We start from the raw sequence: 115,343 nt of genomic DNA, 5'->3' as shown, positions 1-115,343 counted from the left end.
CCTGCGCAAGGAGAAGGTCGTGGGCGCCTACGTCGAATTCTTCGGCGAGGGCGCGGACAGCCTGTCGATCGGCGACCGCTCCACCATCTCCAACATGTGCCCCGAGTACGGCGCCACCGCCGCGCTGTTCTACGTGGACCAGCAGACCATCGACTACCTCAAGCTGACCGACCGCAGCCCCGAGCAGGTCGCGCTGGTGGAGAACTATGCCAAGACGGCGGGCTTCTGGAGCACGGCGCTGCAAACCGCGCAGTACGAGCGCGTGCTGGCGTTCGACCTGTCCAGCGTCGTGCGCAACATGGCCGGCCCGTCGAACCCGCACCGCCGCCTGCCCGTGTCCGCCCTGCAAGAACGCGGCATCGCCGACGCGGCCAAGCTGGCCGCTGGCAAGGAAGAAGAGGCCAAGGGCCTGATGCCCGATGGCGCCGTCATCATCGCCGCCATCACCAGCTGCACGAACACCAGCAACCCGCGCAACGTGATCGCCGCCGCGCTGCTGGCGCGCAATGCGAACCAGCTGGGCCTGACGCGCAAGCCCTGGGTCAAGTCCTCGCTGGCCCCCGGCTCCAAGGCCGTGGAGCTGTACCTGAAGGAAGCGAACCTGCTCGGCGATCTGGAAAAGCTCGGCTTCGGCATCGTCGCCTTCGCCTGCACCACCTGCAACGGCATGTCGGGCGCGCTCGACCCGAAGATCCAGCAGGAGATCATCGACCGCGACCTGTACGCCACCGCCGTGCTCTCGGGCAACCGCAACTTCGACGGCCGTATCCACCCGTATGCCAAGCAGGCCTTTCTCGCCTCGCCGCCGCTGGTGGTGGCCTATGCCATCGCGGGCACGGTGCGCTTCGACATCGAGCAGGACGTGCTGGCCGTGGTCGATGGCAAGGAAATCCGCCTGAAGGACATCTGGCCCAGCGACGAGGAAATCGACGCCATCGTTGCCCAGGCCGTCAAGCCGGAGCAGTTCCGCAAGGTCTATGAGCCGATGTTCGCCCTCCGTGTGGACGACGGCGAGAAAGCCGCGCCTCAGTACGATTGGCGACCGATGTCCACCTACATCCGCCGTCCGCCCTACTGGGACACGGAAGGCGTGGGCGCGCTGGCGGCCTTCCCGCGCACGAACAAAGGCATGCGTCCATTGGCGATCCTGCCCGACAACATCACCACCGACCACCTCTCGCCCTCGAACGCCATCCTGATGAACAGCGCAGCGGGTGAATACCTGCACAAGATGGGCCTGCCCGAGGAGGACTTCAACTCCTACGCCACGCACCGCGGCGACCACCTGACGGCGATGCGCGCCACCTTCGCCAACCCGCAGCTGGTCAACGAGATGGCCGTGGTCGATGGGCAGGTGAAGAAAGGCTCGCTGGCCCGCGTGGAACCCGAGGGCCAGGTGATGCGCATGTGGGAGGCCATCGAGACCTACCTGAACCGCCGCCAGCCGCTGATCATCATCGCCGGCGCCGACTACGGCCAGGGATCGAGCCGCGACTGGGCCGCCAAGGGCGTGCGCCTCGCGGGCGTGGAGACGGTGGTGGCCGAGGGCTTCGAGCGCATCCACCGCACCAACTTGATCGGCATGGGCGTGCTGCCGCTGGAGTTCAAGCCGGGCGTGAACCGCCTGACGCTGCAGCTCGACGGTACCGAGACCTACGACGTGGAAGGCGACCTGCAGCCGCGCGCCGATCTCACGCTGGTCATCCACCGCAAGAACGGCCAGACCGACCGCGTGACCGTGACCTGCCGCCTCGACACCGCCGAGGAAGTGTCCGTGTACGAGGCCGGCGGCGTGCTGCAACGCTTCGCGCAGGACTTTCTGGCATCGAATCGGGCTTGAACCCTGACGTATCAAGAGCAAGAAGCTATCAATTTTGATATGACACAGCATCTTCCCCAGATCAAGATCCCTGCCACCTACATGCGCGGCGGCACCAGCAAGGGCGTGTTCTTCCACGTGCAGGACCTGCCCGAAGCCGCCCGCCAGCCGGGCAAGGCGCGCGACGCCATCCTGCTGCGCGTGCTGGGCAGCCCCGACCCGTACGGCAAGCAGATCGACGGCCTGGGCAATGCGTCGTCCAGCACCAGCAAGGCCGTGATCCTCGCCAGGAGCACGCGCCCCGGCCACGACGTGGACTACCTGTTCGGCCAGGTGTCGATCGACCAGCCCTTCGTGGACTGGAGCGGCAACTGCGGCAACCTCTCTGCCGCCGTCGGCCCCTGCGCCATCCACATGGGCCTGATCGACCCCGCGCAGATTCCGCAGAACGGCACCTGCACGGTGCGCATCTGGCAGGCCAACATCGGCAAGACCATCGTCGCGCACGTGCCGGTCGCGAACGGCCAGGTGCAGGAGACCGGCGACTTCGAGCTGGACGGCGTGACCTTCCCCGCCGCCGAGGTGCCGCTGGAATTCCTCGACCCCGCCGACGAGGGCGAGGACGGCGGCGCCATGTTCCCCACCGGCAACGTGGTGGACCAGCTGGAGGTGCCGGGTGTCGGCAGCTTCCCGGCCACGCTGATCAACGCGGGCATCCCGACCATCTTCCTGAACGCCCGGGACATCGGCTACGCCGGCACCGAGCTGCAGGGCGACATCAACGAGGACAAGGCCGCGCTGGCGCGCTTCGAGACCATCCGCGCGCACGGCGCGCTGAAGATGGGCCTGATCCGGGACGTGGCCGAGGCGGCCCGGCGCCAGCACACGCCCAAGGTCGCCTTCGTCGCGCCGCCCGCGGACTACACCGCGTCGAGCGGCAAGCGCATCGCCGCGGCCGACGTAGACCTGCTGGTGCGCGCCCTCTCGATGGGCAAGCTGCACCACGCGATGATGGGCACGGCGGCGGTGGCCATCGGCACCGCGGCGGCCGTGCCCGGTACGCTGGTCAACCTGGCGGCCGGCGGCGGCACGCGCGCGGCGGTGCGCTTCGGCCACCCTTCGGGCACCCTGCGCGTGGGCGCCGAGGCCCGGCTGCAGGACGGCCAGTGGGCCGTGACCAAGGCATTGATGAGCCGCAGCGCGCGCATCCTCATGGAAGGCTGGGTGCGCGTGCCGGGCGATTGTTTCTGACTGACGAGCAAACGACATATGTCCACACGCAAGCAACTCAAGCAACTGGTCGAGGCGCGCCGCGGCGTCCTCGTGCCCGGCGCGTTCAACGCGCTGTCCGCCAAGGTCATCGAGGACCTGGGCTTCGAAGCCATCTACGTCACCGGCGCTGGCGTGACCAATATGTGGTTCGGCATGCCCGACCAGGGCTTCATGGGCCTGGCCGAGATCGCCGACCACACGGCGCGCATCCGCGACGCGGTCGGCGTGCCGCTGCTGGTCGATGCCGACACCGGCTTCGGCAATGCGCTGAACGTCTACCACACGGTGCGCACGCTGGAACGCGCCGGCGCCGACTGCATCCAGCTCGAGGACCAGGTGGCGCCCAAGCGCTGCGGGCATTTCTCGGGCAAGGAAGTCATCTCCACCGAGGAGGCCGTCAGCAAGATCAAGGCCGCCGTCGATGCGCGGCGCGACAGCGACTTCCTCGTCATGGCCCGCACCGACGCCGCCGCCACGCACGGCTTCGAGGCCGCCGTGGAACGCGCGCAGCAGTTCGCCGAGGCCGGCGCCGACATCCTGTTCGTCGAGGCCGTGACCAAGGCCGAGGAAGTGCGCGCCCTGCCCCGGCGCCTGCCCAAGCCGCAGCTGATGAACATGGTGATCGGCGGCAAGACGCCGATCTTCAATGCCGACCAGCTGGCCGAGCTGGGCTACGGCATCGTGCTGTACGCCAACGCCGCGCTGCAGGGCGCGGTAGCCGGCATGCAGAAGGCGCTGACGGTGCTGCGCGACCAGAAGGAAGTGCAGGAGTCCAGCGGCCTGGTGGCGCCCTTCGCCGAACGCCAGCGCCTGGTCGGCAAGCCCGGCTGGGACGCGCTGGAGAAGCGCTACACCTGAGAAGCGGTGAACCGGTGAACGACTGCACCCGCCGTGGGTGCAGCCGGTCCATGCACGGCATCCGACCCCGCCCGCGTCGCCCAACGAGACACCCCCGCCATGAAGACCGCCATCAAAAGCATGCTCGTCGCCAACCGCGGCGAGATCGCCATCCGCGCCATGCGCGCCGCCGCCGAACTGGGCATCCGCACCGTGGCGATCTACGCCGCCGAGGACCGGCTCGCGCTGCACCGCTTCAAGGCCGACGAGAGCTACCTGGTCGGCGAGGGGCGCCGGCCCATCGAGGCCTACCTGGACATCGCCGGCATCCTGGACATCGCCCGGCGCGCCGGCGTGGACGCCATCCACCCCGGCTACGGCTTCCTGTCCGAGAACCCCGGCTTCGCCCAGGCCTGCGCCGACGCGGGCATCGCCTTCATCGGCCCCAAACCCGAGGTGATGCGCGAACTGGGCAACAAGGTCGCCGCCCGCGCGCTGGCCGAGCGCCTGCAGGTGCCCGTGGTGCCCGCCACCGGCGCGCTGCCCGAGGACGACGCCGCATGCCTGCGCCTGGCGCGCGAGGTGGGCTACCCGCTGATGCTCAAGGCGAGCTGGGGCGGAGGCGGACGCGGCATGCGCGCCATCCATGAAGAAGCGGAGCTGCTGCCTTCCATCGCCGCCGCGCGCCGCGAGGCCATCGCCGCCTTCGGCAATGGCGAGGTCTACCTGGAAAAGCTGGTGCAGCGCGCGCGCCACGTCGAGGTGCAGGTGCTGGGCGACCGGCACGGCAACCTCGTGCACCTGTTCGAGCGCGACTGCTCGGTGCAGCGGCGCAACCAGAAGGTGGTGGAACGCGCCCCCGCGCCCTACCTGGACGCGGCAGGCCGCGAGGCGCTGTGCCAGGCCGCGCTGCGCCTGGCGCGCGGCGTGAACTACACGCACGCGGGCACGGTCGAATTCTTGATGGATGCCGACACCGGCGCCTTCTACTTCATCGAGGTGAACCCGCGCATCCAGGTCGAGCACACCGTGACCGAGGAAGTCACGGGCATGGACATCGTCAAGGCCCAGATCCGCGTGACCGAGGGCGCGCGCATCGGCGAGGACGACTACCTGCCGGCGCAGGAGAACATCCGCCTCTTGGGCCACGCGCTGCAATGCCGCGTGACCACCGAAGACCCCGAGAAGGGCTTCGCGCCCGACTACGGCCGCCTCACGGCCTACCGCAGCGCGGCGGGCGCGGGCATCCGCCTGGATGCCGGCACGGCCTACAGCGGCGCGGTCATCACGCCCTACTACGACTCGCTGCTCGTGAAGGTGACCGCACGCGGCCACGACCCCGAGGAAGCCATCCGCCGCATGGACCGCGCGCTGCGCGAGTTCCGCATCCGCGGCGTGGCAACCAACCTGGCGTTCCTGGAGAACGTCATCGCCCACCCGCTGTTCAAGAGCGGCGAATGCACCACGCGCTTCCTCGACACCACGCCCGAGCTGTTCAAGATCACGCGGCGCAAGGACCGCGCCAGCCGCCTGCTGAAGTTCGTCGGCGAGGTGGCCGTCAACGGCAACCCCGAGATGAAGGGCCGCACCGCGCCCGCGCAATTCCCGGCGCGTCCGGTGCTCCCGAAACTGGAGCGCGGCACGCCCATTCCACGAGGCACACGCGATGAATTGCGCGAACGCGGCGCCCAGGGCTTCGCGCAATGGATGCTGGAACAAAAGCGCACGCTGCTGACGGACACGACGATGCGCGACGCGCACCAGTCGCTGTTCGCCACGCGCATGCGCACCGCCGACATGGCCGCCGTCGCGCCGCACTACGCGCGCCTGCTGCCCGAGCTGTTCTCGCTCGAATGCTGGGGCGGCGCCACCTTCGACGTGGCGCTGCGCTTCCTCAAGGAAGACCCGTGGGACCGTTTGCGCCGCCTGCGCGCCGCCGCGCCCAACATCCTGTTCCAGATGCTGCTGCGCGGCTCCAACGCTGTCGGCTACACCAACTACGCCGACAACGTGGTGCGCTACTTCGTGCAACAGGCCGCGCACGAGGGCATCGACCTGTTCCGCGTGTTCGACTCGCTCAACTGGGTGGAGAACATGCGCGTGGCGATGGACGCCGTCATCGAGACCGGCGCGCTCTGCGAAGGCACCATCTGCTACACGGCCGACCTGTTCGACGCCAGCCGCCCCAAGTACCAGCTCAAGTACTACGTGGACATGGCCAGGCAGCTTGAAAAAGCCGGCGCGCACATCATCGGCATCAAGGACATGGCGGGTGTGTGCCGCGCCCCCGCCGCGCGGGCGCTGGTCAAGGCGCTGCGCGAGGAGGTCGGCCTGCCCATCCACTTCCACACGCACGACACCAGCGGCGGCTCGGTCGCCAGCGTGCTCGCCGCCGCCGAGGCGGGCGCGCACGCCGTCGATGGCGCGATGGACGCGATGAGCGGCCTCACCTCGCAGCCCAGCCTGGGCACCATCATCGCGGGCCTGGCCCACACCGGGCGCGACACGGGCCTGACGCCCGCGCGCATCGAGCCGTTCTCGCGCTACTGGGAAGGCGTGCGGCGGTACTACGCGCCGTTCGAGGCCGACATGAGGAGCGGCACATCCGACGTGTACCGCCACGAAATGCCCGGCGGCCAGTACACCAACCTGCGCGAGCAGGCCCGCGCCATGGGCCTGGAAAGCCGCTGGGACGAGATCGCGCGCAGCTATGCCGAGGTCAACCAGCTGTTCGGCGACATCGTGAAGGTCACGCCCTCGTCCAAGGTCGTGGGCGACATGGCGATCTTCCTCGTCGCGGGCAACCTCGCGGTGGCCGACGTGATGGACGCCGAGCGCGACATCTCCTTCCCCGATTCCGTCGTCTCCTTCATGCGCGGCGACCTGGGCTACCCGGCGGACGGCTTCCCCGCCGACGTGCAGCGGCGCATCCTCAAAGGAGCGACGCCCGTCGAAGGCCGCGCGGGCGCGCACATCCCCGCCGTCGATCTGGAAGCAGAACGCGCCAAGGCCGCCAAGGCCATCGACTACCGCGTGAGCGACACCGACCTGGCGAGCTGGCTGATGTATCCCAAGGTCTTCACCGAGTACTTCGCCCACCGCCGCAAGTACGGCGACGTATCCACGCTGCCCACGCCGGTGTTCTTCTACGGCCTGCCCGAGGAAGGCGAGATGGCTGTGGACATCGACCAGGGCAAGACCCTGGTGGTGCGCCTGCTCGGACAGGCCGAGGACAAGGACAGCGGCGAGGCGCGCCTATTCTTCGAACTCAACGGCCAGCCCCGTCCGGTGCGCGTGCCGCGCGCCGGCCAGACCGCCGCGCGCAAGCTGCGCCCGCAGGTGCAGGAGGGCAACCTGCTGCAGGTGGGCGCGCCCATGCCGGGAGCGGTGGCCGTGGTGTCGGTCAAGCCGGGCCAGAAAGTCACGCGCGGCAGCCCGCTGCTGTCCATCGAGGCCATGAAGATGGAGAACGCCATCAGCGCCGAACGTGACGGCGTGGTGGCCCGCGTCCTCGTGGCCGTGGGCGACCGGGTGGAAGCCAAGGACCTGCTGCTGGAATTCGAGGAGGAACCGTCCGCATGAACACCGCCGGACCGCCCCCAGGAGTTCGCACCGCCGGCGCCCACGCGGGCGACGCGGCTGCGCACCCGCCCGCCGCCGCCCGGAGCCTGCGGCCGAGCGCGCTCTACGAAGCGATCGCCGACCGGGTCCGCGAGCGGATCCTGTGCCACGAGCTGAAGCCGGGCGACGCCATCGACGAACTCGATTTCGTCAACAGCTACGGCGTCAGCCGCACGCCCGTGCGCAAGGCGCTCAAGGTCCTGAGCCACGAGGGCCTGCTCACTTCGGTGAACAGGCGTGGAACGGTCGTGACGGTGCTGGAGCCGCACGAGCGCGAGGAGGCGTGGGCGCTGTACCGGCTGCTCCGGTCCTACGCGGCGCAGCAGGCCGAGCAGGTGCAGCCCGAACAGCCGGCGCGCCCTCGCCTGCTGCAGCGGCTGCTCCAACTGGTCGAGCGGCAGCTGAGGCTCGCCTACGGCCCCGCGTTCGACGACGAGATGCGGCGCGTGGACGCCGCCGCCGCCGCGCCGCGCGCCGGCGGGAAGGACAAGGCCTGCCACCAGGCGTCCGCCGCGCCGTCGGTGCCGTAGCACCCGCGGCCGGGCCGCGGCGCGTCGTTCAGGCCAGGCCGGCCTTGTCCAGGCCGAAGGCCGCGTCCAGCGAGCCCGGCGCCGCGGCGAAGCCGATGGACATGCGGTTCCAGCCGTTGATGGCGACGACGGCGAAGCTCAGCGCGGCCAGCTCGGCCTCGCTGAACTGTTCGCGCGCGGCGGCGTAGTCGGCGTCCGCCACGCCGTGCGGCGGCAGGCGGGTCAGGAGCTCGGTCCAGGCCAGCGCGGCGCGTTCGCGCGCCGAGAACAGCGGTGATTCCCACCAGACGGCCACGTGGTGCAGGCGCAGCGGACGTTCGCCGTGCAGGGTCGCCTCCTTGACGTGCATGTCCACGCAGAAGACGCAGCCGTTCAGTTGCGAGGCGCGCAGCGTGACGAGGTTCAGCAGGCTGGTTTCCAGCCCGCTTTGCCGGGTGGCGAGGCTGAACTCCGAATACTTCCTGAACAGCTCGGGCGCGAGCTGGGCATGGTTGGGGCGGATGCGGTGCTGCGGCATGAAGAACTCCTTGGGTGAATGTCATTCTCCAAGACGCGGCAGCGGGCCGCCTCGTGACAGCGCCTGCGCCGCCGCCCAGGCCGCGGCCAGGCGCTGCAGGTTGCGCTGGATGCGGATGCGCACCCGTCGGTCTCCAGCGCCTGGGCGGACTCCAGCGTGGCCACGGTGACCAGCCAGGCCTCGGCGTTGTCCGGGCGGGCCGAATCCGCCTTCGCTTGCGCCGCGTGCCAGCGCAGCCAGACGTCCTGCACCAGCTCCTCGGCGTCCGCCACCGAGCACAGCATGCGGTAGGCGATGCCCTGCGGCCGGGGGCGCAGTCGGTCGAAGGTGCGCGTGGCGTCTTCCATCATGGTGTATGAGCGATGGTCGGGCACTTCCGCGGACACGCGCCAGCCGGGCAGGGAGAGTCCCGGTTGGCAGGCAGGGAAGTGCTGGTAGCCTACGGCGGCTCCGCGCACCGGGCCGCCGAGCCCGCGCAGAGCCATCGACAGACCGAAAACCAGACATCGACCGAGGAGATTCCGCATGTCCCGACACCTCCGGCTCCAGCGCCGTTCCATCCTGGCCGGCGCCGCACTGCTCGGCGCCGCGCTGCCGCTGGCCCATGCCGCCGACGCACCGTGGCCCAGCCACCCCATCCGGCTGGTCGTGCCGTTCTCCGCCGGCGGCGCCAACGACCTCATGGCCCGCTCCGCCGCCGAAGGCGCGTCCAAGATCCTCGGCCAGCCGATCGTGGTGGACAACCGCGCCGGCGCGGGCGGCACCGTGGGCGCCGACCTCGTCGCCAAGGCCAAGCCCGACGGCTACACCTTCCTGGTCAGCGCGGCGGGGGTCATCTCCAACGGCATGATCAAGAAGAAGATGCCGTTCAAGGACGAGGACTTGGTGCCGGTGGTGATGATCGGCCTGGCCCCTTCGGTGATCGTCGTGCCCAAGAACGCGCCCTACCAGAACCTGCGCGACTTCGTCGAGGCGTCCAAGAAGGGCCCGGGCTTCAACTTCGCCACCGCCGGCACCGGCAGCACGCCGCACTTCGTGGCCGAGATGCTCAACGTGAAGTACGGCGCGCAGCTGCAGGCCGTGCCCTACAAGAGCGGTTCGGAAAGCACCACCGCCGTGCTCGGCGGGCAGGTCGAGGGCACGTCCGAGGCCAGCGTCATCGCCCTGCCCCACATCTTCAACGACGGCAAGTTCAAGGCCCTGGCGACCACCTGGACGCAGCGCATCTCGGCCTATCCGCAGCTGTCGACCGCCACGGAACAGGGTTTCCCAGAGGTGCAGATCGCCCACTGGGCCGGCATCCATGCGCCGAAGGGCACGCCCGCCGCCATCCTCGACAAGCTGGCCGCCGCCGTGGACCAGGCCATGCGCGAGCCGGCCACGATGGAAAAGCTCAAGAAGGTGGGCATCGAGCCCATCGGCGGGACGCGCGCCGACTTCGTGAAGTTCACCGACGCGGAGCGCAAGCGCCTGGGCGAGATCGTCAAGGCCGCCCACATGCAAGAGAAGTAGGCGCACACCGGCGCCTGCGCGCTTTCATTTCATCCACCACATCTCGCCGGCTCCGGCCGGCCATGGAGACCTGCATGCCCCCGACTTCCCGCCCTGCCGGCGCCCGCCGCACCGTGCTGCGCCGCGCGGCCGCCGTTTCGCTCGCCTGTGCCGCCGGCGCCCTGCTGCCGGCCGCCTCCGCCTTCGCGCAGAACACCGGCGCCTGGCCCAGCCGCCCGGTCAAGCTGATCGTGCCCTACGCCGCCGGCGGCTTCGCCGACACGCGCGCGCGCAAGATCGCCGAGCAGCTGGGCCAGCGCCTCGGCCAGCCCGTCGTCATCGACAACCGCGCCGGCGCCGGCGGCGTCACCGGCACCGACGCCATCGCCAAGGCCACGGACGGCCACACCTTCGGCTTCGGCTCGCCCGCGCCGCTGGTGACCAATCCGATGCTGATGAAGAAGATGCCCTACGACGCGGAACGCGACCTGCTGCCCATCGTGCTGATCGAGGAGGCCCCGCTGGTCCTGAGCACCGCGCTGAACCAGCCCTTCAAGTCCGTGCGCGAGCTGGTGGCGGCCGGCCAGGCCAAGCCCGACACGCTGACCTACGGCTCCTCCGGCGTCGGCGGCGCGCACCACCTCTCGGGCGAACTGCTGGCGTTCCAGACCGGCACGCGTTTCGTCCACGTGCCCTACAAGGGCGGCGCGCCGGCCGCGACCGACCTGATGGGCGGCCACCTGGCCTTCATGTTCGAGATGGGCTACGCCGCCCTGCCCGCCATCCAGAGCGGCAAGGTGCGCCCGCTGGCCGTCTCGGGCAAGCAGCGGCTCAAGGTGCTGCCGCAGGTGCCCACGCTGGACGAGGCCGGCGTCAAGGGGTTCGAGTCCTACAACTGGCTCGGCATGATCGCGCCGGCGGGCACGCCGCCGGCGGTGATCACCCGGCTCAACGCCGCCGTCAACGAAGCCCTGGCCGACCCCGGCGTGCGGTCCATGATCGAGGACTCCGGCGGCGTCGTCGTGGGCGGCTCGCCGCAGGACTACGCCAAGTTCCTGGCGGCCGAGCGCGCCAAGTGGGGACCGCTGATCCGCAGCGCCAACATCACCCTGGACTGATTGCCACGAGGAGTTCTCCATGCGCCAAGTCCCTTCTTCCCTGCCGCGCCCGGCCCTCTCGCTCCACGCCCCAGCGCGCCCTGCACTGCCGCGCCGTGTCCTGCTGCTGGCGGCCGCGGCCGTCGTCGCCGGCTGCGCGGTACCGACCAAGCCGCCGCCGCCCAGCGCGGCGCTGGCCCAGCCGGTCCGGCTGATGACCTCGGGCGGCTTCACCGAGGCGCACCAGCGCCTGTTCCCCGTCTTCGAGCAGCAGACCGGCGGCAAGGTGGAGTCGGCCTACGGCTCGTCCATGGGCGCGTCCACGACGTCGATCCCGAACCGGCTGGCGCGCGGCGAGCCTGCCGACGTGGTGGTGCTGGCGCGCTCCGCGCTGGACCAGTTGGTGCAGCAGGGCCACGTCGTGCCCGGCAGCCAGGTCGACCTGGTGCGCTCGTCCATCGGCCTGGCGGTGCGCGCGGGCGCGCCGGTGCCCGACATCGGCACCGAGGAGAAGTTCAGGCAGCTGCTGCTGTCGGCTCCCTCGATCGCCTATTCGGCCAGTGCCAGCGGCACCTACTACGAGACCGCCATGCTCAAGAAGATGGGCATCGAGGCCCAGGTGCTGCCCAAGAGCCGCAAGATCGTGGGTGACCGCGTGGGCACCATCGTGGCGCGCGGCGACGCGGCCGTCGGCATGCAGCAGGTGAGCGAGCTGCTGCCCATTCCCGGCATCACCTACGTGGGCCGGCTGCCCGAGTCGGTGCAGCACTACACCGTGTTCTCCGCTGGCATCACCACCAAGGCGCAGAACCCCGAAGGCGCCCGCGCGCTGATCCGCTTCTACCAGTCGCCGGCCGCCAGGACGGTGATCGAGAAGACCGGGCTGGAGGTCGTTCCGCCCCGGCCGTGATGGCCGGCGCGCCCGGCGGCCGGCGCTAGAAGCTCCAGCGTGCGCCGAGCCGCACGCTGCGCGGCTCCATCGGATGCACGTGCCGGCCGTCGATGCCGCCGCCGCACACGCCGGCCGCCACCTCGCCGGCGGTGCACGAGGCGTAGAAGTACTCGATGTCGTTGCCCCTGCGATCGGCCAGGTTGAACACCTCCAGGCCCAGCGTCAGGTGGCGGCTGGCCGCGTAGCGCGCGCCGACGTTCAGCAGCGTCACCGGCCGGGCGCGCACGGTGTTGGTGGTGTCCAGCGCGCGCGAGCCCATGTGGCGCAGCCGCGCGGTCGCCGTCCACGGCCCGCGCTGCCACACGATGCCGGCGGCCACGACGCGCCCGGCCGCGTTGTCCACGTAGCGGCCCTCGCCCGGCGGGGCGTCCCCGCGGAAGCGGGCGCGCGACCAGGCCGCGTCCAGCTCCATGCGCCAGTGCGCGCCGAGCGGGTAGCGCAGCGTGGCCTCGACGCCGCGCCGCCGGCTGGCGCGGCCGGCTTCGGTGGTGCCGGCGTCGCCTACGTAGACCAGCTCGGAATCCAGCAGCAGCTGCCACAGCGCCGCGGTGAACGCCACCCCGTCCGACGGCTGGAAGCGCCAGCCCAGCTCGGCGCCGCGGCCGCGCACCAGGGCCGGCACGCGTTCGGCCGGATCGCCGGTCTGCGGGTCGGCCGTGATCGTGGCGCCGCGCACGTCGTTGCTGTGGAAGCCCGTGCCGGCGTTCAGGTACAGCTCGTGGGCCGGGGCGACGGTCCAGGCCAGGCCGGCCTTGGGACTCAGCAGGAAATCGTCGCCGCGCCCGCCGTTGACGGGGCCGTAGGCCTCGTCGCGGCCCCGCACGTGGTAGCGCAGCCAGTCGGCGCGCAGCCCGGCATAGCCGCGCAGGCGGTCGCTGAACTGCAGCATCTGCTGCGCGTGGGCGGACAGCAGGTCCAGCGACACCCGGTCGCTGCGCACGGTGCCGATGCGCGCGCGGCCGGCCGTCGGATACAGCCCGACCTCGCCGATGCGGTCGCCGCGCCACTGGGCGCCGACGCTGAGCACGCCCTCCCGGCCGCCGATCCGCAGCGGCCGGCTGTGCGCCGCCTGCACCCCGAACACGCGGCGGCGGTCGACCTGCTCGAACTGGTCGCCCTGCACCGGGTCGGCGAGGAAGTAGGTGAAATCGGAAAACAGGTCGAAGCGGTAGTCGATCGCGTAGGCGCTCAGGCGGGTCTTGCCGTCGGGGCCTTCGTCGAACCAGCTGCCCGACAGCGACAGCCGCCGCGTCCGGCCGCCGTCGGTCGGGTTCAGGCTGCCGAAGCGCGGCAGGCCGCCGCCGTCGATCAGGCGTTCGGGAACCTGGTCGGTGGAGATCCAGCGGGCCTGGTAGGCCATCGCCGTCAGCTGCAGGCCGCGCGCCGGCGAGCCCTGGGAATGGCGCAGCACGGCATTGGCCTTGCGCAGGCGCTCGGGCACCTGCCAGGGGCCGTCCGCCGCGTGCAGCTCGACGGCGCCGAGCCAGGTCCGGTCCTCCACCGTGCGGGAGCCGCCGGCCAGCAGCCGGCGGTAGCCGTGCGCGCCCAGGCCCAGCTCGGCGAACGGCGCATCGAGCATGCCGACGTAGTCCATGCTGGCGCTGCCGGCCAGCGAGAAGTCGCCGTCGTCGGCGAAGTACGGCCCCTTGCGGTAGCGCACGCCGGACACCAGCTCGGGGATCAGGAAGTTCAGGTCGGCGTAGCCCTGGCCGTGGCCGTGCGTGGGCATGTTGACCGGCATGCCGTCCACGGTGACGGCGAAGTCGGTGCCATGGTCCAGGTTGAACCCGCGCAGGAAGTACTGGTTGGCCTTGCCGTCGCCCGAGTGCTGGGTGGCGACGACGCCGGGCACGGCCTCCACGATGTCGCCGGGGCGCAGCTTGGGCCGCGACTGGAACGACGCGCGCTCCGCCGCGCCCTCGCTGGCGCTGTCGGCCGTGCCGATGCCGGCATCGCGCGGGCCGCGCACCGCGATTTCCGGGAGATGGGCTGCGGGCCCGGCGGGAACACCCTGGCTCCAGGCGAGCGGCGACGCCACGGCGGCCGAGAGCAGGACGGTCCGGGCGCGGCAGGAAGATCGTGGCGGCATGACGGGTTCGTATGAAGAAAATGAAATTATTCATACGAACCGCCCGGACCGGCCGCGCCCGGCATACGGCGAATGGCGTATGCGGCCGCCGCCCCGGCGCAGGGGCACGGGCGATCCGGTAGTGGGACCCCCGTTCAGCTCAGCGGGCGCAGGTGCCGGTGCTGGTGGTCGCCGGCGGCATGCCGGTGCGCGTGTTCGTCCAGGGCCAGCGGCACGATGTGGATGTTGCCGTGCCGCACGCCGCGCAGCGCCACCAGCCGCTGGGCGAAGGCCTGCACCGCGGGCGTGGGGCCGCGCAGCACCACGGTTTCCAGGCAGTGGTCGTGGTCCAGGTGGGTGTGCAGGCTGGTGACGACCAGATCATGGTGCGCGTGCTGCAGGTCCAGCAGGCGGCCGGCCAGCGTCTGGTCGTGGTGGTCGTAGACGTAGGCCACGCTGCCCACGCACCAGGGCGCGGCCTGCACCCCGCGCGCGGCATGGCCCGGCTGCGCCGCCGAGGCGAGCGTCGCGTCGCCCAGCTGGGCCCGGATCAGGTCACGCACGGCTTCGGAACGGTTCTCGTAGCCCTGGGCCGCGATCAGCGCGTCGAACTGCCGGGCCAGCTCGTCGTCGAGGGAAATGGTGAAGCGCTGCAAGGGGGCGGAAGGCGGGACGCGGTGCGCGGCCATGATAGCCGCGCGGGCAGCGCGTTCAGCTGCCGGAGGGCGGCGGCTCCTGCGCCGTCTTGCTGCGCTCCAGCCAGCTGCGGTAGAGCACGTTGCCGCGCTGCATGGCCTCGCGCGCCAGCCGCTGCCGGCGCCGCACGATGGTGCGGTACACCAGCAGCACGAGCACGGGCAGCACCAAGCAGGCGATCAGCACATACATCGCGACGAGGTGGTGTTGGGCGAAATCGGGCATGAAGACGGGCAAACGGGCCGCGAACTATAGTTCCCTCGTTTCAGAAAGCACGCGGAAAAACCCCCGCAAGCCGATGGACGGTACGGCCTGGCCGCCGAACCGGGAAGCCATGGGTGGATTTCACCATTTACCGCGCGGCTGGCGCTGGCGCGCGGCCTGGGCGATCAGGTCGGCGACGTCGGCGCGGCGCACGGAATTGGCGAAGTCGATCGCCGTCATGCCCAGCTCGTTCTTCTGCAGCGGCTCGGCGCCTTCCTGCAGCAGCAGCCGCACGGCGTCGGCGCTGCCGTAGCGCGCCGCCATCATCAGCGGCGTGGTGCGGTTGGGCGACTCGGCGTCGATGAAGGCGTGCTCCTCGAGCAGCAGGCGGATCACGTCGAGGTGGCCGTTGGTCGCGGCGTAGTGCAGGGGCGTCCAGCCGGTCTTGTTCACCGCGGCGCCGTGCGCGATCAGCGTGCGGCACCAGTCCAGGTTGCCCTTCAGCGCGGCGATCATCAGCGGGCTTTCGCCTTCCTTGTTCAGCGATTCGACCTCGGTGCCCTTGAAGTCGACCAGCACCTGCGCGACCTTGGGCGAGGGGTTGCGCATGGCCAGGTACAGGCCGTGCTGGCCGTTCGGGTCGCGCGTGTTGGGATCGAAGCCGCGGCGCAGCAGGCTGGCCACGGCGGGCGCGTCGTCCTGCGCGACGGCGCCGAAGAAGTCCTCGTAGGAGCCGGCGTGGGCCAGCGCGGCGGCCCACAGGGCCAGGGCCGGCCACAGGCGGCGCGAGATGGCGAAGAAGGTCATGGTGTCGTCCCGGGCCGGAACAGCCGGTCGAAGTTGGCGCTGGTGGCGGCAGCCACCTGTTCCACCGGCAGCCCGCGCAGCGCCGCCACCTGGGCCGCGACATGCGGCACCCAGGCCGGCTGGTTGGTCTTGCCGCGGTGCGGGACGGGCGCGAGGTAGGGGCTGTCGGTCTCGATCAGCAGGCGGTCCAGCGGCACGAAGGCGGCCACGTCGCGCAGCGGCTGCGCGTTCTTGAAGGTCAGGATGCCGGAGAACGAGATGTAGAAGCCCAGGTCCAGCGCCGCGCGCGCGACGTCGGCGGTCTCGGTGAAGCAGTGGAACACGCCGCCGGCGGCGCCGGGCGAGCCGTCCTCGCCCTCCTCGCGCAGGATCGCCAGCGTGTCGTCCGAGGCGCTGCGCGTGTGGATCACGAGCGGCTTGCCGAGCCGGCGCGCGGCGCGCACGTGGGTGCGCAGGCGCTCGCGCTGCCATGCCATGTCGGCCACGCTGCGCCCGTTCAGGCGGTAGTAGTCCAGCCCGGTCTCGCCGATGGCCAGCACGCGCGGCAGCGCGCCGCGCGCGAGCAGGTCGTCCAGCGTCGGCTCGGCCACGTCTTCCTGGTCGGGATGCACGCCCACCGTGGCCCACAGCTGCGGATGGCGCAGCGCGAGGCCCAGCACGGTGTCGAATTCCTCCAGCGTGGTGCAGATGCACATGGCGCGGTCGACCTGCGCGGCCTGCATCGCGGCCAGCAGTTCGGGCAGGCGTTCCAGCAGTTGCGGATCGCTGAGGTGGCAGTGGGAGTCGGTGTACATGCAGGAAACGGCGCGGGTCCAGGCCGCTGGCCGGGATCGCGCCGGTGGGATGCGGTGCTCAGATGGTTTGCGTCGGGCGGTCGGACAGCAGGTGGCCGCTCAGCAGGTCCTCGATCCTGGCCTTGAGCTGGCGCGACTTCTCGTCCCCGGGGAACTGGATGCCGACGCCCTGGGTGCGGTTGCCGGCCGCGCGCGGCGGCGTGACCCAGGCCACGCGGCCGGCGATGGGGTGGCGCTGCGGGTCCTCGGGCAGCGACAGCAGCACGTACACGTCGTCGCCGAGGCGGTACTCGCGCGAGGTCGGGATGAACATCCCGCCCTCGGCGAACAGCGGGATGTAGGCGGCGTACAGCGCGGCCTTCTCCTTGATGGCCAGCTGGATCACGCTGGGGCGCGGCGCCGGTGCGTTGGTGCTCATGCGCGAAAGTTTAGGTTCGATCGCGCCTGCGCCACAAGCGCCTCCAGCATCAGCCCGGCATTCAGCGGGTGCTCGGCGATCCGGGCGCTGTCCTGCAGCGCGCGCGACCAGCGCAGCAGCGCCTCGCGCCGCGGCGGCGGCGGCAGGCCGGCGGCCGCGAAGAAGCGCGGCGCGGCGCCCTCGCCTACGCACAGCAGGTCGTGGCAGAGCTTCTGCAAGGCGTCGACCAGTTCGGCCGGCAGCCAGCCGGACACCGCGCCCAGGTCGCCGCGCGCCATCGCCGCCGGAAGCGCGGCCCAGGCCCGCGCGCTGCGGCCGGCCTCGGCCATGCGCCAGGCTTCGTCGGGCCGGCCGCCGGCCGCGGCCAGCAGCGCGGGCACGTCGGCCGCGTCCACGCCGGGCTGTCCGCCGAGCCATCGGGCGGCCTCGTCCGCGGACGGCCAGGCCAGCGCGTGGCCCATGCAGCGGCTGCGGATGGTGGGCAGCAGCAGGTGCGCGGCGCCGGTCGCCAGCACGAAGCGCACGTCGCCGGGCGGCTCCTCCAGCGTCTTGAGCAGCGCGTTGGCGCTGATCGCGTTCATGCGCTCGGCCGGGAACACCAGCACCGCCTTGCCGCGGCCGCGGGCGCTGGTGCGCTGCACGAACTCCACGGCGTCGCGCATGGCCTCGACGCGGATCTCGCGGCCGGGCTTGCGCTTCTTCTCGTCGAGTTCGGCCTGCGCCTTCTCGTCCAGCGGCCAGCCCAGCAGCTGCATCTGCGCCTCGGGCATCAGCACGCACAGGTCGGCGTGCGCGCGCACCTCGACCGCGTGGCAGCTCGGGCACTGGCCGCAGGCGCCCTGCCCGCCGTCCGGCCGCTCGCACAGCCAGGCGCGCACCAGGGCCAGCGCCAGTTCGTACTGGCCCAGGCCCGACGGGCCGTGCAGCAGCCAGGCATGGCCGCGCTGGGCCAGCAGCGGTTGCAGTTGGCGCTGCAGCCAGGGGGCCAGGGCCGCTTCGCTCACGCCGGCCCGTCCTGCGCGGCGTCCGCGCCGGCCAGCCAGCCGCGCCGGGCCAGCGCGGCCGTGATCTGTTGCCAGACGGCCTGGCGCGGCGCCTCGGCGGCGAGGCGCACGAAGCGCTGCGGATCGGCGGCGGCGCGCTGCGCATAGCCCGCGTGCACGCGGGCGAAGAACTCGCCCGGCTCGGCCTCGAAGCGGTCCGGCGCGCGCACGCCGGCCAGCCGGGCGGCGGCGATGGCGGGCGCGATCTCGAACCACAGCGTCATGTCCGGCTGGCGCAGCTGGCCGGCCGGCAGCGCGTCGCTGGCCTGCACCCAGCGCTCCAGCAGGGCCAGCACGGCGGGATCGAAGCCGCGGCCCGCCCCCTGGTAGGCGAAGGTCGCGTCGGTGAAGCGGTCGCACAGCACCACCTCGCCGCGCGCCAGCGCCGGCTCGATCACGCGCCGCAGGTGGTCGCGCCGGCCGGCGAACACCAGCAGCGCCTCGGTCAGCGCGTCCATGTCCTCGTGCAGCACCAGGGCGCGCAGCTGCTCGGCCATGGGCGTGCCGCCCGGCTCGCGCGTCTGCGTGACGGCGCGGCCCTGGGCGCGGAAGGCCGCCGCCAGCGCCTCGACGTGGCTGGACTTGCCGGCGCCGTCGATGCCTTCGAAGCTGATGAAAAGTCCGCGCGTCATCGCTGGTAGCGGTCGACCGCCCGGTTGTGCTCGTCCAGCGTGTGGCTGAAATGGCTGCTGCCGTCGCCGCGCGCCACGAAGTACAGGGCCTTGGAGTTCGACGGCCGCACGGCCGCCAGCAGCGACGACGCGCCCGGCATCGCGATCGGCGTGGGCGGCAGGCCGGTGCGGGTGTAGGTGTTGAACGGCGTGTCGGCCCGCAGGTCGCGGCGGCGCAGGTTGCCGTCGAAGCGCTCGCCCAGGCCGTAGATCACGGTCGGGTCGGTCTGCAGCGGCATGCCGATGCGCAGCCGGTTGTGGAACACGGCGGAGATCTGCTCGCGGTCCTCGGCGCGGCCGGTTTCCTTCTCGACGATGCTGGCCAGGATCAGCGCCTGCTCGGGCGTCTTGAGCACCTGGTCGTCCGCGCGCTGCGACCACGCGGCGTCCAGCTGCCGGTCCATCGCCTGCAGGGCCTGGCGCAGCACGGCCAGGTCGCTGGCACCCTTGGGGTAGGCGTAGGTGTCGGGGAAGAAGCGGCCCTCGGGCGCCACGCCCGGCCGGCCCAGCGCGGCCATCAGCGCGGCGTCGTCCAGCGCCCGGCTGTCGGGCTGCAGGCGCTCGGCCCTGGCCAGCGCCTGGCGCACCTGGCGGAAGGTCCAGCCTTCCACCAGCGTGACCATGCGCAGCGCCTGCTCGCCGCGCACCAGCTTGCCGAGCAGCGTGCGCGGCGTCGTGCCCTCGGCGAATTCGTAGCTGCCGGCCTTGATCTGGCGCGACTGGCCCGACAGGCGGAACCAGCCGAACAGCGCCCAGTCCGGCGCCTGCACGCCAGCCTTGGCGATCGCGGCGGCCGCGCTGCGCGCGCTGGTGCCCGGCGCGATGGTCACTTCCACCGGCTGGCCCGGCGCGGCCGGCGCCAGGCGCAGCGGCTGGTCCAGCCACCACCAGCCCGCGGCGGCAGCGGCGCACGCCAGCACGACCAACCCCATCAGCACCCGACGCACAACAGCCTCACAAGCCCGCAGAAGAAAACGGACCATGATAATTCAGCGCATGAACACCTCTCTCGACGGCATCGCGCCGCTGACGCACCTGGGCGTGATCGCCGTCCAGGGCGAGGAAGCGGCCAAGTTCGTGCACGGCCAGCTGACCCAGGACTTCGCGCTGATGGCGCCGGACCAGGCGCGGCTGGCGGCCTTCTGCTCGGCCAAGGGCCGCATGCAGGCCAGCTTCGTCGGCCTGCGCTGGGCCGACGACCAGCTGCTGCTGGTCTGCGCGCGCGACCTGCTGGCGGCCACGCTCAAGCGCCTGTCCATGTTCGTGCTGCGCGCCAAGGCGAAGCTGCGCGACGCCTCCGCCGAATTTCAGCTGTTCGGCGCCGTGGGCGGCAGCGCCGCGGGCCTGTGCCCGGGCGGCGCGCAGGCGCCCTGGCACCGCTTCGAGGCCCCTGGCGGCGGCGCCGGCGTGGTGCTGCCGCCGGCCGACGGGCAGCCGCGCCTGCTGCTGGTGCTGCCGGCCGGCAGCCCGGCACCCGGCGGCCCGGCGCTGCCGCTGGCGCTGTGGCAATGGACCGAGGTGCGCAGCGGCGTGGTGCTGGTCACGCAGCCGCTGTTCGAGGCGCTGGTGCCGCAGATGCTGAACTACGAGTCGGTCGGCGGCGTGAACTTCAAGAAGGGCTGCTACCCGGGCCAGGAGGTGGTGGCGCGCAGCCAGTTCCGCGGCACGCTCAAGCGCCGGGCCTACCTGGTGCACGCCGATGCCGAACTGGCGGCCGGCCAGGAGGTGTTCCAGGCCGCGGATGCCGAGCAGCCCTGCGGCATCGTGGTGCAGGCGGCCGCGCATCCGGCCGGCGGCTGGGACGCCGTGGTGTCGATGCAGACCGCCGCGGCCGAGGCCGGGGACCTGCACGCCGGCAGCGTGGGCGGCCCCACGCTGGCGCTCGAACCCCTGCCCTACCCGCTGCTGGCCGACATCTGATCCAGCGCCCGCACCATCTCCACGTGCGGGATGCCGACTTCGTCGAACGGCTCGCCGCAGGGGGCGAAGCCGCGCCGGCGGTAGAAGCCCTCGGCGCTGCACTGGGCGTTCAGCCGCAGCTCGCGGTCGCCGCGCGCGGCCGCGGCCTGTACCAGGGCCTGCAGGATGTCGGCGCCGAAGCCCGCGCCGCGCAGCATGGGACGCACCGCCATGCGGCCGATCCGGCCGACGCCCGGCGCCTGCTGCAGCAGCCGGCCGGTGGCCAGCGGCTGGCCGAGCCGGTTGACCAGCACCGCATGCACGGCCGTGGCGTCGGCCTCGTCCCATTCGTCCGCATGCGCGATGCCCTGCTCTGCGATGAAGACCTCGGTGCGCACCTGGCGCGCCAGCGGCTCCAGCGCGGCCCAGGCGCCCAGGCGCAGCTCGGCGACGGGCCGGCCGGCCTCGTAGTCCTGCACCAGCGCGCGCAGCGCATCGGGCACCGGGCGGGAGGTCTGCGAGGCCGGGTCGGCGAACACGTACAGCAGTTCGCCGCTGACCAGCAGCCGGCCGCCGCGGAACACCGCGCCGGCGAAGCGCATGGAACTGCGGCCGATGTGCTCGCACTTCAGCGCCACGTCGAGCTGGTCGTCGCTGCGCGCGGAGGCCTGGTATTGCAGCGTGGCCTTCTTCACGTACAACTCGCCGCCCAGCGCCGCGAAGCCCTCCTCGTAGGGCAGCGCCAGCGTGCGCCAGTAGTCGGCCACGGCGGTGTCGAAGTACATCAGGTAGTGGCTGTTGAACACGATCTTCTGCATGTCCACCTCGGCCCAGCGCACGCGCAGCCGGTGGGAGAAACGGAAGTCCTGGCGGTTCATGGGTGGTCGTCTCCGAAGGCCCGGCGCAGCGCACGCGCCGCGTCGGCATGGGCCGTGCGCGCCTCGGGGATGGCGCGGCCCATCTTGATGAATTCGTGCACCACGCCGCGGTAGATCTCCAGGTCCACCGCGACGCCGGCGGCGCGCAGCCGGTCGGCGTAGGCCACGCCCTCGTCCACCAGCGGATCGCATTCGGCCAGGCCGAACCAGGCCGGCGCGACGCCGTCCACGTCGGGCGCGTTCAGCGGCGCGAAGCGCCAGTCGGCCCGGGCGGCGCGCTCGGGCAGCACCTGGTCGAAGAACCAGGCGATGGCGTCGGCCTCGAGCAGGAAGCCCTGGGCGAAGCGGCGGTGCGAGGGCGTGTCCTGGAACGCGGCGCAGCCCGGGTAGAACAGCAGCTGCAGCGCCAGCGGCAGGCCGGCGTCGCGCGCCAGGATCGCGCAGACCGCGGCCAGCGTGCCGCCGGCGCTGTCGCCGCCGACGGCCAGACGCGTGGTGTCCAGCCCCAGGCCGGCGCCGTGGGCGGCCAGCCATCGCAGCGCGTCCCAGGCGTCGTGCTGGGCGGTGGGGAACGGGTGTTCGGGCGCCAGCCGGTACGCCAGCGACAGCACGGCGCAGCCGGCCAGCTGCGCGAGCCGGCGGCACAGCACGTCGTGCGTGGCGATGGAGCCGATCGTGAAGCCGCCGCCGTGCAGGTACAGCAGCGCCGGCAGCGGCGCCTGCGCGGCCGGCGCCACCAGCCGCAGCGCCAGCGCCTGGCCGTCGCGCGCGGGCATCCGCAGCTCCTGCACGCGCGCCAGGGCCGGGGCCGGCAGTTCCAGCACGCCGGCGCCCAGCGCATAGGCCTCGCGCGCCTGCGCCGGCGCCAGCGTGTGCAGCGGCGGCCGGCCGGCGCGGCGCATGCGCTCCAGCACGCCGCGCATGGCCGGTGTCAGCAGCGCGTGCGGGTCGTGCGCCTTCATACGGAAGCACCACCCCAGTCGATCGGGTCCTGCTGCAGCACCATGTCGATGTCCAGCCCCAGCGCCAGCCCGACCTCGGCCGGAAAGCTGGTCGCCAGCTCCCGTTCGTGGAAGCCGGCCTCCTGCGCGCGGGCGCGCCAGGCGGCCAGGTGCACCAGGCCGGCCAGCGGCTCGTAGACCCGGTTGTCGAACGGCGCCAGCTGCCAGCGCAGCGCGTCCACCAGCGGCACCGGCAGCCCCCAGCGCTGCGCCAGCGCGGCGCCGACCTCGGCGTAGCTGACGCCCAGCAGCCGCTGCTGCCAGCGCGCGCGGCGCGGATCGCAGCAGCCGGCCTCCCGGTTCAGCGCCGCCATGTCCTGCTGCCGGCCGGCGTGCAGCACCAGCTCGCCGATGGCGTGGACCAGGCCCGCGGCATAGGCCACCGCGCGGTGCAGCCGCACGCTGGCGGCCAGCGCCCGCGCCAGCCGGGCCACCTGCTGGCTGTAGCGCCAGAACTGCGGCAGCGCCAGGCCGGGCGCCGCGTTCGGCCCGCTGTCGGCGGCGGCCTGGCCGGCCAGCGTGCGCAGCGCCGCCGTCGGCAGCAGGGCCAGCGCCTGGGCGATGCTGATCACGCCGCGCGCGTCGTCGCGGTGCTCGGCATTGCCCAGCTGCAGCAGCCGCATGGCCAGCGCCGGATCGGCGCCGAACAGCTGGCTGATCTTGCGCAGCTCCGGCTCGGGCCGGCCCAGCTCGCCCAGCAGCAGCGCCACCAGCCTGGGGTTGCTCGGCAGGGCCTGCCCGCATGCCACCAGCGCCTGCAGGTCCATCGCCGTACTGCCCCGCGCCTCAGCGCCTGCCGGCCTGCAGCCTGGCGAACGCCGAGGCCATGGCCGAAGGCGGGGCCGCCTCCTGGCGGCCGCCGCCGTGCCACGGGTGGTTGCCGGCACGCTCGAAGCGGTTCTCGCGCAGGCCGCCGCGGGCCGCGCCGGCCGGGGCGTCCAGCTTCATGGTCAGGCTGATGCGCTTGCGCGCCACGTCCACCTCCAGCACCTTGACCTTGACGATGTCGCCGGTCTTGACGACCTCGCGCGCGTCGTTGACGAACTTGTGGCTGAGCTGGCTCACGTGCACCAGCCCGTCCTGGTGCACGCCCAGGTCGACGAACGCGCCGAAGGCCGCCACGTTGCTGACGGTGCCCTCCAACACCATGCCTTCCTGCAGGTCCTTGATGTCCTCCACGCCGTCGTTGAAGCGCGCGACCTTGAAATCCGGCCGCGGGTCCCGGCCCGGCTTTTCCAGCTCGGCGAGGATGTCCTGGACCGTGATCACGCCGAAGCGCTCGTTGGCGAACAGCTCGGGCCGCAGCGTGCGCAGCATCTCGGCGCGGCCCATCAGCTCGGCGACCGGCTTGCCGGTCTTGTCCAGGATGCGCTGCACCACCTCGTAGGTCTCGGGGTGCACGCCGGTCATGTCCAGCGGATTGCTGCCGCCGCGGATGCGCAGGAAGCCGGCGCTCTGCTCGAAGGTCTTGGGCCCCAGGCCCGCCACCTCCAGCAGTTGCTGGCGGCTGGCGAAGGCGCCGTGCGCCTCGCGCCAGCGCACCACGGCCTTGGCCACGCCCGGCGTCAGGCCCGACACGCGCGCGAGCAGCGGCACGCTGGCGGTGTTCAGGTCCACGCCGACGGCGTTCACGCAGTCCTCGACCACGGCCTCCAGCGTGCGCGCCAGCTCGCTCTGGTTCACGTCGTGCTGGTACTGGCCGACGCCGATCGACTTGGGGTCGATCTTGACCAGCTCGGCCAGCGGATCCTGCAGCCGGCGCGCGATGCTGGCGGCGCCGCGCAGGCTCACGTCCACGTCGGGCATCTCCTGCGAGGCGTATTCGCTGGCCGAGTAGACCGAGGCGCCGGCCTCGCTGACGACCACGCGCTGCAGCGCCGTGCCGGGCGCGAGCTGTTCCAGCCGCTTGACCAGGTCGCCGGCCAGCCGGTCGGTCTCGCGGCTGGCCGTGCCGTTGCCGATCGCGATCAGGTTCACGCCGTGCCGGGCGCACAGCTGGGCCAGCGTGTGCAGGGCGCCCTCCCAGTCGCGGCGCGGCTCGTGCGGGTAGACCGTGGCGGTGTCCACCAGCTTGCCGGTGGCGTCGACCACCGCGACCTTCACGCCGGTGCGGATGCCGGGGTCCAGCCCCATGACCACGCGCGGGCCGGCCGGCGCGGCCAGCAGCAGGTCGCGCAGGTTGTCGGAGAAGACCTTGATCGCGACCTTCTCGGCCTCCTCGCGCAGCCGCGTGAACAGTTCGCGCTCGGTGGACAGGCTGAGCTTGACGCGCCAGGTCCAGGCCACGCACTTGCGCAGCAGGTCGTCGCCCGGGCGGCCCTGGTGGCTCCAGCCCAGGTGCAGCGCGATGCGTCCTTCGGCCAGGCTGGGCACGCCCTGGCCCGGCTTGGCCGCCCCGGCATGGCCGGGCGGCTCGGGCGCCACCAGCCGGGCTTCCAGGATGTCCTGGGCGCGGCCGCGGAACACCGCCAGCGCGCGGTGCGAGGGCACGCGGCCGATCGGCTCGTCGTAGTCGAAGTAGTCGCGGAACTTGGCGACGTCGGGATCGTTCTCGTTCTTGCCACTGGCCAGCCGGCTCTGCAGCAGGCCCTCCTGCCAGAGCCAGGCGCGCAGGCCCTGCACCAGCGCGGCGTCCTCGGCCCAGCGCTCGGACAGGATGTCGCGCACGCCGTCCAGCACCGCCGGCACGGTCGTGAAGTCCTCGCCGTTCTCGCCCTTCTCGCTCCTGACGTAGGCGGCGGCCTCGTCGGCCGGCACGCGCGCCGGGTCGGCGAACAGCAGGCCGGCCAGCGGCTCCAGCCCGGCCTCGCGCGCGATCTGGCCCTTGGTGCGGCGCCTGGGCTTGTACGGCAGGTACAGGTCCTCGACCTCCTGCTTGGTCGCGGCGGCCTCGATCGCCGCGCGCAGGGCGGGCGTCAGCTTGCCCTGCTCCCCGATGCTGGCGAGCACCGCCTCGCGCCGCGCCTCCAGTTCGCGCAGGTAGGCCAGGCGCGCCTCCAGCTCGCGCAGCTGCGCATCGTCCAGGCCCTGGGTCGCCTCCTTGCGGTAGCGGGCGATGAAGGGCACGGTGGCGCCGCCATCGAGCAGTTCGACGGCGGCGCGGACCTGCTCCTCGCGGATCCGGATCTCGGCGGCGAGCTGGCGGTAGATCTTCTGCATCCTGGGTTCTGAGGTCGGCCAAAAGAAAGGGGCGGCAGTGTGCCATAGCCCTGCAGGGGACACCGCGTCTCCGAAACACCTACATCCGCTTCATCGAAACGGAGACTTTTGCAGGGTGGTACAGAAATTTACATTCACTCACACACATGGACATCGGCTCGCTGATGCCGGCGATGGGCGCCGGCAGACGGGCCAGGAGTGAGATCGTGGATCTTCATCAAGCACCCGGCATGACCCCCCATTTCCCGCACGGCGCCGCGCCGGCCGCCGAGCTGAACGTCGAGCGCCTGCCGTTCACCGTGCGGCTGATACGGTCGCACGACGACCTGCTGAAGGCCGTCGAAGTGCGCCACGACGCCTATGCCCGCCACGTGCCGGCGTTCGCCGAGACGCTGCGCACGCCGGAGGCCTACGACACCATGGACGGCGCGGCCGTGCTGCTGGCCGAATCCAAGCTGGACGGCACGCCGCTGGGCAGCATGCGCATCCAGACCAACCTGCACGGGCCGCTGGCGCTGGAGCGCTCGGTCACGCTGCCCGAGCACCTGCAGCACGCCACGCTGGCCGAGGCGACGCGCCTGGGCGTGGCCAGGCGCACCGAGGGCCTGGCCGTCAAGACCGTGCTGTTCAAGGCCTTCTTCCTGTATTGCCAGCAGCAGCAGATCGACTGGATGGTCATCACCGCGCGCGCGCCGATCGACCGGCAGTACGAACGCCTGCTGTTCAGCGACGTCGACCCGACGCGCGGCTACGTGCCGCTGCCCCATGTCGGCAACCTGCCGCACCGCATCCTGTGCCTGGAGGTCTCCAGCGTCGAACGGCTCTGGGGCGAGCGGCGCCACCCGCTGTTCGACTTCTTCTTCCACACGCAGCACGTGGACATCGACCTGGGCGAACCACCCCGGATCGCCCACACCGCCGCACGGCCTGCTGCCGCGGCGCCGATGCCCCACATGGCCATGTAGTGCCGCCGCGCCCGTGAAATAAGGCCTGTCCTGGGATGTTCCGGTGGTAACAGCGGGGAGGAAGCAGCCTTTATTCGCTACGCAATTTGTCGAATGAGCTCATAATTTGTTTCAATTTATGGGCTGGTCAAGCGACGGACCAGCTCCGTTTCAACGGAGCCCAAGGCGGTCCCACGACATGAGCAGCATTGCGCGTCGGCTTTCCCGGCTGAACGTCCATCTCGAGAGCAGTCTGTACACGCTCAGCATCTACGCCCTGCCGGTGGCGCTGCTGGTGGTCAGCCTGGTCGCGCTGTTCTCCTGGCAGCACTTCTACGGCGAGGAACAGGGCGGCCAGCCGCTGGCCTTCAGCGCCCTGGAAGCCGGTACGCCGCTGGAACCCGCCCAGGCCCTGGCGCGCCTGGCCGATCACCCGCCGGTGCGGTCGCAGCAGACGCGGCTGTCCGAGCAGCCGTTCTGGCTGCTCGTGCGGCTGGTGCAGCAGCATGTCGACCCGGCCACCCGCAGCGTCGAGTTCACGTCGCGCCATGCGATGGACATGGACTGCTGGGACGCCGGCACGCTGCGCTGGCTGGGGCACGCGGACCGCACGGGCACCCAGGGCGAGCTGTCGCCGCTCAAGGCCGGCTTCGTGATGAACCTGGCGCACGCCGGCCAGCCGGCCGCGCTGCTGTGCCGTGCCAGCTTCTTCGGGCCGGCCCGCATCGGCATGACCAGCTGGACCGCCGCCGACCTGGACGCCTCCGCCCAGGCGTTCCACCGCAATGCCGGCCTGCTGGACGGCGGACTGATCGTGCTGGCCCTGTTCGTGCTGACCACGGCGCTGATCAACCGCAGCGGCCTGTACGTGCTGTTCGCCGTCTGGCTGGTGATCAACCTGCGCATGGGGGCGCTGTCCGCCGGCTGGGACACGCAGTGGCTGGGCCGCACCGTGCCGACGGAATGGCTGCTGCGCATGCGGCTGATGACCATGGTGCTGTGCTTGGCCGTCACCGTCACGCTGTTCCGCGAGCTGTTCCGCGAGGACCTGGCCAAGATCGGCCATGAACGCACGGTGCGCGTGGTCCTGTGGATGGCGCCGCCGCTGCTGGCGATGGGCGCCACGCTGCCCTACGCCACGGTGCTGCCCTTCCTCTGGGGCGCCACCGGCGTGACGACCTGCCTCCTGGTGTTCGTGTTGGCGGTGATCCTGCGCCGCACGCGTTCGCGCGTGGCCATGTGGTACAGCGCCTCGCTGGCCACCATGCTGGCGGCCAGCATGTTCGAGGTGGTGGCGGCCGCGCTGGGGCTGCAAGGCGGACTGCTCAGCGCCGTCAACAGCGTGACGGCGGCACTCGCCTCCAGCCTGCTGGCCTCGCTGGCCATCGCCGAGCAGATGCGCCAGGAGCACGACCAGCGGCTGGATGCCCAGGCGCAGCTGCAGCACACCTTCGAGGCCATGCCGATCGGCCTGTTCACGCTGGACCTGCAGGGCCGCTTCACCAGCGCCAACCCGGCGCTGCGCAGCATGCTGGCGCTGGCGCCGGACCATGCGGCCTGGCAGCAGTATTTCCAGGAAGGCGCCTGGCGCCAGCTGTGGGAGCAGCTGCGCGAGCAGGGCCATGCGGCGCTGGAACTGCGCGGCCGGGCGACGCCCGACGGCCAGGCCCCGCGGCGCTACCTGGTCAAGGCGGCGCTGGCCAACGACAAGATCGAAGGCTCGCTGCAGGACGTGACCGAGAGCGCGCAGGCCACCGAGGAACTGCGCTTCATGGCCGACAACGACGCGCTGACCAAGGTGCTGAACCGGCGCGGCATCGAGCGCGCGCTGGAACAGGCGCTGGCCGAGGCCAGCGCCGACAGCCCGCTGGCCGTGGCCTACCTGGACCTGGACCGCTTCAAGCTGATCAACGACCTGTTCGGCCACAACGCCGGCGACGAGGTGCTGCAGCAGGTCTGCCAGCGCATGGGCGGCATGCTGTCCGGCAGCATGGCGCTGGGCCGCATGGGCGGCGACGAGTTCCTGATCCTGATGCCCGGCACGCGCATGCCGCTGGCCGCGGTGATCTGCCAGGGCCTGGTCTCGGCCATCGGCGGCACGCCCTACCGCGTCGGCGACAAGGCCTTCCACGTGCGCGGCTCGATCGGCCTGATCGAGGTGAGCACGCAGCCCGGCACGCGCGCCAAGGACGTCATCTCCACCGCCGACCGCGCCTGCCGCGAGGCCAAGGGCGGGCACAGCGACGGGCTAGTCATCTACGAGAAGAACGCGCAGGCGTTCCGCGACCACCGGGCCGAGATGCAGCTGGTCGAGCGCCTGTCCGGCAGCCGGGCGACCGAGGGCCTGTCGCTGGTCATGCAGCCCATCATGTCGCTGTCGTCGCCGCACGCCTCGCTGAACTTCGAGGTGCTGCTGCGCATGCACGACAGCCGCGGCCGGCCGATCCCGACGTCGCGCGTGATCGCCGCCGGCGAGAACAGCGGCCGCATGGGCGTGATCGACCGCTGGACGCTGTCGGCCGTGCTCGCCTGGCTGAACACCCACATCGGCCAGCTGCGCAACACCCGCTTCGTCTGCATGAACCTGTCGGGCGCCTCGCTGAACGACGAGAAGTTCATGCACGACGTCTACGCCATGCTGGCGCAGAACATCCACGTCGCCAGCCGCCTGTGCTTCGAGATCACCGAGAGCGTGGCGCTGCACGACCTGAACAACACGCGCCGCTTCATCGACAAGGTGCGCAGCTACGGCGCCAAGGTGGCGCTGGACGACTTCGGCGCCGGCTACACCTCGTTCTCCTACCTGAAGGAACTGCCGGCCGACCTGCTGAAGATCGACGGCAGCTTCATCGTCAACATGAACAAGCACCCGGCCAACGTGGCCATCGTCGAGGCCATGGTCAGCCTGGGCCGCAACCTGGGCATGCGCACCGTGGCCGAGTGGGCCGAGGACGCGGCCACCGTGCGCTCGCTGGTGGACATCGGCGTGGACTACGTGCAGGGCTTCGCGGTGGCGCGGCCCCAGGCGCCGGCCCGGCTGCTGGCCGCCACCTCGTCGGCCAGCTTCATCGAGGATCCGGAACTGGCCCGCTACGTCGCCTCGCTGGAACAGACCGACGGCCTGGTGCCGCACGTCGAGCTGTTCGAGCACAGCCGGCTGCGCCGGCTGCACTGACCTCTCCGGGGCGCCGGCGCCTCAGGCGGCCTGCAGCACGTAGCCGATGCGCGGAAAGTGCACGTGCACCGTGCCGGCCGACGCGCTCTGGCGGCGCAGCGTGTAGTGCATGCGCGTGGCGGCGACGAGCTCGCCCTCGGTGGCCTCGCGGCCGAAGCTCTCGGCCGCGACGGTGACGCGGCTGCCGAGCGGGATGCCGTGCTCGTCCTGGAAGGTCTGGCCGTCCACCGGCAGCGGCTCGGCCGCCGCCGCGATGGCGATCGCGTCCCGGCTGTCCAGCGCGTCGGGGCGGCCGTGGCCGATGGCGGCCATGCGGTCCAGCCAGCCGCGCACCGAGGGGAAGGCGTCGAGGACGCCGGCCATCGACGGCGTGCGCGTGCGGCAGAACCACAGCGGGTGGTAGGCCGCGAAGTCGGCCAGGCCCGGCGTGGCATCGACCAGGCAGGCCTGCGACTCCAGCGATTCCGACAGTCGGCGCAGGTAGGACTTGAGCGCGGCCGCGGCATCGGCCGGGCGCAGCTGCGGCTGGCCCGCGCCCATGGCCCGGCGGTCCTGGACGAAGGCCTCGGCGGCTCCGGGCGGCAGCTTGCCGAACAGGTCGGCCAGGCCGGCCGGCTGCAGGGCATGGGCCATGGCAGCCTGGAACAGCGTCGTGTCGGCCCACTGCGCCAGGATGCGGGCCAGGCCCTTGTGCTGCGGCGGGTACAGGCTGGGCACCGGCTGGCGGTGTTCCAGCACGTCGCAGATCAGCGCGGTGTCGCAATAGATGTCGGCGCCGATCTGCAGCACCGGCGTGCGGCGGTAGCCGCCGGTCAGCGCCAGCAGGTCGGGCTTGGGCAACACCGGCGGGACCCGCACCGAGCGCCAGGCCAGCTGCTTGTAGCCCAGCACGAGCCGGATCTTCTCGGAGAACGGCGAGGCCGGATAGTGGTGCAGGATCAGATCGGACATGGGGCGCCCTCCATCGTGGTTGAGCCTGGATGCCGCCAGGAGCTGTGCATGCATCGATCGCGCCCACGACAGGGTGCGCCGGGCCGCAGGCCGCCGCCCTGGCCGGCGCCAGTGCAAGGACGGCAACGCCCGCATGCGGCCCGGCGTGCCCCGGCCCGCAGGGCGAGACCCCGGGCACGGCGGTGGTGATGATGCGCGTGGGCATTCATCGGGGGCCTCGCGTGGGTGTGAGGGATGCGTTCACAGCTTCTCAATGCGGCGCGGCGCGCGCGAGGATGGCGTCGAAGTCGCAGCCGGCGGGCAGGCTGCCGAAGCTGCGGCCCCAGTCGCCGCCGATGCGCGAGGCGCAGAACGCGTCGGCCACCGCCGGCGGCGCATGGCGCACCAGCAGCGCGGCCTGCACGGCCAGGGCCAGTTCCTCGGCCAGGCGGCGCGCCTGCAGTTCGTCGGCCAGCCGCTCCACGCGCTGCGGCAGCGCCGCGGCCAGCCGGTCCAGCGCCGCGTGGGCGCCGCGTGCGGGCGCCAGCTCGGCCGCCAGCGCGGCGGCCACGTCGCCCTTGCGCAGCACGCGCAGCAGGTCCAGCGCCATGATGTTGCCGGCGCCTTCCCAGATCGAGTTGACCGGCATCTCGCGGTAGATGCGCGCCATCACGCCCTGGCCGCCCTCCTCCACGTAGCCGTTGCCGCCCAGGCATTCCATGGCCTCCTGGCCGAAGGCGCTGCCGCGCTTGCAGATCCAGAACTTGGCCAGCGGCGTCAGCAGCCGCGCCATCAGCTGCGCGTGCGCGTCGGTGGCCCTGTCGACGGCATGGGCCAGGCGCAGCGCCAGCGCGGTGGCGGCCTCGGACTCGAGCGCCAGGTCGGCCAGCACGTTGCGCATCAGCGGCTGCTCGACCAGCCGCTTGCCGAAGGCCCGGCGCTGGCCGGCGTGGTGCAGCGCCAGCGCCAGCGCCTGGCGCATCAGGCCCGCGGTGCCGAGCGCGCAGTCCAGCCGCGTCATCGAGCCCATCTCCAGGATCTGCGGCACGCCGCGGCCTTCTTCGCCGACCAGCCAGGCGCTGGCCGCGTGGAACTCGACCTCGGAGCTGGCGTTGGCCTTGTTGCCCAGCTTGTCCTTCAGGCGCTGGATGCGGATCGCGTTGCGGCTGCCGTCCGGCAGCACCCGCGGCAGGAAGAAGCAGCTAAGCCCGGACGGCGCCTGCGCCAGCACCAGGAAGGCATCGCACATCGGCGCCGAGAAGAACCACTTGTGGCCGGTGACGGCGTAGCGCTCGCCCCAGGCGTCGCGGCCGTCGCGGCAGGCCTGGGTGGTGTTCGCGCGCACGTCCGAGCCGCCCTGCTTCTCGGTCATGCCCATGCCCATGGTCGCGCCGGGCTTGTCGGCGATGCAGCGCAGCGCCGGGTCGTACCAGCGGCTCTGCAATTTGGGGGACCAGTCGGCCTGGATGGCGGCGTTGCCGCGCAGCGCCGGCGCCACCGCATAGGTCATCGAGACCGGGCACAGGATGGACGGCTCCAGCTCGGTGAACAGCATGAAGCCGGCCGCGCGTTGCAGGTGCGCGTGCGGGCCGCCGCCCCAGGGCGTGCCGTGCAGGCCGGCGCCCACGGCGGCGGCCATCAGCGCGTGGTAGCTGGGGTGGAACTCGACCTCGTCGATGCGCCGGCCCCAGCGGTCGTGCGTCATCAGCTCGGGCCCGTGCACGTTGGCCAGCCGCGCATGGGTCTGCATCGCGGCCGTGCCGAGCTCGCGGCCCAGGGCCTGCAGCGGCGCCAGCTGCAGGCCCGGCGCGTGGAAGGCCAGCGCGTCGCGCATGGCCCGGTGGGTGCCGAACAAGTCGTAGTCGACCAGCGGCGTGCTCTGGTTGAAGACCTCGTGCGTGGCGTCCATGGGAGCCTCCTTTCGCCGGTCCGCGGCCTTTCTCAGATGAGCCGGACCAGCTGCTTGCCGAAGTTGCGGCCCTTGAGCAGGCCGAGGAAGGCCTCCGGCGCCGCCGCCAGGCCCTGGGCGATGGACTCGCGCGGGCGCAGCCTGCCGCCGGCGACCAGGCTGCCGAGCTCGGCCAGCGCCTCGGGCCAGACCTCCGGGTGCTCGGTGACGATGAAGCCCTCGACCTTCATGCGGTTGACCAGGATCAGCGCCGGGTTCGCCAGCGGCAGCGGCGCGCCGTCGTAGCCGGCGATCATGCCGCACAGGGCCACCCGCGCATACGGGTTGGCGCGCTGCAGCACGGCGTCCAGCACCAGGCCGCCGACGTTCTCGAAATGGCCGTCGATGCCGTCCGGGCAGGCCGCCTGCAGCGCGGCCGACAGGCTGGCCAGGTCCGGGTGGCGGCGGTAGTCGATGCAGTCGTCGAAGCCCAGCGCGTCGCGGACGTAGGCGCACTTGTCCGGCCCGCCGGCGATGCCGACCACGCGGCAGCCGCGCGCCCTGGCCAGCGCGCCGAAGGCGCTGCCGACCGCGCCGCTGGCGGCGCTGACGGTCAGCGTGTCGCCGGCCTTGGGCGCGATGATCTTGACGAGGCCGTACCAGGCGGTGACGCCCGGCATGCCGACCGCGCCCAGGTAGTACGACAGCGGCACCTGGGCGGTATCGACCTTGCGCAGTGCGCCGGGCTGGTCCGCATCGACCACGCTGTACTGCTGCCAGCCGCCGAAGCCGACGACCGGGTCGCCGGCCGCGAAGCGCGGATGCCGGCTCTCGACGACCTCGCCGGCCGTGCCGCCCTGCATCACCTCGCCCAGCGGCTGCGGCTTGGCGTAGCTCTTGCCGGCGTTCATGCGGCCGCGCATGTACGGGTCCAGGCTCAGGTAGTGGTGGCGCACGAGCACCTGGCCGTCGGCCAGCGGCGGCGTGTCGGCCTCGACCAGTTTGAAGTTGCCGGCACTGGCTTCGCCCTGTGGGCGGCTGTCGAGCAGGATCTGCTGGTTGCGTGGCATGGTCGTATCTCCTGTGGCATCCGTGGAAGGGTCAGGGGCCGGGCTGCAAACGCGCGCGCACGAAGATCAGCACGAAGCCGACCAGCGCCACCGCCCCGCCGGCAAGCCCGAGCGCCCAGCCCAGCGCGTCGTCGTACCGCCGGGTGGCCAGGCCGAGCGCCAGTGTCAGCAGTCCACCATAGATCAGGATCCAGATCAGCGCCTGCAGCCGCTGGAGAGTCTTCGGAGTTGCCATGGGTTGCACTGTACCCAAGCCGGCGACCGCGAGTGCGTGGCGCTCCAGCACTTCGCACGCGCCGGCCGCGCCCATGCCGCCGCCATGGCCAATGCAATGTCTGCCGCACGCGGGAGCGATGCTTTCCGGGCTTCCCGGAGCCGCTTCATACCTCCAGCCACTCCCTGCGGACATCGCCGTCGGCCCGCAGTGCCGCGGGCGTGCCCTGGAACACGATACGGCCGTGCCCCATGACCAGCGCGCGGTCGGAGATGCTCATCGCGATCGTCAGCTTCTGCTCGATCAGCAGCACCGAGACGCCTCGGGCCTTCAGCGCCTGCAGGTACCCGCCCACCTGCTCGACGAGCCTGGGCGCCAGGCCTTCGGTGGGCTCGTCGATGATGACGAGCTCCGGGTCGCCCATCAGCGTGCGGCACAGCGTCAGCATCTGCTGCTCGCCGCCGGAGAGCACGCCGGCGGCGGTGTGCTGGCGCTCCTTCAGGCGCGGGAACATCGCGTACATGTCGTCGAAGCTCCAGCGGCTGCCGCGGCCGTTGCCCTTCTGGCCCAGCATCAGGTTCTGGTGCACGGTCAGTGTCGGGAAGATGTCGCGGTTCTCGGGCACGTAGCCGATCCCCAGGTGCGCGATCTCATAGGCCTTGCGGCCGGTGATGCGCCGGCCGTTCCAGACGATGTCGCCCTCGCACCGGACCAGCCCCATGATGGCCTTGGCCGTGGTCGAGCGGCCCGAGCCGTTGCGGCCCAGCAGCGCGACGATCTCGCCCGGGCCGATCCGCAGGGCCACGCCGTGCAGTACGTGGCTCTTGCCGTAGTAGGCGTGCAGGCGGTCGATGGCCAGCATGGTCACTGTCCCGCCGCCTGCTGCCCGGCGAGCACCGCGCCGAGGTAGGCCTCCTGCACGCGCCGGTCGGCGCGCACCGCGTCCGGCGTGTCGAAGGCCAGCACCTCGCCGTAGACCAGCACCGCGATCCTGTCGGCCAGGTCGAACACCACGCCCATGTCGTGCTCCACGGTCAGCAGCGTCCGGCCCTGGGTCGCCTCGCGGATCAGCTGGACGAAGCGGCCGGTCTCGCTCCTGCTCATGCCGGCGGTGGGCTCGTCCAGCAGGACGACGCCGGCGCCGCCGGCGATCGTCACGCCGATCTCCAGCGCGCGCTGCTCGGCGTAGGTCAGGTGCATGGCCAGCGTGTCGCGGCGCCGGTCGAGCCGGATCATCGCCATGACCTGCTCGGCGCGTTCGTTGGCGTCCTTCAGCCGGGACAGGAACCGCCAGAACGCGTAGCGGTAGCCCAGCGACCACAGCACGGCGCAGCGCAGGTTCTCGAACACCGACAGGCGGTTGAACAGGTTGGACACCTGGAAGCTGCGCGCCAGCCCGCGGCGGTTGATCGCGTAGGGCGGCAGGCCGTCGATGCGCTGGCCGTTCAGCCGGATCTCGCCGCTGCTGGGCTGCAGGCGCCCGCTGACCAGGTTGAACAGCGTGGACTTGCCGGCGCCGTTCGGGCCGATGATGGCCACGCGCTCGCCGGCCGCCACGCGCAGGCTGGCGCCGCGGATGACCTCGGTCTTGCCGAAATGCTTGCGCACGTCCACGAGTTCGAGCGCGGCGGTCATGCCGGAGCCTCCCCGCGCCGGATCTCCTGCTCGACCGCGGCCTGCGCCTCGCCCCAGTCGGCCACGAAGCGGCGGCGCGCCAGCTCGAACAGGCCGATGCCGGTGGCCAGCACGAAGAGGCCGCCGAACCAGCTGTCCACGCTCCGCACGTCCAGCGTGGCGCCGAGGAACTTCAGCTCCGGCCCCATGGCAGCGCCGAGCTGCAGGTGGTAGGCCATCTCCACCAGCGCCGCGGCGCCGGCCAGCAGCACGAGCGCGGTGCCGGCCAGCGCCAGGTAGGCCGTCCACAGCCGGCGCAGCCGGCCGAAGGCCGCCACGCGCAGGTTCGCCATCACCAGGCTGGCGATGCCCCCGGGCGCATACATGACCATGAACAGGAACACCAGGCCCAGGTACAGCAGCCAGGCCTTGGTGAACGCCGACAGCAGCACGAAGGCCAGCACCATCAGCACGGCGCCGATGATGGGGCCGAAGAAGACGGTCGCCCCGCCCAGGAAGGTGAACAGCAGGTAGGCCCCCGAGCGCCCGGTACCCACGACCTCGGCCGTGACGATCTCGAAGTTCAGCGCCGCCAGGCCCCCGGCGATGCCGGCGAAGAAGCCGGCGATGACGAAGGCGAGGTAGCGCACGTGGCGCGCGCTGTAGCCGATGAACTCCACGCGCTCGGCGTTGTCGCGCACCGCGTTCAGCATGCGGCCCAGCGGCGTGCGCGTGAAGGCGAACATGGCCGCCGCGCAGACGAAGGTGTAGGCCGCGATCAGGTAATAAACCTGGATCTGCGGGCCGTAGGTGATGCCGAGAACGGGCCGGCCGGCCACGCGGTTGCCGCTGACGCCGGCCTCGCCGCCGAAGAAGCCCGGGAACATCAGCGCCATCGCGGACACCAGCTCGGCCAGGCCCAGCGTGATCATCGCGAACGGCGTGCCGGCCTTCCTGGTCGTCACGAAGCCCAGCAGCACCGCGCAGAACAGGCCGGCCAGTCCGCCGACCAGCGGCAGCAGGCCGACCGGCAGCGGCAGCTGCCCGCGGCCCACCAGGTTCAGCGCATGGATCGCGGCGTAGGCGCCCAGGCCGGTGTAGACCGCGTGGCCGAAGCTCAGCATGCCGCCCTGCCCGAGCAGCATGTTGTAGGACAGGCAGGCGATGATCGCGATGCCCATCTGCGACAGCATGGCGGCCGACAGGTGGCTGGTGAACACCAGCGGCGCCACCGCCATGGCCAGCGCGAACAGGCCCCAGGCGAGCCAGCGGCCGGCGTTCCACGGCGCGGGACCGTCGTGCGTGCGGGTCATCTCGGTTTTTTTCCACGGCGCTGGCGCGCCACCCGCAGGGCCTGAAGCCGGGCCGCAAACGGTGGCTCGACAGGCCGCGGAGCAGGCCACGCCAGCGGCCGCCGCGGAACGGGCTCGGCCCGGCCGCAGGCGTGCCTTGCAGGCCGCGGCTGCCTGCGAGAGGCTGCCTTCTCGGGCCGTCCAATCCTGTGCAGGCAGGCTCGGAGCCGCGGCCCTGCGTTCCCTGGAGGAGGCTGGCGCAGCGCGCGGCGCGAAGACCGGGGGTGGTTCACTTCAGCCTTCGCGCGTGCCGAGCAGGCCCTTGGGCCGCAGGACCAGCACCAGCACCAGCAGCAGGTACGGCAGGATGGGCGCGACCTGCGAGACCGTCAGCGTCAGCAGCGCGTTGCCGGCGGCGGCCGGGCCGGGCTCCACGCCGAGGCTGCGCAGCAGCCCCAGCAGCGAGCCGTCCAGGGCGACCGCGACGGTCTGGACGATGCCGATCAGCAGCGAGGCCAGGAAGGCGCCGGCCAGCGAGCCCAGGCCGCCGACCACCACGACCACGAAGATCACCGAGCCGACCGTGGCCGCCATGGCCGGCTCGGTCACGAAGGTGGCGCCGCCGATCACGCCGGCCAGGCCCGCCAGCGCGGCGCCGGCGCCGAACACCAGCATGAACACCCGCGGCACGTTGTGGCCCAGCGCCTGCACGGCCTCGGGGTGGGTCAGCGCGGCCTGGATCACCAGGCCGATGCGCGTGCGCGTCAGCAGCAGCCAGACCGCCAGCAGCATCAGCACGGCCACCAGCATCATGAAGCCGCGCGTGGCCGGAAACGGCGAGCAGGTCACGCGCACGGCCGCATCGGACGGCTGGCACAGCGCGGCCGGCGCCGCGCCCCAGACCAGGCGCAGCCCGTCCGCCGCGTGCTGCACCAGCGTGAACGCCGGTCCGCGCAGCGCCTCGGGCGGCGTGAAGGGCACGGCCGTGCGGCCCCAGACCAGCTGCACGATCTCCAGGACCACGAAGGACAGGCCGAAGGTGACCAGCAGCTCGGGCACGTGGCCGTGGGCGTGCACCTTGCGCAGGCACAGCCGCTCGAACGCGGCGCCCAGCAGCCCCACGGCGAGGGGCGCAAGCACCAGCGCCGGCCAGAAGCCGGCCAGCTGCGCCACCGTGTAGCCGGCGTAGGCGCCCAGCATGTAGAAGCTCGCGTGCGCGAAGTTCAGCACGCCCATCATGCTGAAGATCAGCGTCAGCCCCGAGCTGAGCATGAACAGCAGCAGGCCGTAGCTCAGGCCGTTGAGCAGCGAGATCGCGAAGAACTCCATGGGCATGGATGCGCCTGGGCGGGGAAGTACACGGATTCGCCGGCGGCCACGCCGAGGCAGTGCCCCTGTGCCGGGCCGGCCGCTTCAAGCCCCCGGCAGCCGGTAGTCCTTGAGCTGCTCGCGCAGCCGGGCCTTGAGCATCTTGCCGGTGGCGCCCAGCGGGATCGACTCGACGAAGACCACGTCGTCCGGGATCTGCCACTTGGCGGTCCTGCCCTCGTAGAACTTCAGCAGTTCCTCGCGGCTGACGTCGGCGCCGGGCTTCTTCACGACCACCACGATGGGCCGCTCGTCCCACTTGGGATGGAACACGCCGATGCAGGCGGCCATGGCCACGGCCGGGTGCGCCACGGCGATGTTCTCGACGTCGATCGAGCTGATCCACTCGCCGCCGGACTTGATCACGTCCTTGCTGCGGTCGGTGATCTGCATGAAGCCGTCGGCGTCGATCGTGGCCACGTCGCCGGTCGGGAACCAGGCGCGCCCGGCGCTGTCGCGCACCAGCGGATCGCCGCCCTCGCCCTTGAAGTACTCGCGGACCACCCAGGGGCCGCGCACCAGCAGGTCGCCGGCGGACTTGCCGTCGTGCGGCAGGTCCTGGCCGTCGGCGCCGACGATCTTCATGTCCACGCCGAAGATCGCGCGGCCCTGCTTGAGCAGCAGCTTCATCTGCTCCTCCGGCGGCAGCGCGAGGTGCTTGTTCTTCAGCGTGCACAGCGTGCCGAGCGGCGACAGCTCGGTCATGCCCCAGGCGTGCAGCACCTCGACGCCGTAGTCGTCCTTGAAGGCCTGGATCATGGCCGGCGGGCAGGCCGAGCCGCCGATCACGGTGCGCCTGAGGCTGCTGAAGCGCAGGCCCGCTGGCTTCATGTGCAGCAGCAGCATCTGCCAGACCGTGGGCACGCCGGCCGCATAGCTCACCTGCTCGGCCTCGATGAGCTCGTAGACCGACTTGCCGTCCAGCGCCGGGCCGGGAAACACGAGCTTGGCGCCGGTCAGCGCAGCCGAGTACGGGATGCCCCAGGCGTTGACGTGGAACATCGGCACGACCGGCAGCACGGCGTCGCGCGCGCTCAGGCTCATCACGTCGGGCAGCGCCGCGGCGTAGGCGTGCAGCACCGTGGAGCGGTGGCTGTACAGCGCCCCCTTGGGATGGCCGGTGGTGCCGCTGGTGTAGCAGATGCTCGACGCGGTGTTCTCGTCGAACTGCGGCCAGGCGTAGCCGGACGGCTGGGCGTCGACCCAGGCGTCGTAGCTGACCAGGCCGGGAACGCCGGTGTCCGGCGGCAGCTTGCCGGCCTCGCACAGCAGCACCCAGTGCTGGACGGTCGGGCACTTGGCGTGGATGGCCTGCACGATGGGCAGGAAGGTGGCGTCGAAGCACAGCGCCTGGTCCTCGGCATGGTTCACGATCCAGGCGATCTGCTCGGGATGCAGGCGCGGGTTGACGGTGTGCAGGATGCGGCCCGAGCCGCTGACGCCGAAGTACAGTTCCAGGTGGCGGTAGCCGTTCCAGGCCAGCGTGGCCACGCGGTCGCCGGCGGCCAGGCCCCAGCCGTCCAGCCCGACGGCGACCTGGCGCGCGCGCCGCGCCACGTCGCGCCAGGTGTAGCGGTGGACGTCGCCCTCCACGCGCCGCGAAACGATCTCGCCGTCGCCGTGGTGGCGCTCGGCATGCTCGATCAGGGACGAAATCAGCAGCGGTTGGTCTTGCATCAGGCCCAGCATGGGTGGTCTCCTCGGATCGCTCAGGGGTGGGAAGGGCTGCATCCTACCGGCTGCCGCGCCGCTGGCTACCCGTCGTCCACACGGCTGCCGAAGCAGCCCCAGGCGGCGGCGGGCCTCCGGCCTTGCGAGACAATCCCGGCGATGGACATGCGCCCCCCTCCCCCTGCCGGCGACGCGGCACAGGCCCCGGTCGACCTGGGGCTGCGCTGGTCGCCGGACGGCTTCGCCGCGCTGGGGCCGGGCTTCTTCACGGAACTGCGGCCCACGCCGCTGCCCGCGCCCTACTGGGTGGCCGGCAGCGCGCAGGCGGCTGCGCTGCTGGGCATGGACGCGGTGCTGCTGGAGCGCGACGACGTACTGCAGGCGTTGGCCGGCAACCGCCCCGTCGCGGGCACGCGGCCGCTGGCCAGCGTCTACAGCGGCCACCAGTTCGGCGTCTGGGCCGGGCAGCTGGGCGACGGCCGGGCGATCCTGCTCGGGGAAACGGAAAGCGGCCAGGAGCTGCAGCTCAAGGGCAGCGGCCGCACGCCCTACTCGCGCATGGGCGACGGCCGCGCGGTGCTGCGCTCCTCGATCCGCGAGTTCCTGTGCAGCGAGGCCATGGCCGGCCTGGGCATCCCGACCACGCGTGCGCTGAGCGTGGCGGGCTCGGACTTGCCGGTAGCGCGCGAGACCATGGAGACGGGGGCCGTCGTCGCGCGCGTGGCGCCCAGCTTCATCCGCTTCGGGCATTTCGAGCATTTCGCGGCGCGCGGCGACCAGGCCTCGCTGCGCCTGCTGGCGGACCACGTGATCGCGCGCCACTACCCGGACTGCCGCGAGGCCGGCAACCCCCATGCCGCGCTGCTGCAGGCCGTGGCGCAGCGCACCGCCGCGCTGCTGGCGCAATGGCAGGCCGTGGGCTTCTGCCATGGCGTCATGAACACGGACAACATGAGCATCCTGGGCCTGACGATCGACTACGGGCCGTTCCAGTTCCTCGACGGCTTCGACCCCGGCCACATCTGCAACCACAGCGACACCCAGGGCCGCTACGCGTTCGCGCGCCAGCCCAGCGTGGCCTACTGGAACCTGTTCTGCCTCGGCCGGGCGCTGCTGCCGCTGATCGGCGACGAAGACCAGGCCCGGGCCGCGCTGCAGGTCTACGAGACCGCGTTCCCGCAGGCGCTGGAAGCCGCGCTGGGCGCCAAGCTCGGCCTGGCGGGCCCGCCGCGCGAGGACGACCGCGCGCTGTTCGACGCCGCGCTGCACCTGCTGGCCGGCGAACGCACCGACTACACGATCTTCTGGCGCCGCCTGTCGCAGGCCGTGGCCGGCGGCGCCGACGCAGCGGCCCTGGCGCCGGTGCGCGACCTGTTCGCCGACCGCACGGCCTTCGACGCCTGGGCCGAACGCTACCGGGCGCGCCTGGCCGGCCAGGACCTGGCACGGGCCGGCGCCGCGATGCTGGCGGTGAACCCCAGGTTCGTGTTGCGCAACCACCTGGCCGAGCAGGCCATCCGCCGCGCACAGCAGAAGGATTTCTCCGAAATCCGCCGCCTGCTCGCGCTGCTGAGCACGCCCTACGACGAGCATCCCGGCAACGACGCCGATGCCGACTTTCCGCCCGACTGGGCCTCTTCCATCGAGATCAGCTGTTCCTCATGACCCGACCCGTTGAAAAGACCGATGCCGAATGGCAGGACTTGCTGGCGCGCAAGGGCGCCGAGCCGGCCGCCTTCCAGGTCACGCGCCGCGCCGCCACCGAGCGCCCGTTCACCGGCAGGTACGAGCAGCACTGGGCCGACGGCAGCTACCACTGCGTGTGCTGCGGCGCCAGGCTGTTCGATTCCGCCAGCAAGTTTGACGCCGGCTGCGGCTGGCCCAGCTTCTCGCAGGCGGCCGAGCCCGGCGCGATCGAAGAGCGCGTGGACCGCAGCCACGGCATGGTCCGCACCGAAACCGTCTGCGCTCACTGCGGCGCCCACCTGGGCCACGTGTTCCCGGACGGCCCGGGTCCGACCGGGCTGCGCTACTGCATGAACTCCGCCGCGCTGCAGTTCGAGGACCAGTGAACCCATGAAGATCCTGCTCGACTTCCTGCCGATCCTGCTGTTCTTCGGCGCCTACAAGCTCTACGACATCTACCTGGCCACCGGCGTGCTGATGGCCGCCACGCTGGTGCAGATGGGCGTGGTCTATGCGATGGAGCGCCGGCTGCAAACGCTGCACAAGATCACGCTGGCGCTGGTGCTGGTGTTCGGCATGCTCACGCTGCTGCTGCATGACGAACGCTTCATCAAATGGAAGCCCACCGTGCTGTACGCGGCCATGGGCCTGGCGCTGGCCTTCACCGTGCTGGTGCTGCGCAAGAACTTCCTGAAGATGCTGCTGGGCAGCCAGCTCGACCTGCCAGACTTCGTCTGGATGAAGCTGAACTGGGCCTGGGTGCTGTACTGCCTGTTCATGGCCGCCGTCAACGCCTACGTGGTCGTGGGCTTCAGCACCGAGCAGTGGGTCAACTTCAAGCTCTGGGGCTACGTGTTCCCGCTGGCCTTCATCGTCGGCCAGGGGCTGTACGTCTCGCGCTACCTGCGCCCGGATGCCGAGATCACCGAAATCACCGAGGCCGATGCCAAGGACAAGCCATGACGGTGACCGCCGCCGCCCTGGCACAGTGCCTGCGCGCCGCGCTGCAGCCCACGCAGCTCGAAGTCCTGGACGAAAGCGCGGCCCATGCCGGCCATGCCGGCGCCGGCCCGCAGCCCTGGGGCACGCATTTCCGCGTGCGCATCGCCTCGCCGCGCTTCGCCGGGCTGTCGCGCGTGGCCCAGCACCGCCTTGTGTATGATCCGCTGTGCTCGATGATCGCCCAGGGCGTGCACGCCATCGCGATCGAGGTGCTGCCACCAGCACCGCCGGCCCGGACCCCGCCATCCGCGGCTGCGCCCACCCCAACTTCTTGAGGAACACCATGAAGAAAACCCTGTACTCCGCAGTTGCGGCTGCGTTCGTGCTGGGCGCCGCTGCCATGCCGGCGCTGGCCCAGAACATCGCCATCGTGAACGGCAAGGCCGTGCCCAAGGCGCGCATGGACGCGCTGGCCGAGCAGATGGCCCGCGCCGGCCGCCCGGTCGCGCCGGAGCAGGAAGAGCAACTGCGCGAGGAAGTCATCATGCGCGAGATCTTCATGCAGGAAGCGCAGAAGCGCGGGCTGGATGCCACGCCCGACTTCCAGGCGCAGATGGAGTTCGCACGCCAGTCGCTGCTGGTACGCGAGCTGCTGGTCGACTACCAGAAGACGCACCCGGTGACCGACGAGGAAATCCAGGCCGAGTACGACAAGGTCAAGGCCGCCAACGCCGGCAACGGCAAGGAATACAAGGCGCAGCACATCCTGGTCGAGAAGGAGGCCGATGCCAAGGCCATCATCGCCAGCCTGAAGAAGGGCGCCAAGTTCGAAGACATCGCCAAGAAGCAGTCCAAGGACCCGGGCTCCGGCGCCAACGGCGGCGACCTGGGCTGGGCCAACCCGGCCGGCTACGTCAAGGAGTTCGGCGACGCGCTAGTCCAGCTGAAGAAGGGCCAGATCACCGAGACGCCGGTCAAGACCCAGTTCGGCTACCACGTGATCAAGCTCAACGACGAGCGCACGCAGGAGTTCCCGCCGCTGGAGCAGGTCAAGCCGCAGATCGCCCAGCAGCTGGCGCAGCAGAAGATGGCGCAGTTCCAGCAGGACCTGCGCGCCAAGGCCAAGATCGAATAAGCCGCGGCCCCACCTCCGCGCAACGAAAAACGGCCTCCTTGCGGAGGCCGTTTTCATTTGCGGGCTCGACCGACGACGCCGTCGATCCAGCCCTTTCCGCCGGGCCGGCAGGCTCAGCGTGCGCCGGCCATGGCGTCCGCCGCCGGCGCATGCCGGCCCGCGGAACGCGTGCCGCGCTGCAGGCCGGACACGATGGCCTTGAGCGAGGCGGACACGATGTTCGCGTCGATACCGACGCCGAACAAGGTGCGCCCATCGTTCACGCGCAACTCCAGATAGGCCACGGCCTTGGCGTTGGCGCCGGCGCCGATGGAGTGCTCGTGGTAGTCGAGCACCCGCACCTGCCGCCCGGTGGCGCGCTGCAGGCCATCGACGAAGGCGTCGATCGGGCCGGTGCCGCGGCCTTCGACCTGCACCGCGCGGCCGTCCAGCGTGAGGTCGGCATTCAACTGCACCTCGGTGGCGCCGTCGGCGCCGCGCTGCTCGTGGATACGGTGCTGCGGCGCGGATACGTCATGCAGGCCGTACTCCTTCTCGAACAGCGTCCAGAGGTCGTGCGCCGTCAGTTCCTTGCCTTCGGCGTCCATGACGCCCTGCACGGCCTGGCTGAACTCGATCTGCAGGCGGCGCGGCAACTCGAGGCCGAACTCGCTTTCCAGCAGGTACGAGATGCCGCCCTTGCCCGACTGGCTGTTCACGCGGATCACGGCTTCGTAGGTCCGGCCCAGGTCCTTGGGGTCGATCGGCAGGTACGGGATCTGCCAGACGTCGCCCTCCTTGCGTGCGGCGAAGGCCTTCTTGATCGCGTCCTGGTGCGAGCCCGAGAACGAGGTATAGACCAGGTCGCCGACGTAAGGATGGCGCGGGTGCACCGGCAACTGGTTGCAATGCTCCACGACGCGGCGGATCTCGTCGATCTCGGAGAAGTCCAGGCCCGGATGCACGCCCTGGGTGTAGAGGTTCAGCGCCACGTTGACGATGTCCAGGTTGCCGGTGCGCTCGCCGTTGCCGAACAGGCAGCCTTCGAGCCGGTCGGCGCCAGCCATCACCGCGAACTCAGCCGCCGCCGTGCCGGTGCCGCGGTCGTTGTGGGGATGCACGGACAGCACGATCGCTTCACGCCGCGCCAGGTTGCGGTGCATCCACTCGATCATGTCGGCGAAGATGTTCGGCGTGGAATGCTCCACCGTGGCCGGCAGGTTGATGATGCACTTGCGCTCGGGCGTCGGCTGCCAGACTTCGGTGACGGCATCGACCACGCGCTTGGAGAAGGCCAGTTCGGTGCCAGAGAACATCTCGGGCGAATACTGGAAGGTCCACTGCGTCTCGGGCTGGCGGCTCGCCATGTCCTGGAACAAGCGGGCCTGGGACACGGCGAGCTGGACGATGCCGTCCTCGTCCATGCCCAGCACCACGCGGCGCATGATGGGCGCCACGGCGTTGTACAGGTGCACGATGGCCCGCTTGGCGCCGCGCAGCGATTCGAAGGTGCGCTCGATCAGGTGGTCGCGCGCCTGCGTCAGCACCTGGATCGTCACGTCGTCCGGGATCAAGTCCTCCTCGATCAGCTTGCGCACGAAATCGAACTCGGTCTGCGACGCCGACGGGAAGCCGACCTCGATTTCCTTGAAGCCGATCTTCACGAGGGTCTGGAACATGCGCAGCTTGCGGGCCCCGTCCATGGGCTCGATCAGCGCCTGGTTGCCGTCACGCAGATCCGTGCTGAGCCAGACCGGCGGCTTGCCGATGACCGCATCGGGCCAAGTGCGGTCCGTCAGCCGCACGGGCTGGAAGGCTGCGTACTTGCTGGCGGGGTTCTTCAACATCATAGGGATCCTCGGAAGTGTTAAGCCTGCACCAGCAACCCAAAAAGCAAAACGGCCCGTTGCGGGTGCGAACGGGCCGTTTCGACAATGGGTGCGCGCGCGCTACCGTCTCCGCCCGTAGGGGATGGCTAGTAGGTTTAGCGCGATGCGATGCATAGGGATGTGATTTTAGCACATCTGCGCGTCATTCGTGCAAGCCGCGCTCTTCGGGCTCGTCGGTGGACGTGCTGATGACGCTGGTCCGCTGGCCTTTGGCCTTGCGCCAGCCGTAGACCACGTAGCCGGACAGGCCATACAGGATGAACAGGCCGAACAGCACGATGGGCGGATGGATGTTGACGACCGCGATGCCCAGCGCGATCGCCACGATCACGACGAAGGGCACGCTCTTTTTCATCTGCACGTCCTTGAAGCTGTAGAACGGCACGTTGGTCACCATGGTCAGGCCGGCATAGAGAGCCAGGCCGAACATGGTCCAGGTGACGTCGGCGCGCGGCACCTCCAGTTCCGTCATCAGCCAGATGAAACCGGTCACCAGCGCGGCCGCGGCGGGCGACGGCAGGCCCTGGAACCAGCGCTTGTCCACGACGCCGGTGTTGACGTTGAAGCGGGCCAGCCGCAATGCCGCGCAGGCGCAGTAGACGAACGCGGCGATCCAGCCCCAGCGACCCGCTCCGCGCAGCGTCCATTCGTAGGCGATCAGCGCCGGCGCGGCGCCGAAGGAGACCATGTCCGACAGCGAGTCCATCTGCTCGCCAAAGGCGCTCTGCGTGTTGGTCATGCGCGCGATGCGGCCGTCCAGGCTGTCCAGCACCATCGCACAGAAGACGCCGATGGCAGCGAGGTCGAAGCGGTTGTTCATGGCCATGACCACGGCGTAGAAGCCGCCGAACAGCGCAGCCAGCGTGAACAGGTTCGGTAGGACGTAGATGCCCTTGCGGCGCTTGCGCGGCAAGGGCTCCTCGTCCCGGACGATCAGGGCGGATTCGTGGCCGTCGTGCATGGCGTCGAGTGTAGTGGGTTGCCCCGATTGAAAAAGGCCACCGAAGTGGCCTTGCAGGACGGGTCGCGCGGCGGCGACGGGCGTCAGTTGCGGGTCTGGTCGACCAGCTTGTTCTTCTTGATCCAGGGCATCATCGCGCGCAGCTGCTCGCCGACGACCTCAATCTGGTGCTCGGCGTTCAGGCGGCGGCGGCTCAGCAGCGTCGGCGCGCCGGCGCGGTTCTCCAGGATGAAGCTCTTGGCGTAGTCGCCGGTCTGGATGTCCTTGAGCACCTGCTTCATGACCTTCTTGGTCTCGTCGGTGATCACGCGCGGGCCGGTCACGTACTCGCCGTACTCGGCGTTGTTCGAGATCGAGTAGTTCATGTTGGCGATGCCGCCCTCGTAGATCAGGTCCACGATCAGCTTGAGCTCGTGCAGGCACTCGAAGTAGGCCATCTCGGGCGCGTAGCCGGCTTCCACCAGCGTCTCGAAGCCGGCCTTGATCAGCTCGACGGTACCGCCGCACAGCACGGCCTGCTCGCCGAACAGGTCGGTCTCGGTCTCTTCGCGGAAGTTGGTCTCGATGATGCCGGCCTTGCCGCCACCATTGGCCATCGCGTAGGACAGGGCCAGGTCGCGCGCCTTGCCCGACTTGTCCTGGTGCACAGCCACCAGGTGCGGCACGCCGCCGCCCTGGGTGTAGGTGTTGCGCACCGTGTGGCCAGGGGCCTTGGGCGCGACCATCCAGACGTCCAGGTCGGCACGCGGCGCGACCTGGCCGTAGTGCACGTTGAAGCCGTGCGCGAAGGCCAGCGAGGCGCCCTGCTTGATGTTCGGCTCGACGTCCTTCTTGTAGACCTCGGCGATCTGCTCGTCGGGCAGCAGCATCATCACGACGTCGGCGGCCTTCACGGCCTCGGCGACCTCGGCGACCTGCAGGCCGGCCTTCTCGACCTTGCTCCAGGAAGCGCCGCCCTTGCGCAGGCCGACCAGCACCTTGACGCCGCTGTCGTTCAGGTTCTGCGCGTGCGCGTGACCCTGGCTGCCGTAGCCGATGATGGTGACGGTCTTGCCCTTGATCAGCGAGAGGTCACAGTCCTTGTCGTAGAAAACCTTCATTAGCAATCTCCAAATGGCTCAGGCGGAAAACGCCCGGCGGCAGGCTCAAGGGCGAACGGAAACCAGTCGCCAGACAACAGGGTCCGTTCGCGTCGAGCCTGCCGAAAACGCGCGCACGGACATTCCCAACTCAGACGCGCAGGATGCGCTCGCCGCGGCCGATGCCGCTGGCGCCGGTACGCACCGTCTCCAGGATCGCGCTGCGCTCGATCGCCTCCAGGAAGGCGTCGTTCTTGCCCTGGTCGCCGGTCAGCTCGATCGTGTAGCTCTTCTCGGTCACGTCGATGATGCGGCCGCGGAAGATGTCGGCCATGCGCTTCATCTCCTCGCGCTCCTTGCCGACGGCCCGCACCTTGACCATCATGAGTTCGCGCTCGGTGTACGCGCCTTCGGTCAGGTCGACGACCTTGACGACCTCGATCAGCCGGTTCAGGTGCTTGGTGATCTGCTCGATGACCTCGTCGGAACCGTTGGTCTGGATCGTCATGCGCGACAGGCTCGGGTCCTCGGTCGGCGCCACGGTCAGCGATTCGATGTTGTAGCCGCGGGCCGAGAACAGGGCCACGACACGGGAAAGCGCGCCGGCTTCGTTTTCCAGCAGCACTGCGATGATGTGTTTCATGAGAACGGATTCCTCTTTTCGCCGCCCTCCCCCGCGCACGGTAATGCGCGGGCTCGGCGGGCAATAGATTCGTCGTGGAAGAAAGAAGAGCCGCGCCGCCGCAGCGGCGCGGGCAGCAGCATGGCTTACAGGTCTTCGGAGCCGAGCAGCATCTCGGTGATGCCCTTGCCGGCCTGGACCATCGGGAACACGTTCTCCGTCGGGTCGGTCCGGAAGTCCATGAACACCGTGCGGTCCTTGAGCTTGCGTGCCTCGCGCAGCGCCGGCTCGACGTCCTGCGGACGCTCAATCAGCATGCCCACGTGGCCGTAGGCCTCGGCCAGCTTGACGAAGTTCGGCAGCGCATCCATGTAGCTGTGGCTGTAGCGGCTGGAGTACTCGATCTCCTGCCACTGGCGCACCATGCCCAGGTAGCGGTTGTTCAGCGACAGGATCTTGATCGGCGTGTTGTACTGCAGGCAGGTGGACAGTTCCTGGATGCACATCTGCACCGAGCCTTCGCCGGTCACGCAGTAGACCTCGGCTTCGGGCTTGGCCAGCTTGATGCCCATCGCGTACGGGATGCCCACGCCCATGGTGCCGAGGCCACCGGAATTGATCCAGCGGCGCGGCTGGTCGAACTTGTAGTACTGCGCAGCCCACATCTGGTGCTGGCCGACGTCGGAGGTGATGTAGGCCTCCACGTCCTTGGTCATGTTCCACAGCGTCTCGATCACGGACTGCGGCTTGATGACGTCGGCAGCGCCACGGTTGTATTTCAGGCAATCGCGTTTGCGCCAGGCCTCGATCTGCTCCCACCAGCTGGCCAGGGCGCCGCCGTCGGGCTTGAGCTCGGACTCGCGGATCATCGCGATCAGTTCGGTCAGCACGTCCTTCACGTCGCCGACGATCGGGACGTCCACGCGCACGCGCTTGGAGATGCTCGACGGATCGATGTCGATGTGGATGATCTTGCGCTCGTTCTGCGCGAAATGCTTGGGATTGCCGATCACCCGGTCGTCGAAGCGCGCACCCACGGCCAGCAGCACGTCGCAGTGCTGCATGGCATTGTTGGCCTCCAGCGTGCCGTGCATGCCCAGCATGCCCAGGAACCTGCGATTCGTGGCCGGATAGGCGCCCAGGCCCATGAGCGTGTTCGTGACCGGATAGCCCAGCATGTCGACCAGCGTGCGCAGCTCGTTGGTCGCATTGCTCAGCAGCACGCCGCCGCCGGTGTAGATGTAGGGCCGCTTGGCCGTCAGCAGCAGTTGCAGGGCCTTGCGGATCTGGCCGCCATGGCCCTTGCGCACCGGGTTGTACGAGCGCATTTCCACCGTCTCGGGATAACCCGTGTACAGCGTCTTCTTGAACGACACGTCCTTCGGGATGTCCACCACCACCGGGCCAGGCCGGCCAGTGCGGGCGATGTGGAAGGCCTTCTTCAGCGTCATCGCCATGTCGCGCACGTCCTTGACCAGGAAGTTGTGCTTGACGATGGGCCGCGTGATGCCGACGGTGTCGCATTCCTGGAAGGCATCGAGGCCGATCGCCGGCGTCGGCACCTGGCCGGTGATGATGACCATCGGGATGCTGTCCATGTAGGCCGTGGCGATGCCGGTCACGGCGTTGGTGACGCCGGGGCCGGAGGTCACCAGGGCCACGCCCACGTCGCCGGTGGCACGGGCATAGCCGTCCGCGGCATGCACGGCGGCCTGTTCGTGGCGCACCAGGATGTGCTGGATCGCGTCCTGCTGGTAGAACGCGTCGTAGATGTACAGGACGGCGCCGCCGGGGTAGCCCCAGACGTGCTTGACGTTCTCGGCCTGCAGGGCCTTGACGAGGATCTCGGCCCCCATCAGTTCCTGGGGACCGGATTGCGAAAGGGAGGAAGAGGCGGCGGCAGCCGACTTCATTTCGGCGTTGGAGATTTCCATGATCAACCTTTGTGAATTTCTCTGACGAAAAACCTTGGGTGCCCCTTGGCACCTTCTTGTGGAAAGGCTTCGGGACTTGAGGCCAAGACCATGGGCGGATGGAGTGCTGCGCCGGATCTTGACCCGTTTGCTTGATGACGAGCAGACAGTATTATCGCACCGGATTCGATCGGTTTCTCCGTGCCCCGGCCGGCGATGCCATAATCTTTCGTTTCCCGCGCGCCGCTGCCCGCGGACGCGCCGCCTCACAGCCTGCTGTCTTGGCCACCGAAAAAGAACTGTCGGACTTCCTCAAGAGTGTGGAGAAGCGCGCCTTCAAGCGCTGCCTCTACCATGTCCGCAACGAGGAAGCGGCTCTGGACATCGTGCAGGACACGATGATGAAGCTGGCCCAGCACTACGGCGACAAGCCGCCGGCCGAGCTGCCGCTGCTGTTCCAGCGCATCCTGTCCAACTGCACGCTGGACTGGTTCCGCCGGCAGAAGACCCGCAACGCCCTGTTCTCCAACCTGAGCGACTTCGAGGCCGCCGGCGAGGACGCGGACTTCGACCTGCTGGAGGCCTTCACGCCCGACGGCGAGAGCCACGAAAGCGCCGAGCACGCCACGCAGCGGGCCCAGATCCTGCGCGAGATCGAACACGAGATCCAGAACCTGCCCGGCCGTCAACGCGAGGCATTTTTATTGCGTTACTGGGAAGAAATGGACGTCGCCGAGACGGCCAGCGCCATGGGCTGTTCCGAAGGCAGCGTCAAGACGCACTGCTCGCGCGCCGTCGCGGCCCTGAGCCGGGCCTTGTCGGCCAAAGGGATCCACCTATGAAGCATCCGTACTCCCTCTCTCTGCCCGGTGATCGTTTCGGTGCGCAGGTCGCACAGCACTTGTCGCAGGCCTGCACCGATCTGGACCACGACATTGCCGAGCGGCTGCGCGCGGCGCGCCAGCAGGCCCTGGAGCGCCGCAAGGTCGAACTGGCCTCGACCTGCGGCCTGGTCACGCTCGGGCACTCGGCCACGCTGCAACTGGGCGACGCTCCGCCCGGCCTGTGGGCGCGGTGCGCGGCAGCCTTGCCGCTGCTGGCTCTGGCCGGGGGGCTGCTCGCCATCGCCGTGGTGCAGAACGACAACCGCGCCGACGAACTGGCCGAAATCGATGCCGCGCTGCTGACGGACGATCTGCCCACCTCCGCGTACACCGATCCGGGTTTCCTGCAGTTTCTGAAGGCTGGCAGGAGCGCGGAGCAGCACTGAGGCGGGAAAGTGCCTGTTCGGCCGTTCTCATTCCGTGGCGCAAGGGGCTGGCTGCTCACCGTGGCGCTGTGTGCCACGGCAGCGGTGCCGGCGCTGGCGGCCGCCCCGCAAAAAACCAACGCATCTCCCGCTGCGAAGGCTTCCGATGCCAGACCGCGCTGGAACAGCCTGACCAGCGCGCAGCGCCACGCCTTGAAACCGCTGGCCGGCAGCTGGAACAAGCTCAGCGAATCGCACCGCCGCAAGTGGATCGCCCTGTCGCGCAATTTCGACCAGTTGCCGCCGCAGGAGCAGCAAAAACTCCAGCAGCGCATGCTGGACTGGGTCAAGCTGAGCCCTGCCGAACGTGCGCAGGCGCGGCTGAACTTCGCCGAGACCGGCCGGCTCGCCAAAGACGACAAGCAAGCCATGTGGGAGGCCTACCAGGCCTTGAGCGAAGAGGAGCGGCGCAAGCTGGCCGCGCAGGCGCCGCGGCACCCGGTCGTCGGTGCCGCGACCGCCGTGCGCCTGATGCCGCCGCAGCGCATGGCCACGGTGCCGCTCGCACACGACGAGAATCGCCGCACCATGCCACGCATCTCCACGCCCCCCTACCTGGTCGACGCAGCCACGCTGCTGCCGCAGATCGATCCACGCGGAACCCGCGTCGAACCGTCGCCTGCGCCGTGAACGGCCCCGCGCACGCTGCCGGAGCAGCACTGCAGGCTCCCGGCCTGTGGCGCCGCATGGCCTGCTGGCTGTACGAAGGCATGCTGATGTTCGGCGTGGTCTTCATCGCCGGCTACCTGTTCGGCACCCTGAGCCAGACACGCCATGCGCTGGACAACCGTCTGGGCCTCCAGGCCTTCCTGTTCGTGGTGTTCGGCATCTATTTCACGTGGTTCTGGTCCAAGGGCCAGACGCTGGCCATGAAGACCTGGCACATCCGCGTGGTGGATCACGCCGGACGGCCGCTGAGCCAGCCCCGCGCTTTCCTGCGCTACCTGCTCAGCTGGGTCTGGTTCCTGCCACCGCTCGTCGTGATCGCACCGTTCGGGCTGCCGGCCGGTGAGACGTTCGTGCTGATGCTCGGCTGGGTGGCCATCTGGGCCGTCGCCAGCCGCTTCCATCCACAGTCGCAGTTCTGGCACGATGCCTTGGCCGGCACCCGGCTGGTGTCCGTAGCCCCTCGCCCCCGCCGCACATGAAGCCTGCCTTTTCGATCTGCGTCTACTGCGGCTCCCGCCCGGGAGCGCAAACCGTGTATGCCGACACGGCTCGCCAAGTCGGCGAATGGATCGGCCGCCATGGCGGCCAGCTGGTCTACGGCGGCGGCCACAACGGCCTCATGGGCATGGTGGCCGATGCCACGCTGGCCGCCGGCGGCCGGGTGGTCGGGGTGATCCCGAAGGCGCTGGTCGAGAAGGAATGGGCGCACCGCGGCTGCACCGAACTGCACGTGGTCGAAACCATGCACGACCGCAAGCGCATGATGGCCGAGCGCGCCGATGCCTTCCTGGCGCTGCCAGGCGGCATCGGCACCTTCGAGGAATTCTTCGAAGCCTGGACCTGGCGCCAGCTCGGCTACCACGACAAGCCCGTCGGCCTGCTCAACGTGAACGGCCTGTATGACGGGCTGGAGCGGTTTCTCGAGTCGGTGGTGGAGCAGCAGTTCATCAACCGCTGGCAGATGGACCTGATCCGCATCGGCCGCGACGCCGCCGAACTGCTCAAGAGCCTGGTCAACGACGCGGGCCTGTCGTCCCTCGAACGGCTCGACCAGATCTGAGCCGCCCGTCCGGGGCGCGCATCAGACCGCCGCTTCGTCCTCTTCGCCGGTGCGGATGCGCACCACGCGCCCGACGTCGGTGACGAAGATCTTGCCGTCGCCGATCTTGCCGGTGCGGGCCGCGCGCACGATGGCGTCGACGCAGCGGTCGACGTCGTCGTCCTTCACGACGATCTCCACCTTCACCTTGGGCAGGAAGTCCACCACGTATTCCGCGCCGCGGTACAGCTCGGTGTGGCCCTTCTGACGGCCGAAGCCCTTCACCTCGGTGACGGTGAGGCCGGTCACGCCACATTCCGCCAGTGCTTCGCGCACTTCCTCGAGCTTGAAGGGTTTCAGAATGGCCGTGATCTGTTTCATGCGGATCTTTCGAAAATCATGCGGGAACTGCCAATAGGATAGCGCCAATCGATGCCCGACCCGCGAAGAGTTTCCTCGACACCCGTCGACGTCCGTGTACTGCAGGACGTGCGCGAGATCGCGCCGCAGGCCTGGGACGACCTGCTGCGGGAGCAGCCCGACGCCAACCCCTTCATGCGCCACGCCTATCTTGCGGCGATGGGCGCCAGCGGCAGCGCCACCGCCGCGACGGGCTGGACGCCGCGCCTCGTCACGCTGTGGCGCGGCGGCGCGCTGCAGGCGGCCTGCGCGCTGTACCTGAAGGAGCATTCGTACGGCGAGTACGTCTTCGACTGGGCCTGGGCCGATGCCTACCAGCGCCATGGGCTGCGCTACTACCCGAAGGCCGTGATCGCGTCCCCGTTCACGCCGGTTCCCGGACCGCGGCTGCTGGCGCGCGACGCGCCAGGCCGGCGCGCGCTGCTGCAGGCGGCCATCGACTGGTGCGCCGCCCAGGATCTGTCCTCGCTGCACCTGCTGTTCGGCAATGCGGCCGACATGCAGGCCTGCCGCGACGCCGGCCTGCTGCTGCGGCACCAGGTCCAGTTCCACTGGCACAACGCCACACCGGGCGACGGCCGGCCCTTCGCGGACTTCGAGGCCTTCTTGGCGAGCCTTACCCAGGACAAGCGCAAGAAGATCCGCCAGGAGCGGCGCAGGGTGGCGGACGCCGGGGTCCGGTTCCGCTGGCGGCGGGGCCGCGACATCGGCCCGCAGGACTGGGACTTCTTCTACCGCTGCTACGAGCGCACCTACTGGGAACACGGCAACGCCCCCTACCTGCAGCGCAGCTTCTTCCAGGCCATGGCCGAGGCCATGCCGGAGAACTGGCTGCTGTTCGTGGCCGAGCACGGCGGCCAGCCGCTCGCCTGCAGCCTGGTCGCGCTGGACGACACCTCGCGCGTGGCCTACGGCCGCTACTGGGGCGCGCTGGAACGCGTGGACCGGCTGCATTTCGAAGCCTGCTACTACCAGCCGCTGCAGTGGTGCATCGCGCAGGGCTACCGCCGCTTCGAAGGCGGCGCCCAGGGCGAGCACAAGATGGCGCGGGCGCTGATGCCGGTGCGCACCGGCAGCGCGCACTGGCTGGCGCACCCGGCGTTCGCCGACGCCGTGGAACGCTTCCTCGCGCGCGAGGGAGCGGGCGTGGACGCCTACCTGGACGAACTGGCGGCGCGTACGCCGTTCCGCCAGTCCGGCGCCTAGCGCAAGGCCTGCTCGAAATCGGCCAGCAGGTCGGCGCTGTCTTCCAGGCCGATCGAGAGCCGGATCAGGCCGTCGCCGATGTCCATCGCGGCGCGCACCTCGGCGCCGGCCTCCCAGAAGATGGTCGGCGCCACCGGGATCACCAGCGTGCGCGTGTCGCCCAGGCCGGTGGCTTTGATCGGCAGCTGCAGCCGGTTGAGGAAAGCCAGGCAGGCCGCCGTGTCCGCCAGCTCGAACGACAGCAGCCAGGAGCCGGCGTTGCCGAACAGCTGCCGCGCCAGCGCATGCTGCGGATGCGACTCCAGCATCGGGTAGCGCACCCGCACGACGGCCGGATGCGCCTCGAGCCAGCGCGCCAGTTCCAGCGCCGTGGCGCTGGTATGGGCCACACGCAGCGCCAGCGTCTCCATGCCCACGCTGATCTGGTGTGCCTGCTCGGACGACAGCATGCCGCCCATGTCGCGCAGCCCCTTCTTGCGCACCTGGGTCAGGCCCCACTGCTTCGGATCGCCCTTGCGGTAGGCGGCGAAGATGTTCGGATAGCCCTGCCAGTCGAAGCGGCCGGTGTCGGTCACGGCGCCACCCAGGGCGTGGCCGTGGCCGGACAGCGTCTTGGTCAGCGACTGCACGACCAGGCCCGCCTGCACGTCGGCGGGGCGGAACAGCGCCGGCGAGGTGATGGTGTTGTCCACCACGAACAGCAGGCCGCGCTCGGCGCACAGCCGGCCGATGGCCGGCATGTCCGCCACCTGCGTACCAGGGTTGGCGATGGTTTCGACGAACACCATGCGCGTGTTCGGCCGCAGCGCCGCGGCCACCTGGGCGGCGTCGGTGGCATCGACCGTGGTGACCTCCACGCCGAACCCGCGCAGGGTGCCGAACAAGCTGTTGGTGTTGCCGAACACGAACTGGCTCGCGACCAGGTGGTCACCGGCCCGCAGCAGCGTGAAGAACACCGCACTGATGGCCGCCATGCCGGTCGCGAAGCCGACCGTGCCGATCCCCTGCTCCAGCCGCGTGATCTGCGCCTCCAGCGCCGCCGTGGTCGGCGTGCCCTGGCGGGAATAGCTGAAGCCGCCCTTGAGCGTGCCCTGGAAGACGCCGATCAGGTCCTCGACCGTGTCGAAGCCGTACTGCACCGAGCTGTGGATGGGCTTGTGCAGCCCGCCGTGCTCGACGCCGAAGCGGCGGTCCGAATGGACGATGCCGGTGCTGATGCCTTCGGCAGCCATTCAGTGCCCGGTCTTCTTCTTGTAGGCCTCGACGCCGTCCAGCACTTCCTTCTTGGCCGCGTCGATGCCCTCCCAGCCCAGCACCTTCACCCACTTGCCGGCCTCCAGGTCCTTGTAGTGCTCGAAGAAGTGCTGGATCGCCTTCAGGCGCATCGGGTTCACGTCGTCGACCTTCTTCCAGTGGCTGTAGATCGGCAGGATCTTGTCGGTCGGCACGGCCAGCACCTTGCCGTCGATGCCGGCCTCGTCCTCCATCATCAGGATGCCGAGCGGGCGGCAGGGCACGACCACGCCGGGAAACAGCGGATACGGCGTGATGACCAGCACGTCCACCGGATCGCCGTCGCCGCTGAGCGTCTGCGGCACGTAGCCGTAGTTGCTCGGGTAGTGCATGGCCGTGGTCATGAAACGGTCGACGAAGATGGCGCCGGATTCCTTGTCCACCTCGTACTTGATCGGATCGGCATTCATCGGGATCTCGATGACCACGTTGAAGGCTTCGGGGATGTTCTTGCCGGGGGAGACTTTGTCGAGGGACATGGTGCTTTCGGAGCGGTTGAGAAAAAAGGCAGCGCCTGGGACAAACCCGGATTTTACGGGCGCGGTGTTGCGCGGACCGCTGTCAAGACACGCCGTTCACTGGATTTGCTTTTATATTGGCCCGGTTGGCCAATCGTCTTCGCGGAGGTCCGTGGCACGGCGAGGAAGCAACGCAGCGGGGGCGCCGCATGCGTTGTGCCCTTTCGAGCAACGGGAAACAGGCGTGAGGAGAGACATTCCATGACTGGCAACTCTGCGCTGATTTTGGCGCTGGTCTGCGGCTTGATCGCCGTGGCCTACGGCTTTTGGGCCCGCGGATGGATTCTGGCCAAGGACGCCGGCAATCCCCGCATGCAGGAGATCGCCGCGGCGATCCAGACCGGTGCGGCGGCCTACCTGGCCCGGCAGTACAAGACCATCGCCATCGTCGGCATCGTGCTGGCCGTGCTGATCGGCCTGTTCCTGGACGGCCGGACCGCCCTCGGCTTCATCATCGGCGCGGTCCTGTCCGGGGCCTGCGGCTTCATCGGCATGAACGTCTCGGTGCGCGCCAACGTGCGCACCGCCCAGGCCGCCACGCAGGGCATGGCGCCGGCGCTGGACGTGGCCTTCCGCGGCGGCGCCATCACCGGCATGCTGGTCGTGGGCCTCGGCCTGCTGGGCGTGGCCGGGTTCTACTGGTATCTCGTCGCCACCGGCGCGCCGGGCACCCGGCTCGGCGAGCTGCTGAACCCGCTGATCGGCTTCGCGTTCGGCTCCTCGCTGATCTCCATCTTCGCGCGGCTGGGCGGCGGCATCTTCACCAAGGGCGCGGACGTGGGCGCGGACCTGGTCGGCAAGGTCGAGGCCGGCATCCCCGAGGACGACCCGCGCAACCCGGCCGTGATCGCCGACAACGTGGGCGACAACGTGGGCGACTGCGCCGGCATGGCGGCCGACCTGTTCGAGACCTACGCCGTCACGCTGATCGCCACCATGGTGCTGGGCGCGCTGCTGGTGGCCGGCGCCGGCGTCAGCGCCGTCGTCTACCCGCTGGCGCTGGGCGCGGTGTCCATCGTCGCGTCCATCATCGGCTGCTTCTTCGTGAAGACCGCGCCGGGCATGAAGAACGTGATGCCTGCGCTGTACAAGGGGCTGGCGGTGGCGGGGGTGCTGTCGCTGGTCGCGTTCTGGTTCGTCACCACCTGGCTGATCCCCGACGACGCGATCGCCGCCGGTGGCAGCCAGGTCCGGCTGTTCGGCGCCTGCGCCGTGGGCCTGGTGCTGACGGCCGCGCTGGTCTGGATCACCGAGTACTACACCGGCACGCAGTACGCGCCGGTCAAGCACATCGCCCAGGCCTCCACCACCGGCCACGGCACCAACATCATCGCCGGCCTGGGCGTGTCCATGCGCTCCACGGCCTGGCCGGTGATCTTCGTCTGCATCGCGATCTGGGTGGCCTATGCGCTGGCGGGGCTGTACGGCGTGGCCGTGGCCGCGACCTCGATGCTGAGCATGGCCGGCATCGTGGTGGCGCTGGACGCCTACGGCCCGATCACCGACAACGCCGGCGGCATCGCCGAGATGGCCGAGCTGCCCAGCAGCGTGCGCGACATCACCGATCCGCTGGACGCCGTGGGCAACACCACCAAGGCCGTGACCAAGGGCTACGCGATCGGCTCGGCCGGCCTGGCGGCGCTGGTGCTGTTCGCCGACTACACCCACAAGCTGGAGGTCTACGGCCATCCCATCACGTTCGACCTGTCCAACCCCATGGTCATCATCGGCCTATTCATCGGCGGGCTGATCCCCTACCTGTTCGGCGCGATGGCGATGGAGGCCGTCGGCCGCGCAGCCGGCTCGGTCGTGGTCGAGGTGCGGCGCCAGTTCCGCGAGATCCGCGGGATCATGGAGGGTACGGCCAAGCCGGAGTACGGCAAGGCGGTGGACATGCTGACCTCCGCGGCGATCAAGGAGATGATGATCCCCTCGCTGCTGCCGGTGGTCGTGCCCATCCTCGTGGGCCTGCTGCTGGGCCCGGCCGCGCTGGGCGGCCTGCTGATGGGCACCATCGTCACCGGCCTGTTCGTCGCCATCTCCATGTGCACCGGCGGCGGCGCCTGGGACAACGCCAAGAAGTACATCGAGGATGGCCACCACGGCGGCAAGGGCTCGGAGACGCACAAGGCCGCCGTCACCGGCGACACCGTGGGCGACCCCTACAAGGACACGGCCGGCCCCGCCGTCAACCCGCTGATCAAGATCATCAACATCGTGGCGCTGCTGATCGTGCCGGTGGTCATGAAGTTCCATGCCGGCCCCGCCCCTGCCGCGGCGCCGCCGGTCCCGCCGGCCGCGGCCAGCGCCGATGCGCCCTCGTTCCTGGTGGAAGCCGGCGTGGTCAAGTTCTACTTCGCGACCGGCAAGGCCGACCTGGCGCCCGGCAGCGAGGCCGCGCTGCAGGACGTCGCCAAGGCGGTGGCGCAAGGCAAGCGCGCCTCGGTCAGCGGCTACCACGACGCCAGCGGCGACCCGCAGGCGAACGCCGAACTGGCCAGGCAGCGTGCCGTCGCCGTGCGCGATGCGCTGGTCGCCGCCGGCGTGGCGGCGGACCGCATCGACCTGGCCAAGCCCGCCCAGACCCTGGCCGGCGGCCCGCCGCAGGAAGCCCGGCGCGTCGAGGTGACGGTGCAGTAGCCTCGCACGCACCGGCCCGATGGCGGTACGCTCGGCGTCATGCAACTGAACTACATCGCCAACGCCAGCGTCGCCTCGGCCTCGGGCCGCACCATCCCGGTCATCGACCCGTCGGACGGCCAGCCCTTCGACGAACTGCAGCGCAGCACCGCGCAGGACATCGACAGCGCCGTGCACGCCGCGCGCCAGTGCCTGGACGGCGTCTGGGGCCGGCTGCCCGCGGCCGAGCGCGGCCGCCTGCTGATGCGCCTGGCCGAGAAGGTCGCCCAGCACGGCGAGGAACTGGCCGAGCTGGAGCAGCGCGACTGCGGCAAGCCCACCCGCCAGGCCCGGGCCGACGCGATGGCGCTGGTGCGCTACTTCGAGTTCTATGCCGGTGCCTGCGACAAGCTGCACGGCCAGACCATCCCGTACCAGGACGGCACCAGCGTATTCACCTGGCGCGAGCCGCACGGCGTGACCGGGCACATCGTGCCCTGGAACTACCCGATGCAGATCTTCGGGCGCAGCGTCGGCGGCGCGCTGGCGGCCGGCAACGTGTGCGTCGTCAAACCATCGGAAGACGCCTGCCTGTCGGTGCTGCGCGTGGCCGAGCTGGCGGCCGACGCCGGCTTTCCGGCCGGCGCCATCAACGTCGTGACCGGCTACGGCCACGAGGTCGGCGACGCGCTGGCGCGCCATCCCGGCATCGCCCACGTCAGCTTCACCGGCAGCCCCGGCGTCGGCACGCTGATCCAGCAGGCCGCGGCCGAGCGGCACTGCCCCGTGACGCTGGAGCTCGGCGGCAAGAGCCCGCAGATCGTGTTCGCCGACGCCGACCTGGACCAGGCGATCCCGGCCATCGTGAACGCCATCGTGCAGAACGCCGGCCAGACCTGCTCGGCCGGCTCGCGCCTGCTGGTCGAGCGCTCGCTGTACGAGCCGCTGCTGGAACGGCTGGGCGCGGCCTTCGAGGCGCTGCGTGTGGGCCCGGCGTCGATGGACCTGGACCTGGGACCGCTGATCCGCGCCAGCCAGCAGCAGCGCGTGTGGGACTTCCTGTCCGACGCCCAGGTCGCCCACATCCCGGTGGTGGCGACCGGCCGCGTGGTGGACGAGGCGCCCGAGACCGGCTACTACCAGGCCCCCACGCTGCTGTGCGACGTGCCGGTGGACCACCGGCTGGCGCAGGAGGAGATCTTCGGCCCGGTGCTGGCCGCCATGGCCTTCGACGACGAGGACCACGCGGTGCAGCTGGCCAACGCCACGCGCTTCGGCCTGGCCGCGGGCGTGTGGACGCGCGACGGCGCCCGCCAGTTTCGGCTCGCCAGGCGCCTGAAGTGCGGGCAGGTCTTCGTCAACGACTACGGCGCCGGTGGCGGCGTGGAACTGCCGTTCGGCGGCGTCAAGAGCTCCGGCCACGGCCGCGAGAAGGGTTTCGAGGCGCTGTACGGCTTCACCACGCTGAAGACCGTGGCCGTGCGCCACGGCTGAGCCGCGGCGCCGGCCGGCGTCAGCGGTAGATGTTCAGCGTCACCATCGCCGAGCGGCCCGGGGCCCAGCTGGCGTAGATCGGGTAGGCGCTCTGGAAGTACTTGCGGTCGAACGCGTTGTTCAGGTTGAACTGCAGGTCCATGCCGTCGTCGATGCGCCAGGTGGCCGAGAGGTCGACCCGCGCGTAGCCCGGGATCCACCGGCGCGTCGTGGCCGCCACGGACGCGTACGTCAGGCTGGAGGCCGTGACGCCGCCGCCGAGCGTCAGGCGCGGCAGCACCTTGTAGCTGCTCCACAGCGTGAGGTTGTGGCGCGGCACCATGACCAGCGGCAGGCCCGACAGGCTGGGGCTGGCCGGGCCGGCGTCGGTGGTCACGCCGTTCAGGTACGAGTAGCCGCCGAACAGGTTCCAGTCCGGCGCGGCGCGCCCGGCCACGCCGAGCTCCAGGCCGCGCACGCGCTGCGCGCCGGCATTGACGGTGCCGCCCAGGCCGTCGCTGACGCGGGCGTTGGTCTTCTCGGTCTGGAACAGCGCGGCGTTCAGCGACAGGCGCTCGTCCAGCACGTCCCACTTGGCGCCGACCTCGATGTTGCGCGACTTCTCGGGCTTGAGGTTCTGGTTGGTGGCCGTGATCTGGTCGCTGCCGCCGCCCAGCCCGGCGTTGGAGCCCGGCGGGTTGGCCGAGGTGCCGTACGAGGCGTACAGGCTCACCGGCTTCACCGGCTTGTAGACCAGACCGACCTGGTAGTTCGCCAGGTTGGCGCTGTTGCCCAGCTCGGCCACGCCGGCCTGGCTGGACTTGACGCTGAAGTGGTCCAGCCGCAGCCCGGCGCTCAGGATCCAGTGCTCGGACAGGTCGATGCTGTCGAACAGGTAGGCCGAGGCCATGCGCGTACGGGTGCGGGTGGCCGGCCCGGGAAAGCCGCGGTCGCCGTTCAGCACGGTCGTGCCGGTCCATGGGCTGCCGGGGTCCCAGGCGCCGTCCAGCGGCACGCAGTTGTAGGCCACGGCGCAGGGCCCACCGCTGCGGATGTTGTTGCCCATGGCATCGGCGACCAGGTAGCCCTCGTACAGCGAGCGCTCGGCGCTGAACTCCAGCCCGGTGGTGATGGTGTGGCGCAGGCCGGCCAGTTCCAGCCGGCCGGTCAGCTCGGTCTGGTTGGCGATGCTGTTGGTGGCGTACTTGCCGCTCTTGGCCTGCAGGCCGAGGACGTTGGAGGTGGCGCTGGTGAACTGCGGGTTGGTGGCGATGTAGTCCAGCGTGGCGCGGCCCAGCATGGTGGTGTTGCGGATCTTCCAGCCGCCGTCCAGCCGGTGCTCGACGCGGATCTCGCCGGAATCGTTCTGCGTATGGCGGTGGTCGCGCGCGTCCAGGCCGTAGAACCGCTTCCGGTTCGTCCACGCCGGCGCGCCGCCGGTCGAACGGAACGGCACGCTGAAGTCGGGCATGTCGCGCGTGTTCAGGTGGTAGTAGCCGAGCGTGACGGTGGTCGGCGTGTTCAGGCCGAAGGCGACCGAGGGCGCGATGCCCCAGCGCTTGCTGTACACGTCGCTGCGGCCGGGCTGGTCGGCGTCGTGCGCCATGGCGTTCAGCCGCACGGCGGTGGTCTCGCCGACCTGCCGGTTCAGGTCCACCGTGCCGCGGCGGTAGTTGGCGGTGCCCAGGCCGAGGCTGGCGTTGGTGAAGTTCTCCAGCCGCGGCGTCTTGGTCACGATGTCGATGCTGCCGCCCACCGAGCCGCGGCCGCCGTAGACCGAATCCGGCCCCTTGATGACGCTGATGCTGTCGATCGCGAAGGTCTCGCGGCTCTGCACGCCGGAATCGCGCATGCCGTCCACGAAGATCGAGTTGCGCGACTCGAAGCCGCGCAGCACCGGCCGGTCGGCCGCCGGGTTGGCCGCGGCATCGCCGCCGAGGAAGGTGACGCCGGGCACCGTGCGCAGCGCCTCCTCGAAGGTCGAGGCGTTCTTCTCTTTCAGCACCTCCCTGGGGATCACGGTGATGGAGCGCGGCGTGTCGCGCAGCGGCGCCGTGAACTTGTACGAGGGCAGCTCCTTGGTCTGCACGCCGGTCGGCGCCGTGTCCTGCACGGTAACGGTGGGCAGCGGCCGGGCGGCGGGATCGCCGGCCGCCGGGGGCTCCGCCTGGGCGTGGGCGCCAGCGGCGAACAGGCACATGGCGGCGGAGGCGACCGCGCGCTGCGGGCCGGGAAAGAAGTGGGGCATGGTTGGGAACGTGAAAAAGCCGGCATGGCCGGCGGGAGTGTCGTCAGGCGGCGGCAGGAACCGATCGCGCCGGCAACGAGAAATCATCGGGCCTCGCGCGGGCATGGACGGCGCGTGCGCCTTGCCCAGGAACTGTACATGCCTGGATCGTGTCCACGACAGGGGGCGCCGGGCCGCAGGCGCAGGCGCCGGCCGCCGCCCTGGCGGGTGCCGGGGCAAGGACTGCGACGCCCGCGCGCGGCCTGGCGCACCCCTGTATGCCGGCCCGGAGGACGAGGCCCCGGGCACGGCGACGGCGATGCACGTGGACGCTCATCGGGGGCCTCGCGTGGGCGTGCGAGAAGCGCTCACGGCGGCGTCTCAGCCCAGCGCCGTGTCCAGCAGCATCATCAGCACGAAGCCCAGCATCAGCCCACCGGTGGCCCAGGCCTCGTGGCCCTTGCGGTGCGACTCGGGGATGATCTCGTGACTGATCACGAACAGCATGGCGCCGGCCGCGAAGCCCAGGCCCCAGGGCAGCAACAGGCCCGAGTAGCCGATTACCGCGGCACCCAGCACGGCGCCCACCGGCTCGACCAGCCCCGACGCCATGCCCAGCCCCACGGACAGGCTGCGCCGGTAGCCGGCCGCCAGCAGCGCCGTGGCCACGACCAGGCCCTCCGGCACGTCCTGGATCGCGATGCCGGTGGCCAATGCCGCCGCGCGCATCGGGTCGGTGCCGGCAAACGCCACGCCGATGGCCAGGCCCTCGGGCAGGTTGTGCAGCGCGATCGCGAACACGAACAGCCAGGTGCGCTTGAGCTTGCGCGCCTCCGGCCCCTCCTTGCCCTTGATGAAATGCTCGTGCGGCAGCCAGCGCTCCAGCGCCAGCAGCGCCAGACCGCCCAGCAGGATCGCGGCGCCGACCATGGTGCCCGACGTCCACGGCCCCGCGCCCTTGGCCTGCGCGGCCGCCAGGCCCGGGATGATCAGCGAGAACGCGCAGGCCGCCAGCATCACACCGGCGCCGAAGCCGAACAGCGTGTCCTGCACCCGGTCCGACAGGCGCTGCGACAGCAGCACCGGCAGCGTGCCGAGCGCCGTCGCCAGCGCCGCGACGCTGCCGCCCTGCAGCGCGCCGGCCAGCACGGGGTCGGCCAGCACCTGGCGCAGCAGCTGCGCCACCGGCAGGCTCGCGCCGGCCAGCACGATGCCCCAGCCGAGCAGCTTGCGCGTGCGCACCGTCCAGGGGCTCGATGCGGGGAGGACGGTCTCGCGGTGGTGCGGCCGTGGTTCGTGCATGGGCTCTCCTTCGCGGTGCGGTCAGCGCGGTGCGCGGGCGGCGGCCAGGCGGCGCGCCACCTCGTTCCAGTCCACGACGCTGAAGAACGCCTGGATGTATTCGGCGCGCCGGTTCTGGTACTTCAGGTAGTAGGCGTGCTCCCAGACGTCCAGCCCCAGGATGGGCGTGTTGCCGGACAGCCAGCCCGACATCAGCGGGCTGTCCTGGTTGGCGCTGCTCTCCACCGCCAGCCGGCCGTCGGCGCCGACGCTGAGCCAGGCCCAGCCGCTGCCGAAGCGCGTCAGCGCGGCGCGCGTGAAGGCGTCCTTGAAGTTCTCGAAGCCGCCCAGGTCGGTCTGGATGGCCTGCGCCACCTCGCCCGCCGGCTCGCCGCCGCCCTGGGGCGACATCACCGTCCAGAACAGGCTGTGGTTGGCGTGGCCGCCGCCGTTGTTGCGCACCGCGGTCTGGATCTTCTCCGGCAGCGTGGCCGCCTTGGCGACCAGTTCGTCGATCGGCCATTCGGCCCACTCGGTGCCCTGCACCGCCGCGTTCAGGTTCTGGACGTAGGTCTGGTGGTGCTTGCCGTGGTGGATCTCCATCGTGCGCGCGTCGATGTGGGGTTCGAGCGCGTCGAAGGCGTACGGCAGGGGCGGCAGGGTATGGGTCATGGCGTGCTGCAAGGCAGGGTTGAGGAAATCGGGGAAGAGGTGTTCGTTCTTCAATGCACGGGGCCGCCGACGGCCAGGCCCAGGCAACCGGCGCGCAGTGCGCGGGAGATCGCCGGGTGCGGGCCGTTGGCCTCGAGGTGCAGCAGCAGCGCTGCATGGGTCTCGCGGCTGTGGCGCAGCGCGGCCTGCTGCAGCGCGCCGTCGGCCGCCGGGTCGCACAGCAGGCGCATCAGTGTCTCGTGCGCCTGGGCCAGCTGCGTCGCGGCCAGGTCGCTGCCGCCGGCATCGGCCTGGACCTCGGCCAGGTTGTGGTGGGACACGACCAGTGCCGCCACGCAGTCGTCGCAGCGCTCGCCGGGCGCGGCCAGCAGCGCGCGTGCGATGGCCAGGGCCTCCTGGAAACTGCTCATCGCCAGCAACAGCTGGCCTTGCCGCGCGGCGGCCGTGCCGCGGGCCATGACGGACTGCCACGGTGCCAGCAGGTCGACGGCAGCGGCTCGATTCGGAGCGGAAAGCATGTCCACGCGAACACCTCCAGTGTTGGGCCCTTTGCGTGGACAAATGTGCGTACTCGGGCGCATGGATGATAACGACTCTCAATACGATTGTCCACGGACGTGGATGCCTGCGGGGGCTGCGGCACAATTCCCGCCATGCGCCGCCACGTGATTCCCCTGATCGCCGAGGCCGCGCCGCGGCCGGCGTGGCCGGCCGGCATGCCGCTGGACCAGCTGCAGCGCCCCCTGCGCGACCTGCGCATCAGCGTGACCGACCGCTGCAACTTCCGCTGCAGCTACTGCATGCCCAAGGAGGTCTTCGGCAAGGACTACCCCTACCTGCCGCACGGCGCGCTGCTGAGCTTCGAGGAGATCGCGCGGCTGGCGCGGCTGTTCGTGGCCCAGGGCGTGCGCAAGATCCGGCTGACCGGCGGCGAGCCGCTGCTGCGCAAGAACGTCGAGCACCTGGTCGAGAAGCTGGCCGCGCTGCGCACGCCCGATGGCCGGCCGCTGGACTTGACGCTGACCACCAACGGCTCGCTGCTGGCGCGCAAGGCGGCCGGCCTGAAGGCGGCCGGGCTGCACCGCGTGACCGTCAGCCTGGACGGGCTGGACGACGCGGTGTTCCGCCGCATGAACGACGTGGACTTCCCGGTGGACGACGTGCTGCGCGGCATCGATGCGGCCCGCGCGGCCGGCCTCGGCCCGATCAAGGTCAACATGGTCGTCAAGCGCGGCGTCAACGAGCAGCAGATCCTGCCGATGGCCCGCCACTTCCGCGGCAGCGGCGTGGTGCTGCGCTTCATCGAGTACATGGACGTGGGCGCCACCAACGGCTGGCGCATGGACGAGGTGCTGCCCTCGGCCGAGGTCGTGGCCCGCCTGTCGGCCGAGCTGCCGCTGGTGGCGCTGGCGCCGACCGCCCCCGGCGAGACCGCCGAGCGCTGGGGCTACGCCGACGCCGCGGGCCGGCACGACCCGGCCGCCGGCGAGATCGGCGTCATCGGCAGCGTGACCCAGGCCTTCTGCCGCGACTGCAACCGCGCCCGGCTGTCCACCGAAGGGCAGCTGTACCTGTGCCTGTTCGCCAGCCGCGGCCACGACCTGCGCAGCCTGCTGCGCGGCGGCGCGACCGATGCACGGATCGCCGACGCCATCGCCGGCATCTGGCAGGGCCGCAGCGACCGCTATTCCGAACTGCGCGGCGCTGGCGCGGCGCCTGCCCCGCAGGCCCGTCGCATCGAGATGAGCTACATCGGCGGGTGATCGCGCAGCACGACATCACGGGCCTGGTGCTGGCGGGCGGACGCGGCAGCCGCATGGGCGGCATCGACAAGGGGCTGGTGCCGTTCGGCGGCGTGCCGCTGGCGCTGCACGCGCTGCGCCGCCTGCAGCCGCAGGTCGGCAGCCTGCTGATCAATGCGAACCGGCATCCGGACGTGTACGCCGGCTTCGGCGTGCCGGTGGTGCGCGACGCGCAGCCGGACTTCCCCGGCCCGCTGGCCGGCCTGCTGGCCGGCCTGGCGCAGGCGCGCACGCCCTATCTCGCCAGCGTGGCCTGCGACACGCCGAGGTTCCCGCACGACCTCGTGGCGCGTCTGGCCGCGGCGCTGGCCGCACAGCCCGCCGCCGGCCTGGCCATGGCCGCCGCACCCGACGCGCACGGCCGCCTGCGCCCGCAGCCGGTGTTCTGCCTGCTGCGCGCCGGCCTGCAGGCGCGCCTGCGTGACTTCCTCGCGGCCGGCGGCCGCAAGGTCGGCGCCTGGGCGGCGGCCGAACATGCCGTGCTGGTGCCGTTCGACCGCGCCGGCGACGATCCGCAGGCGTTTGCGAACGCCAACACGCCGGAGGAACTGCAGGCGCTGGAGCGTGGCTGAACGGCGGGCCGCGGAGCCCCTCCGCGCAGGCCCGCTTTCAAATGGCTGCGGTGGCAATCCACCGCATGCTGAGCGGGCAAAGAAGTTCTCTGCCAGATGGCGTGGCCCAACGAGGCGTGGGCTCCATGCTGCGAATACGCGCCCGCCAGACGCGGTCAGCATGGCCGTGAAATGGCTTCGCCCCAGGGAACGCGCTGCAGACTACTGACGTTTGTCCAGCGGGCGGACCAGCGCCGCCACATCGATGTCCAGGGCATACGCGAGCCGAACGATGTTGTGCAGCGACAGGTTGCGCTCCCCGCGCTCCACCGAACTCACGTAGTTCGTGTGCAGATCCGCCCTTTCGGCCAGGGCCTCCTGCGTCAACGCCTGGGCCTCACGGAAGCCACGCAGCGTGGCCCCGAAGACCACCTGGGACTTTTCCTTGGAGGGTGCCTTGGGAAGCTGCCTGGGCATCCCAAGAGTTTTCCGGTACCCATACTCCGAGTACACACACTATGAGTTTGATTTGTGGCATCATGGTGCGATGGGAAGTGCCGCGAGAGCAGAGTTGGAATTTTCCAAGTAGCCGCTTACTGAAATGCAGTTCCAGTTCTTCAACGACCTGGCGAAGGCCGCAGACAGAATACTTCACTCCGAACCTCGGACGATTAATCATTAACTCCCAGGAGGCAGACAACCCAGAAACCATCACTCAGTCGTATTTTTTAAGCTTCACTATTTGAAAGAGAAATATGAATGACTGTGAAAACCTCTTGACATTCGATACAACGCTCGTCAAGACAGACTTTGCCACTCAGTTTGCTTTTCTTTCGTCAGTGACGGAGCAGAACTACGAGGACATGAAGAAAGATTTCTCCGCGTTCGTGCCAGGTTACTTCGATGGCTCCTACTCTGAATTCAACCAGAAGCGCAATATAACGACCCAATTGGTGTCATTGTCGTCATCGACCAGTTTCGTGCAATCGTATCAAAAGAGATCGCTGAGCCCAGGTGCCGCAGAAAGCTACGCGAGATGCCTGGTAGATAAGTCAAGAAAGCTGATTGGAGCCTGGATCAGCCACGTTTCCGAAGATGTCATCGTCGTTTCCATCCGGACCGGTGCCGCAGGAGAAGACAAGGTCACGGTGACAGCACACTCGCCCTCATTGAAGATGGATCCAATGACCTTGCTGCCCGGCAGGGTGACAGCCATTCCTGTGGATTACGACAAAAGAAAAGACTTCCTTTTGGTGCTGAACGCAAAATCGGAGAAGACTGGCACGCAAGATGCAGCCGTCGTCGAATATCCAAGGCGGAGATCTTTGGTAATGAAGACAGAGGTCACGGAAATCAAAGGGCACATCGAAGCCGGGGCCGGATTCAACGGAAATACCTCTGCAAATCCACACTGGCTTGATGCCGATCTCCTGGCGCCTGATGGAGCCTATTTCAAGAGAGAAACGCTGACGGAAGTATCGCGCGAAAAGGTGTGGGCGCTGGGTGGGCTACGCTACTTCGTTCTGGAAATAACTGAAGGCCGGGATTCTTCAGGACGCCTCGTGCGGCTACACCTGCACCCCACCAGTATCGACGGCACTGACGGTGATCATCAAGGGAATGTCCGGATCCACTACATGGTCAGGGCTTATCGTGATTACGTAGTCGACGAAGACGCCCAAGTAGACACGACAACGCCGACAGCCCATATCCCAAGCATTATTTCAGCGTCCGCGCCACAGTCGATCACTTGGGGGGCGCCGATCGTGGCGTAGTAGCCGCGCAAGCCACGCACGCACTCACCCCACCCAGCGCCGCGCGTTGTGCCAGATCTCCATCCAGGGACTGGCGGCGCCCGGGTCGCCCGAGGTCCAGCTCATCTGGATGTTGCGGAACACGCGCTCGGGGTGCGGCATCATGGCCGTGAAGCGGCCGTCGGCCGTGGTCACAGCGGTCAGGCCGCCGGGGCTGCCGTTCGGGTTGAACGGGTAGGCCTCGGTCGGCTGGCCATGGTGGTCGGTGTAGCGCAGCGCCGCGATGGCCTTGGCCGCATCGCCGCGCCGCGCGAAGTTGGCGAAGCCCTCGCCGTGCGCGACCGCGATCGGCAGCCGGCTGCCGGCCATGCCCTGGAAAAACAGGCTGGGCGAATCCAGCACCTCCACCTGCGACAGCCGCGCCTCGAAGCGCTCGCTGCGGTTGGTCGTGAAGCGCGGCCAGGCCTGCGCGCCCGGGATGATGTCGGCCAGCTCGGCGAACATCTGGCAGCCGTTGCACACGCCCAGGCCGAAGGTGTCGCCGCGGCCGAAGAAGGCCTGGAACTGCTCCGCCAGGCGCGCATGGAAGATGATCGAACGCGCCCAGCCCACGCCAGCGCCCAGCGTGTCGCCGTAGCTGAAGCCGCCGCAGGCCACCAGGCCCTGGAAGTCCGCCAGGTTCGCGCGGCCGGTCTGCAGGTCGGTCATGTGCACGTCGAAGGCCTCGAAGCCGGCCTGCGTGAACGCGAACGCCATTTCCACGTGCGAATTGACACCCTGCTCGCGCAGCACCGCGACCCGGGGCCGCCTGGCCAGCAGCGCCGGCGCGGCGGCCGCGGCCGGCGTGAACGTCAGGGCGACCTGCAGGCCCGGGTCGTCCGGTGCGCCGGCCGCCGCGTGCTCGGCGTCGGCGCAGGCCGGGTTGTCGCGCTGCCGGCAGATCTTCCAGCTCACGCTATCCCAGACCTGGTGCAGGTCGGACAGCTTGGCGGAGAACACCGCCTTGGTATCGCGCCAGACCTGGACCTCGCCCACGCCCATCGCGATCGCGCCGCCGGCCGGGCGCGTCTTGCCGACGAAGTGGCTCCACTTGGACAGGCCGTGCGCACGCAGCACCTGCATGACCTCGTTGCGCTCGGCGGTGCGCACCTGCAGCACCACGCCCAGCTCCTCGCTGAACAAGGCCTTGAGTGTCAGTTCCTCGCGCCGCGCCGAGACCTGGCTGGCCCAGTTCTTGGCGTCGCCGTACTCGGCCCGGCTGTCGCTGATGCCGTCGCCCTCGGTCACCAACAGGTCCACGTTCAGCGCCACGCCCACATGGCCGGCGAAGGCCATCTCGCAGACGGTCGCCAGCAGGCCGCCGTCGCTGCGGTCGTGGTAGGCCAGGATGCGGCCCTGGGATCGCAGTTCGTTCACCGCCGCCACCAGGCGCACCAGGTCCTGCGGGTCGTCCAGGTCCGGCGCGGCGTCGCCGACCTGGCCCAGCGTCTGCGCCAGGATGCTGCCGCCCATGCGGTGCCGGCCCTTGCCCAGGTCGACCAGCACCAGCGTGGTGTCGGGCTCGGTGGCGTCCAGCTGCGGCGTCAGCGTGCCGCGCACGTCGGCCAGCGTCGCGAAGGCCGAGACGATCAGGCTGACCGGCGCGCTGACCTGCTTCTTCTCGCCGCCGTCCTGCCACTGCGTGCGCATGGACAGCGAATCCTTGCCGACCGGGATCGAGATGCCCAGCGCCGGGCACAGCTCCATGCCCACGGCCCGGACGGTGGCGTACAGCGCGGCGTCCTCGCCGGGCTGGCCGCAGGCCGCCATCCAGTTGGCCGAGAGCTTGACGCGCGGCAGCTCGATCGGCGCGGCCAGCAGGTTGGTGATGGCCTCGGCCACCGCCATGCGGCCGGAGGCCGGCGCGTCGATCACCGCCAGCGGCGTGCGCTCGCCCATGCTCATGGCCTCGCCGGCGAATCCGGCGTAGTCGGCCAGCGTGACGGCGCAGTCGGCCACCGGCACCTGCCAGGGCCCGACCATCTGGTCGCGGTGCGACAGGCCGCCCACAGTGCGGTCGCCGATCGTCACGAGAAAGCGCTTGGACGCCACGGTCGGATGCGACAGCACGTCGATCACGGCCTGCTGCAGCGCCACGCCATCCAGGTCCAGCGGCGCGAAGCGGCGCGCGACGGTGCGCACGTCGCGGTGCATCTTGGGCGGCTTGCCCAGCAGCACGTCCATCGGCATGTCGACAGCTGCCTCCACGCTCGGCACGGGCGCGTCCGCGCCGCCCCTCGCCGGGGCGCCCGCCGCCTCGGGGCGGCCCGGCGGCGGCTCGGCGGCTTCGTGCGCCTCGGCGCCGGCCAGTACCAGCTGGCGCTCCTCGGTCGCGCGGCCGACCACGGCGAACGGGCAGCGCTCGCGCGCGCAGAACGCGGCGAAGCGCTCCAGCGACTCGGGCGCGATGGCCAGCACGTAGCGCTCCTGGCTCTCGTTGCACCAGATTTCCTTGGGCGCCATGCCGCTTTCCTCCAGCGGCACGGCCGCGAGGTCGAAGCGCGCGCCGCGGCCAGCGTCGTTGGTCAGCTCCGGGAAGGCGTTGGACAGGCCGCCCGCGCCCACGTCGTGGATGGCCAGGATCGGGTTGTCCGCGCCCTGCTGCCAGCAGCGGTTGATGACCTCCTGCGCGCGGCGCTCGATCTCGGGGTTGCCGCGCTGCACGGAGTCGAAGTCCAGCTCGGCCGCGTTGGCGCCGGTGGCCATGGAGCTGGCCGCGCCGCCGCCCATGCCGATGCGCATGCCGGGCCCGCCCAGCTGGATCAGCAGCGTGCCGGCCGGGAAGCGGATCTTCTCGGTCTGCTCCGCCGCGATCGACCCCAGGCCGCCGGCGATCATGATGGGCTTGTGGTAGCCGCGGCGCAGGCTGTCCACGTCGGACGACGCGGCCTGCTCGTACTCGCGGAAGTAGCCCAGCAGGTTGGGCCGGCCGAACTCGTTGTTGAAGGCCGCGCCGCCCAGCGGGCCCTCGGTCATGATCTGCAGCGGCGTGGCGATGTGGCCGGGGCGGCCGTAGGCGTCGTCGGCGGCATCGGGCCAGAGCCGGGAGACGGTGAAGCCGGTCAGCCCGGCCTTGGGCCGCGAGCCGCGGCCGGTCGCGCCCTCGTCGCGGATCTCGCCGCCGGCGCCGGTGGAGGCACCCGGGAACGGCGAGATCGCGGTCGGGTGGTTGTGCGTCTCCACCTTCATCAGCACGTGGTGCAGCGCGCTGCGGGCGGCGTAGGCGCCGTCCTCGCCGGCCGCGAAGCGCTGGATCGTGCCGCCCTCCATGACCGAGGCGTTGTCGGCGTAGGCGATGACGGTGTGCTGCGGCGCCAGCTGGTGGGTGTTGCGGATCATGCCGAACAGGCTCAGCGCCTGCTCCCGGCCGTCGATCGTGAACCGGGCGTTGAAGATCTTGTGGCGGCAGTGCTCGCTGTTGGCCTGCGCGAACATCATCAGCTCCACGTCGGTCGGGTTGCGGCCGAGCCGGGTGAAGGCGTCCAGCAGGTAGTCGATCTCGTCCTCGGCCAGCGCCAGGCCGAAGCTGCGGTTGGCTGCCTCCAGCGCGGCGCGGCCGCCGGCCAGCACGTCCACGTGGGCCATGGGCTCGGCCTCGAGCACGCTGAACAGGCGCGCTGCCTGCGCACGGTCGGCCAGCAGGCTCTCGGTCATGCGATCGTGCAGCAGGCCGCCCACGGCCTGCCACTGCGCCGCGTCCAGCGCCGGCCGGCCGCCGAGCAGGCCGGCCTTCATCGCGACCCGGTATTCGGTGATGCGCTCGACGCGGCGCACCGGCAGGCCGCAGTTGTGCGCGATGTCGGTGGCCTTGGAGGCCCAGGGCGAGACCGTGCCCAGCCGCGGCGTGACCACCAGCAGCGGGCCGTCCCGCGGCCCCTGGTACGGATCGCCGTAGTCCAGCAGCGCGGCCAGGCGCTGCGCGGTGGCGGCGTCCAGCGGCGCATCGGCCTGCACCAGGTGCACGTGGCGCGCCGCCAGGCCGATGATCTTGTCGTGCACCGCCTGCAGGCGGGGAAGCAGTTGCTGGACGCGGAAGTCGCTCAGGGCGTTGCCGCCGTCGAGCTGGATCAGGTGCGAGGTCACGTTGTGGCGGCCGGTGGAGCGGTGGGCGCAGCGGCCGGGCAGGCGCTGACTGGGCCTGGCGGAACGCCGCGACAAGGGAAACGGGCAATTTTAGCGGCGCCTTCCCGCGCGAAACCCCGGTGGGATAATTCCGCCCCATGAGCATCACCATCAAAGACGCCGCCGGCATCGCAGGCATGCGCGAGGCCTGCCGGCTCGCGTCCGAAGTCCTGGACTACCTGACGCCGCACGTCGCGGCGGGCGTCACGACCAAGGAAATCGACCGGCTCGCCCACGCCTACATGGTCGAGGTGCAGGGCACGCGCTCGGCCACCATCGGCTACCAGCCGCCCGGCTACCCGCCCTACCCGGCCTCGCTGTGCACCTCGCTGAACCACGTGGTCTGCCACGGCATCCCGAACGACAAGCCGCTGAAGAAGGGCGACATCATGAACATCGATGTCACCGTGATCACCAAGGACGGCTGGTTCGGCGACAACAGCCGCATGTACGTGATCGGCGAGGGCACGATCGCCGCGCGCCGCCTGGTGCAGGTCACCTACGAGGCCATGTGGCACGGCATCGTGAAGGTGCGCCCCGGCGCGCGGCTGGGCGACATCGGCCACGCGATCCAGAAGTTCGCCGAAGGCCACGGCTACTCCGTCGTGCGCGAGTTCTGCGGCCACGGCATCGGCAAGCGCTTCCACGAGGAACCGCAGGTGCTGCACTACGGCCGCCCCGGCACCATGGAGGTGCTGGAGCCCGGCATGACCTTCACGATCGAGCCCATGATCAACGCCGGCCGGCGCGAGATCAAGGACGGCCCCGAGAAGGACGGCTGGACCATCGTCACCAAGGACCACTCCCTGTCGGCCCAGTGGGAGCACACCGTGCTCGTCACCGAGACCGGCTACGAGGTGCTGACGCTGTCGGCCGGCAGCCCGCCGCCGCCGGCCTTCGTGCAGCCCCGGCAGTCCACGCCCGCCCCCGCCGCCGCTTGAACACGCTCGCCGCCGCCCCCGCCCCGCAGGCCCCGGCCGGCGATCTGCCGGCCCTGCGCGTGCAGTACCAGCAGCGCAAGGCCGCGCTGCTGCAGACCCTGCGCGACTGCGGCGCCAGCACCCGCAACCTGCACGGCACGCTGCACAGCCTGGCGCAGCTGGCCGACGAGACGCTGCGCCAGCTGTGGCAGCGCGCCGGCATGCCGGAGTCCTGCGCGCTGCTCGCCGTGGGCGGCTTCGGCCGCGCGGAGCTGTTCCCGTACTCCGACGTGGACGTGCTGCTGATGCTGCCCGAGGAGGCCTCGCCCGAGCAGGACGCCGACCTGAAGTCGTGCATCGAGGGCTTCATCGGCAGCTGCTGGGACGTCGGGCTGGAGATCGGCTCCTCGGTGCGCACGCTGCGCGAATGCGTGGCCGAGGCCGAGAAGGACGTGACGGTGCAGACCTCGCTGCTGGAATCGCGCCTGATCGCCGGCCACGCCGGCCTGTACGCGCTGTTCGGCAACCAGTTCCGCAAGGCCATGGACCCGCAGGCCTTCCTGGTCGCCAAGACGCTGGAGATGCGCCAGCGGCACAACAAGTTCGAGAACACGCCCTATTCGCTGGAGCCCAACTGCAAGGAGTCGCCGGGTGGCCTGCGCGACCTGCAGGTGATCCTGTGGATCACCAAGGCCGCCGGCCTGGGCGCGAGCTGGGACGAGCTGGTGCGCAACGGCCTGGCCACGGCGCACGAGGCGCGGCAGATCCGGCGCAACGAGGCGCTGCTGAGCCTGATCCGCGCGCGGCTGCACCTGATCGCCGGCCGCCGGGAGGACCGCCTGGTGTTCGACCTGCAGACCGCCGTGGCCGAATCCTTCGGCTACCGCAGCGACGGCGCCGGCGCCGAGCATCCGGTGCGCCCGAGCGAGCAGCTGATGCGCCACTACTACTGGGCGGCCAAGGCCGTCGCCCAGTTGAACCAGATCCTGCTGCTGAACATCGAGGAACGGCTGAACCCTTCCACGCACGCGCTGCGGCCGATCAACGAACGCTTCTACGAGAAGGCCGGCATGATCGAGGTCGCCAGCGACGACCTCTACCACCGCCACCCGCACGCGATCCTGGAGACCTTCCTGCTGTACGAGAGCACGGTCGGCATCCGCGGGCTGTCGGCGCGCACGCTGCGCGCGCTGTACAACGCGCGCCCGCTGATGACGGCGCGTTTCCGCAACGATCCGGTCAACCGCGAGACCTTCCGCCGCATCCTGATGCAGCCGGCCGGCATCACGCACGCGATGCGGCTGATGAACCAGACCTCGGTGCTGGGGCGCTACCTGTGGGTGTTCCGCAAGATCGTCGGCCAGATGCAGCACGACCTGTTCCACGTCTACACCGTGGACCAGCACATCCTGATGGTGCTGCGCAACATGCGGCGCTTCTTCATCGCCGAGCACGCGCACGAGTACCCGTTCTGCTCGCAGCTGGCCGCCGGCTGGGACAAGCCGTGGATCCTGTACATCGCCGCGCTGTTCCACGACATCGCCAAGGGCCGCGGCGGCGACCATTCCGAACTCGGCGCGCGCGACGTGCGGCGCTTCTGCCTGCAGCACGGCATCGGCCGGCACGACAGCAAGCTGATCGAGTTCCTGGTCGCGGAACACCTGACCATGTCGCGCGTGGCGCAGAAGGCCGACCTGTCCGACCCCGACGTGATCGCCGCCTTCGCCAAGCGGGTCGGCAACGAGCGCTACCTGACCGCGCTGTACCTGCTGACCGTGGCCGACATCCGCGGCACCTCGCCCAAGGTCTGGAACGCCTGGAAGGGCAAGCTGCTGGAAGACCTGTACCGCTACACGCTGCGCGTGCTGGGCGGCCGCGCGCCCGACGCCGACGCCGAGATCGAGGCGCGCAAGCGCGACGCCCTGACCCAGCTGGCGCTGCACGCCGAGCCGTTCGAGTCGCACAAGCAGCTGTGGGACACGCTGGACGTGAGCTACTTCATGCGCCACGAAGCCGGCGACATCGCCTGGCACGCCCGCCAGATCGCCCGCCACCTGCTGCCCGGCGGCGGGCTGGAGCCGCAGACGCCGGCCATCGTGCGGGCGCGCCGCTCGCCGGTCGGCGAGGGGCTGCAGGTGATGGTCTACACCGCCGACCGGGCCGACCTGTTCGCGCGCATCTGCGGCTACTTCGACCACGCCAGCTTCTCGATCGTGGACGCCAAGATCCACACCGCGCGCGACGGCTACGCGCTGGACACCTTCCAGGTCGTCACGTCCATGCTGCCCGAGCACTACCAGGAGCTGATGCACATGGTCGAGGCCGACCTGACGCACGCCCTGGAAGACGCCGGCCCCCTGCCCGCGCCCGGCCGCGGCCGCGTGTCGCGCCGCGTCAAGAGCTTCCCGATCGCGCCGCGGGTGGACATGCACCCCGACGAGAAGGCGCAGCGCTGGCTGCTGTCGATTTCCGCCAGCGACCGGCCCGGCCTGCTGTACCTGGTCGCGCGCGTGCTGGCCCGGTACGAGATCAGCGTGCAGCTCGCCAAGGTGACGACGCTGGGCGAGCGCGTCGAGGACACCTTCCTGCTGCAGGGCCCGGCGCTGCAGCAGAACCGGCTGCAGATCGAGATCGAGACCGAGCTGCTCGAAGCGCTGGAATCGTGATCCCCGGGCGGGTCAGTTGTCGATCACGCGCCGCGTGAACGCCTCCAGGTAGTCCATCAGCGCGTCGGCGCCCTGCACCGCCTCGGCCTCGCTGCCGCGGGCGATGCCGTGGGCCAGCAGCGCGTGGCAGCGCGCGCCCTCCCGGATCTCGCCGGCGTGCTGGTAGGCATACCAGAAGCGCCGGCACTGCGTGACCAGCGGCACCACGGCCGTCACGGCCGAGGCGTTGCGGCAGGCCGCATGGTTGGCCACGTCCAGGTCGTGGTCGGCGCGCATGTAGGCCTTGAGGTCGTCGCGCGCGGCGGCCGCAACCATGCGCTCGGCGCAGTCGGCGATCTGCTGGCGCTCGGCGGCATTCGCGCGGCGCGCCGAACAGGAGGCGATCACGCGTTCGAGCACGCGGCGCGTCAGGATCACATCCAGGTGGTTGGCCAGGTCGATCGGTGCGACCAGCAGGCCACGGCGCGGCTGCTGCACGATCAGCCCGATCGACATCAGCCGCATCAGCGCCTCGCGCACCGGCGTGCGGCCCAGGCCCACGCGCTCGGAGACCTCGGCCTCGACGACGGGGCTGCCGGGCGGCAGGACCATGGTCGAGATCAGGGCCTCGATGGCCTCGTAGGCGATGTCCGCATCGCGCCGCCGGGGCGCAGCCACTTTCTTCGGGATCACGTCCGTCCTCGGGAAACTCCGGATGCCTGACCGTGGCATCGAGCTTGCTACGGATTCTTGCATACGAATAATATATTTCAAATATCCATCAGGAATACCCAAGATGCAGCAGACCGCCCCGTCCCGGCGCCACGCGTTGTCCAGATTGGTGCTCGATGCCTCCGGCGTGGTGCTGCAGGCCGAGCGCCTGCTGATCCTGGCGCTGATGGCGCTGCTGATGCTGCTGATCCTGGTGAATGTGGCCACGCGCTACACCGGCATGCCGATCTACTGGATCGACGAAGCCGCGGTGTACAGCGTGGTCTGGCTGACCTTCGTCGGCGGCTCGGCGATGACGCGGCTGCGCATGGACTTCGCCGTCACGCTGCTGACCGACAAGCTCGGCGTCCGTGCCGCCCGGCTGTTCAGGCTGGCGGCCGGCGGTGGCGTGCTGCTGTTCGGGCTGGCCATGCTGGCGATGTGCTGGATCTGGATGGACCCGCTCGGCATCGCCCGTGCCGGCTTCGATGCCCGGGAGTACGCCGCGCAGTCCTTCAACTTCCTCTACACCGAGCGCACGCAGACATTGAACTGGCCGACCTGGCTGCTGCAAACCGTGCTGCCGCTGTTCGCGCTGACGCTGAGCCTGCATGCCGCCGCCAACCTGGTGGAGGACCTGGGCTGGCACCCGCGCCGGCCGCACGCCGGCTTTCCGAAGGCGGACGCCGAGGCCGTCGTCAACTGAAGGACCGGGCCATGCTCACCACGCTGTTCTTCCTGGCCATCATGCTCGTCGGCGTGCCGATCGGCGTCTGCCTGTGCCTGGCCGGCATGTTCTACATCTGGGACACGAACAACGCGGTGCTGTTCCAGTCGTTCCCGATGCAGATGTTCGGCGGCGTGGACAGCTACGGCCTGATCGCGATCCCGCTGTTCATCCTGATCGGCGAGATCATGAACGGCGGCGGCATCACGCGCCGGCTGGTCGATCTGTCCATGGCCTTCGTCGGCGCGGTCAAGGGCGGGCTGGCCTACGTGAACGTGCTGGCCAACTGCCTGGTGTCGTCCATCATCGGCTCGGCCACCGCGCAGGTGGCCATCATGGCCCAGATCATGGTGCCGGAGATGGAGAAGAAGGGCTACGACAAGACCTTCGCGGCCGGCCTCACGGTCTACGGCGGCATGCTGGGGCCGATCATCCCGCCCTCCGTGATGTTCGTGGTCTACAGCGTGCTGGCCCAGGTGGCCGTCGGCGACATGCTGATCGCCGGCATCCTGCCCGGCATCCTGCTGACCGTGCTGTTCTTCGTCGTGATCGCCTGCATGGGCCTCATCTACGACTACCCGCGCAGCGAGCGGCAATCGCTGCGCGAGCGCGCCAGGACGGTGCTGCAGGCCAGCCCCACGCTGCTGATCCCGGTCGTGATCGTGGGCTCGATCCTGGCCGGCCTGGCCAACCCGACCGAGGCGGCCGCGGTCGGCGCCGTGGCCTCGGCGCTGGTGGGCCGCTACATCACCCGGGAATTCCAGTTCCGCCAGATTCCGCAGATGCTGGTGCGCTCGGGCATCTACTCGGCCATCGTGCTGTTCCTGGTCGCGGCGGCGGCGGTGTTCTCCTGGATCCTGGTCTTCGGCAAGGTGCCGCAGGCCACGGCCGCCTGGATCCAGACGGTCGCCAAGGACCCGATCAGCTTCATGCTGCTGACCAACCTGATCCTGCTGGTCATCGGCACGGTGATCGACGGCATCCCGGGCCTGATCATGACCGTGCCCATCCTGCTGCCGATCGCGACCGACATCTACCACATCGATCCACGGCAGTTCGGCGTGGTCGTCGTGGTGAACCTGGTGCTGGGCCTGATGTCGCCGCCGGTGGGGCTGAGCTTCTTCGTCGCCGCGGCCGTGACCGGTGCCAAGCCCGGCAAGATGTTCGTCGTGACGCTGCCGTTCTTCCTGATCTGCTGCGTGGCGCTGGTGCTGCTCTCGATTTTTCCCAGCCTGTCGCTGGCGCTGATCCAGTAGAGGTTTTCGTCCCCCCTCCCCCCGGAGCCCTTGCCATGACCGTTTCCCGTCGTTCCTTCGTCGCCGGCAGCGCCGCTGCCGCCTCGCTCGCGTTCAGCCCCGTGTTGCGGGCGCAAGCCAGGGAGTTCCGCATCGGCCTGATCACGCCGGCCGGCCATTCCTGGAACCGCGCCGCCGTGGCGTTCGGCGAGGCGCTGAAGAAGGAAACCGGTGGCCGGCTGTCGGCCACGGTGTTCCACTCGGGCCAGCTCGGCAACGAGCCGGCCATGATGCAGCAGCTGCAGTCCGGCGCGCTCGACATGGGCTGGATCCAGGCGGCCGAACTGGGCTCGCGCGTGGCCACGGTGGCGGCGATCAACGCGCCCTACCTGGTGCGCAGCACGGCCGCCGTGGCCAGGCTGGTCAAGACGCCGGCCGCGCTCAAGCTGCTGGACGTGCTGCCGCGCGAGACCGGCACCATCGGCCTGGGCTGGGGCATCACCGGCATGCGCTCGGTGTTCTCGGCCCGGGACCTGGCCAGCTCGGCCGGCCTCAAGGGTCTGAAGCTGCGCATCAATCCCACACCGGTGTACCGCGACTTCTACCAGTCCCTGGGTGCGGCGCCCACGCCGATCCCGACGCCGCAGGTGTTCGACGCCATGGCCAACGGCCAGGTCGATGCGCTGGAGGCCGACATCGAGTTCGCCTGGAATGCGCGCTTCGACAAGGTGTCCAAGGTGATCCTGCAGATGAACGCGCTGTTCATGCCGTTCGCGCCGCTGGTTTCCGGCCGCGTGTGGGCCGCGCTGCCGGAACCGGACAAGGAGCTCATTCGCGCCCAGGTCGCCCGGTCGCTGGACGCGCAGATCCGCGAGATCGCGGACACCGAGCCCGCCCTGCTGGAGAAATTCAAGGCCACCGGCATCGCCATGAAGACCGAGCCGGCCGCCAGCATGGAGGCCAGCATCCAGGCCTTCGACGCGCTGTGGCTGCCCAAGGCGCCGGCGATCGCCGAACTGCGCAAGGTCGGCGCCACTCTTTGAACGTGAACGGATCCCAACCACAGGAGGCATCGATGAACCCCAAAGTCAGCTGGCAGGGCGTGTTCCCCGCCGTCACCACCCAGTTCCGCGACGACATGTCGGTCGACGTGGAGGCCACCGCCAAGGTCATAGACGCACTGATCCAGGACGGCGTGTCCGGCCTGATCGTCTGCGGCACGGTCGGCGAGAACACCTCGCTGTCCACCCGCGAGAAGATCGCCGTCATGGAGGCCGGCCGCGCCGTGGCCAAGGGCCGCGTGCCGGTGATCTGCGGCATCGCCGAATTCACCACCGCCTTCGCCGTGGAGACCGCCAGGGAGGCCGCCCGCATCGGCGTGGACGGCATCATGGTCATGCCGGCCCTGGTCTACAGCTCCAAGCCGCACGAGACGGCGGCGCACTTCCGCACCGTGGCCAAGGCCACCGACCTGCCGGTCATGGTCTACAACAACCCGCCGGTCTACAAGAACGACGTGACGCCGGAGATCCTGGCCTCGCTGGCGGACTGCGAGACCGTCGTCTGCTTCAAGGACAGCTCGGGCGACACGCGCCGCTTCATCGACACGCGCAACATGGTCGGCGACCGCTTCGTGCTGTTCGCGGGCCTGGACGACGTGGTGGTCGAGAGCATCGCCATGGGCGCGGTGGGCTGGGTCTCGGGCATGTCCAATGCCTTCCCGCGCGAAGGCGAGACACTGTTCCGCCTGGCCAAGGCCAGGCGCTTCGACGAGCTGATGCCGCTGTACGAGTGGTTCATGCCGCTGCTGCACCTGGACGCGCGGCCGGACCTGGTGCAGTGCATCAAGCTGTGCGAGCACCTCATGGGCCGCGGCACCTGGCGCACCCGCCCGCCGCGGCTGGAGCTGCCGGCGGCCGACAAGGCGCACGTGGAAGCCATCATGCAGAAGGCGCTGGCGAACCGGCCGGCGCTGCCGGACGTGGGGCTGGCGCGCGGCTGAGCCCGCCGCGGGCCGACACCGGCATCGGGCGGCCGACGGCCGGCCCCCGATGCCCTAGCACTGGCGGCTGCCCCTACAATCGCCGGCTCGCTGGGGGTGCTGGGCGGTTTCCGCCCGGCTGAGATCACACCCTTCGAACCTGTAGCCGCGGGCCTGTCGAGAGCCGGCCCGCTTCTATGTCCGCCGGCCAGCCGGCGGACGTGAGGTAATCCTCGCGCAGGGAAGCATTGACGCGATCCGGCCGTGCCGCCCCTCCTCCGGGTGGCATCTCGAACGGCCAGCACGATCCGGCAGGCCGACCTGCGATGACGTGCCGGAAGCGTTGTCGCATGAACCACACCACCACCACTACCGCGGGCGCGCTGCTGTGCGCGCTGCTGTCCACCACCGCCGCGGCCCAGACGCTGCAGACCGTCACCGTGCAGTCCGGCCGGGCCGCGCCGCAGGCCGACGTCAGCGGCTTCGGCGACGTGCCGCTGAACGAACTGCCGCTGTCGGCCACCGTCGTCGACGGCGCCGCGCTGGCGGCCAGCGGCGCACGCCGGCTGGCGGACCTGACGGCCTTCGACGCCTCGGTCACCGACGCGTACAACGCCCCCGGCTACTGGGATTTCCTGAGCATCCGCGGCTTCGTGCTGGACAACCGCTTCAACTACCGGCGCGAAGGCCTGCCGATCAGCGCCGAGACCTCGATCCCGCTGGACAACAAGGAGCGCATCGAGATCCTGAAAGGCACCAGCGGCATCCAGGCCGGCACCAGCGCGCCGGGCGGGCTGGTCAACTACGTGGTCAAGCGCCCGACCGAGCACGACCTGCGCCGCGCCCGGCTGGAACTCTCCGGGGACGGTGGCGTGCTCGGCGCCGTGGACCTGTCCGGGCGCTTCGGCCAGGACCGCGCGCTCGGCTACCGGCTGAACCTGGCGCACGAGACGCTGCGGCCCCGCCTGCGCGACCTGGACGGCCGCCGCAGCCTGGCGGCGCTGGCGCTGGACTGGCGCGTCAGCCGCGACACCGTGGTCGATGCCGAACTCGAATGGAGCCACAAGCGCCAGCCCAGCCAGGCCGGGTTCAGCCTGCTGGGCGGCGGGCCGCTGCCGGCCGTGCCCGATCCGAGGCTGAACCTGAACAACCAGCCGTGGTCGCAGTCCTCGGTGTTCGGCGCGCTGACCGGCACGCTGCGCATCGAGCAGGCGCTGAACGCGGACTGGCGCTGGTCGGCGCAGGTCGGGCAGCAGCGGCTGCGCACCGACGACCGGATGGCCTACCCGTTCGGCTGCAGCGCCGAGGACACCTACGACCGCTACTGCAGCGACGGCACCTACGACGTCTACGACTTCCGCAGCGAGCACGAGCAGCGGCGGCAGACCGCCGGCCAGCTCAAGCTGAAGGGCCGCCTGGCGGCGGGCGGCGTGACGCACGACCTCACCGCCGGACTGCTGGCCGCGCGCGTGCGCAACCGCTTCCAGGACCAGGCCAACAACTGGGTCGGCCTGGGCAACGTCGAGGGCACGGCGATCGTCCCGGCCGATCCCCTGCTCACCCAGCCCAACACCAACCGTGACGAGCGTTCGCTGGAGCTGTCGCTGCAGGACGCGATCCGCTGGACGCCGCAGTGGAGCACCTGGTTCGGCCTGCGGCACACCCGGCTGCACCGCGAGAGCGTGGACACGCACGGCGCGGAGGCCACCGGCTACGACAGCCACCTGACCACGCCCTGGGTCGCCGTGGGCTACCAGGTCGCCGGCGGCCCGCTGCTCTACGCCAGCCATGGCCAGGGCGTCGAGTCGGCCCTGGTGCCGAACCGCCCGGAGGACTACAGCAACTACGGCGTCGCGCTGCCGGTGCGCAAGTCGCGCCAGTGGGAAGTCGGCGCCAAGGGCGGCGACGCGGCATGGAACTGGCAGCTGGCCTGGTTCCGCATCGTCCGTCCGATGACCAACATCGACGCCTGCACGGAGCGGTGCCAGGGCGCCTACGACGGCGACGCCGTGCACCAGGGGCTGGAGGGCGCGCTGGGATGGCGCGCCGGCCGCTGGCAGCTGGATGCCGGCGCCACCTGGATCGACGCCGAGCGGCGCGGCAGCCTGGCCGCCCCCGGCGTGAACGGCCAGCGGCCCGTCAACGTGCCGCGCTGGGTGGCGCGCGGGCGGGCCTCGTACGCCGTGGCGGCGGTGCCCGGCCTGTCGATCGACGGCGTACTCGTGCACGAGGGCCGCCGCGCCGTGTTGCCCGACGGCTCGATGCAGTTGCCGTCCTGGACGCGCCTGGACGCCGCGGTGCGCTACGCCACCCGCGTGCAGGGCATGGCGACCCACTGGACGCTGGGCGTGGAAAACCTGGCCGACCGCCGCTACTGGAAAGAGTCGCCCACCCAGTTCGGCCACGTCTACCTGTTCGCCGGCGCACCGCGCACGCTACGGCTGGCGATGCAGGCCGACTTCTGATCCCCGAAATTTCGGGCTATAATCGCGGGCTTCCGTTCCTCAATAGCTCAGTCGGTAGAGCGCCGGACTGTTAATCCGTAGGTCCCTGGTTCGAGCCCAGGTTGAGGAGCCAGAGAATTTCCCGAGAACCGACTTTCATTCCTCAATAGCTCAGTCGGTAGAGCGCCGGACTGTTAATCCGTAGGTCCCTGGTTCGAGCCCAGGTTGAGGAGCCATGAAAATCAAGGGGCTGGACTGGTTCCAGCCCCTTTTGCTTTCTGGCTCGGTGCCCAATGTGCGGCCCCACGCACATCGACCAGCCGGCCGGCATACGCAGCCGGATGACCGGCAGCCAGGTACGCGTGGCGCCGCACCACCGAAGAAGCTGTCAGCGGTGCCTATTGCAGCTTCACGGACCTGCGAATGCGGTCATACAGGGCGGTTTCCCATTTGCTGGCGGGCACGAAGTGCCCCTTCCGGCCCAGATCGCCCTTCTCGATGCGCATTCCGTCCGCGTCGCTGACGTGGAGTGGACGACGCGCCAGTTGTCTGCCGCGCTGCTGACCGTGTTGCCGTCGGCGCCCTTGTATAGGCGAAGACCGGAACAAGTCGCCTTTGTTGGCGCAGCGGGCGCGCTGGTGGCGGGCGTGGCCGCGTTGATCTGCTCGATGGTGTGATTGAGACCTTGCGGTCATCGCAAGACGCAGCCAGCGTGCTGTGCTCGCAGCGCCAGGTGCCCGTCCACCAGCAGCACGGATCGACGGCGTCGAAGGCGACGCACTTCGGATGCCGACCTTTCGCACTGGCATGCGTACGACGACGCCGGGCGCAGGAAATACCTCTTCGGCGACGAGCACCCACTGCTGGCCAAGATGACCGAGAGAACCGACTTCACGCCGCAGGCGCCGGCCCGCGCACCGTCGGCATCCGTGGTCGACGCCCATTCCGGTCGGTACGGAGTTCGTGGTGGAAGACACGCCCGACGGCATCCTGCTCAGGCCCGTCGCCAGGGCGTCCGCAACGCGCATCGAAGACGTGGCCGGCAGCCTCCAGCCGCGCCGGCCGCGCGTGAGCCTGGCCCAGATGGAAGACGCCATCGTGCGCGAAGCGAAGCAGCGCCATGCTCGCGGTCGATACCAGTGTCGTCGTCCGCTTCCTGATCGCCGACGACCCGGTCCAGCACAAGCGTGCGGTCGCGCTGTTCAGCAGCCACGACATCTGGCTGCCCAAGACCGTGCTGCTGGAAACCGAGTGGGTGCTGCGCAGCGCCTTCGGCTTCGAGCCGGCCGAGATCGAACAGGCATTGCGCAAGCTGATTGCGCTGCCGCGCGTCCGCTGCGAAGACCTGGGCGCCTCTTCTTTGGCGCTCGACGGGCTGGCCGCGGGGCTGGACTTCGGCGACGCGCTGCACCAGCGCAGTAGCCCGGGTGCCGACGAAGGCTTCGCCACCTTCGACACGCGCTTCGCGAAGCGAGCGCGCAAGCTCTGGCCAACGGTCAAGGTCGTTGTCCCCTGACTACTGTTGGCCATCGCCATGGCAGCGACCGACGCCCAGACCCCGGTTCGTGGCACTGCGCCAGTCTCCTCGCCTTGAACTGCGTGCCGTGTACTCGCCGCTTCGATGATGCCGCGGAGACTTACCGATCTTCGGTGCCAGCACTACGGCGGTGTGGCCAGCTCAATGTTGAGTCGCCGTCGGCGACCTTCGTACCAACCCTAGTGAGGTTGGCATGCATTTCGCGTTATGGTTGCGCCTGGTTTTCAGCAAGGTGCAACCAGCACAACATCGTCGAAGGCGAACAGTCAAATGGCTCTTACAACGTTGGGCGTCAAGGTGGACGAAACCTTACGCCTGCGGCTCAAGGCTGCCGCAGATGCCCTGGGGCGTACGCCGCACTGGTTCATCAAGCAGTCGGTGCTGAGCGCCATCGAGAAGGTCGAAGGCGGCCTGGTGCCGGGCCGCATGCACGATGCCGGTGAACTGGGCACCGCCCTGGGCGGCCCGGCGCACCTGGAAGGTGCAACCCAGGTTTTCGAGACGGCACAGCAAGTGCAACCCTTTCTGGCGTTCGCGCAGTCGGTGGCGCCGCAATCGGTCCGGCGCGCGGCCATCACCGCCGCCTACCGCCGCCCCGAGCCGGAATGCCTGCCCACGCTGATCGCCCAGGCGCGCCAGCCGGCCGCGCAGGTCCGGCAGGCGGCCGACCTGGCCCGCAGGCTGGTCGAGGCGCTGCGCGCCAAGCGCGCCAGCGGCGGGGTCGAGGGGCTACTGCAGGAATTCTCCCTGTCCAGCCAGGAAGGCGTGGCGCTGATGTGCCTGGCCGAGGCGCTGCTGCGCATCCCCGACCGCGCCACCCGCGATGCGCTGATCCGCGACAAGATCAGCCAGGGCGACTGGCAGGCCCACGTGGGGCGCTCGCCCTCGATGTTCGTCAACGCTGCCACCTGGGGCCTGCTGCTCACGGGCCGGCTGGTGGCCACCAGCAGCGAGAAGTCGCTGGGCTCGGCGCTGTCGCGCCTGATCGGCAAGGGCGGCGAGCCGCTGATCCGCAAGGGCGTGGACATGGCCATGCGCCTGATGGGCGAGCAGTTCGTCAGCGGCGAGACGATCTCCGCCGCGCTGGCCCATGGCCGCAAGTACGAGGCCAAGGGCTTTCGCTACTCCTACGACATGCTGGGCGAGGCCGCGACCACGGCCGAGGACGCGCAGCGCTACTTCTCGCTGTACGAGCAGGCCATCCACGCCATCGGCCGCGCCAGCGCCGGCCGTGGCATCTACGAGGGGCCGGGCATTTCCATCAAGCTGTCGGCGCTGCACCCGCGCTACGCCCGCGCGCAGCACGAACGGGTGATGGCCGAGCTGCTGCCGCGCGTGCGCGAACTAGCGCTGCTGGCGCGCCGCTACGACATCGGCCTGAACATCGACGCCGAGGAGGCCGACCGGCTGGAGCTGTCGCTGGACCTGCTGGAGCCACTGTGCTTCGACCCGGCGCTGCAGGGCTGGGACGGCATCGGCTTCGTGGTGCAGGCCTACCAGAAGCGCTGCCCCTACGTGATCGACCACCTGGTCGAGCTGGCGCAGCGCAGCCGGCGGCGCCTGATGGTGCGCCTGGTCAAGGGCGCCTACTGGGACAGCGAGATCAAGCGCGCCCAGGTCGACGGGCTGGAGGACTACCCGGTGTTCACGCGCAAGGTGCACACCGACGTGTCGTACCTGGCCTGCGCGCGCCGCCTGCTCGCGGCGCCGCAGCAGGTCTATCCGCAGTTCGCGACGCACAACGCCTACACGCTGGCCGCCATCCACCAGATGGCCGGCAGCAACTATTACCCGGGCCAGTACGAGTTCCAGTGCCTGCACGGCATGGGCGAGCCGCTGTACGAGAAGGTGGTGGGCCCGGTGGCCGAGGGCGGGCTGGCGCGGCCCTGCCGCATCTACGCGCCGGTGGGCACGCACGAGACGCTGCTGGCCTACCTGGTACGCCGCCTGCTGGAGAACGGCGCCAACACCTCGTTCGTCCACCAGCTCGCCGATCCGGAGATGCCCGTGGAGGCCCTGATCGCCGACCCGGTGGCAGCGGCCGAGGGCATCGTGCCGCTCGGCGCTGCGCACCCGCGCATCGCGCTGCCGGCGGACCTGTACCGCGACGGCACGGGGCATGGGCGTGCCAACGCGCAGGGCCTGGACCTGAGCAACGAGCAGCGCCTGGCCTCGCTGGCGGCCGCGCTGCTGGGCGGCGTGGCGCAGCCCGGGCGCGCCGCGCCCACCGGCATCGCGTGGGACGAGGCGCGCGCACAGCCGGTGCGCAACCCGGCCGATCGCCGCGACCTGGTGGGTCACGTGGTCGAGGCCACGGCCGAGGAGGTCGAGCGCGCCCTTGCGGTGGCCGAAGCCGAATGCCCGATCTGGCAGTCCACGCCGGTGGCGGTGCGGGCGCAGTGCCTGGAGCGCGCCGCGCAGGCGCTGGAGGCGCAGATGCAGCCGCTGCTCGGCCTGATCGTGCGCGAGGCCGGCAAGACGCTGCCCAACGCCATCGCCGAGGTGCGCGAGGCGGTGGACTTCCTGCGCTACTACGCGGCGCAGGCGCGCACCGAGCTGGCCGCCGGCAGCGCCCGGCCGCTCGGCCCGGTGGTGTGCATCAGCCCGTGGAACTTCCCGCTGGCCATCTTCACCGGCCAGGTGGCCGCCGCGCTGGCGGCGGGCAACGTGGTGCTGGCCAAGCCGGCCGAGCAGACGCCGCTGGTCGCCGCGCGCATGGTGGCCCTGCTGCACGAGGCCGGCGTGCCGCCCGGTGCCGTGCAGTTGCTGCCGGGCGCGGGCGAAACCGTCGGCGCCGGCCTGGTGGCCGACGAGCGCGTGCGCGGGGTGATGTTCACCGGCTCGACGGAGGTGGCGCGCCACATCGCGCGCACGCTGGCCCGGCGGCTGGACGCGGCGGGCCGCACCATCCCGCTGATCGCCGAGACCGGCGGCCAGAACGCCATGGTGGTCGACTCCTCCGCGCTGGCGGAGCAGGTGGTGCTGGACGTGCTGCAGTCCGCCTTCGACTCGGCCGGGCAGCGCTGCTCTGCCCTGCGCCTGCTGTGCGTGCAGGAGGACGTGGCCGACCGGTTGCTGCACATGCTGCACGGCGCCCTGCGCGAACTGGCCGTCGGCAACCCCGACCGCCTGGCCACCGACGTCGGGCCCGTGATCGACGGCGCCGCCTGCGACGGCATCGAACGCCACGTGGCGGCGATGCAGGCCGCTGGCTGCCGCGTCGAGCGGCTGGCGCTGCCGCCCGCCTGCGCCCACGGCAGCTTCGTCGCACCGACGCTGATCGAGATCGACAGCCCGGCCCAGCTGGAACGCGAGGTCTTCGGCCCGGTGCTGCACGTGCTGCGCTTCCGCCGGGAAGGCCTGGCGGCGCTGGTCGACGCCATCAACGCCACCGGCTACGGCCTGACCTTCGGGCTGCACACGCGCATCGACGAGACCATCGCGCAGGTGACGGCGCGCGTGCGTGCCGGCAACGTCTACGTCAACCGCAACATCGTCGGCGCTGTCGTCGGCGTGCAGCCGTTCGGCGGCGAGGGCCTGTCGGGCACCGGGCCCAAGGCCGGCGGGCCGCTGTACCTGCACCGCCTGCTGTCGGACGGGCCCGCGCCGGCGCTGCGCACCGGCGTGGCGCTCGAGCTGCCCGGCCCGACCGGCGAGCGCAACCTCTACAGCCTGATGCCGCGCGGCACCGTGCTGTGCGTGGCGGCCACGCCGCCCGGCGCGCAGGCACAGTGGGAGGCGCTGCACCCGCCGGGCAACCGGGCGCTGTGGGTCGATACGCCGGCGGCGCGCGCCTGGGTGGCGGCCCTGCCCGAGGCCGAGCGCGCCGACGCTGCCTTCGTCGCCGAGGCGGCGCTGGACGAGGCCGCCTTCGACGCGGTGCTGTTCGAGGGCGATCCCGACGCGCTGCGCGCCCTGCACCAGCGCGTGGCCGCCCGCGAAGGCCCCATCGTGCCGGTGCAGGGCCTGGCGAGCGCGGACATCGCGGCCGGGCGCGCGCGCTACGCCGGCGAGCGCCTGGTGGTCGAGCGCTGCATCAGCACCAACACCGCCGCCGCTGGCGGCAACGCCTCGCTCATGACCATCGGCTGAGAGTCGTTCCCGCCCCACCCCTTTCCCCCGCCCGCGGCCGCCGCGCCGCATCCCTCCACCCAGAAACCGAGGAATCCTTCCATGAACCTGAACCGCCGCCACACCCTCGCCCTGGCCGCACTGGCGCTCGCCGCCTCGACCACGCACGCCCAGGCCCAGGACAGCGTGCGCATGGGCGCCGTGCTGTCGCTCACTGGCTCCAACGCCACCGTCGGCGAGGACGTGCGCCGCGCCGTCATGCTGGCGGTGGAGAAGGTCAACGCCGGCGGCGGCGTGCTGGGCAAGAAATTCGACGTGGTCGTCGAGGATTCCGGCGGCAACGCGACCACGGCCCTGAACGCCGCGCGCAAGCTGGCCACGGTGGACAAGGTGCCGGTCGTCATCGGCGAATACTCCTCGGGCATCACGCTGCCCATGGCGCAGTACCTGGTCAAGGCAGGCGTCACGCACATCAACATCGCCAGCACCAGCGTCAAGATCCGCGACCTGGGCGCGACCTCGTTCAACCTGATCGGCCTGGAGAACCTGGGCAACAAGTTCTCGGCCGCCGATGCCTGGGCGCTGGGCTACCGCAAGGTCGGCATGCTGGCGCCCAACAACGCCTACGGCCAGGGCGTGGCCCACGGCTTCAAGGAAGAGTTCGAGAAGCTGGGCGGCAAGGTCGTGACCGAGCTGCTCTACACGCAGGGCCAGTCCACCTACCGGCGCGAGCTGCAGCAGATGTCGCGCAGCGAGCCCGATGCCTACATCTACACCGCCTACGGCCAGGAGTCGGCCGTCATCAACCGCGAGGCCATGGAGCTGGGCCTGCGCCAGAAGCCCTGGTACGCGATCCTGCTGAGCATGAGCCTGTCGGACACGCCGGCCGACATCGCCAAGGGCCAGCTCGGCATGGAGGTGGGCAACGTGTACGGCGACGCCGGCAAGGCCTACGCTGAAGCCTTCGCGGCCAAGTACAAGGAAGGCATGAAGACCTCCTACACCGGCTACGCCTACGACGCCGTGATGCTGACCGCGGCCGCGATGAACAAGGCCAAGTCCACCGACGCAGCGGCCGTGCAGGCCGCGCTCAAGGAGATCGGCAAGGGCGGCTACGTGGGCGTGACCGGCCCCATCGTCTTCGACGCCGACCGCCAGCGCGTCGATCCGCCCTACGCCAAGCTGAAGTTCGACGGCAAGGTCGTCCCGCGCTGACCGCGCCCGCCGCGCCGCCGCCCCGCGCGGGCGGCGGCGCGCCCCTCCACGAGCAGCCCCCGGCGGCGACATGCTTCAACTCCTCATCGACACCCTCCTGCGGGCCTCGGACCTGGCGCTGATCGCGCTGGGCCTGAGCCTGGTCTACGGCCTGGTCAAGTTCCCCAACATCGCGCACGTGCAGGTGGCGATGGTCGGCGCCTACGCCACGTTCGCGGCGCACGCGGCCGGGCTGCCGCTGGTGGCCGCCGTGGCCGTGGGCAGCGCCGTGGCCGGGCTGCTGACGCTGGCGCTGCAGCAGCTGGTGTTCCAGCGCCTGCTGCGCGCCGGCCCGGCCATCGCGATGATCGGCTCGCTGGCCGTGGCCTTGCTGGTCATCGCCTGCGTGCAGGGGTTCGCGGGCTCCTTCCCGCGCATGTTCAACCTGCCGCTGGCGCAGCCGATCGTGTTCGGCGACGCGCGGCTGTCGCAGACCCAGCTGTGGGCGGTGTCGACCACGCTGGTGCTGCTGGTGCTGTTCTCGCTGCTGCTGTTCGGCACCCGCACCGGCCGGGCGCTGCGCGCGCTGGCCTCCAACCCGGCGCTGGCCGCCGCCTCGGGCCTGCAGGCGGCGCGGCTGACGCGGCTGGTGAGCTTTGGCAGCGGCGTGCTGGCCGGGCTGGGCGGCAGCCTGCTGGCCCTGTCCATCGGCGCCCACGTGCAGCTGGGCAACGACCTGCTGCTGCCCGTGTTCGCGGCGGCCATCCTCGGCGGCCTGGGCAACCCGCTCGGCGCGGTCGCCGGCGCGGTGCTGATCGCGCTGACGGAGACCGTCGTCACCAACGTCAACTTCGGCTGGCTGGTGGGCAAGGACCTGGCCTTCCTGCCGGTGGCCTACATCGGCGCAGCCTCGTTCCTGATCCTGCTGCTGGCGCTGCTGTTCAAGCCCTACGGCCTGTTCGACCGGGAGGTGCGCCGTGTCTGATTACATCGTCTCCTCGGTCACCATCGCCGGCATCTACGCGCTGATGGCGCTGGGCCTGAACCTGCAGGCCGGCTACGCGGGGCTGCTCAACTTCGGCCACATCGCCTTCGCGGGGCTGGGCGCCTATGCCACCGGCATCGTCATGCAGGCCGGCGGGCCGGCCTGGCTGGGCGCCGGCACCGGCGTGCTGCTGGCCATGGCGCTGGGCTGGTGCATCGCGCGCCTGGGGCGCCAGCTCGGCTCGGACTACTGGGGCATCGCCACGCTGGCCATCGCCGAGATCCTGCGCACCATTGCCACCAACGAGGGCTGGCTCACGGGCGGAGCCAACGGCATCGCCGCCATCCCCTCGCTGTTCGAGGACTGGCCGCGGCCGTGGAACGCCGTGGGCTTCATGGCGGTGGTGCTGCTGCTGGTGGCCGCCGCGGCCTGGGCCTGCCGGCGGCTGGGCAACGGCCGCTTCGGCCGCGCGCTGCGGCTGATGCGCGAGGAGCCCAGGCTGGCCGCCTGCATGGGCTACGACCTGGTCGCGCTCAAGTCGCGCGCGGTGATGAGCGGCGCGGCCCTCACGGCCATCGCCGGCTCGCTCTATGCGCACTACATGAGCTTCGCGGGGCCGGACTACATGCTCGCGGCCGAGACCTTCCTGCTGTGGACGATGGTGATGATCGGCGGCCTGGGCAACACCGCCGGCGTGCTGGTGGGCGTGGCGGTCGTGCAGGCGGCCCATACGCTGGTGCCTTTCGCCAAGGACCATTTCCAGTTCTCGTCCGACACCGCCGGCGCCATGCGCATCGGCCTGATCGGCCTGATCCTGCTGGCCTGCCTGCTGTGGCGCAGCGAGGGCCTGTTGCCCGAGAAAGTGCGGAGGATGGCATGAGCGGCGGCGTGAATGACGGCATGGGCGGCCCCATCCTGCAGGTCGCCGGCCTGCGCAAGGCCTTCGGCGGCAACGTGGTGCTGGAGGGCGTGGACCTGGCGGTGGCGCGCGGCGAGATCGTCGGCCTGCTGGGCCCCAACGGCTCGGGCAAGAGCACGCTGCTGAACGTGGTGACCGGCTTCGAGGCCGCCGACCGCGGCGAGGTGGTCTTCAAGGGCACGCGCATCGAGCGCCTGCCCGCCCACCGCATCGTGGCGCGCGGCATCGCGCGCACCTTCCAGCTGCCGTCGATGCCCACCAGGATGTCGGTGATGGAGGTGGCCATGGCCGCCGCCACCGCGCGCCATGGCGTGTGGGACACGCTGCTGCGCCCGCGCGGCGAGCGCGCGGCCGAAGCCGCGGCGCGCGACAAAGCGGCGCGCCTGCTGCACGAGCTGCTGCTCGACCCGGTGCGCGACCTGCCCGCGTCCGCCCTGTCCGGCGGCCAGAAGAAGCTGCTGGGCATCGTCTGCGCGCTCATGGGCGACCCGGGCATGCTGATGCTCGACGAGCCCACGGCCGGCGTGCATCCCAACCTGCGCAACGACATCGTCCAGGCCCTGCTGCGGCTCAACGCCGCCGGCATGACCCTGGTCGTGGTGGAGCACGACATGCACTTCATTCAGTCCCTGTGCACCCGCTGCGTGGTGCTCGACCGCGGCCGGATCGTCGCCAGCTGCCGGCCCGACGAGCTGGCGTCCAACGAGCGCGTGCTCGAGGCCTACCTGGGCAGCGCCGCCCGCGACGCCATGGCGCGGGAGGACGCATGATCGACGTCCAGGACGTGGTGGCCGGCTACAGCGCCGAGGTGGACATCCTCAAGGGCATCTCGCTGCACGCGGGCAGCCGCGAGATCGTCACGCTGCTCGGCCCCAACGGCTGCGGCAAGTCCACGCTGCTCAAGACCATCGCCGGCTTCCTGCTGCCGCGCAGCGGCCGCGTCGGCATCGACGGGGCCGACGTGTCGCAACGCCCGGCGCCCTACAAGGTGCGCCACCTGGGCGTGGGCTTCGTGCCGCAGACCGAGAACGTGTTCAGCGTGCTGTCGGTGCGCGAGAACCTGCAGGTCGGCGGCCACTACCTGGACAAGGCCACGGTGAGCGCGCGCATCGGCGAACTGTGTGCGCTCTACCCGGTGCTGGCGCGCAAGCTCCAGGCCCCGGCCGCCTCGCTCTCGGGCGGGGAGCGGCAGATCCTGGCGCTGGCCCGCGCGCTGATGCCGCGCCCGCGCGTGCTGCTGCTCGACGAGCCGTCCGCGGGCCTGTCGCCCAAGGTGCTGCACGAGGTCTTCGAGGCCATCGTGCGCGTGCGCGAGCAGGAAGGCGTCACCATCCTGATGGTCGAGCAGAACGCCATGGAGGCCCTGCGCATCTCCGACCGCGCCTACGTGCTCTCGATGGGCAAGGTGGCGCTGGAGGGCGTGGCCAGCGAGCTGCTGCGCGACCCGCAGATGCGCGAGTTGTACCTGGGCGGCCGGGCGCACTGAGGATGCCGCCACCCGGCTGATGTTCCGCCACTCCGCGATTCGGCCATGCCGCCTGCCCTCGCAATGCCCCCAGTGCCATTCAGCCTGGAAACGGCAGTTGACTGGTCGGAACGCAAGCAAGTGCTTGCCGCTCCCTGGAATGGATCGACTTTGCGACGCACCCATTTGGAACTGCCCCGCAGTTGCCAGAAACGGCCGCAGCCCCGCGCCAGAACTTGCTTTTCTTTGTTTTCGACACCACCCACCTGCCGTTTCCAGGTTCAGTGGAGCCTCCACCGACAAGCCTTTCCCGGCTCGCTGAACGACAGCGATGCCGTGCTGGCGTGCGAAGCTGCGTCCCGGCCGGCTTTTCTCGCGTATTCGGGCGATGAGCGCCGGCTCTCGTAGAGGCGGCGCTCATCTCGCATCGATGCAGTACTGCTAGAACTCGATCGCCAGCACGCCGTTGATACTGTGATAGGACTCACGGCTGCTGTACTGGCCACCATATGCCAAGGTGAGCATGGCGGACCTTGACAGCTCAAAGCTCAGACCGACCCCGACCACTCCCGCATTTCTGGCAATGGGCACCCCCTGCACGGCGAAGGAGCTTCCGCCCGCGAAAGAAACGACGGAGGTCGGCGTCACATCGCCGAAGGCGTGCTGCCAGCCGAGCATGCCGCGCACGGTGGCATGGACGGAACCGATCGCGATGCGGGCCGAAGGCCTGATGCCCAGCGTCGTGAAAGTCACTTCGTCGCTGGCGGATGCATGGGTCAATGCCGCGCTGCCGCCGCGCTCGCTGAATCCGGCGGTGTGCAGATTCACATACGCCAGGTTGGCGAAGGGTTCGACGTGGACCGCATCGACGTCGAACTGCTGGCCCACCTCGCCGAAGACCTGCACAGTCCTGGCGTGATAGCTGGCCCGCAAATCATTGGAGAAACTACCGAACGCGACCAAGCGCTTGCTGTCGAGATGATTCCAGCTATGGCTTGCGCCCAGGCGCAGGTCCAGGCCACTCCATTGCGTACCCCCGTAGACGCCCAGATGGTAGTTGTCGCTGGTCCCCGACGCACTGCGCCCATCGATCGTGAAATCGCTGCGGCTGTAGCCAGCGAATGCACCGACGCGCCAATGCTGGACGGGAATGTCGCCGCCGATGAGAAAACCTCCGGTCGATTGGCTGCCACCCGCGGCATTGGCGTCTCCATGGAGCCGTCCCCACGATCCGAAGCCTTGCGTCCACAGGACGGATCGCCGAGCGACCGCCGGGCAATCCTGGCCAATACGGCGATGGTCGGCCTGCCGGTTGTCATCGCCGTTCGATGCTGCACACAGCGCGCCGCGCAGATGGTGGAGCGCGGCGTCCCGCATCAAGAAGCTGCTGGAGATCAACAGGCCCTTGGTGGTCGCCAGGGCATCGCCGGACAGCTGGTTGAACGCCTCGCGTGTGGCCTCGGCTGTCGGCGTATTGAGTAGCGCGGTCGCCAGCGCCCCGGTCTGCGGCAGACCATGGAAGCCGGCTGCCGCGGCGGCCTGATTGGGTGTTTGCGCGACAGAGGCGGGGTCGACTGTCTGCACCACCTGGAGGTACACATGGTTGGCGTCGTAGGTGTCGCGCAGGGCCAGATACGGCGACGGCACCTGGGTCTCCCCGCTCAGGCCATACGTCCCGCTGACGCCACCGGCAGCAGTCAATACCGTGTACTGGGCACCGACCTGATAGTCACCGGGCGCGGCCTTTTCGACCAGCACACCGGCGCCGGGCGCCAAAGTCGCTGCCCCACTCACGACGATCAGGTCGGAGGCGTTGGACCGGGGATCGACTTGCACCTGATAGACGGCGCCCGCCGCTTGGCTGTAGTCGCCGTTGACATGCAGGGTGCCAATGGAGTTTCCGGGTGCGATCGTCCCCCCTGGCTGCACCGTGGTGGCGCCGACCGTGCCATTGCCTCCCAAAACGCCACCGTTCTGGATCGTCACCACGGAATTTGCCAGTGATCCATTCACGGCCAGGGTGCCCGCCGCCACCGAGATCGGGCCGGACAGCGTGCCCGTACCGGTGTAGTTGAGCCGTCCCGCGCCCGTCTTGGTCAGGCTGCCCGAGCCCTGGATCGCATTGGCCAACCCGGCATCGGCGGACTGATCGATGACCAGCGCGCCCTGGTTCAGGATGGCGCCGCTGCCAAAGCTGGTGGCGGAGCCCGTCAGGGTCCCCGCGGCGAGGACCGTCCCGCCCGTGTAGGTGTTGGTCCCGGTCAGGGTCAAGTTGCCCGCACCCGTCTTGGTCAAGCTGCCCGTACCGCTGATCGCATTGGAAAAACCGGCATCGGCGGGCTGATCGATGACCAGCGCGCCATTGTTCAGGATGGCCCCGCTGCCGAAGCTGCTCGCCGAACCCGTCAGGGTTCCCGCGGCGAGGTTCGTCCCGCCCGTATAGGTATTGCTCCCGGTCAGGGTCAGGTTGCCTGCCCCCGCCTTGGTCACGCTGCCCGTACCGCTGATCGCATTGGCCAAGCTGGCATCGGCGGGCTGATCGATAACCAGCGCCGCCTGGTTCAGGAGAGCCCCGCTGCCGAAGCTGCTCGCCGAACCCGTCAAGGTCCCTGCGGCAAGGACCGTCCCGCCTGCATAGGTGTTGGTCCCGGTCAAGCTGAGGTTGCCCGCGCCGGCCTTGGTCACGCTACCCGAGCCGCTGATCGCATTGGCCAAGCTGGCATCGGCGGGCTGATCGATGACCAGCGCCGCCTGGTTCAGGAGAGCACCGCTGCCGAAGCTGCTCGCCGAACCCGTCAAGGTCCCTGCGGCGAGGACCGTCCCGCCCGCATAGGTGTTGGCCCCGGTCAAGCTGAGGTTGCCCGCGCCGGCCTTGGTCACGCTACCCGAGCCGCTGATCGCATTGGCCAAGCTGGCATCGGCGGGCTGATCGATGACCAGCGCCGCCTGGTTCAGGAGAGCACCGCTGCCGAAGCTGCTCGCCGAACCCGTCAAGGTCCCTGCGGCGAGGACCGTCCCGCCCGCATAGGTGTTGGCCCCGGTCAGGGTCAAGTTGCCCGCGCCCGTCTTGGTCACGCTGCCCGTGCCGCTGATCGCATTGGCCAAGCTGGCATCGGCGGGCTGATCGATAACCAGCGCCGCCTGGTTCAGGAGGGCGCCGCTGCCGAAACTGCTCGCCGAACCCGTCAGGGTCCCTGCGGCGAGGACCGTCCCGCCCGTGTAGCTGTTGGCCCCGGTCAAGGTCAGGTTGCCTGACCCCGTCTTGGTCACGCTGCCCGTGCCGCTGATCGCATTGGCCAAGCTGGCATCGGCGGGCTGATCGATGACCAGCGCCGCCTGGTTCAGGAGGGCGCCGCTGCCGAAACTGCTCGCCGAACCCGTCAGGGTCCCTGCGGCGAGAACCGTCCCGCCCGTGTAGCTGTTGGCCCCGGTCAAGGTCAGGTTGCCCGTGCCCGCCTTGGTCAACACACCCGGGCCTGACATCGCGCCATTCAAGGTCAGCGTCGTGCCGGGGTCCGTCAGGAGCGTGCCGTTGCCGGCCAGGGTCACGGCTCTCGCCGAGGTAACCGTGGCCGTGTTTTCCAGCGTGCCGCCATCGAAGGCGAGCGCCCCGGACGGATCGCCCAGGTTGCCGTCACTCGCGACCCGCAAGATGCCCGCCGTCATCGTCCACGGCGTGACCGCGTTGGTGGTGCCCGTCAGCGTCCACGTACTGGCGCCGGTTTTCTCATAGATTCCGAACCCTCGGTATTGCGCCGTCGCGCCGATCTGGGAGACATCGAAGCTCGCGTCGGTAGGGCCGCCCAGCTTCAAGGCGTCCGCCGGGCTGTAGGCCACCACGTTGCCGGTGATCGTCGAGCCGGCCTGGATCTCCAGAGAATTGACGCCGCCCAGGAACGTGACGGCGTTGGCGAGCACAGGCGCTGCGCCACCGGTACTGGTCCCGCCCATCGCGCCGGCGATGGTGCCCGCATTGATCAGCGTGATGTGGCTGCCCTTGACGCCCTCTCCGCCCAGGCCACCGCGGGTGCCTGCTGCGTTGTATCTGCCGGAGCCCCCCACTCCGCCGGTGATCGATCCCCCTGCCGCATTGACCACGATTCCGCCACCGGTCACCCAGACGCCGGCCCCACCGTCGCCCCCGCCGTTTGTAATCCCACCCCCGCCGCCAATGCCTCCCTTAATCGTTCCGCTGTTGGTCAGGCCGCCACCCGCGGCCAGGACGATGCCCATGCCAGCCCCACCGCCTGAAACACCGGTCCCGCCGCCGCCTATGCCACCTGTCACCGTACCGCCCGCGGCCACGGTGACCTGGGCGGAGGAAAAGATGCCAACACCCCCGCCACCGCCACCCGCGTTTCTCTGCGCATAGCCCGCGCCGCCGGTCACGCGGCCGCTCCCCCCGATGGTGAGATCCGCGCTAGTGGTCACACCAACCCCCCCGCCACCGCCGCCACCGGTCGTATTGACATAATCGACCGCGTTCTGCCCGGCACCGCCCGCGCCACCGACCACGGTCGTGGTGAGTGTGGTGGGCGCCGTGACGACCAGGCCCGCCGCACCAGTCGCACCGGGCGTACCGAGGACAGCGCCCACGCCGGTACCGATTCCGCCGCCGCCCCGAGCGCCGCCATGGGCACCATTGCCGGTCGTGAGATCGACGGCACCGCCACCGGGATAGCCACCGGGGGATCCAGTGGGCGTAAAAACGCCATCCGCACCGACCGCCTGCGCCAGGGTCCCATCCCTGCCGCCCGGGCTCACGGGAACGTTCAACAAAACGCTCCCCATCCCGCCATCAGCCCGGGCCGGCCCCGCACCCGCCCCGGCTGCCAATGCCACCAGCAACACCGAGCGCAATGCGCAGGTTTCGGGTTGTTTTATGAAGCCAACGCGTCCGATCCGAGCAACCTGCATCAAAAATCACCCAAATTTCTTTTAATAAACGTTCAATAATCGTTCAAATTCGAAGCGCTTGTCAACAACATCTCGAGCGCACCGATGCCATGCAGCGAAGCCTCTCCGATCAGCCCGCCTGGGCCGATGAGCGCCGCCGATGCCGTGCCGGCGAGCGCCGGCTTCGTCCCGGCCGGATCTTCTTGCGCGGTCGGGCGATGCGGACCAGCACGGCATGCAGCGTTACCCACGGCAGATGGCGCAGTGCATGGGCGTGGCCGACCCCAAGAACGGCAGTTGACTGGTCGGAATGCAGGCAATTGCTTTCCGCACCCTGGAATGGATCGACTTCGCGACTCACCCATTGGGAACTGCTCCGCGGTTGCCAAAAACGGCCCTAACCCCTTTTCAACACTTGCTTTCTTTGTTTTCGACACCACCCACCTGCCGTTTCTAGGCTGACTCGATGGGCGCGCCGGCCTGCCGCCGGTACAGCCCGCTGCGCCTGTGCGCACAGGCCTGGGCGATGTTGGCGCCGCCACCGCCTGTGCGATCGCTTGGAGCAACTGGCTGCTCCAGCCCTACAGGTGCAGCCACTGCTTGGCGGGTCTTGAAAAACTGGCCGGTGGCCATCGACAGCAGCCCCACGCAGCACGCCGTCACGACCGAGCCATCCGCGCGGGGCCATCGCCGAAAGCGAGCGCGTGCCCGCGCCAGCGCGGCAGGCGCAGGCACGAGCCATCGCCGACGACCATGCGCAAGCCGTACCAGCGTGCTGGCGCGGCCTTCGCGGTGCCAGCCCTGAACCCGCTGCCGAGCACCACGAAGGCCGAAGCCTTCAACTTGCGCCGCGCCCGGCACAAGGCGCTCTCGCTGATCGCGCGCACGGCCTGCGCGCGGCCGCCCAGGGCGGAGAAGAAGGCATCGAGCGGGCCCCGTACGCACTTGTTGCCCAGGTGCTGCAGCATGCAGCCCACCGAGGTGGGCAGGCTCAGACTGCGCTGGCGGGTGAAGTCACGCGGGCCGACACGGTGGACATCGCGAAAGGCCTCCGAGTGCAGTCGCTCCGGCGGCCCGGCGCGCCACGCGCCGGCACGCGACGTGCCCTTGCCGGTACGGCTACTGGCTGTATTCCTGCAGCAGTGAACGAATCTCCTGCCGTTCGAATCGATTCGATTTCAGTATCGCGGCCAGTTCATCGCGCGTCAGCGGATAGCCTGCCAGCAATCGGCGCAGGTCTTCCCGGTCAGGTGGGTACGCTTCGACAGGGATGATCTCCGTCGAATCGGCCAACTCCTCCAGCGCGAGCGGCATGCGGTCTACATTGACGTAGATCCTGTATCGCGTGAAGCCTTCCGGATATGCCTTGTCAAAATACAAGGTGGTGCCTTTCGGCAGCATGTGCAAGCCTGCCGATGCATCCGGTGATGCAAGCAACAGCGGCGTCTGCAAGACATGGATTCTTGTTGTCCTCGGAAATTTCCACAGCTCGGCAGCCGCAAAGCCGGCCATGAAAAACGCCATCGACCCCATGGCGATATAGATTTTATATTTCATCCTGTCCGCATCCAATCAGCAAATCCTCTTCACATCCCTTCGCTCAAGATGCGATTTTTTCTCGCCCAAGCCACAAGATCGCGCGGATAAACCATGTCATCGATGGCACTGTCGTCCAGGTCGTACAGCAGCGCGACCGCACCGGCCTCGAAGGCCCAATAGCCGAAGTAGTCGCCTTCGGTGCCCTCGATGCGCGTGTGGCTGCCATGCCAGGGTGCCCGTTCGAAGCACGCATACCAGGACACGCAATAATTCTTCAACGCGGCATTCGCCCCAGGCCTCTCAAGGTACATGGCATTGACCAGGGCCGTATACGGCTCGGCGTGGTACCACTGGTCTACGTCGGCGCGGCCAGCCACGTCGAAGGACATGAGGTCTTCATAGACCGTGTCTTCGCCCGCGTAGGCGGGATCGAGCAGTCCGCGCAGGCGAGGCAGCAGGTCGCGGCGATGCAGCAGGTAGCACAGGCTCACGAGTTGCAAGGCACGTTCGTATTCATGGAGATCATCAAAGCCCAAGGGCGCCATGCAGGGCACGCCTTCCTGCATTGCAAGGGCTTGCACGTAGTGCTCAAAGGCCTCGATGACCCGCGGCAGTTCGGCACGCAGGCTGGGGATGCTTCGGCCCGCAGTGAAACGCAGTACGAATTGCTCGAACCGGAGTCGCGAACGGGTCGCATGATGAAGACTGACCAGTTCGCGCGATCGGGCATGGGCGATCTCCACTTCAATGGAGTTGAGCAAGAAAGTGTAGTTGGCATCGGCGGCGTCGAGGAAAACCTCTGTCAAAAACGCCTGGCGACGAGAAAATCGAAAGCATTCGTTCATGGTGTGCATCCACAGCCGCAGTCGACTCGAAGATCGGCATTGCTCAAGACGGCATGCGTGCGCGCCCAGGCCACCATGTCCTTGGGGTAGCAGAGATACTTGTGCAGGCAGCTGTCGTCCTCGATGCCCAGCAACAGCACCGCCGCGCCGGCCTCGAAACTCCAGTAACCGTAGTAGCCACCTTGCTCGCCCTTCTCGTTGGGCTTGTGGCTGTCATGCCAGCCCGTGCCGGCCAAGTCCTTGTACCAGCGCTTCAGGAAGCGATCCAGATCCTTGACTGCGGCAGCGTTGTCCTCGCTGCTCAACGCATCTGCCAATGCCTCGTAGGGCCGCGCCCAATGCATGGTTTCACTTTCGTACCGATTTTCCGGCCCCATCGCGAAAGACATGAACTCTTCGAATATCCAGTCCGCGCCACCCATGCCCTGGCCCTTCTGCCCGACGGCATCGAGACCGTCCTGCAAGGCCGCCAATCTCGGCACCAGGTCCCGCCTGTGCAGCAAGAAGCAAAGCCCGACGATTTGGAACAGCGCGCAGTAATGATCGATGTAGCTGAACTCGAAGGCGAGATCGTTGCGATCCTTGCTCTGTGCCCAAAGCTGTTCGGCATATCGCTCGAAAGCGGCGATGGCGGACTCCAGCGATCCTCGCAAACCGGCAATCTCCTCGCCCGCGGTGTACCGCAGGATCAGCCGTTCGAAATGGCTCCATGCAACTTGGCGCGTCGAGATCAACCACCCCTCCTCCACCGTCTGCCCGGAGGCCGCCGGCTGCCGACCGAACAGTTCGATCGCATCGGCAATCTCCCGTTCGAGCTCCGCATAGCCGACTTCGGTCAGGAATTTCTGGCGTCGATTCACGATTTTCCCTTGCACGGCCAATATTCTTCGGGAGGTGCTTCAGTTCGCCGGGCTGCGAGCCGCCTCGACTTGATCGGTCGACGGAAAGGCCGCCTCGGAAAGCGCGAGAGGCAACGCCGGTACGCCGCCCAACTCCGGCGGCAGCGGCAGGCTGCGCGCGTGGTCGACCAGGTCGCGCGGATAGAAATCCTTGTCGCGATAGCTGCTGTCGTCGATCTGCAGCACGTAGGTCACCGCGGCCGCCTCGAAGCTCCACAGGCCCAGGTAGCCGTGCTCGCGGCCCTTCTGCTGCGAGCCGTAATAGGGCTCCCGACGGCTGGCGGTGTACCACTCGTCCATGTACTTCGCCATGAGCGCCGGGCGCTTGTCCGGCGAGGCGTCGAAAACCTTGAGCAGCTTGGAGTACGGCAGGTGGCGGGTACAAGTGTCGGGGAGCGGCGCGCGCCCGGCAACGAAGGGGGCGACCAAGCGATCGAGGAGGCCGTCCCGAGGCTGGTTGCCGTAATCCATGACGGCGCACACGCGTGACAGATCATGGGTGAAGCCCAGCAATGCGCCGAAGCTCACAAGGCGGATCGCATCCCAATAACCGTCGTCGCGAAGCGTCAGGTGCGCGACCACGTAGGGCGCCGTAGGCGACTGGTGGAAAGCCTCGTGGTACCTGGCATATTCCTCCCAGAACGAAAGTGCATCGACGAAAAAGCGAGAAAGGTCCGCGATGGGTTGGCCGGCACTGTACTGAAGATGCAAGTAGGTGATGGCATCCAACGCCTTGGCGTGCGCGGAAGTTGCAAGGTCGGAAGGGGTGCAGTCTGGTGCCGCCGCACGTTGCGCCAGAAACGCCGAGGTCATGAAATCGAAGTTTTCAGCAATGCCGGTTGCCTTGCGCCTGTAGGCCGGATAGCCCAATCCGATGTCTCGTCTCCGGGAAAGGAACAGGCTTTCCTCCGTCGGTACTGCGTAGTTCTTGACCATGATAGGGAAGCACAAGCTGGCACGAGGATACCCTTGGCCGAACCGCCGGCGCGGGCCGCCCACGCCGAGGACGGCCGCAAGAAGCGGTCTTGGGAAGCCCGCTTCAACACCCGGTTGTGCACGAGGCTCGGCGGGACGGCGTACCCATCCGATTACCCACAAATCAGAGCAATCCGGCGAGACGTGCGTGGTACATGCCGGCGGCGAAGTCGGCGACGCGCTGCAGGCCGATCCACATGGTCTTGACGCCGGGCTGGCCGTCGCTCTTGCGGCCAAGAAAGCCGCCCAGCGTGGCGATCAGGCGGATCGCCTGATGGAGCCGGGTCGCCGCGTGCGGCGGCTTGTTGTCCAGCACGATGCAGGCGGCCTTGCACTCGTCGGGCTCGAAGAACAGCTTGGCCGGCAGGTCCGGGCAGGTTCGCCCCAGGCGCATCAGCCGTGCGATGCGCCTGGCCACCACCAGGTACAACGCGATGGCCTTCTCCAGCCGGGCCATCGTGCTCAACTGCAGCGCCTCGACCCGGCAGGCGTTCTTGACGCTGTTGAACAGCAGCTCGATCTCCCAGCGGGCCCGGTACCAGTCGCGAGGGTTGCGTGAACTGGATCGTTCCCAGCGCCTGAGCCGCCGTGGCCGTCTCCCACCGCTTGGTCTGGCCCTGCGCCTGCTTGCCCTGGCCCGCAAGCTTGCGGTCATGCTGGCAGCCGATCAGCCAGTCCGCCGGATGCTGCAGTTCGTGCGCGCGCTGCATCAGCGCCTCGATGTCCGCCTCGCGGTCGGCCACATACACCAGCCGCGTTCGCGGCAACTCCTTGGCCCACTCCGCCACGCGTTCGTAGCCTTCGATCCAGCGCGTGCTCTCCACCGGCGCCGGGTCGTCCCCCACCGGCCGGCGTGCCCACATCCACGCGTCGACCACCCCCAGCGGCTCGCGCTGCGGCGTCACCGCGTAGGTCGGATGTACGTACATCCCGCGCGGCGCCTCGTAGCTCGGCCGCCCCAGGCCCACGATGTTCTGGCCGTTGAAATCCAGCTCCGTCGTGTCCTGCAGGCACAGCACCACCGGCTGCTCGCTCATGCGCCGCTGGCTGCTGGCCCAGTGCGGCTGCAGGATGTCGCGCCAGCCGACCTTGTCCGACGCGAACAGCCGGTACGCCGCCTTCGATTCGGCCCAGCCCCCGCTGGCGCTCGGGATGCTCCGCGAGGGCTGTCGGGCAAAATTCTCGGCCATCCGGACCAGCCGTCGGTTCCGCCTCCCATCCCCCAGGTCCAGATCCGCAAACGCCTCTGTCGCCCAACTCATCTCGCCTCGCCACCGATCCATCGTCTTCAACAAATCAAGAGATTACGAGAGAGGGCTCAAGTTCTGGGTAATCGGATGGGATTGATGGGGCCGGGCTGCAAGAAACGGTAATCGCGCTCTTCCTCGGGAATGCTGCCATCCTCGTAGCGGTCGTCGCGCCATAGCAGGCGCCAAGTGACGTCCGCACGGAGGCTTTCTGTTTCTGTTTCTAGCTTTGCACGTGGGGCAGGTGAAGCGCCATGTAGATAGTTCATGCAGCCGACGACAGGAAACGGGCCACGCGAAGGCGGCTGCTTGAACAGGCTGAATCCCTTGGGCTTGGGATTATTCACAGGCTCCCAGATTCCGGTGTAAGGAATGACCTTTCCTGTGCGGATCAGTACATCCTCTGAAGGGTCGGGGATGTCGAAAACCATTCGTGGGAATTGCATTTTCGGAAGATTTTCCTGCAACCAGACGCCGTAAATATTCGGGACGGCTGCATCGAGATGCTCACTTTCAAGAATTACCATTCCGCACTCGCCCGATGCAGCATTTAATTGCTTAAGCGTGCACTCGAACTCCTCCCAATGGGGAGTGTGTTCGTAGTCGATCCCCATCTCGCCGCGGCCCCAGATGCCGATGCTCCAGTGATTAGGTGCGCGGCCCGCCATGGCGAACTCGCCATGGGCGTTGTACTGAAACACGCGCTTGTCGCCTTTGCGTAGACGTCGCACGCCTTCCTCGAAATGGGCCAGGCCTTTCAGGATGTAGACGTAGTCGTCATACGAAATAGTGGACTTTTCCAGAATCCCCGCATTGTCGGCGGCACGCACACTTTGCTCGGCAGCGTCCGCCCATGCCTTGTAATAACCGAGGATGCGGTTCCACGCAGTCCATGACGAGACCTGCTTGAGCCAGCAGAAGATCTGCTTGCGCTCGTGTTCGTTGGGCAGCAGCACGTCCTGGCGGGGGAGTGGGATGTTCATGGAGCGATGACAACCTCGCGGTGTTCCTTGCTGGCCTGTTCACGTGCAGCGAGACGTGCGGCCTGCACGGTGCCGGTGCTGGGTGGATGAATATACCCGGCGGTCTCAAATCCGAAATGCAACACCCGGCCCATGAGGTAGGGTGTGAAGATGAGGAGAAGATTCCAGCAGTTGCAGCCTGAAGAGCGGGTGATGCTGCAGACGCTGAGGGCGCAAGGCCAGAGCCTGCGATGCATCGGACGGACGCTGGGGCGCAGCGCAGGCAGCCTGAGCCGAGAGTTGGGTCGTAACCAGCAGGCCGGCAGCTATGCCTGGAAGACGGCGCAGCAGACGTGCGCTGCACGCCGACAAGCCGCCAGACCTGCCGCCAAGCTCGATCCGCACGGGCGGCTGTGGCCGCTGGTGGCCCACATGCTGAGCTGGTATTGGTCGCCCCAGCAGATCGCGCGGACACTCAAGCGCATGTGGCCCCAAGACACCGAACTGCACGTCTGCCACGAGACGATCTACAACGCCATCTACGCGCATCCCAAGGGCGAGTTGCGCAAGGCCTTGCTGGCATGCCTGCGCCAAGGCCGCAGCACAGGCCGGCCGCGCTCTGCGGGCCAGGACCGGCGTGGCCGGATTGCCGAGATGGTCAGCATCCACGTGCGCCCGCCCGAGGTCGATGATCGGCTCATGCCTGGTCACTGGGAGGGCGACCTGATCGAGGGTGCTGGCAACAAGTCCTGTGTGGGCGTGCTGGTGGAGCGCACGACGCGCCTGGTGCTGCTGGCGCACATGCCGGATGCGACGGCCGAATCGGCGCTGGCCGGCTTCACCGCCAAGTTGCACCAGATCGCCGCGCCGCTGCGCAAGGCGCTGACCTACGACCAAGGTCGCCAGATGGCGCGCCATCGCGAACTGGCCCGCAACACCAACATGCGCGTGTACTTCTGCGATCCGCACAGCCCCTGGCAACGCGCCAGCTGCGAGAACACCAACGGACTGCTGCGCCAGTTCCTGCCCAAGGGCACGGATCTGTCGGTCTACTGCCAGGACGAACTGGACTGCATTGCCGACCTGCTGAATACCGGCTGCGCGCCACACTGGACTGGCGCAGCCCCATCCAGGCCATGCGCGACCTCGTGCACGGCATCGCCGAACACCGCGACGCGACAATCCATTAATCGATCAACAAATGCCCGGTGTTGCATTTCGGATTTGAGACCGCCCTTGTTGACCGACACAGATGCTGTCAGGGCCGCACAGGGAAATGTGGATGCACTGTTGAAGGCACCGGCCGGCGGCACCCTCAGTGCCGGGCCTTCGGGAGCTTCGGCAGCGGCAGCGGCCGGATCTGCCGTGGTACTGAGCAAGGAGCAATTCCTGACGCTGTATGCGCAACAATCGCGCTTTGGCTCCAAAGGCATCACTTCGATGCGGCAGTTGCTTGCGCAGAACGTATCCGACCTGCGTGCCATGACGTTGACCATGGATGGCAGGCTGGCCATCGGCAGCATCGTCGTGCAAGGCATCGGCCTGGTGAACGGACTTGGCTCATTGGCAGATGCCAAGACTCGAAAGGACGTGCGCGACGCGTGGTTCGGCGTGTATGACAGCACGGCTGGGGTGCTGGGTGGGCTGTTGGAACTGTGGGCAGTGATAATGAATACGCGCACGATCGCGCAAGCCGGCGTGCAGGGAGCTAGTAAAAGCATCTCGCTGGCATCAATACGGTTTGCCGGGAATATTGCTGGGGCTGCGGGTGGTGTAATTGGTGCGGCCAGCGCCTTTGCCAAGATGGAGGATGCGGACAGGACCGGAAATCGTAATGCGGTACGAGCCTACTTGTTATCTGGCGTTGCACTAACTGGTATAGCATTGACATCAACTGCCGCCAGTGTTGGCATAGCTGCCGAATGGATCGTTGCTAGACAGGTAGGCGGTGCTGTAACTCAACGTTCTGCCACAGCGGTGGCTTTGCGAATTGGCGCACAAGGCACTCCGACCGTGCTTGGAATATCCGTCACAGGATGGGGCCTGTTACTACTGGGTGCTGGATTTCTATTCCAATTTGTCGCAATCGTTCTGACCCCAACGCCGCTACAAAAGTGGGTCAGCCGGAGTTACTTTGGCAAAGGAGATGACAAATACCCCAAAGGGGACTGGAAAACAGAAAAGGATGGGCTTATTGACACCATGCAATCGGGCACCGAAGAAGCATCCAATAGTAAAGCCCGGGAGCCTGTAGCCCAATGACTACGCCATCATTTCGCAGACACGGAAAAATCATCAAGGGCGACCATGCGCCGCATTTCGACAGCAAAGACGAAGCCTGCGGCAATAACGCGCAACATGAGGAAAAATCTTCCGGAACATTGAGAAAGTTTTCAAAACAGAATAGGTCAAGTACCACAGTCACGACTAACGGTTATCTCAAAGCTCGCTTTGCAGATGCCATTGAGTACACAGGTAGTCCGCAAGGGTTACGCGGCCTACTATTGATCTGGGGGCTGTTTGGCTCAATGGCCGGTTTCTGGCTTGTTGCCCGTTTCGGGCCTTCAATGCTCGCCTCTTCCGACTGGTTCGTCACGATTCTTGGCGGCACCCTCTTTTTGCCGACACTCTGCGCCTTTGGCATCTATCTGATTTTATGGACTGCCCGTCTCGAACTCTTCCGCCCCGAAGACGAGCCGACGATCTTCGATCGCCGAAATCGCAAGGTCTACCGCGTATTCCGTGAAACATGGCCCGGCTGGCGAGGCCTGTTCAAGCGCTGGCCGCTGCGCGCCGCAGAGTACGACTGGAACCTGATCGATGTAGAGCACCAAGCCACGCTGATGACCACTGGCTCCACGGTCACGCGCTATCACGCGCTGGTATTTATCGTGAAGAAAAGTGCTACCGATCCTACCGTCGTCGACGGCTTCACCATCGGCCACACGCTGGAACTGGGCGAACAGACCGTGCCAGCGCTGTGGGAGCACATCCGCCGCTTCATGGAAGAAGGTGGCCCGCACCTGCCGCCTGGAGAAACATTGGCGCCGGCTCAGCCGCCGAAGGGCCTGTGGCAAAGCCTGGCTGCGGTCGGCCCGGTTGGTTCTTCGTACAAGCGCTGGTGGAAGGACAACGCGGGGTTCATGATCCTGATCCACGTGTTATTCCCTGTGTTCGTGCCATTCTTTTTGCTGTGGGGTCTCTGCAACTGGTTGAGCTATCTCACTGCCACGCGAATCGACTGGTCAATCGAAGTAAAAGCCGCCGTGGGGCCAAGCCTTGATTAAGGTCGTCTTGATATTCTGAAGAGACGGTGGGGAAAATTTTGAAGAGAAACGGCCGAGAGTAGAAAGCCCTGGAATGATCAGGAAACTCAACAAGAACGAGCAGGCCGCATCAAGTGCCATTTCCCTGGGATACATAAAATCCAGATATATTGAAGCAATTGAGTATACCGGCAGCCCTCAAGGCTTAAGAGGCCTTCTTGTAATATGGGGAATATTCGGGACAGGCTTGATTATTTGGCCAGTATCACTGATATTTGGCTCAGAGACATGGTGGGAGTTTAGGAGTTTTTGGGACGCCCCTCTGTGGATCGCCCCATTTCTGTTCTTGGCCTTCTGCATCTGGTTACCCCTCTGGACTGCCCGCCTCGAACTCTTCCGACCGGAAGACGAACCGACGATCTTCGATCGCCGAAACCGCAAGGTCTATCGTATATTTCGGGATACGCAACCCGGCTGGCGAGGCTTATTCAAGCGCTGGCCGCTACGCGCCGCAGAATACAACTGGGATCTGATCGGCGTGGAACATCAAGCCACGCTGACAACCACTGGTTCCACGGTTACGCGCTACCACGCGTTAGTATTCAACGTGAAGAAAAGCGCCACTGATCCCACCATCGTCGACAGCTTCACCATCGGCCACACGCTGGAACTAGGCGAACAGACCGTGCCAGCGCTGTGGGAGCACATCCGCCGCTTCATGGAAGAAGGTGGCCCGCACCTGCCGCCTGGAGAAACACTGGCGCCGGCTCGGCCGCCGAAGGGCCTGTGGCAAAGCTTGGTTGCGGTCGGCCCGGTTGGTTCTTCGTACAAGCGCTGGTGGAAGGACAACGTGGGATTCATGATCCTGATCCACGTACTGTTCCCGGTGTTCGTGCCGCTGTTCCTGCTGTGGGGCGTCTTCAACTGGTTGAGCTACCGCACCGCGACGCGGATCGACTGGCCGGCTGAAGTAACGGCCGCCGTAGGTCCGAAACTCGATCAAGATCAAGATTTATTTTCCGCCTAGAATGCTCGAGATATCTGGCAGGTTTATCAGCAGAGCGGATAATGCCACATCATGTCCTTCCCCGCCGAATACGGTAGGCTGGCACAAAGGCAAGGAATTGATGTTCCGGGTTCATCAAAAACCACCACTCCCCTCCCACCACGAATCGATTCTGGCAGGTAGAAAGTAAATGGTACAAGCCAAGAAGAAACGACGAGTATTCAGCACCTACGGGTCGCTGGACAAGCGCGCACGGGCATGGCAATACCTGGGACCGGTTGGGCGCAACACGGGACAAAGGCCTAATGGCGATGATCTGATCTATCGCAGCAATTGCACGACCTTGGAGATTGGACAGGGTGTATCAAATTTCAAAGGAATGATTTGGCTGGTGGCGAGCAGCGTTGTAGGTAGCATTGTTTTTTATTTTTACGCCATTTTCTCGGCAACCGGAATAGAGTCACTTATTTCAAATGCAAGTTTCTTCACTCTTTTGATCGGATCATTGATATCCATCATCCTTGCGATCGCCGGTTTTTTCTTCTCAACGATCCTGATCAACGACCTGTTCGGCTACACAGATGCCCCGCTGCGCTTTGACAGGGCCAGCCGCAAGGTCTACGTCTGGGCATCGCGCAAGCAGGGGCCGATGGTTCTGGATTGGGACGCCATCAAGCCGGTAGCGCAGAGCGTGGGCATGCCGCCGTACCAGGTCAACCGGTTCCGCTCGGTGCTCCTGGTCGACGAGGACGTCGATGGCGAGGTCCGTTTCGAGGGCCATCTGCCGCGCATCGCGCAGATCGGCTCTGCCGTGCTCGATCGCGAGTCGCCGCTGGCCGCTTATGAATATTGCCGGCTGTTCATGGAGCACGGCCCGCAGGTGTTGCCTGCGGTCAAGCGGCACCTGGTGTTCCGGCCAAGGGGCTGGCGCAATTTCTTCGACATCATGGGTCTCATCGGTGGCTTCATGCGCGACTACCCGAGCCGCCCCAAGGAGGAGCGCAGCCTGGGCTGGATGATCTTTGGCGTGGTGATCGTGGCACCGGTGGCGTTCTTCCTGTGGCCGTGGCAGCTGACGCAGGGCCTGGCGGTGAAGTTCACGACGCGGGTACCGAAGTGGCCACAGGCCTATGAAGAGATGGCGGCCCTGGGTGGGCCGATGCGGCCGCCGGCGGGCTCGGAACCCAATGACATGCCGATGCTGCCGCACGAGAAGCTCATTGCCGGGATATGGATCGCCTCGGCCGTCGCGGTGTGGATCTGGCTGGCATGGCTGGTGTGGCGCTGACCTGAGGCCTGCAGGCATGCCGAAGCTTCTATTGCCCAAGGCGTCTGGCCAGCCCCTGCCATGAGGCATATTTTCAAATCGGCGTTCGCCGGCACGCTGGTTTCTGCCTGCCTGATGACGACACCCGATTGTGACGGTCAGCCTGCGAACCACCTGTCCGAAGCGTTCAAGGGAATTGCCGGCATCCGTGTCGAACGCAACGGCGCACTCGAAGCGAACGATCCTGCTACGCAGTGCGTGGATGTCTCGCTGGTACACCCGGACCGAAACGTCGGCTTCGTTTGCCGCACCAGCAACAAGGCTTTCGTGGCCGACATGGGCATTTCGTCCTACGGCGATCCCGCTCCCGGCTCGCGGCCCGGCCGGCGCCCCGCCAGCGGCTTGGTTCTGGGTACGCCGATGGCACAGTACGCCATGGAGCGCTTTCACGCCGGCAAGATGGAATTCGCTGCTGCGGACGTCGATTGCGACACCGGATCACGGCCGCTCTACCGAGCCACCGCGACGTGCCGCGTCATCGTATCCCCGCTGGATCGGCCGGTCCTGATCTACGGCAGCTTCGTGCTCGGAGTTCACACGGACGCCCGGCGCGGCATCACGCACGCGCAAGTTCGGGAAATCTGGCGGCATGTTGCGCAGCACCCCGCTACGCAATAGCGGCCATCGTCCTGCAAACGGCCGCCGGTGCAATGCTCTTGCCCAGCTCGGCTGAATCGCCGCCAAACTCGACCTTCCATGGTGCTCATGAGAACAATTGGACAGCGCACAGTAATCTCGCACCACGGTCGCTCCGGCCGGTCACGATGCGCTGCAGTTCTGGCTCTTGGCGTTTTTCTTCTTGCGCTTGCAGAGCTTGCTTCGGCAGATGGCTGGCGCAGGCCAATCCCTCGTTCCGATCCACCGAACACTATCCTTCGCAAACAGTTCACCGAAGTCGTCACCCGCAAACTGCAAAGCGATCGACGACTTCCAGGCCAATTCCCGCTGATTTCCGGGTATAAACACTCCGCCCGCGTGCTTGCGGGTGGCAGAACGCTGTGGCTTGCTCCCCTGCAGGTACGCTATGCGTCACTGTCCAACCGCTACTGCAGGCTTGCGGTCATGGATGAGCGCACACGCGAGATCAATCTGGCGCCATTGCCTTCCTCTGCAATGCATGACACCTGCTCCGAGATCAGCGCGCAATGGCTGGTCGATGCCAATGGATCCGGTGCCGTCGATATCGTCCAACTCGTTCACATTCAATCCAATCGCGGCGATTTCTTGATTTCTGAACCTCTTGTCTATTTGTACGATCCCCAGTCCGAGGTCGGCTACTGCTATTCTTCCGAAGCCAGCCGAGAACTCAGCCAGAGGACCATGCATTCGAGAGATGCGGCAAGCTCTGCGTTGAAGAATGCTCGCGCACGGCTGGGAATCAACAGATTTTCTTGCGATGCTTGAACTGGCCTGGCAGGCCGACTACCGAGGTACTGCCCAAGCCAGCCGATCAGGCAGCCCATGCAAGCCGGACTGCTTGAAGCCTCTCAAAACCTTGGGGTTTTCTGATCTTGGCGACGTAACTTATTGATTTCCATGCGCGTGATCTTGCTCATCTTGGGGTTTTGAGAGGGGCCCTTCTGACCGGAGCGGATCGCTTTCAAGGACTGGCCCTCAGCCCATATGGCGGCTAGCGGGCACGCGGCAGCGACGAACCCGAAGACATCGCCAAGTTGCCGCCGTCCACGTTCATGATCAGGCCGTGCACCGCGGACGCGGCGGCCGACGCCAGGAACAGGATAGCCTCGGCCTGCTCCTGCGGCTGGGCCGCGTGGCCGAGCGGAATGCGTCGCTCCCGCTCGATGAACATGCCGGGATCGCGCTCCTGGTCCTTCTTGGACAGGTCGGTCCAGGTCATGCCGGGGCACAGCGCGTTCACCCGGATGTTGTAGCGCCCCCAGTCCACCGCCAGCGCCTTGGTGAGCCCGACCACGCCGTGCTTGGAGGCGACGTAGGCAGCGCCGTTGGGAATGGCGACCAGTCCCGCCAGCGACGCCACGTTGACGATGGCGCCGCGCCGGCGCGGAATCATGGACGCGGTGGCGACGGCCTGCGACCAGTGGAACACCGCGTCCAGGTTCACCGCCATGCCGCGCCGCCAGGCGGCCGAGTCCAGTTCCTCCGCGGCGGCGCGCACCATGATGCCGGCGTTGTTCACCAGCACGTCGATGTGGCCGCACTCGGCGACGACGTGCGCCACGGCGGCGCGCACGGCCCCCTCGTCGCCGGCGTCGGCGGGCAAGCCGCGCGCCCTTCCGCCCGCGTCCTGCAGCGCCCGCACCGCCTGCTCGACCGCCTGCGCGTGCAGATCGTTGACGACCACGTGCGCCCCCTCCCGAGCGAAGAGCTGCGCGGCCGCGAAGCCGATGCCGCGCGCGGCGCCCGTGACCACCACCACCTGATCCTGAAACCGCATGCCGCCTCCATGGATTGATCTTGATTCAACATTATGCATAATGCACCAACTTGGAGACAACATGATGGAGCCCTCATGAAGAGCCACCTACGCCGTGCACTGGCCATCCTGCCGTTCGTATTGAGCCTGCCGGCCAGCGCCGCGGACACCGACTTCCCATCCAAGCCGCTGCGGCTGCTGGTCGGCTACGCCCCTGCCAGCGGCGCCGACGTGGTGGCGCGGGTGCTCGCCCACGGCCTGGAGGACACCTTCAAGCAGGGCGTGATCGTGGAGAACAAGTCTGGCGCCGGCGGTGCCCTGGCCGCGCAGGAAACCGCGCGCGCGGCGCCGGACGGCTACACGCTGATGGTCGCCGCCATGCCGCAGATGACCATCCTGCCGGCCATCGGCAAAGTGCCGTACGACGTCGAGCGCGACTTCGTGCCGGTGTCGCACGTCGTGGACACCGACCTGGTGCTGGTCACCAATCCGGAGCGCGTGCCCTCCGGGTCCATGCAGGAGTTCGCCGCCTGGGCCAGGAAACAGCCTTCCCTGTTCTTCGGCACGCCCGGCCCCGGCACCGTCGGCCATTTCGGCGCCTTTTTCTTCGCCGATGCAGTCGGCGCAAAGGTCGAGCCGATCCATTTCCGGAACACCGGCGAGCAGGTGACGGCCCTGCTCAACGGCGACATCCACGCCGAGTACTTTTCCTATGCCGCAGCCCTGCCGTTGGTCAAGGCCGGCAAGCTCAAGGCGCTGCTCACCACCAGCCCGACCCGCTCCGCCATGTTCCCGGACGTCCCGACCTCGGCAGAGGCCGGGTATCCGGGCATGCAGTTCGCCTCGTGGTACGGCGTGTTCGCGCCGGCGGGCACGCCGGCCGCCGTCGTCGACCGGCTGAGCGCCGAGATCATCAAGGCCAGCAAGTCGCCCGCCATCCGCACCCGCCTGGAAGACGCGGGCCTGCGCGTCACGGCCACCGGGCGCGCGGAGTTCTCGCGCGTGCTGCGCGCGGACATCGAGCACTGGGGCAAGGCCGTCCGGGCGACCGAGCTGGGGCCGCAGAAGTAGGCGGCAGCGTTCGCCACCATCCCTGGACACCGCCATGAAAAGATTCCTCTCCGCCCTGTGCGCGCTGCTCGCGCTGGTGTGCGCGGCCACCGGCGCGCGGGCCCAGCAGCCGCCGGTCCCGCCGCTGATCCGCATCGTCGTGCCGTTCGCGCCGGGCGCCAGCACCGACGTCATCGCGCGCCTGATCGCCAACCAGCTCGGCCCGCGGCTGGGCACCAACGTCATCGTGGAGAACCGCGCCGGCGGCTCCGGAATGATCGGCAGCCTGGCCGTCGTCAAGGGCCCCAAGGACGGCTCGATGCTGCTGTTCACATCCGTGAGCATGCTGAGCACCGCGGCCACCACCCGGAACGTTCCATTCGACGTGACGCGCGACCTGGTGCCGATCGCGGTGCCGGGCACGGGCCCGCTGGTGATCGCCGTTTCGTCCAAGACGGACATCCACACGCCGGCGGACCTGGTGGCCGCTGCGCGCGCCCGGCCGGGCCAGCTGACGCACGGCACCGGCGGCGTCGGCACCATCGCGCACCTGGCGGCCGAACTGCTGAACGATGCCGCCAACATCCAGCTCACGCACGTTCCCTACAAGGGAGCGGCGCCGGCCGTGGCCGACACGGCCGGCGGCACCATCGACATGATGCTGGCTGCGAAGACCACCTTCGCCGCACAGGTCACGGCCGGCCGCATGCGGCTGGTGGCCGTCACGTCCGAGCAGCCCAGCCCGGCGTTCCCGGGCCTGCCCACCATGGCCTCGGTCGCGCCCGGCTACGCGGTCGAGCTCTGGACAGCGCTGTTCGCGCCCGCCGGCACGCCACCGGCGCTGGTCCAGCGCCTCAACCGCGAGGTCAACGAGATCGCCCATTCCAGGGAGATGGTGGAGCTCATGCAGAGCGACGGCGCCACGCCGCTGAATGTCACGCCGGACGAAGCGGCCCAGCGCG

Annotated in this window: 97 protein-coding genes, 2 tRNA genes and 3 pseudogenes (2 of these 102 cut by a window edge); 53 read left to right on the top strand and 49 right to left on the bottom strand. The window is 69.2% G+C overall.

Annotated elements, in window-relative coordinates:
* From acnD to QM782_RS21310, 5 genes are all read left to right on the top strand, one after another.
* A protein-coding gene (gene acnD, locus QM782_RS21330) for a Fe/S-dependent 2-methylisocitrate dehydratase AcnD (RefSeq protein ID WP_415204882.1) crosses the window boundary here: on the top strand, window positions 1–1,840 show its 3' portion. 785 nt of this gene lie to the left of the window's left edge; the window shows 1,840 of its 2,625 coding nt (coding positions 786–2,625); its start codon lies off the left edge, out of view; it ends in the stop codon at window positions 1,838–1,840.
* A 39-nt stretch (window positions 1,841–1,879) separates the two neighbouring features.
* On the top strand, window positions 1,880–3,070 hold the full coding sequence (prpF, locus tag QM782_RS21325; RefSeq protein ID WP_415204881.1) for a 2-methylaconitate cis-trans isomerase PrpF: 1,191 nt from the start codon (window positions 1,880–1,882) through the stop codon (window positions 3,068–3,070).
* A gap of 18 nt (window positions 3,071–3,088) precedes the next feature.
* On the top strand, window positions 3,089–3,949 hold the full coding sequence (locus tag QM782_RS21320) for an isocitrate lyase/PEP mutase family protein (RefSeq protein WP_415204880.1): 861 nt from the start codon (window positions 3,089–3,091) through the stop codon (window positions 3,947–3,949).
* Between the two features lie 99 nt (window positions 3,950–4,048).
* Complete coding sequence (locus QM782_RS21315; RefSeq protein WP_415204879.1) at window positions 4,049–7,510, top strand: pyruvate carboxylase; 3,462 nt, start codon at window positions 4,049–4,051, stop codon at window positions 7,508–7,510.
* Window positions 7,507–8,079, top strand: coding sequence for a GntR family transcriptional regulator (locus QM782_RS21310; protein ID WP_415204878.1), 573 nt, complete (start codon window positions 7,507–7,509; stop codon window positions 8,077–8,079). The genes QM782_RS21315 and QM782_RS21310 overlap by 4 nt, the downstream gene beginning before the upstream one ends.
* 28 nt (window positions 8,080–8,107) lie before the next feature.
* On the opposite strand, the gene QM782_RS21305 is transcribed toward QM782_RS21310, so the two are convergent.
* Together QM782_RS21305 and QM782_RS21300 are read right to left on the bottom strand one after the other, a co-directional pair.
* On the bottom strand, window positions 8,108–8,596 hold the full coding sequence (locus QM782_RS21305) for a carboxymuconolactone decarboxylase family protein (protein ID WP_415204877.1): 489 nt from the start codon (window positions 8,594–8,596) through the stop codon (window positions 8,108–8,110).
* 161 nt (window positions 8,597–8,757) lie between these two features.
* Window positions 8,758–8,943: pseudogene (locus QM782_RS21300) on the bottom strand (sigma factor); the annotation flags it as partial.
* A 178-nt stretch (window positions 8,944–9,121) separates the two neighbouring features.
* On the opposite strand from QM782_RS21300, the gene QM782_RS21295 reads away from it, so the two are divergent.
* From QM782_RS21295 to QM782_RS21285, 3 genes are all read left to right on the top strand, one after another.
* Window positions 9,122–10,108, top strand: coding sequence for a tripartite tricarboxylate transporter substrate binding protein (locus tag QM782_RS21295; protein WP_415204876.1), 987 nt, complete (start codon window positions 9,122–9,124; stop codon window positions 10,106–10,108).
* 74 nt (window positions 10,109–10,182) lie between these two features.
* Window positions 10,183–11,205: a Bug family tripartite tricarboxylate transporter substrate binding protein gene (locus QM782_RS21290; protein ID WP_415204875.1), complete on the top strand. Its 1,023-nt coding sequence runs from the start codon at window positions 10,183–10,185 to the stop codon at window positions 11,203–11,205.
* Window positions 11,206–11,224: 19 nt separating this feature from the next.
* A complete protein-coding gene (locus tag QM782_RS21285; protein ID WP_415204874.1) occupies window positions 11,225–12,094 on the top strand; it encodes a substrate-binding domain-containing protein in 870 nt (289 codons plus the stop codon).
* 25 nt (window positions 12,095–12,119) lie between these two features.
* On the opposite strand, the gene QM782_RS21280 is transcribed toward QM782_RS21285, so the two are convergent.
* The 9 genes from QM782_RS21280 to mltG all read right to left on the bottom strand — a co-directional run bounded on the left by QM782_RS21280 (window position 12,120) and on the right by mltG (window position 19,769).
* The gene (locus QM782_RS21280; RefSeq protein ID WP_415204873.1) at window positions 12,120–14,225 is read right to left on the bottom strand and encodes a TonB-dependent receptor; all 2,106 of its coding nucleotides are present in this window, start codon (window positions 14,223–14,225) and stop codon (window positions 12,120–12,122) included.
* A gap of 134 nt (window positions 14,226–14,359) precedes the next feature.
* Complete coding sequence (gene nikR / locus QM782_RS21275; RefSeq protein ID WP_415204872.1) at window positions 14,360–14,860, bottom strand: nickel-responsive transcriptional regulator NikR; 501 nt, start codon at window positions 14,858–14,860, stop codon at window positions 14,360–14,362.
* A gap of 55 nt (window positions 14,861–14,915) precedes the next feature.
* Window positions 14,916–15,125 (bottom strand): hypothetical protein, encoded by a 210-nt coding sequence (locus QM782_RS21270; RefSeq protein ID WP_415204871.1) that lies wholly within the window; start codon window positions 15,123–15,125, stop codon window positions 14,916–14,918.
* A 120-nt stretch (window positions 15,126–15,245) separates the two neighbouring features.
* A complete protein-coding gene (locus QM782_RS21265; RefSeq protein WP_415204870.1) occupies window positions 15,246–15,911 on the bottom strand; it encodes an ankyrin repeat domain-containing protein in 666 nt (221 codons plus the stop codon).
* Window positions 15,908–16,705: a TatD family hydrolase gene (locus tag QM782_RS21260; RefSeq protein ID WP_415204869.1), complete on the bottom strand. Its 798-nt coding sequence runs from the start codon at window positions 16,703–16,705 to the stop codon at window positions 15,908–15,910. The genes QM782_RS21265 and QM782_RS21260 overlap by 4 nt, the downstream gene beginning before the upstream one ends.
* A gap of 58 nt (window positions 16,706–16,763) precedes the next feature.
* Window positions 16,764–17,123 carry a PilZ domain-containing protein gene (locus QM782_RS21255; protein ID WP_415204868.1) on the bottom strand — a complete coding sequence of 120 codons (360 nt, stop codon included), beginning with the start codon at window positions 17,121–17,123 and terminating at the stop codon, window positions 16,764–16,766.
* Window positions 17,120–18,127 carry a DNA polymerase III subunit delta' gene (locus QM782_RS21250; RefSeq protein WP_415204867.1) on the bottom strand — a complete coding sequence of 336 codons (1,008 nt, stop codon included), beginning with the start codon at window positions 18,125–18,127 and terminating at the stop codon, window positions 17,120–17,122. The genes QM782_RS21255 and QM782_RS21250 overlap by 4 nt, the downstream gene beginning before the upstream one ends.
* Complete coding sequence (gene tmk / locus QM782_RS21245) at window positions 18,124–18,798, bottom strand: dTMP kinase (protein WP_415204866.1); 675 nt, start codon at window positions 18,796–18,798, stop codon at window positions 18,124–18,126. The genes QM782_RS21250 and tmk overlap by 4 nt, the downstream gene beginning before the upstream one ends.
* A complete protein-coding gene (mltG, locus tag QM782_RS21240) occupies window positions 18,795–19,769 on the bottom strand; it encodes an endolytic transglycosylase MltG (RefSeq protein WP_415204865.1) in 975 nt (324 codons plus the stop codon). Before mltG ends, tmk begins: the two co-directional genes overlap by 4 nt.
* Window positions 19,770–19,833: 64 nt before the next feature.
* On the opposite strand from mltG, the gene QM782_RS21235 reads away from it, so the two are divergent.
* Entirely contained in the window at window positions 19,834–20,757 is a 924-nt protein-coding gene (locus QM782_RS21235; protein WP_415204864.1) for a YgfZ/GcvT domain-containing protein, read from the top strand.
* Here QM782_RS21235 and QM782_RS21230 read toward each other — a convergent pair.
* From QM782_RS21230 to QM782_RS21215, 4 genes are read right to left on the bottom strand one after another with little or no spacing between them, the layout of a single operon-like run.
* Window positions 20,733–21,614, bottom strand: coding sequence for a YbgC/FadM family acyl-CoA thioesterase (locus tag QM782_RS21230; protein WP_415204863.1), 882 nt, complete (start codon window positions 21,612–21,614; stop codon window positions 20,733–20,735). The two genes, QM782_RS21235 and QM782_RS21230, sit on opposite strands and share 25 nt — an antisense overlap.
* On the bottom strand, window positions 21,611–22,576 hold the full coding sequence (locus QM782_RS21225) for an alpha/beta hydrolase (protein ID WP_415204862.1): 966 nt from the start codon (window positions 22,574–22,576) through the stop codon (window positions 21,611–21,613). The genes QM782_RS21230 and QM782_RS21225 overlap by 4 nt, the downstream gene beginning before the upstream one ends.
* Window positions 22,573–23,382 (bottom strand): HDOD domain-containing protein, encoded by an 810-nt coding sequence (locus tag QM782_RS21220; RefSeq protein WP_415204861.1) that lies wholly within the window; start codon window positions 23,380–23,382, stop codon window positions 22,573–22,575. Before QM782_RS21220 ends, QM782_RS21225 begins: the two co-directional genes overlap by 4 nt.
* A gap of 19 nt (window positions 23,383–23,401) precedes the next feature.
* Window positions 23,402–25,774, bottom strand: a complete 2,373-nt coding sequence (locus QM782_RS21215) for a Tex family protein (RefSeq protein WP_415204860.1) — start codon at window positions 25,772–25,774, stop codon at window positions 23,402–23,404.
* A 230-nt stretch (window positions 25,775–26,004) separates the two neighbouring features.
* Here QM782_RS21215 and QM782_RS21210 point away from each other — a divergent pair, with 230 nt between their 5' ends.
* Window positions 26,005–26,739 (top strand): N-acyl amino acid synthase FeeM domain-containing protein, encoded by a 735-nt coding sequence (locus QM782_RS21210; protein WP_415204859.1) that lies wholly within the window; start codon window positions 26,005–26,007, stop codon window positions 26,737–26,739.
* A gap of 178 nt (window positions 26,740–26,917) precedes the next feature.
* Complete coding sequence (locus QM782_RS21205; protein ID WP_415204858.1) at window positions 26,918–29,893, top strand: EAL domain-containing protein; 2,976 nt, start codon at window positions 26,918–26,920, stop codon at window positions 29,891–29,893.
* A 21-nt stretch (window positions 29,894–29,914) separates the two neighbouring features.
* Here the strand turns inward: QM782_RS21205 and QM782_RS21200 are convergent, their stop codons facing one another.
* The 9 genes from QM782_RS21200 to QM782_RS21160 form a co-directional block, all read right to left on the bottom strand.
* Entirely contained in the window at window positions 29,915–30,844 is a 930-nt protein-coding gene (locus tag QM782_RS21200) for a glutathione S-transferase family protein (protein WP_415204857.1), read from the bottom strand.
* A 250-nt stretch (window positions 30,845–31,094) separates the two neighbouring features.
* Window positions 31,095–32,732, bottom strand: coding sequence for an isovaleryl-CoA dehydrogenase (locus tag QM782_RS21195; protein WP_415204856.1), 1,638 nt, complete (start codon window positions 32,730–32,732; stop codon window positions 31,095–31,097).
* A 32-nt stretch (window positions 32,733–32,764) separates the two neighbouring features.
* Entirely contained in the window at window positions 32,765–33,781 is a 1,017-nt protein-coding gene (locus tag QM782_RS21190) for an NADP-dependent oxidoreductase (protein WP_415204855.1), read from the bottom strand.
* A gap of 31 nt (window positions 33,782–33,812) precedes the next feature.
* Window positions 33,813–34,016 (bottom strand): hypothetical protein, encoded by a 204-nt coding sequence (locus tag QM782_RS21185; RefSeq protein WP_415204854.1) that lies wholly within the window; start codon window positions 34,014–34,016, stop codon window positions 33,813–33,815.
* 145 nt (window positions 34,017–34,161) lie between these two features.
* Window positions 34,162–34,857, bottom strand: coding sequence for an ABC transporter ATP-binding protein (locus QM782_RS21180; RefSeq protein WP_415204853.1), 696 nt, complete (start codon window positions 34,855–34,857; stop codon window positions 34,162–34,164).
* A 2-nt stretch (window positions 34,858–34,859) separates the two neighbouring features.
* Window positions 34,860–35,630, bottom strand: a complete 771-nt coding sequence (locus tag QM782_RS21175; protein WP_415204852.1) for an ABC transporter ATP-binding protein — start codon at window positions 35,628–35,630, stop codon at window positions 34,860–34,862.
* Window positions 35,627–36,922: a branched-chain amino acid ABC transporter permease gene (locus tag QM782_RS21170; protein ID WP_415204851.1), complete on the bottom strand. Its 1,296-nt coding sequence runs from the start codon at window positions 36,920–36,922 to the stop codon at window positions 35,627–35,629. Before QM782_RS21170 ends, QM782_RS21175 begins: the two co-directional genes overlap by 4 nt.
* Before the next feature lie 273 nt (window positions 36,923–37,195).
* Entirely contained in the window at window positions 37,196–38,236 is a 1,041-nt protein-coding gene (locus tag QM782_RS21165; protein WP_415204850.1) for a branched-chain amino acid ABC transporter permease, read from the bottom strand.
* A gap of 78 nt (window positions 38,237–38,314) precedes the next feature.
* Entirely contained in the window at window positions 38,315–39,958 is a 1,644-nt protein-coding gene (locus tag QM782_RS21160; RefSeq protein ID WP_415204849.1) for a 3-(methylthio)propionyl-CoA ligase, read from the bottom strand.
* Window positions 39,959–40,099: 141 nt separating this feature from the next.
* Here QM782_RS21160 and QM782_RS21155 point away from each other — a divergent pair, with 141 nt between their 5' ends.
* From QM782_RS21155 to QM782_RS21135, 5 genes are read left to right on the top strand one after another with little or no spacing between them, the layout of a single operon-like run.
* Window positions 40,100–41,605 carry a protein adenylyltransferase SelO gene (locus QM782_RS21155; RefSeq protein ID WP_415204848.1) on the top strand — a complete coding sequence of 502 codons (1,506 nt, stop codon included), beginning with the start codon at window positions 40,100–40,102 and terminating at the stop codon, window positions 41,603–41,605.
* On the top strand, window positions 41,602–42,012 hold the full coding sequence (msrB, locus tag QM782_RS21150) for a peptide-methionine (R)-S-oxide reductase MsrB (protein WP_415204847.1): 411 nt from the start codon (window positions 41,602–41,604) through the stop codon (window positions 42,010–42,012). Before QM782_RS21155 ends, msrB begins: the two co-directional genes overlap by 4 nt.
* Before the next feature lie 4 nt (window positions 42,013–42,016).
* Window positions 42,017–42,589: a septation protein A gene (locus tag QM782_RS21145; RefSeq protein WP_415204846.1), complete on the top strand. Its 573-nt coding sequence runs from the start codon at window positions 42,017–42,019 to the stop codon at window positions 42,587–42,589.
* Window positions 42,586–42,903: a BolA family protein gene (locus tag QM782_RS21140; protein ID WP_415204845.1), complete on the top strand. Its 318-nt coding sequence runs from the start codon at window positions 42,586–42,588 to the stop codon at window positions 42,901–42,903. Before QM782_RS21145 ends, QM782_RS21140 begins: the two co-directional genes overlap by 4 nt.
* An 8-nt stretch (window positions 42,904–42,911) precedes the next feature.
* Window positions 42,912–43,703, top strand: a complete 792-nt coding sequence (locus QM782_RS21135; RefSeq protein ID WP_415204844.1) for a peptidylprolyl isomerase — start codon at window positions 42,912–42,914, stop codon at window positions 43,701–43,703.
* Window positions 43,704–43,816: 113 nt separating this feature from the next.
* Here the strand turns inward: QM782_RS21135 and leuA are convergent, their stop codons facing one another.
* From leuA to QM782_RS21110, 5 genes are all read right to left on the bottom strand, one after another.
* Window positions 43,817–45,529 (bottom strand): 2-isopropylmalate synthase, encoded by a 1,713-nt coding sequence (gene leuA, locus QM782_RS21130; RefSeq protein WP_415204843.1) that lies wholly within the window; start codon window positions 45,527–45,529, stop codon window positions 43,817–43,819.
* A 184-nt stretch (window positions 45,530–45,713) separates the two neighbouring features.
* Window positions 45,714–46,532, bottom strand: a complete 819-nt coding sequence (pssA, locus tag QM782_RS21125) for a CDP-diacylglycerol--serine O-phosphatidyltransferase (protein WP_415204842.1) — start codon at window positions 46,530–46,532, stop codon at window positions 45,714–45,716.
* An 83-nt stretch (window positions 46,533–46,615) separates the two neighbouring features.
* On the bottom strand, window positions 46,616–47,632 hold the full coding sequence (gene ilvC, locus QM782_RS21120) for a ketol-acid reductoisomerase (protein WP_415204841.1): 1,017 nt from the start codon (window positions 47,630–47,632) through the stop codon (window positions 46,616–46,618).
* 130 nt (window positions 47,633–47,762) lie between these two features.
* Window positions 47,763–48,254 (bottom strand): acetolactate synthase small subunit, encoded by a 492-nt coding sequence (gene ilvN, locus QM782_RS21115; protein WP_415204840.1) that lies wholly within the window; start codon window positions 48,252–48,254, stop codon window positions 47,763–47,765.
* A gap of 125 nt (window positions 48,255–48,379) precedes the next feature.
* Window positions 48,380–50,167, bottom strand: coding sequence for an acetolactate synthase 3 catalytic subunit (locus QM782_RS21110; protein WP_415204839.1), 1,788 nt, complete (start codon window positions 50,165–50,167; stop codon window positions 48,380–48,382).
* Between the two features lie 260 nt (window positions 50,168–50,427).
* On the opposite strand from QM782_RS21110, the gene QM782_RS21105 reads away from it, so the two are divergent.
* The 5 genes from QM782_RS21105 to QM782_RS21085 all read left to right on the top strand — a co-directional run bounded on the left by QM782_RS21105 (window position 50,428) and on the right by QM782_RS21085 (window position 53,184).
* On the top strand, window positions 50,428–50,988 hold the full coding sequence (locus tag QM782_RS21105) for an RNA polymerase sigma factor (protein ID WP_415204838.1): 561 nt from the start codon (window positions 50,428–50,430) through the stop codon (window positions 50,986–50,988).
* A complete protein-coding gene (locus QM782_RS21100; protein WP_415204837.1) occupies window positions 50,985–51,416 on the top strand; it encodes a DUF3619 family protein in 432 nt (143 codons plus the stop codon). The genes QM782_RS21105 and QM782_RS21100 overlap by 4 nt, the downstream gene beginning before the upstream one ends.
* Before the next feature lie 84 nt (window positions 51,417–51,500).
* The gene (locus QM782_RS21095; RefSeq protein ID WP_415204836.1) at window positions 51,501–52,085 is read left to right on the top strand and encodes a DUF3106 domain-containing protein; all 585 of its coding nucleotides are present in this window, start codon (window positions 51,501–51,503) and stop codon (window positions 52,083–52,085) included.
* Window positions 52,082–52,603, top strand: a complete 522-nt coding sequence (locus tag QM782_RS21090; RefSeq protein WP_415204835.1) for an RDD family protein — start codon at window positions 52,082–52,084, stop codon at window positions 52,601–52,603. The genes QM782_RS21095 and QM782_RS21090 overlap by 4 nt, the downstream gene beginning before the upstream one ends.
* A complete protein-coding gene (locus tag QM782_RS21085) occupies window positions 52,600–53,184 on the top strand; it encodes a TIGR00730 family Rossman fold protein (protein WP_415204834.1) in 585 nt (194 codons plus the stop codon). Before QM782_RS21090 ends, QM782_RS21085 begins: the two co-directional genes overlap by 4 nt.
* Before the next feature lie 21 nt (window positions 53,185–53,205).
* On the opposite strand, the gene glnB is transcribed toward QM782_RS21085, so the two are convergent.
* Window positions 53,206–53,544: a nitrogen regulatory protein P-II gene (gene glnB / locus QM782_RS21080; RefSeq protein ID WP_415204833.1), complete on the bottom strand. Its 339-nt coding sequence runs from the start codon at window positions 53,542–53,544 to the stop codon at window positions 53,206–53,208.
* Window positions 53,545–53,595: 51 nt separating this feature from the next.
* Between glnB and QM782_RS21075 the strand changes: the two genes are divergently transcribed.
* Window positions 53,596–54,789 carry a GNAT family N-acetyltransferase gene (locus QM782_RS21075; protein ID WP_415204832.1) on the top strand — a complete coding sequence of 398 codons (1,194 nt, stop codon included), beginning with the start codon at window positions 53,596–53,598 and terminating at the stop codon, window positions 54,787–54,789.
* Here the strand turns inward: QM782_RS21075 and QM782_RS21070 are convergent.
* Together QM782_RS21070 and ppa are read right to left on the bottom strand one after the other, a co-directional pair.
* A complete protein-coding gene (locus QM782_RS21070) occupies window positions 54,786–56,021 on the bottom strand; it encodes a cystathionine gamma-synthase family protein (protein WP_415204831.1) in 1,236 nt (411 codons plus the stop codon). The two genes, QM782_RS21075 and QM782_RS21070, sit on opposite strands and share 4 nt — an antisense overlap.
* A complete protein-coding gene (ppa, locus tag QM782_RS21065; RefSeq protein ID WP_415204830.1) occupies window positions 56,022–56,561 on the bottom strand; it encodes an inorganic diphosphatase in 540 nt (179 codons plus the stop codon).
* 240 nt (window positions 56,562–56,801) lie between these two features.
* Between ppa and QM782_RS21060 the strand changes: the two genes are divergently transcribed.
* Both QM782_RS21060 and QM782_RS21055 read left to right on the top strand, forming a co-directional pair.
* The gene (locus tag QM782_RS21060; RefSeq protein WP_415204829.1) at window positions 56,802–59,240 is read left to right on the top strand and encodes a sodium-translocating pyrophosphatase; all 2,439 of its coding nucleotides are present in this window, start codon (window positions 56,802–56,804) and stop codon (window positions 59,238–59,240) included.
* Between the two features lie 39 nt (window positions 59,241–59,279).
* Window positions 59,280–60,713, top strand: coding sequence for an aldehyde dehydrogenase family protein (locus tag QM782_RS21055; RefSeq protein WP_415204828.1), 1,434 nt, complete (start codon window positions 59,280–59,282; stop codon window positions 60,711–60,713).
* A gap of 19 nt (window positions 60,714–60,732) precedes the next feature.
* Here the strand turns inward: QM782_RS21055 and QM782_RS21050 are convergent, their stop codons facing one another.
* From QM782_RS21050 to QM782_RS21035, 4 genes are all read right to left on the bottom strand, one after another.
* Window positions 60,733–62,940, bottom strand: a complete 2,208-nt coding sequence (locus QM782_RS21050; protein WP_415204827.1) for a TonB-dependent receptor — start codon at window positions 62,938–62,940, stop codon at window positions 60,733–60,735.
* Between the two features lie 360 nt (window positions 62,941–63,300).
* Entirely contained in the window at window positions 63,301–64,221 is a 921-nt protein-coding gene (locus tag QM782_RS21045; RefSeq protein WP_415204826.1) for a ZIP family metal transporter, read from the bottom strand.
* A gap of 21 nt (window positions 64,222–64,242) precedes the next feature.
* Window positions 64,243–64,872, bottom strand: a complete 630-nt coding sequence (locus QM782_RS21040; RefSeq protein ID WP_415204825.1) for a superoxide dismutase — start codon at window positions 64,870–64,872, stop codon at window positions 64,243–64,245.
* A gap of 50 nt (window positions 64,873–64,922) precedes the next feature.
* Entirely contained in the window at window positions 64,923–65,396 is a 474-nt protein-coding gene (locus QM782_RS21035; protein ID WP_415204824.1) for a hypothetical protein, read from the bottom strand.
* A 129-nt stretch (window positions 65,397–65,525) separates the two neighbouring features.
* Here QM782_RS21035 and moaA point away from each other — a divergent pair, with 129 nt between their 5' ends.
* Together moaA and mobA are read left to right on the top strand one after the other, a co-directional pair.
* The gene (gene moaA / locus QM782_RS21030; protein ID WP_415204823.1) at window positions 65,526–66,635 is read left to right on the top strand and encodes a GTP 3',8-cyclase MoaA; all 1,110 of its coding nucleotides are present in this window, start codon (window positions 65,526–65,528) and stop codon (window positions 66,633–66,635) included.
* A complete protein-coding gene (gene mobA / locus QM782_RS21025; RefSeq protein WP_415204822.1) occupies window positions 66,632–67,246 on the top strand; it encodes a molybdenum cofactor guanylyltransferase MobA in 615 nt (204 codons plus the stop codon). Before moaA ends, mobA begins: the two co-directional genes overlap by 4 nt.
* A gap of 201 nt (window positions 67,247–67,447) precedes the next feature.
* Here mobA and QM782_RS21020 read toward each other — a convergent pair whose 3' ends face one another.
* On the bottom strand, window positions 67,448–67,702 hold the full coding sequence (locus QM782_RS21020; protein WP_415204821.1) for a helix-turn-helix domain-containing protein: 255 nt from the start codon (window positions 67,700–67,702) through the stop codon (window positions 67,448–67,450).
* Between the two features lie 278 nt (window positions 67,703–67,980).
* On the opposite strand from QM782_RS21020, the gene QM782_RS21015 reads away from it, so the two are divergent.
* Window positions 67,981–69,000: a hypothetical protein gene (locus QM782_RS21015; protein ID WP_415204820.1), complete on the top strand. Its 1,020-nt coding sequence runs from the start codon at window positions 67,981–67,983 to the stop codon at window positions 68,998–69,000.
* A 24-nt stretch (window positions 69,001–69,024) separates the two neighbouring features.
* Here QM782_RS21015 and purL read toward each other — a convergent pair whose 3' ends face one another.
* Window positions 69,025–73,101 (bottom strand): phosphoribosylformylglycinamidine synthase, encoded by a 4,077-nt coding sequence (gene purL, locus QM782_RS21010; RefSeq protein ID WP_415204819.1) that lies wholly within the window; start codon window positions 73,099–73,101, stop codon window positions 69,025–69,027.
* A 137-nt stretch (window positions 73,102–73,238) separates the two neighbouring features.
* On the opposite strand from purL, the gene map reads away from it, so the two are divergent.
* Complete coding sequence (map, locus tag QM782_RS21005; protein ID WP_415204818.1) at window positions 73,239–74,081, top strand: type I methionyl aminopeptidase; 843 nt, start codon at window positions 73,239–73,241, stop codon at window positions 74,079–74,081.
* On the top strand, window positions 74,078–76,726 hold the full coding sequence (locus QM782_RS21000) for a [protein-PII] uridylyltransferase (protein ID WP_415204817.1): 2,649 nt from the start codon (window positions 74,078–74,080) through the stop codon (window positions 76,724–76,726). Before map ends, QM782_RS21000 begins: the two co-directional genes overlap by 4 nt.
* A gap of 12 nt (window positions 76,727–76,738) precedes the next feature.
* Here QM782_RS21000 and QM782_RS20995 read toward each other — a convergent pair whose 3' ends face one another.
* Window positions 76,739–77,437: a GntR family transcriptional regulator gene (locus QM782_RS20995; protein ID WP_415204816.1), complete on the bottom strand. Its 699-nt coding sequence runs from the start codon at window positions 77,435–77,437 to the stop codon at window positions 76,739–76,741.
* Window positions 77,438–77,501: 64 nt separating this feature from the next.
* Between QM782_RS20995 and QM782_RS20990 the strand changes: the two genes are divergently transcribed.
* The 15 genes from QM782_RS20990 (at window position 77,502) to QM782_RS20920 (ending at window position 93,995) form a co-directional block, all read left to right on the top strand.
* Window positions 77,502–78,122 (top strand): TRAP transporter small permease, encoded by a 621-nt coding sequence (locus QM782_RS20990; RefSeq protein ID WP_415204815.1) that lies wholly within the window; start codon window positions 77,502–77,504, stop codon window positions 78,120–78,122.
* 11 nt (window positions 78,123–78,133) lie between these two features.
* The gene (locus tag QM782_RS20985) at window positions 78,134–79,399 is read left to right on the top strand and encodes a TRAP transporter large permease (RefSeq protein ID WP_415204814.1); all 1,266 of its coding nucleotides are present in this window, start codon (window positions 78,134–78,136) and stop codon (window positions 79,397–79,399) included.
* Window positions 79,400–79,434: 35 nt separating this feature from the next.
* A complete protein-coding gene (locus QM782_RS20980; RefSeq protein WP_415204813.1) occupies window positions 79,435–80,421 on the top strand; it encodes a TRAP transporter substrate-binding protein in 987 nt (328 codons plus the stop codon).
* A gap of 32 nt (window positions 80,422–80,453) precedes the next feature.
* The gene (locus QM782_RS20975; protein WP_415204812.1) at window positions 80,454–81,380 is read left to right on the top strand and encodes a dihydrodipicolinate synthase family protein; all 927 of its coding nucleotides are present in this window, start codon (window positions 80,454–80,456) and stop codon (window positions 81,378–81,380) included.
* A 329-nt stretch (window positions 81,381–81,709) separates the two neighbouring features.
* Window positions 81,710–83,824 carry a TonB-dependent siderophore receptor gene (locus QM782_RS20970; RefSeq protein WP_415204811.1) on the top strand — a complete coding sequence of 705 codons (2,115 nt, stop codon included), beginning with the start codon at window positions 81,710–81,712 and terminating at the stop codon, window positions 83,822–83,824.
* Between the two features lie 36 nt (window positions 83,825–83,860).
* Window positions 83,861–83,936: transfer RNA gene (locus QM782_RS20965), tRNA-Asn, on the top strand.
* Between the two features lie 27 nt (window positions 83,937–83,963).
* Window positions 83,964–84,039 (top strand) — tRNA-Asn (locus QM782_RS20960).
* A 231-nt stretch (window positions 84,040–84,270) separates the two neighbouring features.
* Entirely contained in the window at window positions 84,271–84,480 is a 210-nt protein-coding gene (locus QM782_RS20955; RefSeq protein ID WP_415204810.1) for a hypothetical protein, read from the top strand.
* Between the two features lie 443 nt (window positions 84,481–84,923).
* Complete coding sequence (locus QM782_RS20950) at window positions 84,924–85,319, top strand: type II toxin-antitoxin system VapC family toxin (RefSeq protein ID WP_415204809.1); 396 nt, start codon at window positions 84,924–84,926, stop codon at window positions 85,317–85,319.
* Window positions 85,320–85,610: 291 nt separating this feature from the next.
* Window positions 85,611–89,432: a trifunctional transcriptional regulator/proline dehydrogenase/L-glutamate gamma-semialdehyde dehydrogenase gene (gene putA, locus QM782_RS20945; RefSeq protein WP_415204808.1), complete on the top strand. Its 3,822-nt coding sequence runs from the start codon at window positions 85,611–85,613 to the stop codon at window positions 89,430–89,432.
* Between the two features lie 81 nt (window positions 89,433–89,513).
* Window positions 89,514–90,626 (top strand): ABC transporter substrate-binding protein, encoded by a 1,113-nt coding sequence (locus tag QM782_RS20940; RefSeq protein ID WP_415204807.1) that lies wholly within the window; start codon window positions 89,514–89,516, stop codon window positions 90,624–90,626.
* A 70-nt stretch (window positions 90,627–90,696) separates the two neighbouring features.
* Window positions 90,697–91,590, top strand: coding sequence for a branched-chain amino acid ABC transporter permease (locus tag QM782_RS20935; protein ID WP_415204806.1), 894 nt, complete (start codon window positions 90,697–90,699; stop codon window positions 91,588–91,590).
* Complete coding sequence (locus QM782_RS20930) at window positions 91,583–92,470, top strand: branched-chain amino acid ABC transporter permease (RefSeq protein WP_415204805.1); 888 nt, start codon at window positions 91,583–91,585, stop codon at window positions 92,468–92,470. The genes QM782_RS20935 and QM782_RS20930 overlap by 8 nt, the downstream gene beginning before the upstream one ends.
* Window positions 92,467–93,279 (top strand): ABC transporter ATP-binding protein, encoded by an 813-nt coding sequence (locus tag QM782_RS20925; RefSeq protein WP_415204804.1) that lies wholly within the window; start codon window positions 92,467–92,469, stop codon window positions 93,277–93,279. The genes QM782_RS20930 and QM782_RS20925 overlap by 4 nt, the downstream gene beginning before the upstream one ends.
* The gene (locus tag QM782_RS20920; protein ID WP_415204803.1) at window positions 93,276–93,995 is read left to right on the top strand and encodes an ABC transporter ATP-binding protein; all 720 of its coding nucleotides are present in this window, start codon (window positions 93,276–93,278) and stop codon (window positions 93,993–93,995) included. The genes QM782_RS20925 and QM782_RS20920 overlap by 4 nt, the downstream gene beginning before the upstream one ends.
* 420 nt (window positions 93,996–94,415) lie before the next feature.
* On the opposite strand, the gene QM782_RS20915 is transcribed toward QM782_RS20920, so the two are convergent.
* The 9 genes and pseudogenes from QM782_RS20915 to QM782_RS20875 all read right to left on the bottom strand — a co-directional run bounded on the left by QM782_RS20915 (window position 94,416) and on the right by QM782_RS20875 (window position 105,358).
* Complete coding sequence (locus QM782_RS20915; protein WP_415204802.1) at window positions 94,416–98,750, bottom strand: autotransporter domain-containing protein; 4,335 nt, start codon at window positions 98,748–98,750, stop codon at window positions 94,416–94,418.
* A 173-nt stretch (window positions 98,751–98,923) separates the two neighbouring features.
* On the bottom strand, window positions 98,924–99,121 hold the full coding sequence (locus tag QM782_RS20910; RefSeq protein ID WP_415204801.1) for a hypothetical protein: 198 nt from the start codon (window positions 99,119–99,121) through the stop codon (window positions 98,924–98,926).
* A 408-nt stretch (window positions 99,122–99,529) separates the two neighbouring features.
* Complete coding sequence (locus QM782_RS20905) at window positions 99,530–99,838, bottom strand: hypothetical protein (protein ID WP_415204800.1); 309 nt, start codon at window positions 99,836–99,838, stop codon at window positions 99,530–99,532.
* 151 nt (window positions 99,839–99,989) lie between these two features.
* A complete protein-coding gene (locus tag QM782_RS20900; protein WP_415204799.1) occupies window positions 99,990–100,427 on the bottom strand; it encodes a hypothetical protein in 438 nt (145 codons plus the stop codon).
* Between the two features lie 29 nt (window positions 100,428–100,456).
* Window positions 100,457–101,254, bottom strand: coding sequence for a PoNe immunity protein domain-containing protein (locus QM782_RS20895; RefSeq protein WP_415204798.1), 798 nt, complete (start codon window positions 101,252–101,254; stop codon window positions 100,457–100,459).
* A complete protein-coding gene (locus tag QM782_RS20890) occupies window positions 101,251–102,129 on the bottom strand; it encodes a PoNe immunity protein domain-containing protein (protein ID WP_415204797.1) in 879 nt (292 codons plus the stop codon). The genes QM782_RS20895 and QM782_RS20890 overlap by 4 nt, the downstream gene beginning before the upstream one ends.
* Before the next feature lie 24 nt (window positions 102,130–102,153).
* Window positions 102,154–103,089 (bottom strand): PoNe immunity protein domain-containing protein, encoded by a 936-nt coding sequence (locus QM782_RS20885; protein ID WP_415204796.1) that lies wholly within the window; start codon window positions 103,087–103,089, stop codon window positions 102,154–102,156.
* Window positions 103,090–103,252: 163 nt separating this feature from the next.
* Window positions 103,253–104,360: pseudogene (locus tag QM782_RS20880) on the bottom strand (IS4 family transposase).
* Between the two features lie 86 nt (window positions 104,361–104,446).
* Entirely contained in the window at window positions 104,447–105,358 is a 912-nt protein-coding gene (locus QM782_RS20875; protein ID WP_415204795.1) for an Imm71 family immunity protein, read from the bottom strand.
* Between the two features lie 150 nt (window positions 105,359–105,508).
* Here QM782_RS20875 and QM782_RS20870 point away from each other — a divergent pair.
* From QM782_RS20870 to QM782_RS20840, 7 genes and pseudogenes are all read left to right on the top strand, one after another.
* Window positions 105,509–106,527: pseudogene (locus QM782_RS20870) on the top strand (IS30 family transposase).
* Between the two features lie 175 nt (window positions 106,528–106,702).
* On the top strand, window positions 106,703–107,599 hold the full coding sequence (locus QM782_RS20865) for a hypothetical protein (protein WP_415204794.1): 897 nt from the start codon (window positions 106,703–106,705) through the stop codon (window positions 107,597–107,599).
* Complete coding sequence (locus tag QM782_RS20860; protein WP_415204793.1) at window positions 107,596–108,624, top strand: DUF6708 domain-containing protein; 1,029 nt, start codon at window positions 107,596–107,598, stop codon at window positions 108,622–108,624. Before QM782_RS20865 ends, QM782_RS20860 begins: the two co-directional genes overlap by 4 nt.
* 73 nt (window positions 108,625–108,697) lie before the next feature.
* Window positions 108,698–109,630: a DUF6708 domain-containing protein gene (locus QM782_RS20855; RefSeq protein ID WP_415204792.1), complete on the top strand. Its 933-nt coding sequence runs from the start codon at window positions 108,698–108,700 to the stop codon at window positions 109,628–109,630.
* Window positions 109,631–109,799: 169 nt separating this feature from the next.
* Window positions 109,800–110,897: a DUF6708 domain-containing protein gene (locus tag QM782_RS20850; RefSeq protein ID WP_415204791.1), complete on the top strand. Its 1,098-nt coding sequence runs from the start codon at window positions 109,800–109,802 to the stop codon at window positions 110,895–110,897.
* 60 nt (window positions 110,898–110,957) lie between these two features.
* Window positions 110,958–111,554: a hypothetical protein gene (locus tag QM782_RS20845; protein WP_415204790.1), complete on the top strand. Its 597-nt coding sequence runs from the start codon at window positions 110,958–110,960 to the stop codon at window positions 111,552–111,554.
* 78 nt (window positions 111,555–111,632) lie between these two features.
* Window positions 111,633–112,340: a hypothetical protein gene (locus QM782_RS20840; protein ID WP_415204789.1), complete on the top strand. Its 708-nt coding sequence runs from the start codon at window positions 111,633–111,635 to the stop codon at window positions 112,338–112,340.
* A gap of 226 nt (window positions 112,341–112,566) precedes the next feature.
* Here the strand turns inward: QM782_RS20840 and QM782_RS20835 are convergent, their stop codons facing one another.
* Window positions 112,567–113,352, bottom strand: a complete 786-nt coding sequence (locus tag QM782_RS20835) for an SDR family NAD(P)-dependent oxidoreductase (RefSeq protein ID WP_415204788.1) — start codon at window positions 113,350–113,352, stop codon at window positions 112,567–112,569.
* 75 nt (window positions 113,353–113,427) lie between these two features.
* Between QM782_RS20835 and QM782_RS20830 the strand changes: the two genes are divergently transcribed.
* Window positions 113,428–114,402 (top strand): Bug family tripartite tricarboxylate transporter substrate binding protein, encoded by a 975-nt coding sequence (locus tag QM782_RS20830; protein WP_415204787.1) that lies wholly within the window; start codon window positions 113,428–113,430, stop codon window positions 114,400–114,402.
* Window positions 114,403–114,436: 34 nt separating this feature from the next.
* Window positions 114,437–115,343, top strand: partial view of a tripartite tricarboxylate transporter substrate binding protein gene (locus tag QM782_RS20825; protein ID WP_415204786.1) — the 5' portion only. The gene runs 62 nt beyond the window's last position; the window shows 907 of its 969 coding nt (coding positions 1–907); it begins with the start codon at window positions 114,437–114,439; its stop codon lies beyond the right edge, outside the window.

This window comes from Pseudorhodoferax sp. (assembly GCF_047601025.1).
Taxonomy (GTDB): Bacteria; Pseudomonadota; Gammaproteobacteria; order Burkholderiales; family Burkholderiaceae_C; genus Pseudorhodoferax.
This window is presented reverse-complemented; position numbering and strand designations above follow the sequence as displayed.

Coding starts and splice junctions, on each gene's coding strand:
- prpF (WP_415204881.1), top strand. CDS start 1,880: ATGACACAGCATCTTCCCCAGATCAAGATCCCTGCCACCTACATGCGC.
- QM782_RS21320 (WP_415204880.1), top strand. CDS start 3,089: ATGTCCACACGCAAGCAACTCAAGCAACTGGTCGAGGCGCGCCGCGGC.
- QM782_RS21315 (WP_415204879.1), top strand. CDS start 4,049: ATGAAGACCGCCATCAAAAGCATGCTCGTCGCCAACCGCGGCGAGATC.
- QM782_RS21310 (WP_415204878.1), top strand. CDS start 7,507: ATGAACACCGCCGGACCGCCCCCAGGAGTTCGCACCGCCGGCGCCCAC.
- QM782_RS21305 (WP_415204877.1), bottom strand. CDS start 8,596: ATGCCGCAGCACCGCATCCGCCCCAACCATGCCCAGCTCGCGCCCGAG.
- QM782_RS21295 (WP_415204876.1), top strand. CDS start 9,122: ATGTCCCGACACCTCCGGCTCCAGCGCCGTTCCATCCTGGCCGGCGCC.
- QM782_RS21290 (WP_415204875.1), top strand. CDS start 10,183: ATGCCCCCGACTTCCCGCCCTGCCGGCGCCCGCCGCACCGTGCTGCGC.
- QM782_RS21285 (WP_415204874.1), top strand. CDS start 11,225: ATGCGCCAAGTCCCTTCTTCCCTGCCGCGCCCGGCCCTCTCGCTCCAC.
- QM782_RS21280 (WP_415204873.1), bottom strand. CDS start 14,225: ATGCCGCCACGATCTTCCTGCCGCGCCCGGACCGTCCTGCTCTCGGCC.
- QM782_RS21270 (WP_415204871.1), bottom strand. CDS start 15,125: ATGCCCGATTTCGCCCAACACCACCTCGTCGCGATGTATGTGCTGATC.
- QM782_RS21265 (WP_415204870.1), bottom strand. CDS start 15,911: ATGACCTTCTTCGCCATCTCGCGCCGCCTGTGGCCGGCCCTGGCCCTG.
- QM782_RS21260 (WP_415204869.1), bottom strand. CDS start 16,705: ATGTACACCGACTCCCACTGCCACCTCAGCGATCCGCAACTGCTGGAA.
- QM782_RS21255 (WP_415204868.1), bottom strand. CDS start 17,123: ATGAGCACCAACGCACCGGCGCCGCGCCCCAGCGTGATCCAGCTGGCC.
- tmk (WP_415204866.1), bottom strand. CDS start 18,798: ATGACGCGCGGACTTTTCATCAGCTTCGAAGGCATCGACGGCGCCGGC.
- mltG (WP_415204865.1), bottom strand. CDS start 19,769: ATGGGGTTGGTCGTGCTGGCGTGCGCCGCTGCCGCCGCGGGCTGGTGG.
- QM782_RS21235 (WP_415204864.1), top strand. CDS start 19,834: ATGAACACCTCTCTCGACGGCATCGCGCCGCTGACGCACCTGGGCGTG.
- QM782_RS21230 (WP_415204863.1), bottom strand. CDS start 21,614: ATGAACCGCCAGGACTTCCGTTTCTCCCACCGGCTGCGCGTGCGCTGG.
- QM782_RS21225 (WP_415204862.1), bottom strand. CDS start 22,576: ATGAAGGCGCACGACCCGCACGCGCTGCTGACACCGGCCATGCGCGGC.
- QM782_RS21220 (WP_415204861.1), bottom strand. CDS start 23,382: ATGGACCTGCAGGCGCTGGTGGCATGCGGGCAGGCCCTGCCGAGCAAC.
- QM782_RS21215 (WP_415204860.1), bottom strand. CDS start 25,774: ATGCAGAAGATCTACCGCCAGCTCGCCGCCGAGATCCGGATCCGCGAG.
- QM782_RS21210 (WP_415204859.1), top strand. CDS start 26,005: ATGACCCCCCATTTCCCGCACGGCGCCGCGCCGGCCGCCGAGCTGAAC.
- QM782_RS21205 (WP_415204858.1), top strand. CDS start 26,918: ATGAGCAGCATTGCGCGTCGGCTTTCCCGGCTGAACGTCCATCTCGAG.
- QM782_RS21200 (WP_415204857.1), bottom strand. CDS start 30,844: ATGTCCGATCTGATCCTGCACCACTATCCGGCCTCGCCGTTCTCCGAG.
- QM782_RS21195 (WP_415204856.1), bottom strand. CDS start 32,732: ATGGACGCCACGCACGAGGTCTTCAACCAGAGCACGCCGCTGGTCGAC.
- QM782_RS21190 (WP_415204855.1), bottom strand. CDS start 33,781: ATGCCACGCAACCAGCAGATCCTGCTCGACAGCCGCCCACAGGGCGAA.
- QM782_RS21185 (WP_415204854.1), bottom strand. CDS start 34,016: ATGGCAACTCCGAAGACTCTCCAGCGGCTGCAGGCGCTGATCTGGATC.
- QM782_RS21180 (WP_415204853.1), bottom strand. CDS start 34,857: ATGCTGGCCATCGACCGCCTGCACGCCTACTACGGCAAGAGCCACGTA.
- QM782_RS21175 (WP_415204852.1), bottom strand. CDS start 35,630: ATGACCGCCGCGCTCGAACTCGTGGACGTGCGCAAGCATTTCGGCAAG.
- QM782_RS21170 (WP_415204851.1), bottom strand. CDS start 36,922: ATGACCCGCACGCACGACGGTCCCGCGCCGTGGAACGCCGGCCGCTGG.
- QM782_RS21165 (WP_415204850.1), bottom strand. CDS start 38,236: ATGCCCATGGAGTTCTTCGCGATCTCGCTGCTCAACGGCCTGAGCTAC.
- QM782_RS21160 (WP_415204849.1), bottom strand. CDS start 39,958: ATGCTGGGCCTGATGCAAGACCAACCGCTGCTGATTTCGTCCCTGATC.
- QM782_RS21155 (WP_415204848.1), top strand. CDS start 40,100: ATGGACATGCGCCCCCCTCCCCCTGCCGGCGACGCGGCACAGGCCCCG.
- msrB (WP_415204847.1), top strand. CDS start 41,602: ATGACCCGACCCGTTGAAAAGACCGATGCCGAATGGCAGGACTTGCTG.
- QM782_RS21145 (WP_415204846.1), top strand. CDS start 42,017: ATGAAGATCCTGCTCGACTTCCTGCCGATCCTGCTGTTCTTCGGCGCC.
- QM782_RS21140 (WP_415204845.1), top strand. CDS start 42,586: ATGACGGTGACCGCCGCCGCCCTGGCACAGTGCCTGCGCGCCGCGCTG.
- QM782_RS21135 (WP_415204844.1), top strand. CDS start 42,912: ATGAAGAAAACCCTGTACTCCGCAGTTGCGGCTGCGTTCGTGCTGGGC.
- leuA (WP_415204843.1), bottom strand. CDS start 45,529: ATGTTGAAGAACCCCGCCAGCAAGTACGCAGCCTTCCAGCCCGTGCGG.
- pssA (WP_415204842.1), bottom strand. CDS start 46,532: ATGCACGACGGCCACGAATCCGCCCTGATCGTCCGGGACGAGGAGCCC.
- ilvC (WP_415204841.1), bottom strand. CDS start 47,632: ATGAAGGTTTTCTACGACAAGGACTGTGACCTCTCGCTGATCAAGGGC.
- ilvN (WP_415204840.1), bottom strand. CDS start 48,254: ATGAAACACATCATCGCAGTGCTGCTGGAAAACGAAGCCGGCGCGCTT.
- QM782_RS21110 (WP_415204839.1), bottom strand. CDS start 50,167: ATGGAAATCTCCAACGCCGAAATGAAGTCGGCTGCCGCCGCCTCTTCC.
- QM782_RS21100 (WP_415204837.1), top strand. CDS start 50,985: ATGAAGCATCCGTACTCCCTCTCTCTGCCCGGTGATCGTTTCGGTGCG.
- QM782_RS21085 (WP_415204834.1), top strand. CDS start 52,600: ATGAAGCCTGCCTTTTCGATCTGCGTCTACTGCGGCTCCCGCCCGGGA.
- glnB (WP_415204833.1), bottom strand. CDS start 53,544: ATGAAACAGATCACGGCCATTCTGAAACCCTTCAAGCTCGAGGAAGTG.
- QM782_RS21075 (WP_415204832.1), top strand. CDS start 53,596: ATGCCCGACCCGCGAAGAGTTTCCTCGACACCCGTCGACGTCCGTGTA.
- QM782_RS21070 (WP_415204831.1), bottom strand. CDS start 56,021: ATGGCTGCCGAAGGCATCAGCACCGGCATCGTCCATTCGGACCGCCGC.
- ppa (WP_415204830.1), bottom strand. CDS start 56,561: ATGTCCCTCGACAAAGTCTCCCCCGGCAAGAACATCCCCGAAGCCTTC.
- QM782_RS21060 (WP_415204829.1), top strand. CDS start 56,802: ATGACTGGCAACTCTGCGCTGATTTTGGCGCTGGTCTGCGGCTTGATC.
- QM782_RS21055 (WP_415204828.1), top strand. CDS start 59,280: ATGCAACTGAACTACATCGCCAACGCCAGCGTCGCCTCGGCCTCGGGC.
- QM782_RS21050 (WP_415204827.1), bottom strand. CDS start 62,940: ATGCCCCACTTCTTTCCCGGCCCGCAGCGCGCGGTCGCCTCCGCCGCC.
- QM782_RS21045 (WP_415204826.1), bottom strand. CDS start 64,221: ATGCACGAACCACGGCCGCACCACCGCGAGACCGTCCTCCCCGCATCG.
- QM782_RS21040 (WP_415204825.1), bottom strand. CDS start 64,872: ATGACCCATACCCTGCCGCCCCTGCCGTACGCCTTCGACGCGCTCGAA.
- moaA (WP_415204823.1), top strand. CDS start 65,526: ATGCGCCGCCACGTGATTCCCCTGATCGCCGAGGCCGCGCCGCGGCCG.
- QM782_RS21020 (WP_415204821.1), bottom strand. CDS start 67,702: ATGCCCAGGCAGCTTCCCAAGGCACCCTCCAAGGAAAAGTCCCAGGTG.
- QM782_RS21015 (WP_415204820.1), top strand. CDS start 67,981: ATGAATGACTGTGAAAACCTCTTGACATTCGATACAACGCTCGTCAAG.
- map (WP_415204818.1), top strand. CDS start 73,239: ATGAGCATCACCATCAAAGACGCCGCCGGCATCGCAGGCATGCGCGAG.
- QM782_RS20995 (WP_415204816.1), bottom strand. CDS start 77,437: ATGCCACGGTCAGGCATCCGGAGTTTCCCGAGGACGGACGTGATCCCG.
- QM782_RS20990 (WP_415204815.1), top strand. CDS start 77,502: ATGCAGCAGACCGCCCCGTCCCGGCGCCACGCGTTGTCCAGATTGGTG.
- QM782_RS20985 (WP_415204814.1), top strand. CDS start 78,134: ATGCTCACCACGCTGTTCTTCCTGGCCATCATGCTCGTCGGCGTGCCG.
- QM782_RS20980 (WP_415204813.1), top strand. CDS start 79,435: ATGACCGTTTCCCGTCGTTCCTTCGTCGCCGGCAGCGCCGCTGCCGCC.
- QM782_RS20975 (WP_415204812.1), top strand. CDS start 80,454: ATGAACCCCAAAGTCAGCTGGCAGGGCGTGTTCCCCGCCGTCACCACC.
- QM782_RS20970 (WP_415204811.1), top strand. CDS start 81,710: ATGAACCACACCACCACCACTACCGCGGGCGCGCTGCTGTGCGCGCTG.
- QM782_RS20950 (WP_415204809.1), top strand. CDS start 84,924: ATGCTCGCGGTCGATACCAGTGTCGTCGTCCGCTTCCTGATCGCCGAC.
- putA (WP_415204808.1), top strand. CDS start 85,611: ATGGCTCTTACAACGTTGGGCGTCAAGGTGGACGAAACCTTACGCCTG.
- QM782_RS20940 (WP_415204807.1), top strand. CDS start 89,514: ATGAACCTGAACCGCCGCCACACCCTCGCCCTGGCCGCACTGGCGCTC.
- QM782_RS20935 (WP_415204806.1), top strand. CDS start 90,697: ATGCTTCAACTCCTCATCGACACCCTCCTGCGGGCCTCGGACCTGGCG.
- QM782_RS20925 (WP_415204804.1), top strand. CDS start 92,467: ATGAGCGGCGGCGTGAATGACGGCATGGGCGGCCCCATCCTGCAGGTC.
- QM782_RS20920 (WP_415204803.1), top strand. CDS start 93,276: ATGATCGACGTCCAGGACGTGGTGGCCGGCTACAGCGCCGAGGTGGAC.
- QM782_RS20905 (WP_415204800.1), bottom strand. CDS start 99,838: ATGCTGCAGCACCTGGGCAACAAGTGCGTACGGGGCCCGCTCGATGCC.
- QM782_RS20900 (WP_415204799.1), bottom strand. CDS start 100,427: ATGAAATATAAAATCTATATCGCCATGGGGTCGATGGCGTTTTTCATG.
- QM782_RS20895 (WP_415204798.1), bottom strand. CDS start 101,254: ATGAACGAATGCTTTCGATTTTCTCGTCGCCAGGCGTTTTTGACAGAG.
- QM782_RS20885 (WP_415204796.1), bottom strand. CDS start 103,089: ATGGTCAAGAACTACGCAGTACCGACGGAGGAAAGCCTGTTCCTTTCC.
- QM782_RS20875 (WP_415204795.1), bottom strand. CDS start 105,358: ATGAACATCCCACTCCCCCGCCAGGACGTGCTGCTGCCCAACGAACAC.
- QM782_RS20860 (WP_415204793.1), top strand. CDS start 107,596: ATGACTACGCCATCATTTCGCAGACACGGAAAAATCATCAAGGGCGAC.
- QM782_RS20855 (WP_415204792.1), top strand. CDS start 108,698: ATGATCAGGAAACTCAACAAGAACGAGCAGGCCGCATCAAGTGCCATT.
- QM782_RS20850 (WP_415204791.1), top strand. CDS start 109,800: ATGGTACAAGCCAAGAAGAAACGACGAGTATTCAGCACCTACGGGTCG.
- QM782_RS20845 (WP_415204790.1), top strand. CDS start 110,958: ATGAGGCATATTTTCAAATCGGCGTTCGCCGGCACGCTGGTTTCTGCC.
- QM782_RS20840 (WP_415204789.1), top strand. CDS start 111,633: ATGGTGCTCATGAGAACAATTGGACAGCGCACAGTAATCTCGCACCAC.
- QM782_RS20835 (WP_415204788.1), bottom strand. CDS start 113,352: ATGCGGTTTCAGGATCAGGTGGTGGTGGTCACGGGCGCCGCGCGCGGC.
- QM782_RS20830 (WP_415204787.1), top strand. CDS start 113,428: ATGAAGAGCCACCTACGCCGTGCACTGGCCATCCTGCCGTTCGTATTG.